Annotated in this window: 87 protein-coding genes, 8 tRNA genes, 4 pseudogenes and 2 other annotated features (1 of these 101 only partly in view); of the genes and pseudogenes, 81 read left to right on the top strand and 18 right to left on the bottom strand. The window is 42.9% G+C overall.

Going from position 1 to position 98,640, the window contains the following annotated elements; all coding sequences use genetic code 11:
* The first annotated feature begins 101 nt into the window (after window positions 1–101).
* The 10 genes from proC (at window position 102) to WKT00_RS10135 (ending at window position 4,205) form a co-directional block, all read left to right on the top strand.
* The gene (gene proC / locus WKT00_RS10180) at window positions 102–896 is read left to right on the top strand and encodes a pyrroline-5-carboxylate reductase (RefSeq protein ID WP_340263457.1); all 795 of its coding nucleotides are present in this window, start codon (window positions 102–104) and stop codon (window positions 894–896) included.
* A gap of 17 nt (window positions 897–913) precedes the next feature.
* The gene (locus WKT00_RS10175; RefSeq protein WP_173815085.1) at window positions 914–1,567 is read left to right on the top strand and encodes an SGNH/GDSL hydrolase family protein; all 654 of its coding nucleotides are present in this window, start codon (window positions 914–916) and stop codon (window positions 1,565–1,567) included.
* A gap of 5 nt (window positions 1,568–1,572) precedes the next feature.
* Window positions 1,573–2,562, top strand: coding sequence for a dipeptidase (locus WKT00_RS10170; protein WP_101695691.1), 990 nt, complete (start codon window positions 1,573–1,575; stop codon window positions 2,560–2,562).
* A 157-nt stretch (window positions 2,563–2,719) separates the two neighbouring features.
* Window positions 2,720–2,791: transfer RNA gene (locus WKT00_RS10165), tRNA-Glu, on the top strand.
* Window positions 2,792–2,800: 9 nt separating this feature from the next.
* Window positions 2,801–2,873 (top strand) — tRNA-Thr (locus WKT00_RS10160).
* A 28-nt stretch (window positions 2,874–2,901) separates the two neighbouring features.
* Window positions 2,902–2,975, top strand: a tRNA-Ile gene (locus WKT00_RS10155).
* A gap of 7 nt (window positions 2,976–2,982) precedes the next feature.
* Window positions 2,983–3,056: transfer RNA gene (locus tag WKT00_RS10150), tRNA-Asp, on the top strand.
* Window positions 3,057–3,095: 39 nt separating this feature from the next.
* Window positions 3,096–3,168 (top strand) — tRNA-Val (locus tag WKT00_RS10145).
* A 4-nt stretch (window positions 3,169–3,172) separates the two neighbouring features.
* Window positions 3,173–3,259: transfer RNA gene (locus WKT00_RS10140), tRNA-Leu, on the top strand.
* 202 nt (window positions 3,260–3,461) lie between these two features.
* Window positions 3,462–4,205, top strand: a complete 744-nt coding sequence (locus WKT00_RS10135; RefSeq protein ID WP_101695692.1) for a helix-turn-helix transcriptional regulator — start codon at window positions 3,462–3,464, stop codon at window positions 4,203–4,205.
* A 4-nt stretch (window positions 4,206–4,209) separates the two neighbouring features.
* Here WKT00_RS10135 and WKT00_RS10130 read toward each other — a convergent pair.
* The 7 genes from WKT00_RS10130 to WKT00_RS10100 all read right to left on the bottom strand — a co-directional run bounded on the left by WKT00_RS10130 (window position 4,210) and on the right by WKT00_RS10100 (window position 9,841).
* A tRNA-Ser gene (locus tag WKT00_RS10130) sits at window positions 4,210–4,295 on the bottom strand.
* Window positions 4,296–4,565: 270 nt separating this feature from the next.
* Window positions 4,566–5,456, bottom strand: coding sequence for an RluA family pseudouridine synthase (locus tag WKT00_RS10125; protein ID WP_101695693.1), 891 nt, complete (start codon window positions 5,454–5,456; stop codon window positions 4,566–4,568).
* Between the two features lie 14 nt (window positions 5,457–5,470).
* Entirely contained in the window at window positions 5,471–6,598 is a 1,128-nt protein-coding gene (locus tag WKT00_RS10120) for a glycerate kinase family protein (RefSeq protein WP_101695694.1), read from the bottom strand.
* A 135-nt stretch (window positions 6,599–6,733) separates the two neighbouring features.
* Window positions 6,734–7,783 (bottom strand): CdaR family transcriptional regulator, encoded by a 1,050-nt coding sequence (locus tag WKT00_RS10115; protein ID WP_101695695.1) that lies wholly within the window; start codon window positions 7,781–7,783, stop codon window positions 6,734–6,736.
* Between the two features lie 30 nt (window positions 7,784–7,813).
* Complete coding sequence (locus WKT00_RS10110) at window positions 7,814–8,410, bottom strand: TIGR04100 family radical SAM protein (protein WP_101695696.1); 597 nt, start codon at window positions 8,408–8,410, stop codon at window positions 7,814–7,816.
* A 37-nt stretch (window positions 8,411–8,447) separates the two neighbouring features.
* Window positions 8,448–8,978, bottom strand: coding sequence for a TIGR04002 family protein (locus tag WKT00_RS10105; RefSeq protein ID WP_340263451.1), 531 nt, complete (start codon window positions 8,976–8,978; stop codon window positions 8,448–8,450).
* Entirely contained in the window at window positions 8,975–9,841 is an 867-nt protein-coding gene (locus WKT00_RS10100; protein WP_173815087.1) for a pyridoxamine kinase, read from the bottom strand. Before WKT00_RS10100 ends, WKT00_RS10105 begins: the two co-directional genes overlap by 4 nt.
* Before the next feature lie 197 nt (window positions 9,842–10,038).
* Between WKT00_RS10100 and WKT00_RS10095 the strand changes: the two genes are divergently transcribed.
* The 7 genes from WKT00_RS10095 (at window position 10,039) to WKT00_RS10065 (ending at window position 18,445) form a co-directional block, all read left to right on the top strand.
* Window positions 10,039–10,112: transfer RNA gene (locus WKT00_RS10095), tRNA-Arg, on the top strand.
* A 192-nt stretch (window positions 10,113–10,304) separates the two neighbouring features.
* Window positions 10,305–10,540, top strand: a binding site (T-box leader).
* A gap of 59 nt (window positions 10,541–10,599) precedes the next feature.
* The gene (locus WKT00_RS10090) at window positions 10,600–11,628 is read left to right on the top strand and encodes a bile acid:sodium symporter family protein (RefSeq protein WP_101695699.1); all 1,029 of its coding nucleotides are present in this window, start codon (window positions 10,600–10,602) and stop codon (window positions 11,626–11,628) included.
* A 172-nt stretch (window positions 11,629–11,800) separates the two neighbouring features.
* The gene (gene glpK, locus WKT00_RS10085; protein ID WP_101695700.1) at window positions 11,801–13,300 is read left to right on the top strand and encodes a glycerol kinase GlpK; all 1,500 of its coding nucleotides are present in this window, start codon (window positions 11,801–11,803) and stop codon (window positions 13,298–13,300) included.
* A 4-nt stretch (window positions 13,301–13,304) separates the two neighbouring features.
* The gene (locus WKT00_RS10080; protein ID WP_340263445.1) at window positions 13,305–13,472 is read left to right on the top strand and encodes a hypothetical protein; all 168 of its coding nucleotides are present in this window, start codon (window positions 13,305–13,307) and stop codon (window positions 13,470–13,472) included.
* A gap of 102 nt (window positions 13,473–13,574) precedes the next feature.
* Window positions 13,575–14,822 (top strand): 6-phosphofructokinase, encoded by a 1,248-nt coding sequence (locus WKT00_RS10075; protein WP_340263443.1) that lies wholly within the window; start codon window positions 13,575–13,577, stop codon window positions 14,820–14,822.
* 276 nt (window positions 14,823–15,098) lie between these two features.
* Window positions 15,099–16,670 (top strand): hypothetical protein, encoded by a 1,572-nt coding sequence (locus WKT00_RS10070; protein WP_173815089.1) that lies wholly within the window; start codon window positions 15,099–15,101, stop codon window positions 16,668–16,670.
* A complete protein-coding gene (locus tag WKT00_RS10065; RefSeq protein ID WP_340263440.1) occupies window positions 16,655–18,445 on the top strand; it encodes a hypothetical protein in 1,791 nt (596 codons plus the stop codon). The genes WKT00_RS10070 and WKT00_RS10065 overlap by 16 nt, the downstream gene beginning before the upstream one ends.
* Before the next feature lie 154 nt (window positions 18,446–18,599).
* Here the strand turns inward: WKT00_RS10065 and WKT00_RS10060 are convergent, their stop codons facing one another.
* Window positions 18,600–19,823 (bottom strand): 6-phosphofructokinase, encoded by a 1,224-nt coding sequence (locus tag WKT00_RS10060; RefSeq protein WP_340263438.1) that lies wholly within the window; start codon window positions 19,821–19,823, stop codon window positions 18,600–18,602.
* A 247-nt stretch (window positions 19,824–20,070) separates the two neighbouring features.
* On the opposite strand from WKT00_RS10060, the gene WKT00_RS10055 reads away from it, so the two are divergent.
* Window positions 20,071–21,087, top strand: coding sequence for a glycosyltransferase family 2 protein (locus tag WKT00_RS10055; RefSeq protein ID WP_101695705.1), 1,017 nt, complete (start codon window positions 20,071–20,073; stop codon window positions 21,085–21,087).
* Window positions 21,088–21,147: 60 nt separating this feature from the next.
* On the opposite strand, the gene WKT00_RS10050 is transcribed toward WKT00_RS10055, so the two are convergent.
* On the bottom strand, window positions 21,148–22,002 hold the full coding sequence (locus WKT00_RS10050) for a creatininase family protein (protein ID WP_340263436.1): 855 nt from the start codon (window positions 22,000–22,002) through the stop codon (window positions 21,148–21,150).
* A 131-nt stretch (window positions 22,003–22,133) separates the two neighbouring features.
* Between WKT00_RS10050 and WKT00_RS10045 the strand changes: the two genes are divergently transcribed.
* Window positions 22,134–22,817 carry a zinc ribbon domain-containing protein gene (locus WKT00_RS10045; RefSeq protein WP_340263434.1) on the top strand — a complete coding sequence of 228 codons (684 nt, stop codon included), beginning with the start codon at window positions 22,134–22,136 and terminating at the stop codon, window positions 22,815–22,817.
* Here the strand turns inward: WKT00_RS10045 and WKT00_RS10040 are convergent, their stop codons facing one another.
* Complete coding sequence (locus WKT00_RS10040; RefSeq protein WP_101695708.1) at window positions 22,818–23,240, bottom strand: hypothetical protein; 423 nt, start codon at window positions 23,238–23,240, stop codon at window positions 22,818–22,820.
* A 59-nt stretch (window positions 23,241–23,299) separates the two neighbouring features.
* On the opposite strand from WKT00_RS10040, the gene WKT00_RS10035 reads away from it, so the two are divergent.
* A complete protein-coding gene (locus tag WKT00_RS10035; protein WP_340263431.1) occupies window positions 23,300–24,016 on the top strand; it encodes a serine/threonine-protein kinase in 717 nt (238 codons plus the stop codon).
* A gap of 61 nt (window positions 24,017–24,077) precedes the next feature.
* On the opposite strand, the gene WKT00_RS10030 is transcribed toward WKT00_RS10035, so the two are convergent.
* Window positions 24,078–24,305, bottom strand: a complete 228-nt coding sequence (locus tag WKT00_RS10030; protein WP_101695710.1) for a helix-turn-helix domain-containing protein — start codon at window positions 24,303–24,305, stop codon at window positions 24,078–24,080.
* Window positions 24,306–24,435: 130 nt separating this feature from the next.
* On the opposite strand from WKT00_RS10030, the gene WKT00_RS10025 reads away from it, so the two are divergent.
* From WKT00_RS10025 to WKT00_RS09865, 33 genes and pseudogenes are all read left to right on the top strand, one after another.
* Window positions 24,436–24,927 (top strand): zinc-ribbon domain-containing protein, encoded by a 492-nt coding sequence (locus tag WKT00_RS10025; RefSeq protein WP_340263429.1) that lies wholly within the window; start codon window positions 24,436–24,438, stop codon window positions 24,925–24,927.
* 16 nt (window positions 24,928–24,943) lie between these two features.
* Window positions 24,944–25,483 (top strand): zinc-ribbon domain-containing protein, encoded by a 540-nt coding sequence (locus WKT00_RS10020; protein ID WP_340263427.1) that lies wholly within the window; start codon window positions 24,944–24,946, stop codon window positions 25,481–25,483.
* A 79-nt stretch (window positions 25,484–25,562) separates the two neighbouring features.
* Window positions 25,563–25,898, top strand: coding sequence for a hypothetical protein (locus WKT00_RS10015; RefSeq protein WP_173814759.1), 336 nt, complete (start codon window positions 25,563–25,565; stop codon window positions 25,896–25,898).
* A gap of 2 nt (window positions 25,899–25,900) precedes the next feature.
* On the top strand, window positions 25,901–26,941 hold the full coding sequence (locus WKT00_RS10010) for a zinc-ribbon domain-containing protein (RefSeq protein ID WP_340263425.1): 1,041 nt from the start codon (window positions 25,901–25,903) through the stop codon (window positions 26,939–26,941).
* 302 nt (window positions 26,942–27,243) lie between these two features.
* Window positions 27,244–33,420: a SpaA isopeptide-forming pilin-related protein gene (locus WKT00_RS10005; RefSeq protein WP_340263423.1), complete on the top strand. Its 6,177-nt coding sequence runs from the start codon at window positions 27,244–27,246 to the stop codon at window positions 33,418–33,420.
* 255 nt (window positions 33,421–33,675) lie between these two features.
* Complete coding sequence (gene lepB, locus WKT00_RS10000) at window positions 33,676–34,230, top strand: signal peptidase I (RefSeq protein ID WP_173814757.1); 555 nt, start codon at window positions 33,676–33,678, stop codon at window positions 34,228–34,230.
* 41 nt (window positions 34,231–34,271) lie between these two features.
* Window positions 34,272–35,582, top strand: coding sequence for a hypothetical protein (locus WKT00_RS09995; protein WP_340263421.1), 1,311 nt, complete (start codon window positions 34,272–34,274; stop codon window positions 35,580–35,582).
* Window positions 35,583–35,666: 84 nt separating this feature from the next.
* Complete coding sequence (srtB, locus tag WKT00_RS09990; protein ID WP_242962681.1) at window positions 35,667–36,443, top strand: class B sortase; 777 nt, start codon at window positions 35,667–35,669, stop codon at window positions 36,441–36,443.
* Window positions 36,444–36,485: 42 nt separating this feature from the next.
* The gene (locus WKT00_RS09985; RefSeq protein ID WP_340263471.1) at window positions 36,486–37,070 is read left to right on the top strand and encodes a Spy0128 family protein; all 585 of its coding nucleotides are present in this window, start codon (window positions 36,486–36,488) and stop codon (window positions 37,068–37,070) included.
* Window positions 37,071–37,292: 222 nt separating this feature from the next.
* Complete coding sequence (locus WKT00_RS09980) at window positions 37,293–38,144, top strand: S8 family serine peptidase (RefSeq protein ID WP_340263419.1); 852 nt, start codon at window positions 37,293–37,295, stop codon at window positions 38,142–38,144.
* A gap of 244 nt (window positions 38,145–38,388) precedes the next feature.
* Complete coding sequence (locus tag WKT00_RS09975) at window positions 38,389–39,672, top strand: O-acetylhomoserine aminocarboxypropyltransferase/cysteine synthase family protein (RefSeq protein WP_173814754.1); 1,284 nt, start codon at window positions 38,389–38,391, stop codon at window positions 39,670–39,672.
* Window positions 39,673–39,690: 18 nt separating this feature from the next.
* The gene (gene cysK, locus WKT00_RS09970; RefSeq protein WP_101695721.1) at window positions 39,691–40,623 is read left to right on the top strand and encodes a cysteine synthase A; all 933 of its coding nucleotides are present in this window, start codon (window positions 39,691–39,693) and stop codon (window positions 40,621–40,623) included.
* A gap of 27 nt (window positions 40,624–40,650) precedes the next feature.
* The gene (locus WKT00_RS09965; protein ID WP_173814753.1) at window positions 40,651–41,073 is read left to right on the top strand and encodes an RrF2 family transcriptional regulator; all 423 of its coding nucleotides are present in this window, start codon (window positions 40,651–40,653) and stop codon (window positions 41,071–41,073) included.
* A 169-nt stretch (window positions 41,074–41,242) separates the two neighbouring features.
* Window positions 41,243–41,416: a hypothetical protein gene (locus WKT00_RS09960; protein ID WP_173814752.1), complete on the top strand. Its 174-nt coding sequence runs from the start codon at window positions 41,243–41,245 to the stop codon at window positions 41,414–41,416.
* A gap of 69 nt (window positions 41,417–41,485) precedes the next feature.
* Window positions 41,486–43,111, top strand: a complete 1,626-nt coding sequence (locus WKT00_RS09955) for a recombinase family protein (protein WP_340263417.1) — start codon at window positions 41,486–41,488, stop codon at window positions 43,109–43,111.
* An 18-nt stretch (window positions 43,112–43,129) separates the two neighbouring features.
* Window positions 43,130–44,710, top strand: coding sequence for a recombinase family protein (locus WKT00_RS09950; RefSeq protein ID WP_340263415.1), 1,581 nt, complete (start codon window positions 43,130–43,132; stop codon window positions 44,708–44,710).
* 47 nt (window positions 44,711–44,757) lie between these two features.
* Window positions 44,758–45,678 (top strand): annotated as a pseudogene (locus WKT00_RS09945) (S8 family peptidase); the annotation flags it as partial.
* Window positions 45,679–45,772: 94 nt separating this feature from the next.
* Complete coding sequence (locus WKT00_RS09940; protein WP_101695726.1) at window positions 45,773–46,777, top strand: aldo/keto reductase; 1,005 nt, start codon at window positions 45,773–45,775, stop codon at window positions 46,775–46,777.
* Window positions 46,778–46,876: 99 nt separating this feature from the next.
* Complete coding sequence (gene clpB / locus WKT00_RS09935) at window positions 46,877–49,471, top strand: ATP-dependent chaperone ClpB (protein ID WP_101695727.1); 2,595 nt, start codon at window positions 46,877–46,879, stop codon at window positions 49,469–49,471.
* On the top strand, window positions 49,459–50,652 hold the full coding sequence (locus WKT00_RS09930) for a Y-family DNA polymerase (protein WP_101695728.1): 1,194 nt from the start codon (window positions 49,459–49,461) through the stop codon (window positions 50,650–50,652). Before clpB ends, WKT00_RS09930 begins: the two co-directional genes overlap by 13 nt.
* 16 nt (window positions 50,653–50,668) lie before the next feature.
* Window positions 50,669–51,532 carry a YitT family protein gene (locus WKT00_RS09925; RefSeq protein WP_101695729.1) on the top strand — a complete coding sequence of 288 codons (864 nt, stop codon included), beginning with the start codon at window positions 50,669–50,671 and terminating at the stop codon, window positions 51,530–51,532.
* Between the two features lie 185 nt (window positions 51,533–51,717).
* The gene (locus WKT00_RS09920) at window positions 51,718–53,184 is read left to right on the top strand and encodes a UDP-N-acetylmuramoyl-L-alanyl-D-glutamate--2,6-diaminopimelate ligase (RefSeq protein ID WP_101695730.1); all 1,467 of its coding nucleotides are present in this window, start codon (window positions 51,718–51,720) and stop codon (window positions 53,182–53,184) included.
* On the top strand, window positions 53,174–55,402 hold the full coding sequence (gene priA, locus WKT00_RS09915; protein WP_101695731.1) for a replication restart helicase PriA: 2,229 nt from the start codon (window positions 53,174–53,176) through the stop codon (window positions 55,400–55,402). Before WKT00_RS09920 ends, priA begins: the two co-directional genes overlap by 11 nt.
* Before the next feature lie 65 nt (window positions 55,403–55,467).
* Entirely contained in the window at window positions 55,468–55,941 is a 474-nt protein-coding gene (gene def, locus WKT00_RS09910) for a peptide deformylase (protein WP_340263410.1), read from the top strand.
* Complete coding sequence (gene fmt / locus WKT00_RS09905; protein ID WP_173814745.1) at window positions 55,942–56,880, top strand: methionyl-tRNA formyltransferase; 939 nt, start codon at window positions 55,942–55,944, stop codon at window positions 56,878–56,880.
* Window positions 56,881–56,988: 108 nt separating this feature from the next.
* Complete coding sequence (locus tag WKT00_RS09900) at window positions 56,989–57,690, top strand: zinc metallopeptidase (protein ID WP_340263408.1); 702 nt, start codon at window positions 56,989–56,991, stop codon at window positions 57,688–57,690.
* Between the two features lie 65 nt (window positions 57,691–57,755).
* Entirely contained in the window at window positions 57,756–59,066 is a 1,311-nt protein-coding gene (gene rsmB, locus WKT00_RS09895; protein WP_340263406.1) for a 16S rRNA (cytosine(967)-C(5))-methyltransferase RsmB, read from the top strand.
* The gene (gene rlmN / locus WKT00_RS09890) at window positions 59,059–60,129 is read left to right on the top strand and encodes a 23S rRNA (adenine(2503)-C(2))-methyltransferase RlmN (protein WP_340263404.1); all 1,071 of its coding nucleotides are present in this window, start codon (window positions 59,059–59,061) and stop codon (window positions 60,127–60,129) included. The genes rsmB and rlmN overlap by 8 nt, the downstream gene beginning before the upstream one ends.
* On the top strand, window positions 60,107–60,850 hold the full coding sequence (locus tag WKT00_RS09885; protein ID WP_101695737.1) for a Stp1/IreP family PP2C-type Ser/Thr phosphatase: 744 nt from the start codon (window positions 60,107–60,109) through the stop codon (window positions 60,848–60,850). The genes rlmN and WKT00_RS09885 overlap by 23 nt, the downstream gene beginning before the upstream one ends.
* On the top strand, window positions 60,844–62,910 hold the full coding sequence (pknB, locus tag WKT00_RS09880) for a Stk1 family PASTA domain-containing Ser/Thr kinase (protein ID WP_340263400.1): 2,067 nt from the start codon (window positions 60,844–60,846) through the stop codon (window positions 62,908–62,910). Before WKT00_RS09885 ends, pknB begins: the two co-directional genes overlap by 7 nt.
* Window positions 62,911–62,955: 45 nt before the next feature.
* A complete protein-coding gene (gene rsgA, locus WKT00_RS09875; RefSeq protein ID WP_101695739.1) occupies window positions 62,956–63,834 on the top strand; it encodes a ribosome small subunit-dependent GTPase A in 879 nt (292 codons plus the stop codon).
* Window position 63,835: 1 nt separating this feature from the next.
* Entirely contained in the window at window positions 63,836–64,498 is a 663-nt protein-coding gene (gene rpe / locus WKT00_RS09870; protein WP_340263399.1) for a ribulose-phosphate 3-epimerase, read from the top strand.
* Window positions 64,491–65,150, top strand: a complete 660-nt coding sequence (locus tag WKT00_RS09865; RefSeq protein ID WP_101695741.1) for a thiamine diphosphokinase — start codon at window positions 64,491–64,493, stop codon at window positions 65,148–65,150. Before rpe ends, WKT00_RS09865 begins: the two co-directional genes overlap by 8 nt.
* A gap of 51 nt (window positions 65,151–65,201) precedes the next feature.
* On the opposite strand, the gene WKT00_RS09860 is transcribed toward WKT00_RS09865, so the two are convergent.
* Window positions 65,202–66,413 carry an ROK family protein gene (locus WKT00_RS09860; RefSeq protein ID WP_101695742.1) on the bottom strand — a complete coding sequence of 404 codons (1,212 nt, stop codon included), beginning with the start codon at window positions 66,411–66,413 and terminating at the stop codon, window positions 65,202–65,204.
* Window positions 66,414–66,650: 237 nt separating this feature from the next.
* Here WKT00_RS09860 and celB point away from each other — a divergent pair, with 237 nt between their 5' ends.
* The 15 genes and pseudogenes from celB to WKT00_RS09785 all read left to right on the top strand — a co-directional run bounded on the left by celB (window position 66,651) and on the right by WKT00_RS09785 (window position 82,436).
* The gene (gene celB, locus WKT00_RS09855; RefSeq protein WP_101695743.1) at window positions 66,651–67,943 is read left to right on the top strand and encodes a PTS cellobiose transporter subunit IIC; all 1,293 of its coding nucleotides are present in this window, start codon (window positions 66,651–66,653) and stop codon (window positions 67,941–67,943) included.
* A gap of 1 nt (window position 67,944) precedes the next feature.
* A complete protein-coding gene (locus WKT00_RS09850; RefSeq protein WP_340263395.1) occupies window positions 67,945–69,822 on the top strand; it encodes a DUF4838 domain-containing protein in 1,878 nt (625 codons plus the stop codon).
* 36 nt (window positions 69,823–69,858) lie between these two features.
* On the top strand, window positions 69,859–70,749 hold the full coding sequence (locus WKT00_RS09845; RefSeq protein WP_101695745.1) for a carbohydrate ABC transporter permease: 891 nt from the start codon (window positions 69,859–69,861) through the stop codon (window positions 70,747–70,749).
* Complete coding sequence (locus WKT00_RS09840) at window positions 70,746–71,549, top strand: carbohydrate ABC transporter permease (protein WP_101695746.1); 804 nt, start codon at window positions 70,746–70,748, stop codon at window positions 71,547–71,549. Before WKT00_RS09845 ends, WKT00_RS09840 begins: the two co-directional genes overlap by 4 nt.
* 4 nt (window positions 71,550–71,553) lie before the next feature.
* Window positions 71,554–72,999, top strand: coding sequence for an ABC transporter substrate-binding protein (locus WKT00_RS09835; RefSeq protein ID WP_340263392.1), 1,446 nt, complete (start codon window positions 71,554–71,556; stop codon window positions 72,997–72,999).
* Window positions 73,000–73,491: 492 nt separating this feature from the next.
* Window positions 73,492–74,592 carry a redox-regulated ATPase YchF gene (ychF, locus tag WKT00_RS09830; RefSeq protein WP_101695748.1) on the top strand — a complete coding sequence of 367 codons (1,101 nt, stop codon included), beginning with the start codon at window positions 73,492–73,494 and terminating at the stop codon, window positions 74,590–74,592.
* Between the two features lie 15 nt (window positions 74,593–74,607).
* Complete coding sequence (gene lgt / locus WKT00_RS09825) at window positions 74,608–75,462, top strand: prolipoprotein diacylglyceryl transferase (RefSeq protein ID WP_173814739.1); 855 nt, start codon at window positions 74,608–74,610, stop codon at window positions 75,460–75,462.
* A gap of 158 nt (window positions 75,463–75,620) precedes the next feature.
* Window positions 75,621–76,406 carry a PD-(D/E)XK nuclease family transposase gene (locus WKT00_RS09820; protein ID WP_340263388.1) on the top strand — a complete coding sequence of 262 codons (786 nt, stop codon included), beginning with the start codon at window positions 75,621–75,623 and terminating at the stop codon, window positions 76,404–76,406.
* Between the two features lie 384 nt (window positions 76,407–76,790).
* A pseudogene (locus WKT00_RS09815) lies at window positions 76,791–77,285 on the top strand (N-acetylmannosamine-6-phosphate 2-epimerase); the annotation flags it as partial.
* Window positions 77,209–78,363 (top strand): sodium:solute symporter family transporter, encoded by a 1,155-nt coding sequence (locus WKT00_RS09810; RefSeq protein WP_330595931.1) that lies wholly within the window; start codon window positions 77,209–77,211, stop codon window positions 78,361–78,363. The pseudogene WKT00_RS09815 and the gene WKT00_RS09810, both read left to right, overlap by 77 nt.
* An 11-nt stretch (window positions 78,364–78,374) precedes the next feature.
* A complete protein-coding gene (locus tag WKT00_RS09805; RefSeq protein WP_173814737.1) occupies window positions 78,375–78,827 on the top strand; it encodes a YhcH/YjgK/YiaL family protein in 453 nt (150 codons plus the stop codon).
* 165 nt (window positions 78,828–78,992) lie between these two features.
* A pseudogene (locus WKT00_RS09800) lies at window positions 78,993–79,726 on the top strand (ROK family protein).
* A 33-nt stretch (window positions 79,727–79,759) separates the two neighbouring features.
* Window positions 79,760–80,232: pseudogene (locus tag WKT00_RS09795) on the top strand (MurR/RpiR family transcriptional regulator); the annotation flags it as partial.
* Window positions 80,233–80,336: 104 nt separating this feature from the next.
* The gene (gene nagA, locus WKT00_RS09790; protein ID WP_173814735.1) at window positions 80,337–81,551 is read left to right on the top strand and encodes an N-acetylglucosamine-6-phosphate deacetylase; all 1,215 of its coding nucleotides are present in this window, start codon (window positions 80,337–80,339) and stop codon (window positions 81,549–81,551) included.
* 180 nt (window positions 81,552–81,731) lie between these two features.
* Complete coding sequence (locus WKT00_RS09785) at window positions 81,732–82,436, top strand: DUF5714 domain-containing protein (RefSeq protein WP_340263469.1); 705 nt, start codon at window positions 81,732–81,734, stop codon at window positions 82,434–82,436.
* Between the two features lie 62 nt (window positions 82,437–82,498).
* On the opposite strand, the gene WKT00_RS09780 is transcribed toward WKT00_RS09785, so the two are convergent.
* Window positions 82,499–82,708, bottom strand: coding sequence for a zinc ribbon domain-containing protein (locus WKT00_RS09780; RefSeq protein ID WP_101695753.1), 210 nt, complete (start codon window positions 82,706–82,708; stop codon window positions 82,499–82,501).
* 34 nt (window positions 82,709–82,742) lie between these two features.
* A complete protein-coding gene (locus tag WKT00_RS09775; protein ID WP_101695754.1) occupies window positions 82,743–83,111 on the bottom strand; it encodes a YccF domain-containing protein in 369 nt (122 codons plus the stop codon).
* A gap of 445 nt (window positions 83,112–83,556) precedes the next feature.
* Between WKT00_RS09775 and WKT00_RS09770 the strand changes: the two genes are divergently transcribed.
* The 5 genes from WKT00_RS09770 to WKT00_RS09750 all read left to right on the top strand — a co-directional run bounded on the left by WKT00_RS09770 (window position 83,557) and on the right by WKT00_RS09750 (window position 88,342).
* Window positions 83,557–84,525 (top strand): methionine ABC transporter ATP-binding protein, encoded by a 969-nt coding sequence (locus WKT00_RS09770; protein ID WP_101695755.1) that lies wholly within the window; start codon window positions 83,557–83,559, stop codon window positions 84,523–84,525.
* Entirely contained in the window at window positions 84,518–85,174 is a 657-nt protein-coding gene (locus WKT00_RS09765; protein WP_173814733.1) for a methionine ABC transporter permease, read from the top strand. The genes WKT00_RS09770 and WKT00_RS09765 overlap by 8 nt, the downstream gene beginning before the upstream one ends.
* 38 nt (window positions 85,175–85,212) lie before the next feature.
* Window positions 85,213–86,049 carry a MetQ/NlpA family ABC transporter substrate-binding protein gene (locus WKT00_RS09760; RefSeq protein ID WP_101695757.1) on the top strand — a complete coding sequence of 279 codons (837 nt, stop codon included), beginning with the start codon at window positions 85,213–85,215 and terminating at the stop codon, window positions 86,047–86,049.
* A 168-nt stretch (window positions 86,050–86,217) separates the two neighbouring features.
* Window positions 86,218–86,483 (top strand) — a binding site (T-box leader).
* A gap of 108 nt (window positions 86,484–86,591) precedes the next feature.
* Entirely contained in the window at window positions 86,592–87,815 is a 1,224-nt protein-coding gene (gene tyrS / locus WKT00_RS09755; RefSeq protein ID WP_101695852.1) for a tyrosine--tRNA ligase, read from the top strand.
* 17 nt (window positions 87,816–87,832) lie between these two features.
* The gene (locus WKT00_RS09750) at window positions 87,833–88,342 is read left to right on the top strand and encodes a flavin reductase family protein (protein WP_101695758.1); all 510 of its coding nucleotides are present in this window, start codon (window positions 87,833–87,835) and stop codon (window positions 88,340–88,342) included.
* 64 nt (window positions 88,343–88,406) lie between these two features.
* Here the strand turns inward: WKT00_RS09750 and WKT00_RS09745 are convergent, their stop codons facing one another.
* On the bottom strand, window positions 88,407–89,717 hold the full coding sequence (locus WKT00_RS09745) for an alpha-amylase family glycosyl hydrolase (RefSeq protein WP_340263378.1): 1,311 nt from the start codon (window positions 89,715–89,717) through the stop codon (window positions 88,407–88,409).
* A gap of 177 nt (window positions 89,718–89,894) precedes the next feature.
* Here WKT00_RS09745 and WKT00_RS09740 point away from each other — a divergent pair, with 177 nt between their 5' ends.
* A complete protein-coding gene (locus WKT00_RS09740; protein ID WP_340263376.1) occupies window positions 89,895–90,347 on the top strand; it encodes a DUF1307 domain-containing protein in 453 nt (150 codons plus the stop codon).
* 55 nt (window positions 90,348–90,402) lie between these two features.
* Here the strand turns inward: WKT00_RS09740 and WKT00_RS09735 are convergent, their stop codons facing one another.
* Window positions 90,403–91,752 (bottom strand): MATE family efflux transporter, encoded by a 1,350-nt coding sequence (locus WKT00_RS09735; RefSeq protein WP_340263374.1) that lies wholly within the window; start codon window positions 91,750–91,752, stop codon window positions 90,403–90,405.
* 312 nt (window positions 91,753–92,064) lie between these two features.
* Here WKT00_RS09735 and rplM point away from each other — a divergent pair, with 312 nt between their 5' ends.
* Window positions 92,065–92,493, top strand: coding sequence for a 50S ribosomal protein L13 (gene rplM, locus WKT00_RS09730; protein WP_101695762.1), 429 nt, complete (start codon window positions 92,065–92,067; stop codon window positions 92,491–92,493).
* 26 nt (window positions 92,494–92,519) lie between these two features.
* Complete coding sequence (rpsI, locus tag WKT00_RS09725) at window positions 92,520–92,912, top strand: 30S ribosomal protein S9 (RefSeq protein WP_101695763.1); 393 nt, start codon at window positions 92,520–92,522, stop codon at window positions 92,910–92,912.
* Window positions 92,913–93,114: 202 nt separating this feature from the next.
* Here rpsI and WKT00_RS09720 read toward each other — a convergent pair whose 3' ends face one another.
* Both WKT00_RS09720 and WKT00_RS09715 read right to left on the bottom strand, forming a co-directional pair.
* Complete coding sequence (locus WKT00_RS09720) at window positions 93,115–94,212, bottom strand: tyrosine-type recombinase/integrase (RefSeq protein ID WP_064786825.1); 1,098 nt, start codon at window positions 94,210–94,212, stop codon at window positions 93,115–93,117.
* A gap of 23 nt (window positions 94,213–94,235) precedes the next feature.
* Window positions 94,236–94,847, bottom strand: coding sequence for a helix-turn-helix domain-containing protein (locus WKT00_RS09715; protein WP_003022996.1), 612 nt, complete (start codon window positions 94,845–94,847; stop codon window positions 94,236–94,238).
* 144 nt (window positions 94,848–94,991) lie between these two features.
* Between WKT00_RS09715 and WKT00_RS09710 the strand changes: the two genes are divergently transcribed.
* The 5 genes from WKT00_RS09710 to WKT00_RS09690 all read left to right on the top strand — a co-directional run.
* Window positions 94,992–95,201 carry a helix-turn-helix domain-containing protein gene (locus WKT00_RS09710; RefSeq protein ID WP_117570247.1) on the top strand — a complete coding sequence of 70 codons (210 nt, stop codon included), beginning with the start codon at window positions 94,992–94,994 and terminating at the stop codon, window positions 95,199–95,201.
* On the top strand, window positions 95,194–95,454 hold the full coding sequence (locus WKT00_RS09705) for a hypothetical protein (protein WP_040351214.1): 261 nt from the start codon (window positions 95,194–95,196) through the stop codon (window positions 95,452–95,454). The genes WKT00_RS09710 and WKT00_RS09705 overlap by 8 nt, the downstream gene beginning before the upstream one ends.
* Before the next feature lie 99 nt (window positions 95,455–95,553).
* The gene (locus tag WKT00_RS09700; RefSeq protein WP_117570248.1) at window positions 95,554–96,231 is read left to right on the top strand and encodes a CHC2 zinc finger domain-containing protein; all 678 of its coding nucleotides are present in this window, start codon (window positions 95,554–95,556) and stop codon (window positions 96,229–96,231) included.
* Window positions 96,197–97,501: a DNA primase family protein gene (locus WKT00_RS09695; protein WP_120105592.1), complete on the top strand. Its 1,305-nt coding sequence runs from the start codon at window positions 96,197–96,199 to the stop codon at window positions 97,499–97,501. Before WKT00_RS09700 ends, WKT00_RS09695 begins: the two co-directional genes overlap by 35 nt.
* A gap of 432 nt (window positions 97,502–97,933) precedes the next feature.
* Window positions 97,934–98,640, top strand: the 5' portion of a protein-coding gene (locus WKT00_RS09690) for a MobA/MobL family protein (RefSeq protein WP_117570250.1). Its footprint extends 724 nt past the window's final position; the window shows 707 of its 1,431 coding nt (coding positions 1–707); its start codon is at window positions 97,934–97,936; the stop codon falls past the right edge of the window.

Here is a 98,640-nt window from a genome sequence, read left to right as displayed (position 1 = left end):
ACGGTTTTTTTGTATCCGTGCTAAGCTTTGACTTTCGTTTGGGGAAGTGCTATAGTTTTTTTAGAAATTACATTTCACGTGCAGGAAAGGGAGAGAGAAAAATGAAATTAGGATTTATTGGAACTGGAAATATGGCATCTGCAATTATGGGCGGAATTATTGGAAAAAAAATGATTTCAGCGGAGGAAATTATAGGAGCAGACCTGTTTGCGCCGGGACGAGAGAAGGTTAAGGAGCAGTTTGGAATTCAGGTTACGGAAAAGAATCAGGAGGTTGTAGAGAAGGCAGAGGTGATTATCCTGTCGGTAAAACCACAGTTTTATGAGGACGTTATTAATCAAATTAAGGACTGCGTGAAGAAAGAGCAGATCATTATTACCATCGCGCCGGGCAAGACCCTTGCATGGCTTGCAGAAAAGTTTGGAAAAGAAGTCAAAATCGTTCGTACCATGCCGAATACACCGGCTTTGGTTGGAGAGGGTATGACAGCTATGTGCCCGAATGAACATATGGAAAAGGAAGAGACAGAATATGTGAAGCGGCTTCTTGAGAGTTTCGGACGTGTAGAGGTGGTTCCGGAGCGGTTAATGGATGTTGTAGTCTCTGTAAGTGGAAGCTCGCCGGCATATGTGTTTATGATGATTGAGGCTATGGCAGATGCAGCTGTATCCGGTGGAATGCCAAGAACTCAGGCGTATCAGTTTGCGGCTCAGGCAGTGTATGGAAGTGCGAAGATGGTGTTGGAGACAGCCAAACATCCGGGAGAACTGAAGGACATGGTGTGCTCGCCGGCAGGAACGACCATTGAGGCGGTTCGTACATTAGAGGAAATGGGATTTAGAAGTTCTATTATTGAAGCAATGAAGGTTTGTGAAGAGGTTTCAAGAAATTTATAATTGCAGGAGAAAATGGTATGAAAAAACGCGTCTTGTGTTACGGGGATTCTAATACCTGGGGATTTAATGCGATGAATGAGAACGTCTACGGACAGCGATTCCCAGAGGAAGTGCGGTGGACTGGGCGGCTACAGACGCTCTTAGGAGAGAACTGGACAGTCATTGAAGAAGGACTGTGTGGACGGACGACAGTTTTTGAGGATCCACTAAGGGAAGGTTTAAATGGACTTCAATATCTGGGACCTTGCCTGGCAACGCATAATCCCCTTGATTATCTCATATTAATGCTTGGAACCAATGACTGTAAAGCCAGATTTTCTGCATTGCCTAAGAATATTGCGGACGGACTGGGGCGATTGATCGTGAAGGCGAAGCAGGCGTGTGTCTGGCGGGATCAGCCGCAGATTTTGGTGATTGCGCCGCCTCCGATTCGAAAGGGAAATGACACTTCCGAGATTGGGCGTGATATGGGAGTGTGCAGTGAAAAGTCGGCAATGCTTTCTAAGGAATATCGCCTGTGGGCAGAGGCAGAAGGCTGCATCTTTTTGGATGCGGCATCGGTTGCCGGAATGAATGATTATGATTTTATGCATATGGATGATGTAAGCCATGAGCGGCTTGCGGAATCAATTGCAGGGATTCTTAAGGCTGATCTGTTAGAAAAGGAGTAAAGAGTATGAAGTTGTTTGATGCACATGGTGATATCTGGTACGATGTAATGATGCATAGTGAGAAAGGCGAGAGAGATATATTTCGGAAATATCAGCTGCCAAAGTTTCAGAAAGGGAATGTCTCTGGAGGAGCGTTTGTGATGTGGGTAGATCCGCCTTATGATGAAGATCCAAAGAAACGGATTCTTCAGATTGAGCAGGCGGTTCGACAAGAATTAGAAGATGCAAAAGACATTCTGAATATTGTGCGGAAATACAAAGACTTTCAAAAGGGGACAGAAGAAGGAAAGATTAACGTTGTGATGGGACTGGAGGGCTTGTCCTATATTGGTGAGGATGTAGATCGCATTAATTACTATTACGATGAGTTTTCTGTGCGAACGATGATGCTTACATGGAACGAAGAAAATGCACTTGCTTCCGGGTGGCCCGGAGACCAGGAGAGAGGGCTTACAGAGGCAGGAAAAGCGGCTGTAAGACGGATGAATGATCTGGGAATTGTGCTGGATGTATCCCACTTAAATGATAAAGGATTCTGGGACATTATTTCACTGTCAGATGGGCACCCGGTGATTGCTTCTCACAGTAATGCGAGGGCGCTGGCATCTCATGGAAGGAACTTAAGTGATGAGATGATCAAAGCCCTGGCAGAAACCGGAGGAGTTCTGGGAATGAACCGGGTAGGGGCATTTATCAGTGAAGACTGCAAGAAGCATTCGGCAGAGGGGCTGGCAGATCATGTGGAGCATATTGTAGATCTCGTAGGAATCGATCACGTGGGATGTGGATTTGATTTTGAAGATTATGTGGATCCGGGAGCACTTTTGAAAAACGGAGTACCAAAAGTATTTGAGGCAGCTACCCAAGGACTCTATTCAGAAGCAGATGCAGGAAATTTCCTTGAGGTTCTGAAAAAAAGAGGATATACGCAGGAAGAGCTAGAGAAGATTGCATACAAGAATTTCTACCGAGTATACCGACAGGTTCTGAAGTAGAGGCAGAAATAAATGGGAGAAAAGCCCATGTATCTACTGTTCAAAAAGTAATAGAAAAAATAATAATAAAAAAATGCAAAAAGTACTTGCAAATCTTATAGTCATATGATAATATATAAATCGGTCACGTGAGAAGTGGTTTTCACCGTGACCATATGGCTCCATGGTCAAGCGGTTAAGACATCGCCCTTTCACGGCGGTAACACGGGTTCGATTCCCGTTGGAGTCATTGGTACATGCCGATGTGGCTCAATTGGCAGAGCAGCTGATTTGTAATCAGCAGGTTATCGGTTCGAGTCCGATCATCGGCTTAGTTCCTATCAGGGACTTAATGATTTTGGACCTTTAGCTCAGTTGGTTAGAGCAATCGGCTCATAACCGATCGGTCCTGGGTTCGAGTCCCCGAAGGTCCATTTATCTGGCCCAGTGGCTCAGTTGGTTAGAGCGCCGCCCTGTCACGGCGGAGGTCGAGAGTTCGAGTCTCTTCTGGGTCGTTGCTTACTCAAGTAACGAGAAAGCACAATTTTATAGTTGGGATCATAGCTCAGCTGGGAGAGCATCTGCCTTACAAGCAGAGGGTCATAGGTTCGAGCCCTATTGGTCCCATTTTGCCGCAGTGGCGGAACTGGCAGACGCACAGGACTTAAAATCCTGCGGGACTTATACTCTCGTACCGGTTCGATTCCGGTCTGCGGCAGTAATCAAAAGTAAGAGAAACGTTGAAACAAAAACGTTTCTCTTACTTTTTTGTCCGTTAAAATTTAATGAAAACGCAGTAAATAGCTGCATTTTCAGTGCGCAAAGAATCTTTGCACAGGAATTTTAATGGATGTAAAAGAACTTTGATAGACAGGATCTATTTCTTCCCATATAATTTCGGTCAAAGGAGGCGAACTATCATGACACTTGGAAATAACATTCAAAAAATAAGGAAGGAGGCACATTTATCCCAGGAGGAATTTGCGGAACTGTTTCAGGTTTCGAGACAGACGATCTCCAATTGGGAAAATTCAAAAAGTTATCCAGATTTAGAAACGATCGTAAAAATCAGTGATAGTTTCCACATCTCCTTAGATATTTTATTGAAGGAGGATTTGATCATGGTAAAAACATTTGATAAAGAAGTGAAAAGTACGAAGAAGTATGCAAGAGCATTGATGGTAATTGGGCTTGTATTTGTGTTGCTGGTGGGCGGTTTCGGAATTTATTCGGGAGTGTATGTTCACACGAAAAATAAACTGGAAAAGAACTTTGAAAAGCAGTTAAAGGAAAACGATTTTCATAAGAATAAAGAAGGATTCTATTCGATGAATTATAAGGATGGAGTTGTGTATAGCGTACCGAATCAGTCGATGCCAGGCCTTTTAGATTTTTCCCTTGAGTTTCATGTAAGCAACGTGTATTGTGATGTAGATCTTGAGGATAGTTATGTGGAAATCACATGGGAAAACAGCGATCGTTTTTATGCATCGGCGCGGGCAAAAAAGGATGACGTAGTGATCGGCAGCACATCAGAATTTAAAGATGGCGATTTTTCAGACATGAAGAAACTGGGTGATGAACTGGGAATGTCAGAAGAAGAGATTAGTCAGATTATGGACAAAGGAAAAGAATTGTGTGAAGATTTTTATGGCGAGAAATAAAAAACGCAGCAGGAGGGATTTGAACCCCCGGAGCCTTGCGGCTCTTCTGCTTTCGAGGCAGATGCCATAAGCCAACTCGACCACTGCTGCAAACAAATATAGTATACCACAAAAGGAAGGGCCGGTGCAAGTGTGCGCCGGCTCTTTTTAGGGGGATGAAAATCTATGATAAATGGGAATTATTGTTAGGCGAAGGCAGTAATTATACAGGTAAATTACGAAGCACGATCACCGCCTTCTTGTTCATTTGATAGTTATAGTATACTGGCTAAATGTGACTTGGATGTGACCGGAAGAGGAAATATTTCTAAAGATTCTTAAGAAAAACCGAATATATAGAGAAGATATGCGGCGATCTCCTTAAGGGTTAAGGATCTGCCGCATATCTTCTGGAAGAGGAGCTGTAAAATGCATCTCTTTTTTGGTGATGGGGTGTGGAAAGCTAAGTCGGTGAGAATGAAGCGCCTGTCGGCCGATTAATTCCATATCAGGATTATAAAGGTAGTCGCCGACCAGCGGGTATCCGATATGCTTCATATGAATCCGAATCTGATGAGTTCGTCCGGTCTCAAGCTGTAAGGATACCAGACTGTGTCCGTTGGCGTAGTTTACGACCTGATAATGGGTGACAGCACGTTCTCCATATTCTGGATCGACAGTTCGCTCGATGATGGATCCCGGCTTGCGGGAAAGCGGTGCATCGATCGTTCCGCAAGCCGGGGTAACTCTTCCGCGTGAGATGGCCAAGTATTCCCGGTGAATTTCGTGGCGGGCTGCCTGGGAAGAGAGAATGTTGCCGCTTAGCATATGCTTGGAAATGACCGTCAGACCGGAGGTGTCTCGGTCTAGACGGTTGGTACAGCGGAAGATGAAGGATTTCCCTTGTTCCTGATAATACCAGGCAAGTGCATTTGCAAGTGAGTTGGTATAGTTGTTGCGGGAAGGGTGAATCGGCATCCCTGCCGGTTTGTTAATGACAATAATATCCTCATCTTCGTATACAATGTGAAGCGGAAGTTTGACCGGAGGGATCTTTTCGGAGGATTCCCGTTCCTGAATATGAATGGTCAGAGTATCGCCGCATGAGAGCTGCTGGTTCAGATGAAGCCATTCGCCGTTGACCAGAACACTTTCGTGCATTTTTTTTAAATCGGTAAGATTTTGAAGAGAGTAGCCCTGGCGGCGAAGATATTGTTCAATTCTAAGTCCGGCATCATCACCGGTAATCTGATATGTTAAAATTCGTTCCATAGATGTTCTCCTGGTTATAACAGTCGGAAGACCTGTTCTACACAGGCCGTCATATTTGCCCGTGCATGATCGGGATTCATAGCTTCCTCAAGCGTCGTTACACCGCGTACAATGGGGAAGAAAGCGTCGATTCCGGCGCTATTGCATGCGGTGGCGTCCGGCGTAACACTTCCGGCAAAGGCCAGTACGCGGGCGTGGTATTTCTTCGCCAGTTTTGCGACGCCTATGGGGGCTTTTCCCATAGCTGTTTGATGATCCAGACGTCCTTCGCCGGTGATAACGATGTCGGCATCCTTTATTTCCTCTTCCAGTGAGATGGCGTTTAGGATCAATTCAACGCCTGGTGTCAGCTCGGCATTTAAATAGCTTAAGAATGCAAAGCCCATCCCTCCGGCAGCGCCGGCCCCTTCGGCCAGGGAAAAATCATTACCGAGCGTTTGGAAAGTGACGTTGGCAAAATGCTTCATGGCGGTGTCAAGCGGTTCTAAAAGATCTGAAGTTACACCTTTTTGCGGTCCGTAAATGTAGGTCGCTCCGTTAGGACCACAAAGCGGATTGTTGACATCGCAGGCGATATGGAAACGACAAGAAGCCAGACGGGGATCGGCATGAGAGGTGTCGATGGATGCCGTTTTAGAGAGCGCCTGTGCGCCTTCTCCGACATCCTGACCATTTGCATCCAGAAAAGAGTAGCCAAGTGCCTTTAACATGCCAAGACCGCCGTCATTCGTTGCGCTTCCGCCAATGCCGATGATAAAGTTTCTGCAGCCGCGCTCTATAGCGTCCTGAATCATTTCGCCTACACCGAAGGTGGTGGCGTGAAGCGGATCCTTTTTGGAATCAGGAACCAGTGTGATTCCGGCAGCGCTTGCCATTTCCATAATAGCGGTCTTGGATTCTTTCAGGTATCCGTAGTAACAGGAAACAGAAGCTCCAAGAGGGCCTGTCACCGTTTGGTCGATACGGATGCCGCCAAGTCCTTCGATCAGGGAATCGGTGGTGCCTTCGCCGCCGTCGGCCAGTGGTTTTACGATTACTTCTGCATCCTTATGAACGGCGAGAATTCCTTCTTTCGCAGCATATCCGGCTTCCATGGATGACAGGCTTCCTTTTAGGGAATCGATTGCAACAACAACTTTCATAGGTTTCAACCTCCATATTCTATCAGATAGGTTTATTATAGCAGATAGTAAAAGAAAAAGTATGTTCCAAAGAACATAAAATATAAAAGATATTTCAAAAAATTGTTCTTCGGAACATATTTGGTAGAAGGTTTTCTATTTGCACAGAAGGGCGAAGTTTAATAAAAATGCATCTTGAAAATGTCTTGGATTCAGGTTTGTTTTTTCGGCAATGCGATCCAGCTGATACTGGAGTGTATTTTTGTGAATGAATAATTGCTCTGCTGTTTCCTTTAGCGCAAGATTATTGCTTAGGTAGGAAAGAAGAATGGAGCGTTCTTTCTCCGTCAGTTTTCCCAGAACCCGGCTGGCGTAGATGTTTTTCATATCGACAGGAATACTTTCAATCAAAAATTCGATGGAAATGTCCTGGATATCACAGAAATCCAACTGCTGGCTCTGTGCGTGTTTCCTGGCAATTCGTGCATTTGCATAGGAACGGAAGATCTGATACAGCGGAACAAAATCTCCAAGTCCTGCGGCAACCGATCCCTGGTACCGGGCAGAGAAATCGTCAGGATGGAATTGTTCAAATTGAGTATGATGAAATAATACAACCCATTCATTGGGATACAGGTACAGAGAAAGGGGGCATCCAATGGAAGCAAAATAAAAGCGAAGAGAAGGCTCCAGCGAAGCATCCTGAAACCGTACGGATAAGGCCGCGTAATCACTGGAAGGATCAAGCTCATACTCCCGGATCAAGGCATCAAACTGTGTCTGGTTGGGGATATTGTCGTAAATCAGAGATGTAATCAGATAGTGAAGAGCCCGGTCTTTGGAAAGCATTTCCTGATTTAGCTTTTGCTCTTTTAGAAAGACTTCTGTGATCTTGGTGATCAGGAAGCCATAAGCCTTTAATTCTTCGGGATTTCCTGTAATTCCAATAGCGGCAATCGCCTGAGTGTCAAGGAAGATCGGATAGTTGATTCCTTCGCGGGCGCCTTGAAATGGATGTTCTTTGTCCACGGACACCGGGAGTCCCTGTGTAATAGCGTAGGCACCGGCAGCGTGGTAAGTGCCGATACGACTTCTGTCTGTACTTCCGATAATCAGCCCGGAAGGCTGAATGAGGTTGGTATCTTTTTTCACAACTTCGTAGACGACTTCTACAATTTGGGAAGCCAGCTTTTTTGAAATTTCCATAATGGTTCTCCTAACATGCAGTACCGCTTTCTAAGAATATTTCCGGATCCGTAAATCTACGCCCAGCGACTTGGCCAGTTCCTGACTGGCTTTGATATCTTCTGGTGCAAGGACGTCTACGACGGTTAGTTTTACATGGGGGATCAGTTCTTTGCATTTTGCGGTAAAATCAAGAAGCCCTTCAAAGGCATGGTCGAACCGGGGACGTGATACTTTGGAGTATGCCTCGGCATCGGGTGCGTTCAGGCTAATGGAAATCGTGTCGATCACCTTGGCAAGACGGGGGACAATGTTTTCCCCATATTGAAGATTGGCAAGCCCGTTGGTATTGACACGGATGGCAAGCCCGAAGGTTTCTTTGGCGTAACGTGCAGCTTCGATCAAAGTATCAAGCGCACAGGTGGGTTCTCCATAACCGCAGAATACCAGTTCTTGGAACCCGGTAAAGTCAAAGGAATCCATCGCCTGTTTGATCTCATCGACAGTAGGATCTTTCTTGTGCCAAAGGGTTTCTGCGTCACCGACACCATCTTCGTGGCTTCGGATACAAAAGGTGCATCGACAGTTACATTGGTTCGTAATATTTGCGTAAACTTGATTTTTGTAGGTGTATAAAATATCAGCCATGTGAAAGCCTCCTTTAGAATTCTCTATCAGTCAAAATTTAGAAATGCCAAAGCTTATTTTTGAAATGCATGCGATCCAATGCAGAAGCAGATAATAGGAAGAGAACCGCACTTCCACCGGATTGAACGGCGCTGCCTGAGAGGGATGCTATGGGCGCAATGAATGAGCCAAAGAGCAGCCCTTCTGCCAGATAGTATCCTGTTGCAGAAATCATAAGTGAAATGAGAGGGGCAACAAGATTATGAGCATTTAAAAGCTTTGGTGTTTTGCTGGTAAATGGCAATACAATCAGCATTTTAATTATAATCGTGGCAGGCGCCCACATAGGAGCGGTAAGAAGATCCGCCAATCCTCCGCCAATGGCTGCTGCAGTCAGTGCATAAGGCCGTGGCAGCAGGGCGGCTGCAAGATAGATCAGCGTATCTCCAAAATGGATATAGCCTCCGTTGCTTCCGTAGGGAATATGGCAGATATATGCGGTCATCAATGTGATCATGGCGGCAAAAAGGCCGGTAATGGTCAGTAAAGAGATGGAAAGGGTGCGCTTTTCTAAATGGTTTCTGGTCATGGTCGTCCTCCGTTTTCTTTCATCAACATGGATAGGTACTGTTCGTAATTAACGCCGTCGTTGCGGGGGATTCCTTCCGCTACGGTGTCGGCAAGAGACTTTTCCAGGAAAGCTCCGGCCGTTTGAATCATTTTGGAAAGCGGAATTTCCCGCACCATTGCGGCAGCCATACAGGAGGCAAACAAGTCTCCGGTTCCGGAATAACTGCCTCCGATATGAGGGAATGAATACAGTTGGGAGTGCTCGCGGTTAATATGAAGGTTTCCCACATATCCAGTGCCGTCTTCTTTTTGAAAATCGATACCGGTGATGACGATATCAGAAGGTCCAAGAAGACAGAGCTCCTTCCCCAGAATCTCAAGCTGTTCGGTCATACGGTCTATTGGAAGGCGAGAGATTTCCTGGTAATTCTGATCTGTCAGAAGACAGAACTCGGTTAAATTAGGAGTGATCGTTTCTGCCTGCACGACCAGTTTCTTCATCTCGCACAGAAGATTGTGCGTGTACATGTTGTAAGTGTGCCCGTTATCTCCCATTACGGGATCCACCAGAAGGCGAGTACCTGGCGTATGAAAGGTATCAATGAAACGGAAAATCTGATGAATCTGTCGTTCGCTGGCGACAAATCCAGTATAGATTCCATCGAAATGCTGATTCATTTTCAACCATTCTGTACGGTATCGTTCCATTTTATCGGTATAGTCATCACAATAATAGCTGGGATAACCGGTCTGCGCCGTCAAAATTGCGGTTGGGAGAGGACATGCCTGTACACCCATGGCGCTTAATACGGAAATGGCAGCAGTCAGGGAACAGCGTCCGAATCCTGACAGATCATTGATGACTGCAATTTTTTTCGTCATATAATATCATCCATCCTTTGTTTGGTATGGAGATATGGTAACACTAAACTGGATGGATGAAAAAGTCCAGATACAGATAAAATGAACAGGCCAGTTTAAAAACAAAAAATAAAATAGAAAAAATATGAAAAATTGTATTGACAGAATGGAGGTGTTCGTATATAATAAATTTTGCTGTTGAGGTAATTCACAGCTGTGTGGGCGTAGCTCAGCTGGATAGAGCGTTTGGCTACGGACCAAAAGGTCGGGAGTTCGAATCTTCTCGCCCACGCTATGGCGGAAAGCCAAAGGAGAACGCAGATCCTTGGAAACAAGGGTTTGCGTTTTTTTGTATTCATAAATATAGAAGAGTTGCCTCAAAACACAAAAAAATAGAATCCGCTCTAAAAATATCTTGACACGGATGAAAAAGAGATTATAATGATGAAATATAAAGAATTAATAAATTAATGTATTAAAGCACCAAAATCCGGTGAAGAGAACAAGACCATAGTTCGATCTGGTATTTCAGAGAGTCTGCAGACGGTGTGAGCAGATATATCAGGAAAGATGGTTATCATCTCCAAGGAGCTGACTGAAATTTTGTAAAGTAAGTCGTGTCGGAATCCTCCGTTATCAGGAAAGCGTATGAAGTACGTAAGTGCTGTGGCGCATGTCACAGAAAACAGGGTGGTACCGCGGATTAGATTCGTCCCTTTTGGCAAAGTCCAAAAGGGACTTTTTTGGTGTTTTGAATGAGAAAAAAGGAGGATGTTGCTATGAAACTGTTGCAAAAGGGAAGTAAGTTTTTATCAGATTACACGTCGTTGGTGGTAATTGCAATTGCGGTTGTGACTTTTTTTGTTCCGGCGATGATGGGATGGGTGAATTACCAGCTGTTTACTGATATGGTGGGAAATAAATTCACCAGTCAGTCTCTGATTATTGGAGTGATTATGTTTAGTATGGGATTGACGCTGACAACAAAAGATTTTAAAATTCTTGCGCAGAGACCGCTCGATATTTGTATTGGAGCAGCGGCGCAGTATCTGATTATGCCTTTTCTTGCATGGGGGATCAGCCAGCTTTTGCAGCTTCCGGATGCCATTGCCCTGGGATTGATTCTCGTAGGATGTTGTCCAGGTGGGGTATCTTCTAATATCATGTCATATCTATGCGGTGGAGACGTGGCATTTTCTGTGGGAATGACAACGGTGTCTACATTGCTTTCCCCGATTATGACACCACTTCTGGTGGCATTTTTAGCAAGTGGTACAAAGATTACAATCGAAGGGCTTCCGATGTTTGTTTCTATTATTGAGACGGTCATTCTTCCGATTGCAGTTGGATTTTTCCTGAATTATGTATGGGGGAAGAAGAAAGCATTCCAGGAATTGCAGAAGGTAATGCCGGGAATCGCAGTGCTGGGACTTGCCTGCGTGGTAGGGGGCGTAATTTCCTCTCAGGGAGCGAACTTCTTTACTTCCGGCGTCGTTATCTTTGCGGCAGTGCTGCTTCATAATGGGTTGGGATACCTGCTTGGTTATGGAGCAGGCAAAATGACAGGAATGAATACTGCGAAGAAACGGACCATTTCCATTGAAGTTGGAATGCAGAATGCAGGTCTGGCTACGAATCTGGCGACAACAACGGCACAGTTTGCAAGTGCGCCGCAGTCTGCAGTTATCTGTGCGGTATCCTGTGTATGGCATTCGATTTCCGGTACCTTAATTGCAGGATTTTTTGCGGGATTTGACCGAAAGCAGGAGAAGAAGGAGGAAGCGAAAGAAGCACTTTTGGAAAATTAAAGATTTAAAAAATAAAATTTCAGGAAAAGAACATGAAAAGTCTCTGACAGAAGTTGGGGGCTTTTATTTTTGGTCTTCTTTTGAATTCACAGATGAAGAATCAAGACCAGTATGATAAAATAGAACCAATCAACGGACAGAAGGAGTCCGACTTTTGGAGAGGAGAACGAAGATGGGAAAATATATTATGGCATTGGATGCGGGGACGACCAGCAACAGATGTATTTTATTTAATCAAAAGGGAGAAATCTGCAGTGTGGCACAGAAGGAATTCACTCAGTATTTCCCGAAACCGGGATGGGTGGAACACGATGCAGACGAAATCTGGTCTTGCCAGCTGGGAGTTGCAGTAGAAGCGATGAATAAGATTGGGGCCGGCGCGGCAGATATTGCAGCCATCGGAATTACAAATCAGCGAGAGACGGTTGTCGTGTGGGACAAGAATACGGGAGAGCCGATTTATCACGCAATCGTATGGCAGTGCAGAAGAACGGCCAAGTATTGCGATACGTTAAAGGCGCGTGGGTTGACAGAATTTTTCCGTCAGAGAACAGGCTTGATTATCGATGCGTATTTTTCTGGAACGAAGATCCGATGGATTCTGGATCATGTAGAAGGCGCGAGAGAACGGGCTGAAAAAGGAGAGCTGCTTTTTGGTACGGTGGAGACGTGGCTGATTTGGAAGCTGACGAAGGGGCGTGTGCATGTGACCGATTATTCGAATGCATCACGGACACTGTTATTTAATATCAATACCCTTACATGGGATCAGGAAATTTTGGATTTGTTGGAAATCCCGCGGGCAATGCTTCCGGAAGCGAAGCCGTCAAGTTGTATCTACGGGGTGACGGATGCTTCTTATTTCGGTGGAGAGATTCCGATTGGAGGAGCAGCAGGAGATCAGCAGTCAGCATTATTCGGACAGACATGTTTTCAGGCGGGAGAGGCCAAAAATACGTACGGCACAGGTTGCTTTCTGCTGATGAATACGGGAGAGAAGCCGGTGTTTTCGGAGCATGGACTAGTGACTACGATTGCATGGGGCATTGATGACAAAGTATACTATGCGCTGGAAGGATCCATTTTCGTAGCCGGGGCGGCAATCCAGTGGCTGCGGGATGAGATGCATTTGATTGATTCTGCGGCAGATTCAGAATATATGGCGAAAAAGGTTCCGGATACCAACGGCTGTTACGTAGTCCCTGCATTTACCGGACTTGGGGCACCTTACTGGGATCAGTATGCAAGAGGAACCATCGTGGGCATCACCCGCGGAGTCAATAAGTATCATATTATCCGGGCGACATTGGAATCTCTGGCATATCAGACCAACGATGTATTAAAGGCAATGGAGGCAGATTCCGGTATTAAGTTAAGTGCATTGAAGGTAGATGGTGGAGCAAGTGCGAATGATTTCCTGATGCAGACGCAGGCGGATGTGATTGGCGCTCCGGTGCATCGGCCGGAATGTATTGAGACAACAGCTATGGGAGCGGCATACCTGGCGGGGCTTTCTGTAGGCTATTGGAAGAATAAGGATGCAGTTAGGGAGAACTGGGCGGTAGATCAGATTTTTGAACCGCAGATTCAGGAAGAAGAGCGTCAACAAAAGACAGCCGGATGGAAAAAGGCAGTTCGGTACGCATTTGACTGGGCAAAGCAGGAGGAATAGGAAGATGGAAACGAGAAAGCTTACTTGTGAAATCTGCAAAAATAAGTGTCATATGACGGCAGAGGTTGCCGAAGGAGAAGTACTGGATGTATCCGGAAATGGTTGTATGCGCGGGTATGCATATGCGATGCAGAAGGTGGAAGAAGAATTAGAGAACTCGAACCCTTCTTGAGATATGTAAAAATGTACAAAAAAAGAAATACTTTCTAGACATTTATGTAAAAATATACTAATATAGACTTATCGACGTATTTAGAAGGAAGGGAGAACATAAATGGAAAGAAATGTGATTGTAGGGCAGTCCGGAGGGCCGACAGCAGCGATCAATTCTAGTCTGGCAGGAGTATACCGGACTGCGAAGGACCGAGGAGCCAAAAAGGTGTATGGAATGCTGCACGGAGTGCAGGGATTATTAGAGGAAAAGTATATTGATTTATCCGACCATATTAAGACGGAGCTGGATGCGGAACTGTTGAAGAGAACACCAGCCGCATTCCTAGGATCCTGCCGTTATAAGCTGCCGGAGATCCATGAAAACCGCGAGGTATATGATAAGATTTTTGCAATCTTAGATAAGTTGGATATTGAGGCATTTATCTATATCGGCGGAAATGATTCCATGGATACGATTAAAAAATTATCCGACTATGCAATTATTACCGGACATTCCACCCGGTTTGTGGGCTGTCCAAAGACTATTGATAATGACCTGGCGCTGACGGATCACACACCGGGATACGGAAGTGCTGCAAAGTACATTGGAACCTCTATGAAGGAGATTATCCGCGATGGATTCTGTCTGGAATATGAGAAGGGAATTGTAACGATTGTAGAGATTATGGGAAGAAATGCCGGCTGGCTGACAGGAGCAGCTGCGCTGTCCGAAGGGGAGGACTGCGAGGGACCAGATCTTATCTATCTGCCGGAGACTGTATTTGATCTGCAGAAATTCAGCGCAAAAGTGAAAGAACTGTTGAAGAAGAAAACGTCTATTGTTGTTGCAGTATCAGAAGGAATCCTGACAGCGGATGGAAATTATGTATGTGAGCTTGGCAACAGTGTAGATTTCGTAGATGCATTTGGTCATAAGCAGCTGTCTGGAACAGCATCTTATCTGGCAAGCTTTATTGCCGGAGAGACTGGTTGTAAGACTCGCGCCATTGAGTTAAGTACCTTGCAGCGTTCTGCTTCTCATGCAGCTTCCCGTGTAGATATTCTGGAGGCTTATCAAGTTGGCGGTGCAGCGGTAAAAGCAGCGGATGAAGGGGATTCCGGAAAGATGGTTGTACTTCAGAGACTGTCTGATGATCCATATCAGTGTGGAACAGAAGTAAAGGATGTACACAAGATTGCTAACGATGAGAAATTAGTACCGAGAGATTGGGTAAATGAAGAGGGTACTTATGTGACAAATGAATTTATTTCTTATGTAAGACCATTGATTCAGGGAGATGTATCTCCGGTTATGGTAGATGGAATTCCAAGACATCTGTATACTCCAAAGGAGTTAAGTCACAGATAGAGTAGAGTTGCAGATGAGGTAAAAGGTTGAAAAGATAGTGATAAGACCGGAGGCCGTTTGGGCAGAAAGCGCAGACGGCCTCCGGTTTTGTCGAAAAAGAAATAAAAAAAACTTGTATTTTTTGTGGGGAGCGAGTAATATATTAATTACTCTAATTGTTCTGAGAGTCTAGTAATTTCAAAATCACGGATCTTGGTCTAAGATCTGGGATCGTTCCAGTTTCACTTAAGTATTCATATGGAGACAGCAAATGCCGTAAAAAGAGGTGATGAAAAAGTGGCATCCAAAGAAGGTTATGACGTGCTGCGGCTGATCGAACATGGACAGATCTGTTATATCAGTTCGGAGTATATAGAAGGCAGGCCGTTGGTGTGGTGGTTGAAATATCATCCCAATATTTCAAAGCAGCAGCTGCTCGCATGGATGGGGAGCATGGCGAAGCAGCTTGCGAAAATTCATAAGTGTAAAAAGAAGTCTTGTTATCAGTATGTCAATCCCTATAGTATGGTTGTGACGGAAGAAGGAGAACTTTATTTTCTGGATTTAGAGGCAGGAGCAAATGAGGGGATTCGGAAAAGAATGCTCCGAAGGGATATTAGAGAGCATTTCCTGCCGTCAGGGGATTCTTACTATGGCAAGGGAAGAATTTCACTTGATATCTATGGATTGGGAAAAACATTCCAGTATTTGCTGGCATCGGTGCGAGTAGATCCGCCTCTTGGCAGGCGGGAGACAGCAAAGCTTAAAAAAATAATTTCTAAATGTCAAAGATACAATTCAAAACATTCTTATCAATCGGTACAGGAGATTTGTAAAGATCTTCCAATTTATCAAATTCCAAAAGAAAAACGAAAACAGAAAAAAGGAAAAAGGATTGCGGCGGCAGGGATTCTGATATTGCTCATCCTTTTTGGCAAACGGTATTTTTTATCAGCGCGTGAACCCCAGGAAAAGATTCGCAAACAAGAGATTACGAAGAAGGAGGAAACAGGCGGGAAAACGATTGAAACATCGGCGAAAGAAAAGGTGAAAGAAGAATCGAAAGAGGAAGCATATTTGGAGGTGGCGCTTTCTTATTTTCTAGATATGCAGGAGTATGAAAAATGTCTGTCTTATTTAGAAAAGGTGGAGACAAAAGATGAAATGGCGGAGGCGATGAAGGTGGTGGTACGCCGGTTTACGGGAAAGGAACAGAAGAATGGCGTAGAAGCTAAGCAAGAAGAGAAGAAAGCAGCAGAAGCGCTGAAAGAACTGGAGCAGATGGTTCTAGAACGAGAGGAACAAAGAGGAGTTGATCAAGGACAAGCAAGCCGGGAACAGAAGACATCCTGTTATCGATTTCTGATAAAAGGATATGAGAATATGACGCTGGAAGGTGCCACGGAACAGGTGATCCGGCTATGCGAGGAGTGTCTGGATTGGGAGGATTTGACGGAAGAGACGGAAAAAGAAATTTGTGAAAGTATGGCGCTTGCCTGTGAACGGGAGAAAAGAGCGGAAGAAGGAGCGGCCTGTTACGAAAGAATTTTGGAACTAGAGACTGGATCAGAAAAAAGAAAGGTGGTGTATCAGAAAATGGTGATGCTGTATGAGGTCTGCGGCAACCGGGAACAAGCTCTTTCTGTATGCTTGCGGGGAGCTGCAGAGCTGCCGGAGTGTCTGGAATTGAAGATTTCTCATATACGTCTATTGTGTCAGGATCAAAATGTAGACCGCAGCGTCTGTGCACAGACGATTCAGACGTATTTGAGTGAAGATCCGAAGATTCAGGAGCAGGAAGAATTTAAGAAATTGCAGGCAGAATACGAGATAGGAGTGGAAGGAGAACAAGTATGGGTTGGAAAATGAAGAAAATTATGAGTCTGGGGGTAATTCTGGCGCTGATATATTGTCAGCAGTCGGGAAACGCCCAGGTGTCAGAGGAACAGGATAGAAAGTGTTTTGAGGTAGAGTGTCCAAATCCTGATGGGAAATCCGGCTATTATGTAACCAAACCAGAAGTAAAGATTACGCAAGTAAGCGAAGCGGGAGTGACACGGTATTGCTTTGTAAATGGGGAAGGACAGGAGCTGCAAGGAGAACTAAAAGAATTGGAGGAGCAAGCGGCTGTCAAAGCAGATCAGATGGCAGAAGGTGAGAATTCTTTGTCTGTATGGATGGAAGAAAAGACACAGAAGCCAGAGGCAGGAGAAGGAGAAGAGCAAGAAGGCGAAGAAGAGGGAAAAGGTGAAGTAAGAGAAGAAAACAAAGAAAGCAAGGAGGACGAAGAAGAGAACCAAAAAGAGAAGAAATTTCTACAGGAATACAAATTTTTTGTTGATACAATACCGCCGAAACTTCAGTTTTCTGTTCCACAAGGAATAGACGTATGGTATCAGAATGAGACGCAGTTGTCGGTAGCGGCAGCAGATGAGGAACCGGGAAGCGGAGTGGCGTGGACCTCTTGTAGAGCAGATGGAGAAGAGCTTGGCAATAGCGGAAAAGCAGAAACGGTTTATCGGGTGAAGAAGCCATCGCAAGAAGGAAAGGCGGTACAGGTGATGGTTTATGCGTGGGACCGGGCGGGAAATCAGGCGCAGAAGAGTGTGGGGCTTTATATTGATGGACAGGCTCCCAAAGCAGGGATTACGGGAGTAATTCCTTATCAGATCACCAGTCAGCCAGTGGAAATTCATTATACAGTGGAAGAGGAGAATGAAGTTGGAAGCGCTGCGGCAAAGGCAGTACGGCAGGATCCAAAAGGAACGGTAACAGAACTGTCCCCGGAAGTATGGACAAATACGGGAAATGGGAAAATGGCAATGCAAAGGCTGACGGAAGACGGCATTTATCAGCTTGAGATGGAAGCTTTTGATCTGTCCGGACATTCTGACAGAGCAAAGGCGCAGGTGATCATTGATCGGGAAAATCCCATTATCTATGAAGTGGAACGTCTGAATCAGAGCTATTTAAAAAGCTTTCGCTGGGAACTGCCTCCGGGAAAATGGATTTGGGATTTTACCAGTTATACATATACCATGCTGCTGGACGGGAAATTGTATCCGATGGGGGAGACCGTAACCGGGGAAGGCTGGCATACACTGGAGGTTAAGGCGGTGGACGCGGCTGGGAATATCGGTGTTTCACGGGCAGATTTTGTGATTGACCATTCTGCTCCAGAGATTGTTTTTCGTGACGTGAGAGAGGGAGAGAGTTACGAAGAAGAACGAACCTTTCAGGTGACACTGGAGGATCAGGCTGATGTAATTGAGGAAATTCAGATCAACGGAAAAGAGCAGCCGATTCAAAATAACAGTAAAATCTATCAATATACCGTACAGGAGCAGCAGGCTTATGAGGTGACGGTAAAAGCGAAGGATCGTGCAGGAAATCAGGCGGTGACGCGGATACATTTTCGTATAAAGGCTAAGGAATCGGTGCTTGATCGGGTGATGAAACCAGTAAAAAAATCTCTGGGAATGAAAGTGGAAGAGACGGGAAATGTCCCGGATGAAAACGAGAAAGAAGAGAGTACAAGATGGATATGGATCATAGGGAGCCTCTTAGCCGGAGGCGGAGCGGTAGCCATAGGACTTTGGTATTGGAAACAGAAAAACTCCCATAAAAGGGAGGATGCCGGGTAACCGCTTCCTGCGGTCCCCGGCATGTATTATGAAAAAGTTATTTCTTCTTGTTGTTCATTTGATACTCTTAGTATACGAGATACCTATGAAGAAACCATGTAAAACAAATGAAGGTTTTTTGAAAGAAAAATGAACAAAATGTGAACAAAAGAAGTTATTTGCGGTATGCAAACAACGGAATTCCGTTCTTGGTTGGCAGTTCCACATATCCTTGTGTAAGAGGACGTACATAATCAATAAATTCGCTGCTGATATCAGAACCATCGTTTGTAATCCAGTTCAGGGGAATCGTTTTCTCCTGGTTGCAGATCAGATTCACATCGGCTGTTCCATAAGTTAATTCATAAGGAACACTCTTGTTGCGGATGAAATTAATCATCTTGCCGGTTTCGCCGGACAATGCTGTCAATACAGCGTAAATACCTGCGTTTTCGGATTCGTCCAGGTCGACTCTGGATAAGTGAGCGCAGGAACAACGCTGGCAGACATTGAGTTCGATGGAGCGAACTTTGATGCCAAGGCGTTCTTTTACAAGGTTTTCCAGGTATTTTCCAGATCCGGTCAGCATCTTGTGACCAAAGGTGTCGGTTCCGACTTCGCTGGAGTATTCACAGATGAAGGTTCCGTCCTTATCGCGGATTCCTTCGGAAATACATACGACAAGATTTGGTGTATCCTTTAGAGCGGTCTCTACTTTCTGAATAAATTCTTCCTGATCAAAAGCAACTTCCGGCAGATAAATAAGCACAGGGTTGTCACCTTCGTATTTCCGGGCAAGAATGCTGGCGGCGGCAAGCCATCCTGCATGGCGTCCCATAATCTCTACGATAGTGACCGACTGCTTATTGTCGTATACGGTAGCGTCGGCTGCGATTTCTCTTACCGTGGTGGCAACGTACTTGGCTGCGCTTCCGTATCCCGGAGTATGATCCGTCTCAACCAGATCGTTGTCAATCGTTTTCGGAACACCGATAAAACGGATTGGACTTTCGATCTGTGCGGCATAACGGGACAGCTTGCTGACAGTATCCATAGAATCATTTCCACCGATATAGAAGAAATAGCCGATTTCCTGCTCTTCAAATATGCGGAACAGCTGTGGGTAAACCGGATCACTTAAATCTTCCGGGAGTTTATAGCGACAGGAACCAAGGTAAGCGCCAGGTGTAGTGCGTATCAGTTCTAATTCATTGGTTGCGGCCAATGCGCCGATATCCATCATATGTCCATGCAGGAAACCTTCGATTCCGTTGATCATTCCGTAGACATGACCGATTTTGTCGGGATGTTTCAAACCTTCGGATACGACTCCGTAAAGACTTCCGTTAATGACAGCGGTAGGTCCGCCTGATTGTCCTACGATAATATTTTTACACATAAGAATTCCTCCTGAATATGATATCTGCTAATATGTTTAAATATAAACTATCCGAGAGAAGATTACAATTCATATTGCGGATTTTGCTTGGAAAATACCAGAAAACACGTAAAAGAGAAAAAACGCAAAAGAATCTCAAAAAATTGAGAAGGGAATCTCAGGAATAAGTTGGCAGATCAGTGGAAATGATTTATACTAAAAAGACATTCATGGAAAAAGACGATTATGGAAGAAAGGAAGGAAATCAGTGAAGTATATATCATTTGCCATTCCCTGTTATAATTCGCAAGATTATATGGAACATGCAATCGAAACGATCCTGACAGGAGGAGACGATGTAGAGATTATTATTGTAAATGATGGATCAAAGGATCATACATCAGAGATCGGGCATGCATACGCGGAAAAATATCCGGAGATTATCAAAGTAGTTGATAAAGAAAACGGAGGGCATGGGGATGCGGTGAATGCCGGTCTTGCTCACGCTACGGGAAAATATTTCAAAGTTGTGGACAGCGACGACTGGGTTGATGAGGAGGCGCTTCAAAAAATTCTGACACTTTTTCGGAGACTGGAAGAAGAGGATCAGGAAATTGATATGCTGATTTCTAACTATGTCTACGAGAAGGCAGGAGCGTCCCATAAGAAATGTGTAAATTACCGGAATGCACTTCCGCAGGATGAGATTTTTCGATGGGAGGACATCGGGCATTTCCGGCTGGATCAGTATATTTTGATGCATTCCGTGATCTATCGGACGGGACTTCTGCAGCTGATTCAGATGCGTTTGCCGAAGCACACGTTTTATGTGGATAATATTTATGTCTATTATCCGCTTCCGCACGTCCGCAGGATTTATTATTTGGATGTGGATTTTTACCGGTATTTTATCGGGCGTGATGACCAGTCGGTGAATGAGAAGAATATGATTGCCAGAGTAGATCAGCAGATCTTTGTAACGAAACTGATGATTGATATGTACCAGATGAAACAGATCAGCTGTAGGAAGCTGCGGCAGTATATGATTAACTATTTGGCGATTATGATGACCGTGTCATCGATCCTTTTGATCCGGTCAAAGAAGGAAGAAAATTTACAGAAGAAGAAAGAGCTGTGGATGTATCTTCGGAAGAAGGATTTTCGGACGTTTTTTAAGATCCGGCATGGAATCCTGGGGCAGACGATGAACATTCCAGGGCGTTCCGGGCGAAAGATTTCTTCCCTTGCATACAGTGTGGCGAGACGAATTATAGGGTTTAACTAGAAAACAGGATATCTCCAATAGACGTAGCATATTAGACGCTGGAGATATCCTGCTTTTTAACTATTTTTTAAATTCAAATTCAAAATTCACAAATTCATCGATGAAACGAAGGATATATTCTACAACTGCATCACTGACTTCTTTTCCCAGTTCTGCCGTAGCGTCCTTGGCGCTTCGGGTATAGTCAACGCCAGCGGTGTGACCAAACTCAATAATATCGCCGGTTGTTGAGACGTCTCTGGTTCGCAGATTGAGATAAACGCTGCCGCCGTCAAATTCCCCTCTGTGAAGATCCAAGAATTTAATGTTTCCGATACTTTGGTTTTCCGGAATGTGCGCCCGCTCTGTTTTGACGGTTTCCGGGGCAATATGCATCATTACGGAAGTTTCAATGATATCACCGTGTCCGATTAATCCCCATTCTGGGTTTAAATCACCGGCAAGTTCAAACCACTGAATATTGGCGGTTGGGATGTTTTTCAGACGAAGATATTGTCCTACATCATAAAGTGCATTATTGTTGCCGCCATGTCCGTTCAGAAAGAGAAAGTGCGTGAATCCGTAGGAGACAAGCTGGTCGCAGACTTCTTTGACGTATGTGGCAAGGGTAGTCTGAGAAACAGCCATGGTTCCCGGAAAATCGGCATGGTATAAGGCGTGACCAAATGGAACGACGGGAGCGACGAGACCTTTGTCTGTCTTTTCTCCTACTTTTCTGGCAAGATACTGTGCGATCATCCAGTCTGTGCCAACTGGAAGTGCAGGACCATGCTGCTCGGAACTTCCAACTGGAATAATCGCCAGTTTTTTTGTTTTCAATGCCTCCTGATTTTCTTCCCAGGTGTTTTCAAAAATAAAGTTTGTCGTAGAGTTACTCCTTTCGTGTATATTGTTTTCGTACAGCTTGGAAAACATAGCCTTTTAAATGATTATATCGTTGATTTAAAAAAGATGCTATTTTATCATTGATAAGATATCAAAAAAAAGCTATTCTAATCTTGCAAGAAAGATAAGGTTGAAAAAACAGAGGACAAAGAGGTGGGCAGATGAAAGTATGTCCGAATTGTAACATGGAATTACCGGATGAAGCACATTTTTGTCCGAGGTGCATGTTTCAATACGAAAAACAGGAAATACAGGAAATACAGATAAAGAACAGCCATAAAAAAGCGATTTTATTATGGGTGTTTGGAAGTATCTTAATGATTGGAATGTTGAGTATCATTTTCCTGGCAAAGATTAAAATACAAAATCTAGTGAACAAGAACTATTTAGAGGAATCTGATATTCAAAATATCATTAGCGAAAATTTTAGAACAGATGAGAATATTATCTACGATTCGGAAGTGGAAAATGATTTAAAAGATGCGCTTGGAAGTGGTTTTGCTGATATGAAGTTAACATTAGGCGAAGAAACGGAAGAGATATATCACGAAAATGGAATGACGATCCATACGTTTGGAATGCTGACCGTTGCAGTAAATCAAGAAGAAGTGATACAAGATCTTTTGATTGATTATACAGCGGGAGACAATAAAAAGGAATATGGGATCTACGGGATTAATGGGACATCTGATGTCAATAGCGTAAAAACGATATTAGGGACACCGGATCAGGAATACGGAAACGAACTCTGTTATCATTTCGACAGAGAGTTCAGTCCGGGATTGAATATTACGTTTTCTGATGACGGTATGGTGGAAACGCTGGAGTATTATTATGTGCAGTAATTATAGGGTATCTTCATTCTCTGTATAAAGCAATTCATTGATCTGATAAATGGAAAACTGATGATTTTTGCCCCAGATAAGCAGACTGTCACGCTTCTGTTTCGGGTATAAAGGGGCAAACCCTGCATATTTTAAAAGCGCCTGCGTCTCGTCGAGAGAAAGGTTCATTCCAAAGGAAATGGAAATCAGTTTGTCACGGGAAGGCATGCGTTTTCCTGAAAAAATCTGATATCCATAGATTTCGTTAAGCTCTGAGTTTTTAATTACGGTGGATTTTTTCAAAGCTTTCTCATCTAATAGTTGGTTCAAATAGTCGGAAATAGTAGAATCAATCAGATAATCCTGAGCCTTGTTGATGTATTCAGAGGCAGAGGAACATTGATTTAATGCATCCATTAGTTCGTTCGTTGGTTTTTTGATCATCGATATCACCTCGGAGAGAGTATATCATGGAGAAATCGGGTTTGCAATGGGAGAAAGTTATGTATCAGTGGTTAGTAGAAAATTTGAAAGCATATTATACTTTTGTAAAAGTATTAAAGAAAAAAGAGTGTGGAGAAGTGCTTTTATATAAACATAAGCAGTCGGGAAATTATGTGGTAGTTAAGAAATTAAAAGGGATTTATCCTGCGTATGAAAGGCTGCTTGGAGTGAAGCAAAGACATCTCCCCTTCATTTATGAAGTATGTTGTAATGAGAACGAAACGATGATTCTGGAAGAATTTATACCGGGAATTACGCTTGCAGAACAATTGGAGCGAACAACGTTCCCGGAAAGATATGTCCGGGAAATCATAAGTCAGGTGTGCGATGGGTTGTATGCGCTGCATTTGAATCAAATTGTTCACAGAGACATCAAACCGGAAAATGTCATAGTTATGAAAAACAGAGAAGTGAAGATTATTGATTTTGATGCTGCGAAAATTTATAAAATGTATTCGCAAAAAGATACGAGAACGGTGGGGACAATCGGTTATGCCGCGCCGGAACAGTACGGAGAGGCTCAGTCGGATGCAAGAACGGATATTTACGGACTAGGAATTATGATGAACGTCATGCTGACAGGAAAACACCCTGTGAATGAAATGGCAGCAGGAAAAATGGGAAACATTATAGAAAAATGCATTATGGTAAACCCGAATAAGCGTTATAAAAATGTAATGGAAGTGAAGGCAAAATTAAATAAATTGCATTACTAAGCAGTGTGCATAGTACAAAATAACTGCCTGTCATTATACTAATGACAGGCAGTTATTTCTGCTATTTGGGTGAATGAGAACGTGGGTAAGGTTTCTTTTCATCCGTGAGACCGGAAAGGTAGTCCATGCTTGTGTCAAGGGCAAGGGCTATCTTCCGGCACTGTTCAAAGGTATAGTAGCGTTTGCCATTCTCAATCTTGGAGTAATCGCTTTGGTCTATACCGGTTAAATGCTGCATCTTGATTTGCGTGTAGCCGCGTTCTTTGCGCAAATCTTTTAAGCGTGACAATAGGCATCGCACCTCCTTTTTATGGAGTTTTGAAATATAATTAAATTATGTCACGATGACCTATTGACTATTAGGGTGCAATTGACCTAAAATATAATGAGGATGAGAGAGATACGAGGAAGGAAAGAAAATGTTTTGTGGTAATTGTGGAGAAGCATTGGATGATCAGGCAAAGTTTTGCACTCGCTGTGGAATGCAGATAGGTGCGCCCAATGTAGGGTTAGGGTATCAAAATCAGAATATGCAAATGCAAAATGAAGGAATGCGGGTAATTAATGAATTGTACAGGAAGGAAAAGATCGGACTTTATATCTGGGTTGCGGTTATTTGCTATCAATTGCTGATAGGGTTTGTTTGGTACTCGGCATGGGGATTTGCTCTGTGGAATACTTTTGCATGTTATCAGGCATATAAATTTTGTCAGCAGATCATTCGGTATCCGGTAGGAATATACAAGCATTACGAAGAGGCATTGACAACGGATATTATTTTTATCGGGTTAAATCTTGTGTTAGGTGGAGTCCTTGGTGCAGTAATAGGAATCTATGATCTTTATATCGGACAGTATGCTATGGCTAATAGAGATGTATTGTTATATGTAGAAAATAGTGTTGTTCAGTAAGGGGGGAGAAAAGTTTATGTTTTGTAGAAATTGTGGAAAAGAATTGAATGAGACACAAAAGTTCTGTCCTTATTGCGGACAGAAAGCCGGAGAAGAAACCGCTTATTCATCGCCGAATGGCTATCCGCAAACAGCGGCTGTTGCAAATCAAAGGAAAAGTAAAACGGGGCTCATAGTAGGAATTGTAGCAGCCGTAATTGTACTTATTGTTGCGATTGGAATATTTATTGTCGGAAATTCGGAGAAAGAAACGTTGAGTTTTAATCTGAGTGTAGTAAATGATACAGGAGTTGATATTTATGCTCTTTATGCTTCGCAGCCAGAAGTAGACGATTGGGAAGAAGATATACTTGCAGATGAAGTGCTTTGCGATGGAGATACAATCGATGTAGAGTTTACCGTTACAGAAGATACCCTTGACTGGGATTTTGCTATCGAAGATATAGAGGGAAATATTATAGAATTTTATGGATTAAGTTTTGAAGATTGTTCGATAGATGGGGCTACTTTAATCCTGGAATATGATGGGGAAGAAGGATACGCAACATTATATTAAAAATGAAAAAAATAGTAGAAAGAAATAATAGAAAGAAATAATAGAAAGAAATAATAGAAAGAAATAGGAGGAAAGAAACATGGCAAGATTTTGTAGTAATTGCGGGAGAGCTTTACAAGAAGGAGAGGTGTGTAATTGCAGGCAGGTAAATATGGGAACTGGACAGGCAACTGGACAGGCGAATGGACAGCAGAATAATCCTAATATGGGTTATTATCAACCATACACACCAAAGAGGGCAGGGATTCCTAAATTGCTTGTTCCAATTGGTCAGACGGTTACAGGCGGTGTTTTGATATTATTTGGATTAATAACAGGGGGCTGGGATTGGTCCTATATCTCCTATGTTACAGGTGCAGGCTTTTTATTGACTGGAATATGTGGAATTATTGAAGAAAGAAAAAGTAGGAAATAGATATGAAGTACTGTGAAGAATGCGGAGCAAAATTACAAGATAATGAGAGCTTTTGTTCGGAATGTGGAGCAAAATGCAGTGAAAATCTTATTGTGGATGATAAGGGAGAAGTAGAAAGTAATAAGGGAGAAGTAGAAAGTAATAACGGTGGCAAAAAAAGGAAGAAGACATTGGCAGTCGTTATTGCTGTTGCATTAGTGGCAATAATAATAGGTGTGTTAGGGTATTTTGTTATTTATCCCAAAGTTATGGACTATCTTCAAGACAAAGAAGATCAAAAAGCAGCGCAGAAAGTTATCCATTTGATTGATTCATTGGATGAAAAGAAAATTACAGCAGATTCTGAAAAAGATTTAGATCATATCAAAACAGAATACGATGCTTTAAGTAAAGATCAGAAAAAGTTAGTTTCCAACTATGATGATTTGAAGGGAGCATATAAGCGGCTGGAAGAAGTACAGGATCAAAAAGCGGCAAACAGCATAGTGACAGCAATTGATGAAATTGATAAGGATAGTCTTACTGCTGGTGATACATCTGTACAAGCTGTCAGGGATAAATATAATGAGCTATCTGAAGCACAAAAGAAATTGGTAACGAATATCAATACGTTGGAAGAATATGAGCAGCTGGTACAGACGAAAAAAGCAGACGAGGAAGCGAAGAAAGCAAAAGAACAAGAAACACAGGCACAGAAAGCAAAAGTTCTTGAAACATTTGAAAACTTAAAGTTTTATGAGGGCGTATGGGGAGATTTTGGTGCGCATGTAAATCAATATCAAGGTATGGTAGAGAGTGTAATTAAAAATTCAATTTCTCTTTCTAATTATTTTGGAGACGTGAATAATGTATATATGGTATTAGAATTGCGAGTGATGAATGATGATGTTTTAGCAAATGGGCTAACAGCTTATAATCAAATATATACGATTTGTTTTGAAGGACCGAGTGTGACTGGAACAGGAGGGGCAAGACATTTAGAGTGCACAGTAAGCAGTCCAAACGGGACGAGTCTGGCATACAATGAAACCTCGTATTATTAATTGGAGTTAATGGGTGGTAAAAAGTTTAATAATTGCTTTTGAAAAAGGATAAAAAGAGATTTCTTGTGTGAGATCTCTTTTTTTTGCGACTTATTGGGGAACCACACTTGTATAAACAATAGTTCGTGCTATAATATATATAATAAACAGACGGATTATATAGAGAAAAATGTCAAATGGCATCATAGTATGTAGGGGAACTTGGCAGATGGAATCTCTATGGGATGCGTTTAGCGTCGAAATATAAGTAATTAGAAAGATTTAATTTTCAAAAAAACTTGAGGATATAAGGAGGAAGGAATGTGAAAAAGAAAAATGCGTGGCTCCGATGGATAGCATGGGGGCTTATACTCGTTATGGGTATAAGTGGTATTGGGACAATGGTTTTAACAGCAGCAGAGCCTTCTGCGGAAGAAAGAGAAATGTTGAAAGAAACCGATGGAGCTGCTGAGAGCGCAGAGATGTTTGCAGAAGGTGAAGGAACGACAGAGGACGGAATGATGCCGGAAGGAGAACCCCCTTTAGGGGAAGAACAACCGTCGGAAGAAGTTCCACCTTCGGTAGAACCAGCTGCCCCGGAAGGATCACAGACACCGGAGGGAGAAGGTCAGGAGGAAGAAGGTCAGGAGGAAGAAGGATTACCATCAGATAGCGAAGGCTTAACAGACACTGAAGTGCTGCCAGAGCAGCAGGATGCAAAGATGGATTCCCCGCAGAATGCAGCGAATGTAACACCGGAGACTTATGAAGAGAAACAGGATTACAATCTTGACTTCTATATTATTTATGAAGGAAAGAAGCTTAAGCTTCAAACAAATGGAATTTCCGGTGTTAAGACGTGGACGCAAGGAAGAAGGACATATCATGGAATTTCTTTGGATGATCTTATGTCAGTATATGGAGAGTTTGGATTTGCCAAAGGAAATGATGGTCAATATCCAAATGCGTCTAAGAAGTTTGTGTCTGCCAATAGAGGGAAAAACGGAATAGAATATGGAACTGTTTATGAGGATCCGGATTCTGGAAAAACATATGTTTCCTATAATGATGGGGCGGATAAGAAGAATGTCCCTGTAGATATTTATTATCTTCCGGAGGGAAAGGGAGCATACCTAACACTAGCGTCGGCCGTAAAAAGAGATAACTCCTTTTATTCTGTAGAGGTAAAGGGAGAAGGACAGGATCAGATTCATTATGCACTGTATCAAACAACATTTGAACAGTCAGTATCTAATTATAATCCGACCATTCCGGAACAGACGGATCAGATTGAATGGACCTGTGTCGGAAGCGATGATGTGGATGTAGATGGAACGTTAGAGGCAGAAAATAAAACGAAGTTTGTGTTGAATAAGATTGAGCAGTCTTATGTGATTCAAAGGGCGGACAAGACAGCGTTTGACATTCAGTTTTATATATATGTAGACAATGAGATTCGGCAGCTGCCAAGTGATTCCCTGAAAGAGGTGTATCAGTGGAATAATAATGGTGAGTGCTATGTTTCCGTAGATGATCTGGCAGAGATTTATAAAGAATATGGAATGAAAGCGACGGATACACAATATGGAAAATATTTCCCATATACGGTGCGCGGTGGAAAGACATTGGCACATGCTGGAATGAAGACTTGCAAAGGAAAGCAATATGTATCCTATACCTTGACGAATCAGAGTAGTACGGTACCAACAGACATTTATTATATGCCAAAGGGAGCGGAAAAATCTGAGAAGGTTCCGGAAGATGTGGTAGATGGAGATGGAACGGTTACCTCATCGGTTGCAGATCAGTTAAAATCCAATAAACACAGCTTTTATTCGATGACGGTATTGCAGCTGGATGGTTCTCAGACAGTTACCTATCATAAGAAAGGGGATAATGTTACCGTTTCGGTTGACCCTGGAGAGTCAAAGGCGGATGAATGGCTTTGCGCTAGTGAAGACGGGAAAAAGACGATACCGGCAGTGGAGAATGCGCAGGAACAAAAATTAGAATTTACAGTTCAACAGATCGAACAGCCATATACGATTGCATGCAATACCTTTGCTCCAGAGACATTAAATATTAAGCTCTATACATTTGTAGATTATGAGAGATATAACGTCGTTCAAAAAGATATTCCTGTGCTGAAAGATACAGAGACGGATAAAGGAACTACTTACTATTATATTTCTAATAAAGTATTACAGGAAGAATTGGAAAAATTCCATTATGATGGATCTATCTTAAACGGAAAGAGTGAGAGATTTTATTATTCCAAGAGAGATTATGATACGATTCACAATGCGGGGAAATATACGCAAAACAATCTGGACTGTATCTATATAGGAAAAACAGGACAGCCAATGGATGTGTATTATCTCCCGGATGGTCAGAATGCACCGATTCTGAATGTAAAGACACTGATGGAATATCACGATAATCGGTATAATGGTTTTTACAGTGTAACAGTGCAGGATGAGAAGGGACAGGTTTATAGCCCTACAGCATTAGAGAATCTCCCGGCGATTGACTTTGTGGCGAGAAAATCAACGCTGACAAGAACGGTAAGTACAGAGCCGCTTGCAGAAGGAGAAACGAAAGATGTGAACTGGGAATGCCGAAAGGAAGATGGATCACCTTCTGGTATTACTGGAGTAAAGGATGAAGCAAATAGAGAAATGAGTTTTACCATTTCAGGAGATGCTGCGGTAAGACCTTATGTGATTGTTCCGGATAATACGGCAAAACCAGCAGAAGAAAAAGAGGCCAATATTAGTTTCTATGTGTTTATCGATGGGGACTATCGGCTTGTGAAAAACATCAATGCGACTCAGTATTACATAACAGAAGAAAACAGTGGGCGAAGCAGTCGGTATTATCTAAGAGCAGGAGAGGATGATACGATCTCCCAGATCTATAAAGAGTTTGGCTTCAAACCGGAAAAACTGGAGCCGGGATCGGATAGAAAAGAAAAGATCTTATTTGGATATGCGACGGACAGCCGGGTATTTGTACAACATCCTTATAAAGATAAAGATGGAACATGGTATATTCCTGTTTTGAAAAATGGGAATGATGTGTCGGTGTATTACTTCTCAAATCCTAACCCGTTGAATCCAGACAGAATTGAAAACTATTTTGACCGTTTGACGGGTCTGTCAGCCCAGATTGGTGTTGCCGGGCGCAAGTTTGATGAGGAGGGAAGTTTCCACCTTGTAGAAGTAATTGATCCAATGGATTTGACAGAAGGTAAAGCAGTTTTAAGACAGTATGTGCCTCATGGAGATGACTATAAAGTAGAAGTACCTAAGAAGGCGACGAAGGAAGGGGAGTATCAGGGAAAAGATATTGTCTGGAGTTGTACGTCGAATGACAGAGATGCGCCGGATATTTATCCACAGTCATCGGGAGCAGATATATTAGTCTTTCATATGTCAAAGATCGGTTCTTCTTATCAGATTGTCGCAGATAAGCCGCAGGAGCCGGGCACAGTGAGGATTGTCTATGATACGACCCGGTATATGAAGAAGATGCCGAAAGAAGCGAAGATGACGCCACAGGTTCAGAATAAGACAAGATTTATTGAAGATATTCCTGTAGATGAAGTTTCAAACTATAAGATAAAATCACCATATCCGCTGACCTATGACCATGAGGATAATAATAGTAAAGAGCTGGAGCAGTATGAATTTGATCATTGGGATTATAAGAATGCATCTGGTCGTTGGAAGGAGTGCGATGCCGAGATTAATATTTCGGATATTTATAAGGATACGCAGCGGCCGATTGTGTTTTATGCATCCTGGAGTCGGGTAAGTGATATAAGCCGTAGGCAGGTACAGTTTTATATTTGTAAATCGGCAATGCCAGAAGATGGATCGATTCCGCTGCCGTCAGTGAATGAACAGGATTACACAAGTGCAGTTGCCGTAGCAAACTGCAATGTGAAGGCAAGCCGTGTAAAAGATGTGCCGGTATTGGGGAATAAGAACCCAAGTACGTGGAATCAGTATGCGGAAGGCCATAAGAGTGTAATGAAACTTTTGCAGGGAACAAAGGCGGACGAAGGCTATAAAGGAGATGAAGATTACGTATACAAATTGGATCGAATTCCTTCGGACGAAGAAGTGTTCCAGACGATACGTGAAAGTGGACGAAAGATCCGTATCGGACAAAAGGAGATTCCTTCTTCTCAGCTAGATACAGAATTTTTTACGATTTATTGGTATTCTTTCAAAGGTGTAGCGGCAGACGGCTGGCATATTGATGGACGAATTGTAGCTAAAAATGGCTATCTTACAGTAAAGAAAGACTTTGTTGGAGATCCGGAAGTTATAGAAGAGATCAAACAGAATTATTATATGAGTATCGATGAGGATGCAACCTTCTCGGATGGGACACCTCAGCCACCGGCATTTCATCAGCATATGAAGCTGGTACTTCCAACAGAGGAAGGTCAGCAGCCGGCAGCGGATAATGCACCAGAACAGATAGTAGGAACGTGGGATGACGAAACACATACAAGCTGTACTTGGATTGTGAAAGCAGATCCATTCTGGAAGTACACGTTAAAAGAGTATAATTATCAGCCATCTCAACCGAACATACAATTTTCGGGGTGGTATAACGTTCATAATTCCCATGAAGCGGGAGAAAATGTAAATACTTGGGAATTATATCCGGAAAGCGGAATTAAATTTACAGGACGCGGATTGGGACGTGGCGGGGAATCGCTTACCATTGAACTGGAAAATCGTTATCAAGAACCGGGGGTTCTTACCCTAAATAAATTTGATGCTATTACAGGACAAGGAATGGAAGAGATTACATTTGATGTCATGGTAGACGGGAATAAAAAAGATTCGGTTACCACAGATAAAAATGGTATTGCAGAACTCCCTGTTTTGCTGCAGGATGACTCGGGCAATAATCGTGTAGCTACGGAGACTTATCTGTTGAAGGAAACGAATGTGCCGGTTGGCTATATTGATCCGGGAGACATTGAAATCAAGGTTGATATTAAAGACGGGGCGTTCCAAATCGTATCTGCAAAGTTGGTTGACAGAAAGGCGGAAGGTTCACAAGACGGAGTTGCGGCACCTGAAGATGGAAAAATTGATGGGAAAGAAGTATTGACACTTCGAGGAGCAACGAGTCTAAATATCCGAAATTTCTCAAAAAGCAGCAGTCTACATATTAAAAAGAAATGGGAAAATAGAAATGATGCACTGACTGAAAAACAGGTAAAGGTACGTTTGTACAGAGATGGGATATCCACAGGTCAGGACTTTATCCTGGATGAGGAGAATGGATGGCAGTGTACGATTGATAAAGTACCGTTGTTTGTGGATCAGAAGCCGGTACAGTATAAGATAGAAGAGATTGAAATCGGTAAAACCCATTATTCGCCGGAATTTGGTGATGGATTCCTATACTACGAAGTGGTTTATCCGGAAATCGTATACAAGGATAAAAGTGATCAGCTTGTGAAGCCGACGAATGAACAGGAATTCAAAACAATTGAGAAGATCGAGTTGGAGGTTCAGAATCTGCATTTTAATTTGGCAGAGCGGAGCATCTTAAAGACGGATGATCTTCCAAGAAAACGTTTGGAAGGTGCGAAGTTCATGTTGTATGAGGTGCCGTATAAAGATGGTACTTCAGAATATGTAGATGATAAAGCTTATACTGTAGAATACCAGAATGGCCAGACCAGTGATAAAGTGACCCTGAAAAAGGATGGGGTGGAGTGTACACCAATCCAAGATACGGAATTTAAGACGGATCAGAAGGGTATGCTTCATATACCGGATCATGTTGCAAATGGCAGATATTGGATGGTAGAGTCTTCTACCCCATACAAGGGGGATATTAGTAAAACACAATACAAGGATAACCTGGCTTTGTATATGGTGGATGTAGAAGATGAGATTCTCTTCTTATATGAGAGAGATCCGAAGACACAGGAATGGAAACCACTTACGGATAGACATATCATCAATCATCCGCAAAAGGGTGGAGTTACGGTTCGCATTAAAAAAGAAGTAACCGGTCCTTTTGGTGAAAGAAATAAGCCGTTCAAGATGAAAATAGCATATCAGGAAGATGGTATGCAGATGAACAAACAAATAAACGCTTCTCTTAAGGATGGCGATATGGTTACGATAGAACATGTAGCGCTTGGTTCTGTTCTGAAAGTGACAGAAACGGTAGACACTGTCAAATATGATGTGTCAATTTCAAGGAAAAATCAAAATGGAGATTCTTTGCAGAAAGTTGACGCAGAAGAAAATGACAATGAAGCTGTTATGGAGTATTCGATTAATGGAACGCCGGGAGATGTGATTGAACTCGAGATCACAAATAAAAATCAAGAGGATGCAACACCAAATACAGGTATTGATTTAGATCAGAAGCTGTATGTAGGAATGTTGATCATCATAAGTATTATGTCCGCCCTGTTTTTCTGGGGAAGGAAGAAGAGAGTTATTAGAGAATAACGAAAGAGGAGGGAGTGCGATAGATTCAAAACAAAAATCAAGAGAAGATCGGAACAGACAGCAGGAAAATAGGATTGCACTGTACTTAGAACGGTTAAGGTTCAAAAGAAGACTTTTTGGTGTAGATGAAGCAGATGTCTGGAAGAAAATACAAGAGTTAAATCAGATGTATGAGGAGGCGCTTGTGTGGGAGAGAAAAAGATACGATCTTCTCTTACAGGAACGAACCGGAAAGTGTGAGGAAGTTTCAGAAAAATGAAAAAGAAGCATCAAGGTTCAAAAGTAACAGCGGAAGAGGTCATTAAGTCTCGCAGAAATAAGATTCTTGACCGCAGAGGCTGGGGAGAATTGGGAGTAAGGCTGGCAGGATTAATACTTGTATTTTATATCCTGTTTTCTAAAGTGTTTATTGTCTGCCAGCTTAACGGAAATGCGATGTTTCCGTCCTTGAAAGATGGGGATCTCGTTTTTGGATTTCGGTTGGAGAACGAAATCCAAAAAGACGATCTGATCCTGTATGAGATGGACAGAGAAATCTGTGTGTCTAGGGTAGTAGCAAAAGAAACAGATTATGTGGATATGGATGAAGAGGGAAAACTGTATGTAAATGGTGCAGTACAATCAGGAGAGATTCTGTACCCTACAGAACCAAAAGAGCTTTTAAAATATCCATATCATGTACCAGAAGGGTATATCTTTGTTCTTGGAGACTACCGTACAAAAGCTTCTGACAGCAGGGACTTTGGTCCGCTGCCAGAGGAAGCAATAAAGGGCAAGGTGATTACCATTGTCCGACGCAGAGGGTTTTAACTTTGCAGAATCTATTAACATATGATAAAAGGAGAAGAAATATGAAAAAGAAATTATCACTTATACTGGCAGTTGTTCTGTCATTTTGTATGAGCATACCGGTTTTGGCAGCGTCAACGAATTATCCGACAGACGGAAGTGACGCAGGAAGAACATCGGAGTTTGTAATTGAGAAGAAGTATGTGAAAAATGATGGTACAACATCAGTAGACAGATTCCCAGATGAAATCTTGAAATTTACAACGACCTGTACAGCAGCGCCAATGGATCCAGCTACTGCACCAGCATTAAGCGTAGCAGATTTGCAGGTTACAAATGTTACAAATAATATTACGGTGACTGTGCCGGCTTATACGGTACCGGGAAAATATAATTATGAAATCAAAGAGCTGTCCCCGGCTGAATATGCACCAGGTTCAAAGGATACAGCTGGCGTGGTATATGACAAAGCGTCTGGATTTATCCAGGTTGTTGTAAAATATGATGGCGGTAGTCTGAAAAAGTACGTGACGGTTGCTGCAAACGGTGACTTTGTAGGGGCAGAAACAGATACGAGCAATGACGCAACTAAAAAAGCAGATTTTAAAAATAAGTACCTGTTAGACGGAGAGGTTGATCCTGATCTTCCAGGGCCACAAGAGCCAGATCCGAACCCGGTTCCAACTCCGCAACCAGAAGATCCGGATCCGGTAAAACCAGTTCCAGATTCAGAGAAGCCGGTAGAAAAAGCAAAATTTAAGATTATGAAGCAGGCAAGAGGACCATTAGCAGGAAAGGAACAATTTGAGGTGCACGTAACGTTGCAGTCAGAGAAGCCGGTTCGCAGTGATATTATCTGCAATGATGGAGAAGAGCATGTGATTTCTAAAGTGGGAAGTGCTAATTCCAGTTGGACAGGAACTGACGCAACTGGATATACAGCAGCGGTAACACTCCAGATTAAAGACGATGAAGTCGTTGAGTTTAAGGGGATTCCAGCAGGGGTCAAATATAAGGTGCAAGAGGATCCGAAGCATATTGGACAGCTGACGGAATCAAATATCAATGATACGACAACAGGATATACGGTAGCTTATTATGGCGGAGGAACAAAAGTAGAGAATCCAACTGTTGATAAGCCGGCTGATAAAGACTATGGAAGAACCCTTTTTGCATCTGGTACTGTTGGATCTGATACGAATAATAATATTGTTATCAGCAACAGCAAGGGTGCAAATATTGAAGACAGCGATATGGTAAAGCCAAACACAGGAATTAATCTTGAAACTCTTCCTTATGTAGTAATTCTTGGTCTTGTTATTATCGGAGCAGGAATGATGTTCGTAAAAAGTCGTAGAAGAAGAGAGGAATAATAGAGGTATATAAGGGGAATCCTCCGGTGATTTGCGGGGGATTCTCTGCAAAAAGAAAGGCAGACAACGAAAGGAAGCAAAATAGTGGGACATAAAATTTCCGGATATATACAACGTTTCCTGAACTTTATTATCAGTTTTGTGCTGATTCTTATTTTTATTATTGCGGCCGCTTATGCGTTATTTGTGTTGAATGATAACCGTAGAATTTATTCGGCTGCAGAAAATGTTCAGGAGGATATGCTGAAACTGAAACCGGATGAAGAAAAGCCGGATTTCTCAAAGCTGTGTTCCATTAATCCAGATGTCTGTGCATGGCTTACTATGGATGGGACCCATATTGATTATCCGGTTTTGCAGGGAGAAACCAATCTTACATATATCAATCGAGATATATATGGACAGTTTGCTCTTGCGGGAAGCATTTTTCTAGACTGTCAGAATGCAAAAGATTTTACAGATTCTTATAATCTTTTGTATGGCCATCACATGGATGGGGGAAATATGTTTGGAGATTTAGACTTATATAAAAAGTCGGAATTTTTTGAGAAACATGATACAGGCACCCTGCTTTTGCCGAATAAAGTATATGATCTGAAGGTGGCGGCTGTATTGATAACCGGAGTTTCAGATGAGAGGATATTCCAACTTCAAAACTGGCCTCCAAAATGGAAAGATGGTCAATTGGATTATATCCGAAGTCAAGCTCTTTTTGTTAGAGACGATGTGTTGAATGCATTGGAAAAATGCGAGCATCCACAGCTTATATCTTTAACTACCTGTACATCGGAATTCACGGATGCAAGGACTGTGGTTCTGGCACAGATGATACCGGTGGAGGATAAAGACAGGAAGGAGTAATATGTGAAAAAGCTAAATAAAACTCTGTTTTCTATTTTACTCATGTTGTTATTATTCAGTAAAGATACACTGCAGACTTTTGCGATGGAAACAAGCTTTCAACTTCCTGTTGAAACAGTCTTGGAAGGAGATAGGCCTTTGCGTCAGGAAACTTTTGTGATTCAGATGCAAGCATTGACGAACGATGCACCTATGCCGGAACAGACGGAGAACCAAAAAGTCACAATAGAGATTCAGGGTCAGGGAAAAAAGGCATTTCCTCCTATTACCTTTAAACAGCCAGGTGTTTACAAGTACGAAGTCAGACAACAGCCAGGAAATCAAGAATATTATACCTACGATACTTGTGTGTATAATGTGACAGTATATTGTACTGCAGATTCTGCGCAAGGCTTGGAAACGACGGTTGTAGCTTTGGAGCAGGGGAAAGAGGAAGTGAAAAAAGATGCAGTTCGTTTTGTTAATCGATATGAATTGCCGAAAGTTCCTACAGAACAGAATACTCTGGTAAAAACTGGAGATAAAGCGTTGCTGAGTACCTTGTTATGGATCTTACTAGCTAGTGGGTTTATGATTCTGTTTTTGGTCGTGAAAAAACAGAGGGATAAAAGGAAAATAGAAGAATAATTTTGGAAAAATCAAAGCAGATCTTTAAGATTTCACTTTTCTGATAGGGAGAAGTGAAATCTTTTTTTTGTCAATTGGGGACGGAGTAAAATGAAACTTTACTCCGTCCCCAATTGACATTTTAATGAAAGACGAATGGTTGAGATAAATAACCGCATGAATACTAAGAAAGTTTCGTATCATTTATAAATGTAGAGTGAAATGGAGAAGCGGTAAGTTAAAATGGAAAGTCAAAAAAGAGAGAATCTTTTAAACCTTGCATTAGACGCAACAGAAGAAGAAAGAGAGCGTTCGATCGAATTAGATGTGGGATTTGCAAAAGAAGAAAGGGAGTGGACGTTAATTATCAAATATTCAGGGGATCTGCAGGAGATACGAAAGATTGCGAGTCGGGTAACACCACTGATGGGGGGATATGCGGTGATCGTCATAAAAGAAGACAGAATCAATACCTTGACGGAGTTTCCGCAAATTGAATATATCGAAAAGCCGAAAAGACTTTTCTTTGAAGTGGCGGAGGGAAAACGGGTATCTTGTATTAATCCTGTTCAAAGACAGCCTCTTTCATTGACAGGAGCAAAGATTTTTGTGGCGATTTTAGATTCTGGCATTGATTATGAGCGGGAGGACTTCAGAAATCCAGATGGAACTACGCGGATTCGTGCGCTTTGGGATCAAAGTCTCCAAAATGGTGTGGATGGAATTGCGCCAAAAGGATTTGAAGTGGGTGTGGAATACAATCAGGAAGACATTAACAAAGCGCTTCAAGCGGGAACGAGTGAAGAGAGAAAGCAGATCGTGAAGTCGCAGGATTTCTCCGGGCATGGGACAGCGGTGGCAGGTGTGGCTGCTGGAAGCGGGAGCAAAGACTTTGGACAATATCGAGGCGTGGCTCCGGAAAGCGAACTTCTTGTGGTGAAACTAGGGACACCGGATCGGGAGGGGTTTCCAAGAACGACAGAGCTAATGATGGGGCTTGATTATGTTATGAGAAAGGCGTTGGAATATCGATGGCCGGTAGCGATTAATCTAAGTTTTGGAAATACATACGGTTCGCATGAACAGTATAAATAAGGGGAAATATGTTTGGCAGGATCATATATTTGATACGAAAACCTATTGACAAGGTAGGCAATTGGTAATATAATGCAAAAAATAAAACCTATTAACATGGTAGGTAATAAGGGGGTTGTTATGGGATTCTTTTTTGAAAAGCTTGTGAGAGAAAACTTTCGTTTTGGACGAATGCAGCGATGTTAGCAGCGATGAACAAAGATCACGAAAACTAATACACGAAAGAAATGAAAGGAAAGATATTATGTCAAAATATAGATTTGAAACGCTTCAGCTTCACGTTGGCCAGGAAACGCCGGATCCGGTCACAGATGCACGCGCAGTACCGATTTATGCGACAACTTCTTATGTTTTTCACGACTGCTCTCATGCGGCGGCACGTTTTGGACTTACGGATGCCGGAAATATTTATGGTCGCTTGACAAACTCTACGCAGGAGGTTTTGGAAAAGCGCACTGCGGCTCTGGAAGGCGGAACCGCAGCTTTGGCACTTGCTTCCGGCGCGGCTGCGATTGCATATACACTGCAGGCGCTCGGACAAAACGGCGGACATATTGTCGCGCAGAAAACAATTTACGGTGGCAGCTATAATCTGATGGCACACACGCTTCCGGGGTTTGGGATCACAGCCTCCTTTGTCAATATTCATAATCTTGATGAAGTGGAAGCGGCGATTCAGGACAATACGAGAGCGATTTATATAGAAACGCTGGGCAATCCAAACAGTGATATTCCGGATATCGACGCCTTAGCGGCCCTCGCTCACAGATACGGTCTTCCACTTGTTGTAGATAATACCTTTGGTACACCTTATTTCGTTCGTCCGATCGAGCATGGAGCCGATATTGTCGTGCATTCTGCTACAAAGTTCCTTGGAGGCCATGGTACTACGCTGGGAGGACTCATCGTAGACGGCGGTACGTTTGACTGGGCTGCTTCAGGAAAGTATCCGTCTATTGCGGCGCCGAATCCCAGCTATCACGGTGTCTCCTTTGTGGATGCGGCAGGTCCGGCAGCTTTCGTTACGTATATCCGCGCCATTTTGCTTCGCGATACGGGAGCGGCGATTTCTCCCTTTGCAGCGTTTTTATTGCTGCAGGGTATTGAGACACTGTCGCTTCGTCTGGAGCGCCATGCCGAAAATACGAAGAAGGCTGTCGAATTTTTAAATAGCCATCCGCTTGTGGAAAAGGTGAATCATCCGTCCCTTTTGGATCATCCGGATCATGCTCTTTATCAGAAATATTTCCCGAATGGCGGCGCTTCCATTTTTACATTCGATATAAAAGGAGGGCAGGAAGCGGCGTATCAATTCATTGATCACTTGCAGATCTTTTCTCTTCTTGCGAATGTGGCGGATGTGAAAAGCCTTGTGATCCATCCGGCAACTACAACACACAGCCAGCTTTCAGCAAAAGAACTGGAAGAGCAGGAGATTAAGCCCAATACTATCCGGCTTTCGATCGGAACAGAACATATGGAAGATATTATTGATGATTTACAGCGTGGTTTTGATGCAGTAAAATAAAGAAAGGAGCGTTTGGATATGGCAAACATTTATACTTCGGCAGAACAGCTAATTGGAAATACACCGCTTCTGGAACTGACCAGAATAGAAAAAGAATATCATCTGCAGGCAAAAATTCTGGCAAAGTTGGAATACTTCAATCCGGCCGGTTCGGTGAAGGACCGTGTGGCGAAGGCGATTCTAGACGATGCAGAGCGTGCAGGCAGGCTCAAAGACGATTCTGTCATTATTGAGCCGACTTCCGGGAATACTGGCATTGGCCTTGCGTCTGTTGCGGCAGCGAGAGGATACCGTACGATCCTTGTCATGCCGGAGACGATGTCCGTAGAGAGACGCCAGCTTATGAAGGCATACGGAGCGGAGTTGGTGCTTAGCGACGGGGCAAAAGGCATGAAGGGAGCGATCGCAAAGGCGCAGGAGCTGGCAAAGGAAATCCCGAACAGTTTTATTCCGGGGCAGTTCACGAATTCTTCGAATCCAAAAGCGCATAGAGAAGGCACCGGTCCTGAAATATATAGAGATACGGATGGCGTGATTGATATTTTCGTTGCGGGAGTAGGTACAGGAGGAACTGTGACCGGCGTAGGAGAATATCTGAAAGAGCAGAAGCCGGATATTCAGATCGTGGCAGTCGAGCCGGCAGCATCAGCGGTGCTTTCGTCCGGTATCGGCGGCTCGCATAAGATACAGGGGATTGGAGCCGGATTTGTTCCGGATGTCTTAAATACGTCCATTTATGATGAAATTATAACGGTGGAAAATGAAGATGCGTTTGCGGTCGGAAAACTTGTCGGCCACAGAGAAGGAGTGCTTGTAGGCATTTCTTCCGGCGCGGCCTTATGGGCGGCGCTAAAGCTTGCAAAGAGAGAGGAAAACAAAGGAAAAACCATTGTTGTATTGTTGCCGGATACGGGAGAACGATATTTGTCAACGCCTCTTTTTGCGGAATAAAAAACAAAGAAACGAGGAAACAAAGGAATGATGATCTCAACAAGAGGAAGGTATGCATTGCGCGTACTGCTTGAACTTGCAGAAAGCCAGAAAGAAGGTTACATTGCGATGAAGCAAGTGGCGATGCGGCAGGAGCTGTCTCTGAAATATATCGAACAAATCATGCCGGTGCTCTCTAAGAACCATTATGTGGAAGGTGTTCAAGGGAAAGGCGGCGGATACCGTCTGGTAAAAGCGCCGGAAGAGTATCGGGTTGGAGATATTCTGAGACTGACCGAGGGCAATCTTGCTCCGGTAGCCTGTCTGGAATGCGATGCCAAAATGTGCAGGCGCGCAAATACCTGCAAAACACTGCCGATGTGGAAGGAGTTTCATCAGATGGTTCTAGATTATTTTGACAATATTACACTGTTGGATCTGTTGAACCAGGAGGAATTTCGCCGCTTTTAAGTTGATTTATCTTAAGCGTTTTATAATAAAAACCGTTACAGGAAAGAAAGTGAGGCAGAAGCTTATACAAATGGAAAAGTTTGTGTAAGCTTTTTTATTATTTTGAAAGTGGTACAAGCCTTTCGGCATAGGATGTAGAGAAGATGACGGACATGCGGAGGCACATAACATGTACACAGCATTAAACGCTACAGACAGAGGCAGCCTGGAGACAGAAAAGGAAATACGCAAAGAGGGAATAAGCTATGAATATTCAGGATATCAGATTCGGGTGCATTTTAATGGGCAAAAGACATTTCAGCAGTGCATTCAGAATCTGGCAGAACGAAAAATTTCAGGCTGATTTCCTCATATTTTTATTGCAGGGGTTGAAAGACCGTGTGAAGGGCAGCATGATGAAAAGAGGGAGTGCATGTATCAGGCCGGGATTTATTGCAGAGTTTCGATGGAAGAGAAAAAGAAAGAGAGTGAATACAGCAACAGTATTCACTCACAGATTCAGATGGCAAGGGATTATATTGCAGAGTGGGACGATATGGAAGAGAAAAAAGTATATGCAGATGACGGGATTTCCGGAAGTGACTTTGAGAGGACCGAATTTCGGAGGATGCTGGCAGATATTGAGCTTGGCATGATCAATACGGTGATTTTTAAGGATGTATCACGACTTGGAAGAGAGCATATTGGCACCAACTATTATTTAGGAAAATATTTCCCGGAAAAACAGATTCGAGTCATTTCAATTTTGGATCATTACGATTCAGAAGTAGGAATTTACAATGAGATGTTGGAAATTAAGACCGTGCTGGATGATATGTATCTGAGAGATACATCCAGAAAGATAAGGATGGCTATTCAGACAAAAAGAAGTATGGGGGAATATACGTCAGATCAGCCGCCGTTTGGTTATGTGAAAAGCAAAAATATCCATAACCATCTGGAAGAGGATCCTTATGCAGCGGCGGTTGTCAGAAGAATTTACCGAATGTATCTGAATGGTTTGGGGTGTAAGAGGATTTGCAGGATCTTGAACGATGATGGAATTTTCTGTCCTGCAAGGTATAAAAAAGAGATTTTAAAAGTCGATTATGTATGGGATACGGGAAAAGGGCTGTGGACATCGTCGGCCGTGAGTGGAATTTTAAAGAATCCGGTCTATACAGGGGCGGTTGCGATTCGGAAACACGAAAGACCATCTTATAAGCTGAAATACAAAAAGGCAATCCCGCTGGAGAAAATGGAACTGATTGCAGATGCACATGAGGCAATCGTTTCTAAAGAAGATTTTGATACAGTTCAGAAAGTAAGAAAGGATCGCCGCGTGTCTTATTTTGATAAAAACAGGGAACCGCATAAATATGCGGGGCGGCTCTTTTGTGGAAAATGTAAAACAGCTATGCGCAAACGTTATCTAGCATCCAAAAACGACTTTGACGGGTATCTTTGCGGTTACCATCAAAAAGCAGGAAAGAATTATTGTGAATTAAATCATGTTACATTTGAAAAACTGGATAAACTGGTGGTGTTTGCAATCAATCAGCAGATGAAACAAAGGAGAAGCGATATGAAAAAATTGCAGGTACTGTTTGCACACAAACAGCTAGATCAGGATAGCAGGATTGCCAGATTGGAGGAAAAAATCGAAAGAAATCTAGAATATCAGAAATGTGCGCATGAGCGATTTATGGATGAAGTACTTTCTAAAGAAGAATATCTGGAATTAAAACGGACGTATAAAAAAGAAAATAAGAGGTATCAGAAAGAACTGTTGGAATTGTGGCAGGAGGAGCAAAGAAGGCAGGCGGATTTGGATGAGACGAGAATATGGTTGGAACAGTTTGGGAATGGGATAATAACGGTGAAACATCTGACCAGAGAGGTGCTGATGGAATTGGTTGATGAAATTTACGTCTATCCGGATCAGAAACTGGATATATACTTCAATTTTTCAGCAGAGGTCAAAGCATATGGTACTGAAACCGTAAGAACCGGTTGCTCCAATAGAGCGTGTGTCAGAGAAACGAATGGAGAAAGGTAAGGTGATCGGATGTATCAGATGGCGGCATATTGTCGTCTGTCAAAAGAGGATGGCGAAAATAAAGTCAGTGAGAGTATTGAAAATCAGATGAAACTGATCCGTGAGTATGTGTGTAAGTCAGAGGATTTGAAAATCGCAGATATTTATATTGATGATGGTTATTCGGGGCTTTATTTTACGAATAGACCGGAATTTCAGCGGATGATGGAGGATATTTACAAAGGGAAAATTCAGGGAGTCATTACGAAAGATATTTCCCGACTTGGGCGTGAACATATTGAAACCAGTAATTATATAGAGCGTGTTTTTCCATCGCTGGGTGTGCGTTATGTAGCAATTTTGGATGGTGTGGATTCTGTTCAACACAGTAATGAAGAACTGGCACAGTTCAAGACTTTGTTTAATGATATGTACAGTCGTGATATATCTAAGAAAATCAGAGGTGCATTGACTGCACAGAAAAAACGGGGGCAGTTCGTGTCTGGGTTTGCTCCATATGGATATGTGAAAGATCCGGAAGATAAGCATCATTTTCTTATAGATGAAGAAGCGGCTAAGGTGGTAAGGAGAATTTTTTATATGAGTCTGGAAGGATATTCCAGAGATGGTATTGCAAAGAAATTGAATCAGGAAGGGATTCTGACACCCTCTGAGTATAAGAGAAAGATACAGGGGTTGAAATATATCAATGCATTAGAAAAAACAAGTGCAAAGGGCTGGGCATATCCTACAATCAATGTGATTTTACGAAACAGGGTTTACACAGGTGCTATGGTACAACATAAATCAGAAAAGATATCCTATAAAGTGGAAAAGTATCATTATATTCCAGAGGAACAGCAATATATCGTGGAAGGAATGCACGAAGCAATTATCAGTAAGGATACGTTTGAACAGGTGCAGGAACTTATGAAGAAAAGAACACGTACACCTGGGTTCCTTAGTGAAGTAAGAAAGGTAAATCCATATGCAGGAATTATTGTCTGCGGAGATTGCGGATACAATTTTCAGCGAGTTACTTGTCGGGACGGTTATGAGTGTGGAACTTATCATAAAAAGGGAAACACAGTTTGTTATTCTCATTTTATAAAAAAAGAAGTATTGGATTTCATCGTAAAAAATGAAGTCCAAAGACAAGCGAAACTGGCGCTGAAAGGAAGTGATAAGGGTGAAATATTAAAAGCAGCAGATAGAAGGAAGGAGGTGCAGAGGCGATGTGTAGAAGCAGACCAGCAGATTGAACGGCTGCAAAAAGAACTTGCTGCTATTCAGAAGTATAAAAAGAAAACTTATGAAAATTATGTGGATGATGTTCTGGATAAAGAAGAATATCTCTCTTATAAGACAGACTATGAAAAGAAGGACAAAGAAGTCAGAACGAAGATTCAGCTGGCAGAGCAGGAGAAAGAGAGTTTTGGTGAGGCAGAGGAATTATATGAGAACTGGATCGAAAAGTTTATCAAGTATGGAACATTATCTGAAGTGACAAGAGAAATTGTGACAGAGTTGATAGAAAAGATTGTTGTGAATGGAGATAAGAGCGTTGATATCATATTTAAGTATCAGTCACCTTATCTTGTAGAGAAAAATGCAGTGTAAAGACTGCAAATTTTTTTACCATAACTTTCCCCTAGTTATAACGAACACACGATGGAACGTCCCTGTTGGAGCGGTTTATTGATGATATTTCCGGTGTGTGGAAAAATAGTATTTGTATTGGAACCGGAAACGAAGCGGCAAGTGCGGGGCATACGGCAGGCCAGCTTCGGGATGAGGAAGAGGCGGTGATTGAATTGGCAGTTCAAGATCGTCAGCCGTCTTTAAATATTCAAATTTGGAAAGAATATACAGATGTCATAGATATTTCACTCATTTCTCCTTCGGGCGCAGAGATAGGACCAATTCCAGAAACACTTGGAGTGCAGAGGTTTACTATGGGACAGACGGAAGTCCTGTTGTATTACGGAGAACCAAGTCCATTCAGCACAGCACAGGAAGTTTTTATTGAGCTGCTTCCGGTTAATGATTATATGAATCAAGGGGTATGGAAAATTGTGCTGACACCAAGGAAAATTGTGACGGGATTGTATGAATTGTGGCTTCCGAGTGAAGCAGTATTAAATAGAGGAACCGGATTTTTGTATCCTAAGAATACAACAACACTTACCATTCCTTCCACTTCATGGGGGGCGATATCAGTGGGCGCTTACAATGGCTATACGTTGTCTTATGCGGATTTTTCGGGACGTGGTCCGCTGAGACGAGGAAGTGGAGTGGTCTTGAAACCGGATTTGGTCGCGCCGGGTGTGGATATTACGACCGTGGCAGCTGGCGGGGGCTATGCGTCTTTTACGGGAACCTCCTTCGCGGCGCCTTTTGTCACGGGGGCGGCAGCGCTTCTGATGGAGTGGGGCATTGTAAATGGGAATGATCCGTATCTTTATGGGGAGAAGGTGAAGGCATATTTAAGAAGAGGGGCGAGACAACTGCCGGGGTTTGAAGAATATCCTAATAATCAGGTGGGGTATGGGGCGCTGTGCGTGGGGGATAGTCTGCCGATATCATAAAGTAAAGGCTGTTGAAAAACGGAAAAGGATTTTATATTATTGAAGTATAGAAGATAAAAAGATTCGACTTATCTTATATCATAGGAGGGAACACATGTATCAGGCAGAAAAAGAACGATATAAATCAATGGAGTATTACAGATGCGGAAACAGCGGATTAAAACTACCGGCAGTTTCTTTTGGGCTTTGGCATAATTTTGGAGATGACTCAGATTATGAGAATATGAAACAACTGTGCTTTACGGCATTTGATCATGGAATCACACATTTTGACCTGGCAAATAATTACGGACCAAAGTATGGGAGCGCAGAGATTCATTTTGGAAAAATTTTGAAAGAAGAGTTGAATAGTTACAGGGATGAATTGCTGATCAGTACAAAAGCAGGGTACGACATGTGGGACGGTCCTTACGGAAACTGGGGCAGCAGAAAATATCTGATTGCAAGTCTGGATCAGAGCCTTAAAAGGCTGGGGTTTGATTATGTAGATATTTTCTATCATCATCGTATGGATCCGGATACGCCGCTGGAGGAAACAATGGGAGCGCTGGCTCAGACTGTGAAAAGTGGTAAGGCTTTATATGTAGGCTTATCGAATTATAATGGCGAAAAGCTTGCAAAGGCATCTGCCATTTTGGAAGATTTAAAGTGTCCATTTGTCATCAATCAAAACCGATACTCCATTTTTGACAGAACGATAGATCAAAATGGTTTGAAGGAGACGGCTAAAAGATTAAAGAAAGGGATTATTGCATTTAGTCCGCTGGCGCAGGGATTGCTGACGAATCGTTATTTGAATGGAATCCCGTCAGACAGCCGTGTGAAAAAGGATGGTCGCTTTTTAAAAGAGAGCGCGCTGACAGAAGAGCGGATAACACAGATTCAGAAGTTAAATGCACTGGCAGAAGAACGTGGACAGACATTGGCAGAGATGGCTCTTGCATGGGTACTTCAGGATGAGGCAGTCACAAGCGTCTTAATTGGGGCATCGAAATCGGAGCAAATTTTAGATAATATTCGGGCGACTAAGAACACGGAATTTTGTAAAGAAGAATTGCAAAAAATAGAAGAGATTGTGATGGATGAAATAAAGTCCTAAAAAACTAGCACTCAGCACTTGACTTGGCTAACAACTTCTGTTATATTACAAATAGAACAAGAAAACAATTTTATTCTATGGTGAAGGAGGTTCATCGTTATGAATATTAATAAATTTACACAGAAGTCACTGCAGGCAGTGCAAGGGTGTGAGAAAACGGCCATTGAGTACGGGAATCAGGAGATTGTGCAGGAGCATCTTTTGTATGCGCTTCTGACTCAGGACGACAGTCTGATTTTGAAATTGATTGAAAAGATGGGACTGAACAAGAATCTGGTTGTGAACCGTGTGGAAGAGGCGATAGGGAAACGCCCCAAGGTACAGGGCGGTCAGCCTTATGTAGGGCAGGATCTTAATAATACACTGATCCATGCAGAAGATGAAGCCAAGCAGATGGGAGACGAATATGTGTCTGTAGAGCATCTGTTTTTGGCGATGATGAAGTATGCAAGCAGGGATATGAAGGCGCTTTTCCGGGAACTTGGTCTTACCAGAGACGGATTTCTACAGGCTCTTTCTACCGTGCGGGGAAATCAGCGAGTGACCAGCGATAATCCGGAGGATACGTATGATACGCTGAACAAATATGGCGCAGATCTGGTGGAGCGGGCAAGGGAGCAGAAGCTGGATCCCGTGGTCGGAAGAGATTCTGAGATTCGGAATTTGATTCGGATTCTGTCAAGAAAGACAAAGAATAATCCGGTGCTGATTGGAGAGCCGGGAGTAGGAAAGACGGCTGTTGTAGAAGGACTGGCTCAGCGAATTGTGAGAGGAGACGTGCCGGAAGGCCTGAAAGATAAAACGATTTTTTCTCTGGATATGGGAGCATTGGTAGCAGGTGCCAAGTACCGCGGTGAATTTGAGGAACGTCTCAAAGCGGTGTTGGAGGAAGTGAAGAACAGCGACGGAAGAATCCTTTTGTTTATCGATGAACTGCATACGATTGTTGGTGCAGGTAAGACGGACGGTGCTATGGATGCTGGAAATATGTTGAAACCGATGCTGGCCAGAGGAGAGCTGCATTGTATTGGAGCGACGACGTTGGATGAGTACCGTCAGTATATTGAAAAGGATGCAGCGTTAGAGCGGCGGTTCCAGCCAGTGATGGTGGAGGAACCAACGGTAGAGGATGCTATTTCCATTCTTCGTGGATTAAAAGAGCGTTATGAAGTGTTCCATGGTGTGAAGATTATGGATGGAGCGTTAGTGGCAGCGGCAACGCTTTCTGACCGATACATTTCTGATCGATTTTTGCCGGATAAGGCAATCGACCTTGTGGATGAGGCTTGCGCATTGATTAAGACAGAGCTTGATTCCATGCCGGCAGAGCTGGACGAACTGCAGAGAAAGATTATGCAGCTGGAGATTGAAGAGGCTGCGCTCAAAAAAGAAGATGACCGTTTAAGCAGGGAGCGTCTGGAACATCTGCAGCAGGAACTGGCAGAACTGCGGGAAGAATTTGCCGGTAAGAAGGCGCAGTGGGATAATGAAAAGGTCGGTGTAGAACGAGTTCAGAAGTTACGAGAAGAAATCGAACAGGTGAATAAAGAGATTGAAAAGGCACAGCACTCTTATGATCTGGAACGGGCAGCGGAGCTTCAGTATGGCCGCCTTCCACAGCTGCAGAAACAGTTGGAGGAAGAGGAAGAGAAGGTCAAAGATGAGGATCTTTCTCTGGTGCATGAAAGTGTGACCGATGAAGAGATTGGAAGGATCGTTTCACGCTGGACGGGGATCCCGGTTGCAAAGCTGAATGAAAGTGAGCGGAGTAAAACACTTCACCTTGGCGAGGAATTGCATAAGCGAGTGATTGGACAAGATGAAGGAGTGGAGCTGGTAACGGAAGCGATTATCAGATCAAAGGCAGGAATTAAGGATCCAACGAAGCCAATCGGTTCTTTCCTGTTCCTGGGACCAACGGGAGTCGGCAAAACAGAGCTTGCCAAAGCGTTGGCGGAAAGTCTGTTTGACGATGAGAACAATATGGTCCGAATTGATATGAGTGAGTATATGGAGAAATATTCTGTGTCCAGACTGATTGGAGCGCCTCCGGGATATGTTGGCTATGATGAAGGAGGACAGCTTACCGAGGCGGTTAGAAGAAAGCCATACTCAGTGGTACTGTTTGATGAGATCGAGAAGGCGCATCCAGATGTGTTCAATGTTCTTCTGCAAGTGCTGGATGACGGACGGATTACGGACTCTCAGGGAAGAACGGTGGACTTTAAGAACACCATTCTGATTATGACGTCCAATATTGGTTCTGCTTATCTTTTGGAAGGCATTGACGAGCAGGGCAATATCAGTGCAGAAAGCCAGGAGGCGGTGATGAACGATCTGAGGGCGCATTTCCGACCGGAATTTTTGAATCGTCTGGATGAGACAATTATGTTCCGTCCATTGACGAAAGACAATATTTATGACATTATTGATTTGTTGGTAGCAGATGTAAACAAACGTCTAAAAGAGAAGGAAATATCGATTGCACTTACAGAAGCGGCAAAGAATTATATTGTGGATGGAGGCTATGATCCGATGTATGGAGCAAGGCCGCTGAAGCGGTATCTGCAGAAGCATGTGGAGACGCTTGCTGCAAAATTGATGTTGCAGGGAAATGTAGGGGCGCAGGATATGATCGTTATAGACGTGGTAGATGGAAAATTAACGGCAGGGAGCCAGTCATTGTGTCAGTAATATTTCATATCGATGTAAATTCCGCGTACCTTAGCTGGACGGCGGTTGAACAATTAAAACATGGCGCGAAGCAGGATTTGCGTTTGATCCCCTCGATTATCGGAGGGGATCAGAAATCACGCCACGGCGTAGTGCTTGCGAAATCTGTGGAAGCGAAAAAATATGGCATTCATACCGGGGAGCCGGTGGTGAATGCCTTTCGTAAGTGCCCGACTCTTGTAATGGAGCCGCCCAATCATAAGATGTACCGGGAATACAGTCAGAGACTTATGTCCTTTCTTCGTACCTATACAGAACGGATTGAACAGGTTAGTGTAGATGAATGTTATCTGGATTTTACCGAAATTGCGGATCGGTGGCATTCACCGGTGGACGGCGCGCTGGAGATAAAAAACCAGGTGAAGGAGAAGTTTGGGTTCACTGTGAATGTAGGAATTTCCAGCAATAAGCTGTTGGCGAAGATGGCGTCAGATTTTGAGAAGCCGGACAAGGTGCATACACTGTATCCGGAAGAAATTCAAGTGAAAATGTGGCCACTCCCGGTTGGGGAACTCTATATGGCGGGGCACGCAAGCGTAGAGAAGCTAAAAAAACTGGAGATTAACACCATCGGGGATCTGGCGCAGATGGATCCGGCGATTTTGGAGCTACATCTGAAAAGTCACGGAAGAAAGCTGTGGGAGTCCGCCAATGGAATTGGAAGTGATGTGGTTCAGACGGACCCGGCGGAGGCGAAAGGAGTTGGGAATTCTACAACGCTTCCGAAGGATCTTACCACGCAGGCAGAAGCGGAACTGGTGCTTGATAAGCTTTGTGGAAGCGTATCAAAGCGGCTGAAACAGGCAGGCCAGAAGGCTGGAATGGTAAGTGTAGAGATTCGGTATTATAATTTTGAAAATGTGTCCCATCAGAAGCAGCTTTCACGGGCAGCTTCTCAGAAAGAGATTCTTTGTGAGGCGGCAGAGACATTGTTTAAAGAGTTGTGGGACGGACGTCCCGTAAGGCTTCTGGGAGTTCGGACATCTAAGCTGGTGGAGGAAGATGCGCCGGAACAGATTAGCTTGTTTGACCTGGATTTTCAGGAAGATATCAAAAAGATGGAAAAGAAAAAGAAGATTCAGGAAGCGCTTGAAAAAGTGCGGAAGAAATACGGGGATGACATTGTGAAAAAAGGCGTATAAAAGGGGAAGAACGCATATGAGACAAAGGAACTGGAAAGAATTTTGGGTGGACGTGCTGGTTGATATTGTGGCAGGATTTCTGATTGCGATTGGAGTTTATAATTTTGCATTGAATGCAAATTTCCCGGTGGCTGGATTTTCGGGAATTGCTATTATTATGTATCACTTAATGGGACTTCCTGTAGGTGCAGGGACGATCCTTCTCAATGTACCGGTGGCGATTTTCTGTTACAAATTTTTAGGAAAAGAATTCTTTTTGAAGTCAGTGAAAAGTATGGTGATTTCTTCGGTTCTGATGGATTATGTAGTACCGCTTCTCCCTGTGTATAACGGTAGCAGGCTGTTGGCGGCAATCTGTATGAGCGTACTGTGCGGTGTGGGATATGCCATGATCTTTATGCGAGGCTCGTCTACTGGAGGCCAGGATTTTATCAGTGTTGCGATCAAGAAAGTAAAGCCTCATATTACACTGGGGCTTATTACCTTTGTGCTGGATGTGGTAACCATTATTTTGGGAAGCGCGCTGGTGTTCAAGGATGTAGACGGACTGATTTACGGAATTATTGTGACCTATCTGATGACTTATGTGATGGACCGGATTATGTACGGAATTGATGAGGGAAAAATGACACTTATCGTGACGGAGCATGGTGATGAGATGGCAGAACGGATCGACGAGTATTCTGGGCGGGGATCTACGATTCTTCACGGAACAGGCAGTTATTCCAAGAAGCGTAAAGACGTGGTGATGTGTGCCTGCAATAATAAGCAGATGTATATGATTAAGAAGCTTGCACATCAGATTGATCCGCAGGCGTTTACGATTATTATGGAATCGAATGAAGTAGTAGGCGAAGGATTTAAGGAAAAGGTAGAGTAATAGAAAAAAGTGGGCAAGAGAAGAGGGGGGATTTCCCCCTTTTCGTGATTCTGCGCATGTGGTATAATGATTGCATTACATGCAATCCAAGCCGATAAACGGCTTGCTGTCACATCCGTGACAGATTGTTGCATATGATTTGAGAAAACAGAAGAAGCAAGAAATAGAAGCAGGAGGCAATCAATATGAAATTGACACAAATGCTGGAGCGTTTGGAATATGAAGTGGCGCAGGGGAGCGCGGATATAGAAGTGACGGAGTTGGTGAACGATTCCAGAAAAGCGGGCCCGGGATGCGTCTTTGTCTGTATCAGCGGAGCAGTTTCAGATGGACATTCCTATGTGGAAGATGTGACGGCAAAAGGAGCGGCAGCCGTGATCGTGGAACGCCCGGTAGAGGCGCCGGAAGGAGTGACGGTCATCCATGTAGATGATACCAGATATGCGCTGGCTCTGATGTCAGCCGCTTATTTTGGATATCCGGCAGAGAAACTGAAAGTGATTGGAATTACAGGAACCAAGGGAAAGACAACCACAACCTATATGGTGAAATCTATTTTGGAAGGAGTCGGCCATAAGGTGGGACTGATTGGTACCATTGAGGCATTGATTGGTGATAAATCTATTCCGGCAAATAATACGACACCGGAATCCTTTACCATCCATCAGTATTTTGCAGAGATGGTGAAAGAAGGCTGCGACAGCGTTGTGATGGAAGTGTCTTCTCAGGGACTGATGCTGCACCGTACGGCAGGAATTGAATTTGAGATTGGTATTTTTACGAATCTTGGAGAAGACCACATTGGTCCGAATGAGCACAAGGATTTCGAGGACTACAAAAGATGTAAAGGGATTCTGTTTACCCAGTGCCGTCTTGGCATCGCAAACGTAGATGATCAGTGGTATGAAGATGTATTCCAGAATGCGACCTGTAAGGTGGAGACCTTTGGGTTCTCTGAAAAAGCGGATCTTCGGGCAACGAATGTACAGCATGTGTCCAGGCCGGGCTACCTTGGTGTGAACTACCATGTCAGCGGCCTGATGGACTTTGATGTGGAGATTGACATTCCAGGAGAATTCAGCGTTTATAATTCGCTGACGGCAATTGCCGTGTGCCGGCATTTTGACGTCCCGGAAGAAAATATCAAGAAGGCGTTAAAGGTGGCGAAGGTAAAGGGCAGAATCGAGATGGTGAAGGTGTCCGATGATTTTGCATTTATGATTGATTATGCACACAATGCCATGAGTTTGGAAAGTCTTCTGTGCACACTGAGAGATTATCATCCAAAGCGGATTGTAACCATTTTTGGATGTGGAGGAAACCGCTCCAGAACAAGACGATTTGAGATGGGAGAGGTGGCTGGAAATCTGTCTGATTTTACCATCATTACGTCTGATAATCCAAGGTTTGAAGAGCCTCAGGATATTATCAATGATATTATTACGGGAATCAAAAAGACAGATGGAAAATATGTGGATATCTGCGACCGTAAGGAAGCAATTCGCTATGCTATTGAGCACGGAAAAGAAGGAGATATTATCGTACTGGCAGGCAAGGGACATGAGACTTATCAGGAGATCCGTGGCGTGAAGTACGATATGGACGACCGCGTTCTGATCAAAGAAGTATTAGAGGAGTTACATGTACGCTGATATTATCATCGATATTACACATGAAAAATTGGATAAAGTATTTCAATACCGCATCCCCTCTCATTTAGAGGGGATGCTTAAGGTTGGAACGGAAGTCGTGGTGCCCTTTGGAAGAGGAAATAAGGAGACCAAAGGGTATGTAACGGCGTTTTCGGATCAGACGGATTACGATGAAGCGAAGATTAAACCGGTACTTAGAGTGGCGGAAGGAAGCATGCAGATTGAAGCAAAGCTTGTGGCGTTGGCGGCGTGGATGAAGGAGCGTTACGGCGGAACCATGATTCAGGCGTTAAAGACAGTGCTTCCCATTAAGAGAGAAGAACGCAAGCTAAAGAAGCGGCGCGTACGTCTGCTGTTAAAAGAAGAAGAGGGCAAAGCGCTTCTTGAGGTCTATCTGCATAAGAATCAAAAGGCGAGAGCAAGGCTTCTGGCTGCTCTTTTGGATCAGCATGAACAGGACTATGAGACTTTGATCAAAAATCTGAATATCAGTCGGTCGGTGGTTCGGGCGCTGGAAGAGCAGAATGTGGTAGCGATGGTGTCGGAACAGATTTTCCGGAATCCGATCCGACAGGAAAAAAAGCAGGTAGTTCCGGTGGTATTTACGAAGGAGCAGACGGATGCGGTGGAGCGGTTCTGGCAGGAGTATCGGCAGGGAATTCAGACTACTTATTTGCTCTATGGCGTGACAGGAAGTGGAAAGACGGAAGTATATATGGAGATGATTGCAAGAGTGCTTGCGCAGGGAAAGCAGGCGATTGTGCTGATCCCGGAGATTGCACTGACCTATCAGACGGTGATGCGCTTCTACAGCCGATTTGGAGACCGGGTATCCATTTTGAATTCCAGGATGTCTCAGGGTGAGCGGTATGACCAGATGGAGCGAGTGAAAGCAGGGGAAGTGGATGTGATGATTGGACCAAGGTCAGCCTTGTTTACACCGTTTTCTAATTTGGGACTGATTGTGATTGATGAAGAGCATGAGACGACCTATAAAAGCGAGCAGGTACCGAGATTTCACGCTAGAGAGACCGCCTGGGAAAGGGCGCGAAATGAGGGGGCAAGCCTGGTGCTGGGCTCGGCCACCCCGTCATTGGAAGCGTTTTCGGCGTGTGAGCGGGGAGAATGCCAGCTTTTGAAGCTGACGCAGCGCACCGGGACGGCAAAACTTCCTTCTGTTTATGTAGCAGATATGCGAGAGGAATTAAAAAGAGGAAACCGCTCAATTTTAAGTGATCATCTTCGGGAATTGATGGAAGATAGGCTTAATAGGAAAGAGCAGGTGATTCTGTTTTTGAACCGGAGAGGGTATGCGGGGTTCATTTCCTGCCGCTCCTGCGGGTACGTCGTGAAGTGTCCGCATTGTGACGTGTCCTTATCTTCCCACCGGGGAGGCAGACTGGTCTGCCATTACTGCGGATATGAGGAGCCTATGATACAGAACTGTCCTTCCTGCGGATCCCATTTTATCGGGGGATTTCGGGCGGGAACGCAGCAGATCGAGGAACTAGTAAAGCGACAGTTTCCACAAGCCAGGGTGCTTCGTATGGATATGGATACGACCAAAAATAAGGACGGGCACGAGAAGATTCTGGAAACCTTTGAAAATGGCGGAGCAGATATTTTGATTGGAACCCAGATGATCGTGAAAGGACATGATTTCCCGAATGTAACACTGGTGGGGATTTTGGCGGCAGATCTATCTTTGTATTCGGATGATTATCGCTCGGCGGAACGTACTTTTCAGCTTTTGACTCAGGCAGCAGGACGGGCAGGAAGAGGCAAACGGGAAGGCGAGGTTGTGATTCAGACCTACAGCCCGGAACATTATAGTATTGAAAAAGCGGCGGCACAGGATTATGAAGGGTTCTATCAAGAAGAAATGAATTACCGGGAACTGATGGGATATCCTCCGGCGGAGCATCTTATGGCGGTGCTGATGATGGGAGCGGAAGAAGAGCACCTTGCGCTTGCTGCAAAATATCTGAAGGAGTATACGCTTCGGATTGACCGGGAACAGAAGCTGCAGGTGATTGGACCGGCAAGTCCGTATGTAGGAAAGGTAAACGATGTATATCGGAAGGTGTTGTATCTGAAATGCGAGACGATAGATCCACTGATTGACGCCAAAAATAAGATGGAAAAATATATTGAGATCAACCGGGGGTTTCAGTCCATTCGAATCCAATTTGATTTGGATCCGATGAATATTTTTTAAAGATAAAGTAACAGCAAATATTGTGAAGAGTGATGGATCAAATGTAAGAAGAGAAGGAGAAGAAAATGGCAATAAGAACAATTAGAGAATACGGCGATGAAGTGTTGGAAAAAGAGTGTAAGGAAGTAACGAAGGTGAGTCTTCGTACGAAGATTTTGATTAACGATATGCTGGACACCATGTACGAGGCAATGGGAGTCGGACTGGCGGCGCCACAGGTAGGAATCCTGAAACGAATTGTGGTGATCGATATAGGGGAAGGCCCGATTGTGCTGATCAATCCAGAGATTATTGAGAAGGCGGGGGAGCAGACCGGAGAGGAAGGCTGCTTAAGCGTACCGGGGAAATCCGGCTTGGTGACAAGACCGAACTATGTAAAGGTCAGAGCATACGATGAAGATATGGAAGAGGTTGAATACGAAGGGGAAGGACTCTTAGCCAGAGCATTTTGCCATGAGATCGACCATTTGTCTGGAAAGCTGTATGTAGATCTGGTAGAAGGAGAGCTTCACGAAGTAAATTACGGGGAGGAAGATTAGATGAAAGTCATATTTATGGGAACACCAGACTTCTCAGTGGGCACTTTGGAGGCGTTAATTGAGGCTGGGCATGAGGTAGTCCTGGCTGTAACGCAGCCGGATAAACCCAAGGGAAGAGGCGGCAAGATGCAGTATCCGCCAGTGAAAGAAACGGCACTGGAACATGGGATTCCGGTATTCCAGCCAAAGAAGATCAGAGATCCGCAGGCGATTGCGGAGCTTGAGAAGTATTCGGCAGATGTGATGGTGGTGATTGCTTTTGGTCAGATTTTGCCAAAGCAAATTCTGGAAATGACACCTTATGGCTGTATCAATGTTCATGCATCTTTGCTTCCGAAGTATCGGGGAGCTGCGCCGATTCAGTGGGCGGTGATCAATGGAGAAGAAGTGTCTGGCGTTACTACGATGCAGATGGATGAAGGGCTGGACACCGGTGATATGCTTTTGAAGACGGAACTTACGCTGGATAAAAAAGAGACTGGCGGAAGTCTCCATGACAAGCTGGCAAAAGCTGGCGCAGACCTGTGTGTGGAGACCTTACGGGCGCTGGAAAATCAAACGGCTGTGTGGGAAAAGCAAGGGGAGAGTCCGACACCGTACGCTTCTATGCTTGATAAAAAGCTAGGGGACATTGACTGGAATCAGGAGGCGAAAGCAATTGAACGGTTGATTCGAGGCTTGAATCCATGGCCAAGCGCTTACACCGATTGGGATGGTAAGGTGATGAAGATTTGGGACGCAGATGTGGTGGAAGAAGATTCGAACGAAGCGCCGGGAACGATCGTTAAGGTGGAGAAAGGCGGATTCTGTGTACAGACCGGAAAAGGATTTTTAAAGGTGCTTTCTCTGCAGATTCCAGGAAAAAAACGGATGGATGCAGGAGCCTTTTTAAGAGGGTATGAGATCAAAGAGGGAACCGTGCTGACACAGAAGAAGTAGGCATATCTGAGTAAATTATGAATAATTGTTAAATTTGTATGAAAAGCAGTTATTTCCGATGATTTTCATATATAATGCTTATTATATACGCAGGAGGTGTAAATCATTATGTATTATCCAATGTACTTTGATCCCACATATATACTGGTTTTGATCGGTGTGATCATCTGTCTGGTGGCATCCGCCAAAATGAATGCGACTTTCAGCAAGTATTCCAGAATTCGTAATCATTCCGGAATGACAGGCCGGGAGGCGGCGGAGGTTATTCTGCACCGGGTAGGAATCTACGATGTGCGGATTGAACATGTATCGGGAAGGCTGACGGATCACTATGATCCAACATCAAAGGTGCTGCGTCTGTCGGATGCAACTTATAATTCGACTTCTGTGGCAGCGCTTGGAGTGGCAGCGCATGAATGCGGACACGCTATGCAGCATGCAACAGCTTATGCGCCGCTTCGGTTTCGGGGAGCGCTGGTTCCGGTTGCCAACTTCGGAAGCGCCATTGCATGGCCTTTGATTCTGGTAGGACTGTTTCTGACAGGCAACACGTCCAGTTTGATTTTGAATCTTGGGATTTTAGCGTTTTCCCTGGCAGTATTGTTCCAGCTTGTAACGCTTCCGGTTGAGTTTAATGCATCCAACCGTGCAGTGAGAGTACTGGGAAGCAGCGGACTTCTTTATCCGGAAGAACTTCAGGATACGCGGAAGGTTCTGACGGCAGCGGCCTTGACGTATGTCGCAGGAGCAGCTTCTGCAATTTTGCAGCTGCTTAGAATTCTTCTTTTGACCAACGATAGAAGAGATTAAAAAGAGTGTCAGAAGATAAGAAAAGATAAGGGAAGAGAGAAAAGGATACACATGGAGGAGAGAAGATGGCAGCATCGGTAAGCGGGCGTGACCTTGTGCTGGAGGCGCTGCTCATGATTACGAGAGATGGCGAATACAGCCATATTGTTCTGAAAAATATTCTTGATACACATCAATATCTAGATAAAAAAGAGCGTGCGTTTATCACGAGAGTGGTAAATGGCACGCTTGAACGCATGATAGAACTTGACTATATTATCAATCAGTTTTCCAAGGTAAAAGTGCAGAAGATGAAGCCGGTGATTCGCTGTATTTTAAGAAGCGCCGTGTATCAGATGCGATATATGGACAGTGTGCCGGATTCCGCTATCTGCAATGAAGCGGTAAAGCTGGCGGTGAAGCGGGGATTTTCCGGATTGAAAGGATTTGTGAACGGGGTGCTTCGGACAATCAGCCGGAAGAAGCAGGAGATTGTTATGCCGGATAGAGAGGATAAGGAGAGTTACCTGTCGGTAATCTATTCGCTTCCGAAGTGGCTGGTGGGTCACTGGCTGAAGGAATATGGAGAAGAAGCTGTGGAGCAGATGGGAACTGCATTTCTTCAGGCGGCGCCGACAACGGTGCGGTTGAATCTAAACCGGATGGAGAAGGAAGACATTCTGAAGCTGTTGAAAGAAGAAGGGGTGACGGTTTCAGAGGTTCCGGGGATGCCAGAGGCATTATATCTGTCGGGGTATGATTATCTGGCAGGGCTTCCGAGTTTTAGAGAGGGACTTTATCAGGTGCAGGATCAAAGTTCCATGCAGGTAGCAAAGCTTGCAGATCCACAGCCGGGAGATTATGTGATTGACGTGTGTGCGGCGCCCGGAGGGAAGGCAATTCATATGGCCGAATTGCTAAAAGGGAGCGGACACGTAGAAGCGAGAGATTTGACGGAATATAAAACGCAGAAAATATGGGAAAATGTAGAGCGAAGTGGGCTTTCCAATATCAGCGTAGTCTGTCAAGATGCGCTTTTGAAGACGGAAGCATCGATAGAAAAAGCGGATATTTTGATTGCGGATCTTCCTTGTTCCGGTCTTGGCGTACTGGGCAGAAAGCCGGATTTAAAATATCGGGTTACCAAGGAAGATTTGACGGAGTTACAGAACCTGCAGCGTAGCATTCTGCAGGTGGTAAAAGACTATGTGAAGCCAGGGGGAAGGCTGCTGTACAGCACTTGTACCATAAACCGTGGAGAAAACGAAGAGAACGCCGGATGGTTTGCAGAAAACTTTAAAGAGTACCATCTGGTATCCCAGCGGCAGATGATGCCGGGGCGTGACGGCGGGGATGGCTTCTACATCGCCGTATTTCAGAAGGAGAATCATGAGTAAAAAAGATATATGTTCCTATAGTTATGAAGAATTACAGATGGAGATGAAATTGGCCGGCGAGAAGGCGTTTCGGGCAAAGCAGATTTATGAATGGCTGCATGTGAAGCTGGCAGATCGGTTTGAAGACATGACAAACCTGTCCAAAGGACTGCGGGAGAAGCTGGATGCAGAGTATGAGATCGCCCGAGTTAGGATGGTGGATCATCAGATCTCTAAGGTGGATCCGACGGAGAAGTTCTTGTTTGAACTGGCAGATGGCAATATGATTGAAAGTGTACTGATGAAGTATGAGTATGGGAAGTCGGTGTGCATTTCTTCACAAGTCGGCTGTCGGATGGGGTGTAGATTTTGTGCTTCGACGATCGGTGGATTGGAGAGGAATTTAAAGCCTTCCGAGATGCTGCGTCAGATTTATCATATTCAGAAAATGACCGGAGAACGGGTATCCAATGTAGTGATTATGGGGACGGGAGAACCTCTTGATAATTATGATAATTTTGTGAAGTTCATACATATGTTGAGTGATGAACACGGGCTTCATATCAGTCAGCGCAATATTACGGCCTCTACCTGTGGCATTGTGCCGAATATGAAGAGGCTGGCAGAAGAGGGACTGCAGATTACGCTGGCGCTTTCCCTGCACGGATCCAGTCAGGAAAAGCGAAAAGCACTGATGCCGGTGGCAAATAAGTACGATCTTGGAGAAGTACTGGATGCCTGTGATCTGTATTTTGAAAAGACGAGAAGGCGAATCACTTTTGAATACAGTCTGGTGGAAGGGGTGAACGATCAGCCGGATGATGTGAAAGGGCTGACGGAAATTTTAAAACATCGGAACTGTCATTTGAATCTGATCCCGGTTAATCCGATCAAAGAACGGGATTACCGCAGACCGAACCGCAAAAATGCGGTGGAATTCAAAAATAAACTTGAAAAAAACGGAATTAATGTTACTATAAGAAGGGAAAGAGGCTCTGATATTGACGGAGCCTGCGGTCAGCTGCGCAGACGCCATGCTGCCGCAAATGAAGGAGAGCCAGATGAAAATATATGCAATGACTGATGTGGGAAGAAAACGTGAAGTCAATCAGGACTATGTATACGTGACAGATAAGCCGGTGGGACCATTTCCGAACCTGCTTGTGGTTGCCGATGGAATGGGTGGACACAAGGCGGGGGATTTTGCGTCTAAATATACAGTGGGTGTGCTGCGGGATGAACTTGCGCAGACGCCGCTTGATAAGCCGGAAGAGATTCTTCGCACCGTAGTCGGCATTGCGAACCATAAATTAATCGAAGCTGCATCTACCGATGTGAAGCTAGAGGGAATGGGAACGACGCTGGTAGCAGCAACTGTTGTTGGCAATACGCTGTATTTTGCCAATGTGGGAGACAGCAGACTCTACCTTATTAATGATAAGATCCGTCAGCTTTCCAAAGATCACTCTTTGGTAGAGGAGATGGTGCGCCTTGGCGGTATTAAAGCCGAGGAAGCTAAAAATCATCCGGATAAGAACATCATCACCCGAGCAATCGGTGTGAAAGAGGATGTGGAGGCAGATATTTACGAATACCGTCTGAAAAAGGGAGATATCATTTTGATGTGTACAGACGGACTCAGCAATATGGTGGAAGATGAAGATATGTTTGACATTGTTAAGGGAGCACGAGATATTGTTGAGGCAGTGCAGATGTTGATAGAAAAAGCAAACAGCAATGGCGGGAGAGATAACATAGGGGTTGTTATGGCAGAGCCACTTGCGGATGAGGTGAGTGTATGGTAAAAGATGGAATATTTCTTGGGAAACGATATGAAGTGCTCAGCAAGATTGGCGCGGGAGGAATGGCGGATGTCTATAAAGGCAAAGACCATATGCTCAATCGTTACGTGGCAATCAAAGTTTTAAAGAAAGAGTATCGCGAGGATGAAAATTTTGTAAGAAAATTCCGATCAGAGGCACAGGCTGCGGCCGGGCTTCTGCATCCTAATATTGTAAATGTCTACGATGTTGGTGAGGATCGGGGCCTCTACTATATGGTTATGGAGTTGGTAGAGGGGATTACGTTAAAAGAATATATTGATAAGAAGGGAAGGCTTTCCCATCGAGAAGTGATCAGTATTGCGATTCAGGTGTGCTCTGGAATCGGGGCAGCCCATGCGGCAGAAATTATCCATAGGGATATTAAACCGCAGAACATTATTATTTCCCGAGACGGGAAAGTAAAAGTGACGGATTTTGGAATTGCAAAAGCAGTGACATCCAATACGATCAGCTCCAATGCGATGGGATCCGTTCATTATACGTCACCGGAGCAGGCAAGAGGCGGATTCAGTGATCAGAAGAGTGATATCTATTCCATTGGTATTACGTTGTTCGAGATGGTTACAGGGCAAGTTCCGTTTGATGGAGATTCTACAGTGTCGGTAGCAATGAAGCATTTGCAGGAAGAGATTACTCCGCCGTCCGAGATTGTGCCGGATATTCCATATAGTCTGGAACAGATTATCTTAAAGTGTACCCAGAAGAATGCAGAGCGGCGTTATAAGAGCACAACAGAACTGATTCAGGATCTGAAGCGTTCCCTGGTGGATCCGGAGGGCGACTTTGTCGTGATTCCTCCTCTTGGAAATGCAGATACTGTCATTATCACAGACGAAGAGCTGGATGATATTCGTGGTTCCTACGGTGAGGAAGACGAGTATGATGAATATGGAGATGCCGACTACGACGAGGAAGATTACGACGAATATGACTCGGAGGAAGATTACGACGAGTATGATGAGTACGACGAAGGCCGGAAGAAGAAAAAGGGCGCAGATGACGTCAATCCGAAGATGCAGAAAATCATGAAGATTATGAAGATCGTGGTTGCAGTAATCATTGTGTTTATCCTGGTTTTCGCTGTCGGAAAAGCTGCCGGTGTGTTCAAGGGATTTGGCGGAATTACCAAAGAAGAGGAAACAGAAGGTAAAGTCAAGGTCCCGAACGTCGTCGGTATGACGGAAGAACAGGCGAAGAAGGCGTTAAATAAAAAGGGACTTGGATTCAAGGTGGCAGAGCGCAAAGACTCTAAGAAGTACGAAGAGGGAACCGTATCTGAGCAGAAGACCAAAGCCGGCAAGAAAGTAGCAAAGAATACGACGATTTTGGTTGTGGTAAGCTCAGGGCTGGTAGGAAATGAGATTGTCGTTCCAGATGTCAGCAATATGAGTGAGGACGAGGCGCAGAGTAAATTAGAGGAAGCCGGATTTAAAAAGATTTCATCTACATTTGAATACAGTGATTCTGTTGCGGAAGGAGACGTAATCGGAACGACACCGGCGGCAAACTCAAAAGCAACAGAAGAAACCGAGATTGTGATGAAAGTCAGCAAGGGCGCTCAGAAGAAGACAGTTCCGAATGTCGTAGGGCAGGCAGATGCGGATGCGCAGAATGCGATCAAGGCAGCCGGCCTTACAGTGGGTACGGTGACGTATGAGTTTGATGAGAGCGTTCCGAAGGGACAAGTGATTTCTCAGACTATCGCCGGAGGGGAAAAAGTGGCTTCCGGTACCAGCGTAAGTATTGTTGTCAGCAACGGTCCAAAGCCGGATGAACGCGTGGAGGTAGTAAGTTTTGTAGGTCATTACGAAAGTGAATTGACAAGCTGGGCTTCTGCAAATGGAATGTATGTGAATCGTTCTGGATCCGAGTATAGCGATAGCTACGCAAAGGGAGTCATTATTTCTCAGAGTCCGGCATCTGGAAAGCTGGATAAGGGAAGTACGGTTAGTTATGTAGTCAGTCTTGGATCGAAACCACAGGGACCGGGCGGTGACGGAGAAACCGGAGAAAGCGATTAGGCCTTAGGGATAATCAGATCACGCAAAGAAATGAAAGAAAAGGGTATGCAGGGAAAGATAGTAAAAGGAATTGCCGGATTCTACTACGTTCACGTAGTAGAATCCGGTGTTTATGAATGTAAGGCAAAAGGGGTATTCCGCAAGGAAAAAATGAAACCTCTAGTGGGTGATAACGTAGAGCTGGAGGTGTTGGACGAGGATCAGAAGAAGGGAAATATCACAGAGATTCTGACACGTAAGAATGAACTGATTCGTCCGGCTGTGGCGAATATTGATCAGGCGCTGGTGGTATTTGCGGCTGCAAAACCAGATCCTCATTTTAATCTGTTAGACAGATTTCTGGTGATGATGGAATGTAAAGAGATTCCGGTAGTTCTTTGCTTTAACAAAGAGGATGCGGCAGATGAGGAAAAAATCAAGGCGCTTCGTGAAATTTATGCGGGAACCGGATATCCGCTGATTTTTTCCAGCGCAAGAGAAGAGAAGAATATTGAACAGATCAAGGAATTATTAAAGGGAAAGACGACGGCTATTGCAGGACCTTCCGGTGTGGGTAAATCATCGATTATCAATTTGATTCAACCGGAAGCCAACATGGAGACCGGAAGCATCAGCCGTAAGATTGAACGAGGGAAACATACGACTCGCCATTCGGAATTATTTCCGGTGGGATCAGATGCTTATATTATGGATACGCCTGGATTTAGTTCCTTATATGTGAATGAGTTTGAAAAAGAGGAACTGAAATACTATTTTCCGGAATTTGCAAAGTATGAAGGCACTTGTAAGTTTCATGGCTGCGATCATGTGCATGAACCGGGCTGCACGGTAAAAGAGGCGGTGGAGACCGGAGAAATTCACAGGATTCGGTATGAAAATTATATAGAAATGTATGAAGAACTGAAAAATAAGAGGAGGTACTGATATGAAGTATATACTGTCTCCGTCAATTCTGGCGGCGGATTTTAAAAAACTGGGAGAAGAGATGTGTCAGACTGCGGAAAATGGAGCAGAGTACCTCCATTTTGATGTGATGGACGGGATGTTCGTACCAAGTATTTCTTTTGGAATGCCGGTGTTGGCATCCATTCATGGTGCGACGGAACAAGTGATGGATGTGCATCTGATGGTTCAGGAGCCGATTCGGTATATCGAAGCATTTAAAGAAGCGGGCGCGGATCTGGTGACGGTTCACCTGGAAGCATGTGAGGATGTTTCGGCAACGATTGAGAAGATCAAAGAATGTAACATGAAAGTGGGACTTTCGATCTGTCCGGATACACCGGCAGAAGCAGTGGAGCCTTACCTTGGCGAGTTGGATATGGTATTGGTGATGAGTGTTCATCCGGGATTTGGCGGTCAGAAGTTTATTCCGGAAAGCTTGGAGAAGATTCGTCAAATCCGACAGATGATTACAAAACGAGAGTTGGATGTGGATATTCAGGTTGATGGAGGAATCTATCAGACGAACGTGCGTGAAGTGCTGGAAGCGGGTGCGAATGTAATTGTAGCCGGATCGGCTGTATTTAAGGGGGATCCGGGAGACAATACCAGAAGGTTTATGGAGATATTAAAAAGCTATGAGTAAGAGGATTGTAATTGTAAGCGGAGGAGAGTTAGACGAAGCATTAACCTGTGAAATTCTTGGTGAGGATGAAAACAGCTTTATCATCGGAGTGGATAAAGGTGTGGAATTTCTGTATCATCATCAGATCATGCCAAGCTACATTGTCGGAGATTTTGACAGTGCAAGCAGCGAGATCCGGGACTATTATCGGGAAGAGACGGATGTACCGATTCGGGAATATAACCCGGTGAAGGATGCCTCTGATACAGAGATTGCGATTCGGCTTGCCATGACTCTTGGTTGCGAAAGCATTCTGATTCTAGGCGCTACCGGCGGACGGGTGGATCATTTGTGGGCGAATATTCAGTCGCTGTATATTCCGTTTAAGGCCGGGATTGACGCGCAGATTCTGGATTGTCAGAATCGAATCCGCTTAATTGGAGGCGGAGAGACCAGACTTTTGAAGACAGAAGCCTATGGCCCTTACTTTTCGGTATTTCCGCTGGGGCAAGAAGTGTTCGGCTTTAACATTGAAGGGGCGAAGTATCCGCTTCGCGAGCACACGTTGACACCTTATGACAGTTTGTGTGTCAGCAACCAGATCGAAGGAGAGGAAGCGGTGATTCGATTTCTGGATGGTGTGGTAATTCTGATGGAGACTCGTGATAAATAGATGAGATTAGGACTGATAAAAGATACGGCAGGATGATTCCTGCCGTATCTTTTATGTGTGATATTCAAAATTAGGATTATTAATAAAAAATGTAAATGCAGCCAAGGCAGCAGCGCCCTTTGCACCTCTGAAATTATCAAATTCTGTAATCTCGATATCGATATTTCTTTTCGTTGGAATGAAATTAAGCTGCTCTTGTATTTGTGAAATAATCTGGTTTTTAAATGACAGATAGCAAAAGAGCTTACTGTTTAGATAGATTTTATCACTGTCCTGAAGGATAAGAGTGTTGGCAATTGAAGTGCTCAAAAGCTTTAGGCCCTGATCAATCTTAGTGGTGAAATAAGAATCACCTAATTCATATGCCTTGATGATAGTTTCAATGGTTATGTCATTCTCAGAAGCAACAAGACTTCTTAAAATATTATTGGGAGAGCTGTTAAACAAAAGCTGCCCGGTTTTAATCAACCAAGATTCTGAAATATAGGTTTGAAGGCAGCCTTTCTTTCCGCATTCGCAGACAGGGCCATTAATATCAACAACGGTATGGCCGATTTCTCCGATATAAGAATTTTCCTTAATTCCCAATTGTGAAGAATTAAAAAAGGAACAGAATAATCCGTGTCCGATGTGATAGAACAAGAATTTATCGGGTGAATTGGAGGCGTTAAATAGATACTCGCCAAGCGACATACATTCTACATTGTTATTTACGGTAAATGCAAATGGAAAGTGGCTGGATATCTCTTCTAGATTAAAGGAGTTCCACAGTGGATTGTTTGATATAATTGTTTTTTTAAAATAATCAAAGTGTCCAGGGATGGCAATTCCGGCGCCATATATTTTTTCGACTTTTATTTTTTTTATACAAATATTAATCTGAGATACCAGCTCTTCGTTGATATTGTCTACATTATAGGAAGAAAGCGGTTTGGAGGCACATTGAATTACGGTTCCAACCAAATCCGTCAGAGCGATAAAGATTCCTCTCATATTGATTTCAATTCCAAGGAGATATCCGGAAGAGGCATTCAAAGTGAGAAGCTTGCGTTTGCGTCCAGAACCGGAATTGCCGCTGATTTCGTCTCCGGTTTCCATGATTTCCTCTTTTTTCATTAAATCTGCAGTGATAGAAGTTATGAGAGCCGGTGTAAGACCTGTGTTATTGGCGATTTCGATTCTTGAGGTCTGTCCTGCTCGGTAGATAAACTCAAGTACAGAAGCAACGTGATTTTTATAAATATCTGATTGTTTTTTATACATAAATAAATAAGTCCTTTCAGGTTTTCAGAAAAAACCGTGAGTATACTATTAGTGTAGCATGGAAAGACATATTTTTCCATGCGATTTTTTATTTCGTCATAATGTACGAAAACGAAATTATGAAAATGTTGATTATTTACAAAAAATAAATTAAATCTTTACAAAACAGTGGTTAAAAGGTATTATATATTTATAAAAAATAAATAAAAAACAAACGAATGAAAACAGGAGGACAACATGAAAAAGATCTTTGGTTTTTTGGAGCAGAAATTGGCTCCCATGGGGGAAAAGATTGGTAAACAAAGACATTTAAAAGCGTTAAGAGAAGGTATTATGATGGCAATGCCGTTAGTACTTTTAGGATCGTTCTTCGTTCTGATTAAGGACTTCCCGATCGCTGCATGGACAGAGTGGTTAAAATCACATTGGGGATTAGATGTTCTTTTGAATACAATGGCAAACAACTCTTTCGGATTGATGGCGCTGATTACAGCTTTCGGTATTGCCTATCGTCTGGCAGAGTCTTATGATACAGATGGACCGTCAGCAGGTGTACTTTCACTTGGAGCATTTCTGCTCACAACTCCATCTATTGTAGCAGAAGATGGTGCGGCAGGCATTCCATATGGAATGTTAGGTGGAAAAGGTATCTTTGCTGCAATTGTTGTAGCTATGATTTCAGCAGAGATTTACCGTTGGTTTATCCAGAAAAATATTACGATTAAAATGCCGGCAGGAGTACCGGAGGTGGTAAGTAAATCTTTCTCAGCATTGATTCCTGGTATTACCATTCTTGCATTTTTCGGAATGGTACTCAAAGTAATTGAAATTACAGGTCTTGGAAGCTTGAATGCGATTCTTGCAGTTGTAATTGGAAAACCTTTGGGATTGATCGCAGGTACATTGCCTGGAACTTTTGTGGCAGTATTCTTGAACTCACTGCTGTGGTTCTGTGGTGTAAATGGTGGGCAGGTAGTAGGAGCCGTTATGAACCCACTTTGGATTCAGTATGCAGATGCAAACCGTATTGCACAGATGGCGGGAGAAGCACTTCCGAATATCGTAACTGCTCCATTTATGGATCTTTTCGTATATATCGGTGGAGGCGGAGCCACAATCGGATTGGCATTATGCTTGATGTTCTTCAGTAAGAGTAAGGCTTACAAAACACTTGGAAAAGTATCTGGAATTCCGGCGTTGTTCAATATCAATACAGCAATCCTCTTTACGTTCCCGACGGTATTGAACCCAATTATGCTGATCCCATTTGTACTGACACCGGTTGTAAATGCAGTTATTACTTATTTAGCAATGATGACAAATCTGGTTCCTTATACAACAGGAGTAACACTTCCTTGGACGACACCGCCGATCATTGGTGGATTCCTTGCAACAGGAAGCTGGAGAGGAGCGGTTCTTCAGATTGTTCTGGTAGCTGTGTCCTTTATGATCTACTTCCCGTTCTTCAAGGCGGCAGATAAGAGAAACTTGGAAAAAGAGTCTGTGAAAAAAGAAGGAGCAGATAAGTAAAATGATTCTGAGAATTGGATATAAGTTAGAAGATATAGATTTTATAAAAGAAGAAGCAAAATACTATTTTGAAAAAGTATTTGATGTTCAAGTAGAAGAATGTGAATGGGAAGCGGCAGATCTTAAGCTTGCCATTGAGAAAAATGACGCTGATTTAGATCAGATTCATATTGAACTGAAACAGGGAAAAGGTATCATTACCTCAAACAGCAAAGTTGGAATTTTGATTGCATTGTATAGATTTTTCTATGAATTTGGAGTAAGATATGTAAGACCTGGAAAAGAGCATGAGGTTTGCCCGTCTCTTACGGAAGTGGATTTCTTTGAGAAAGAAATCCATATCGAAGAGACTGCAAGTTTCAAACACAGAGGCGTATGTATCGAGGGTGCAGACTCTTATGATAATTTGAAAAACTTTATTGACTGGCTTCCGAAGATTGGAATGAACAGCTTCTTTATTCAGTTTGAAAATCCATACTCTTTCTTTAAGAGATGGTATGAGCATGAATTTAACCCATATGCAGAGAAAGAACTATTCAACGCAGAGATTGCACAGGAGATGAGCGACCGCATTGATGAGGAGATGAAGCTTAGAGGAATCGTTCATCACAGAGTTGGTCATGGATGGACAGGAGAAGTTCTGGGATACTCCTCTAAATATGGATGGGAGTCGGGACTGACACTTCCGGAAGAGAAAAAGCCATTGGTAGCAGAGCTGAATGGAAAGCGTGAGCTTTTTGACACTGCACCGATTCTGACCAGTCTGGATTTTGCAAACCCAGAGGTTGGGAACAGAATGGTAGAATTGATTGTTGATTATGCAAAGGCAAGACGTGATGTGGATTATCTTCATGTATGGCTTTCTGATGCGAGAAACAATATCTGTGAATGTGAAGAATGTCAGAAGGATCTTCCGTCTGATCAGTATATCAGAATTTTAAATCAGTTGGATGAAGCCTTGACAAAAGAAGGGCTGAATACCAAGATCTGTTTCCTTCTTTACCATGAGCTGTTATTTGCTCCAAAGAAAGAAACACTGAAAAATCCAGAACGATTCACCATGATGTTCGCACCAATCACGAGAACGTTTGAAATGAGTTATGCAGACGTGGATTACGATGCAATTCCGGAAGCAAAACCATATGTAAGAAATAAAATTGTATTGCCGAACTCATTAGAAGAAAATCTTTCTTACTTGTTCCAGTGGAAAGAAAGATTCCAGGGAGACAGCTTTGTATATGATTATCCATTGGGACGTGCTCATTATGGGGACCTTGGATATATGAAGATCAGTCATGTAATCTATCGAGATGTAAAGTTCCTGAAAAATCTTGGCTTAAATGGATATATCAGCTGTCAGGAGCTTCGCGCAGGATTCCCTCATAATCTGCCGAACTATGTCATGGGACATATGTTATGGAACAATACTTTAAGCTATGAAGATTTGAAGGAAGAGTACTTCAGCGCTATGTACGGTGAAGCATGGAAAGAAGTTGTTGAATATCTGGAGGCGTTATCTCAGTATTCATCTTGTGATTACTTCAATGCAATTGGAGAAAGATTGAATCCGGTGCTGTCTGATCGATATGGCGTGTGCGTGAATTTAAGCCGCGAAAAGCTTTCTTTGATAGAGGAAAATACTGTGAAGACAAGTGGAAACCAGAAGCCGGAGTGGAAGAACCTTGGATATCATAGAGAGTATGTGGAAAAAATGGCAACAGCATTGCGGCTGATCAGCGAAGGAAAGAATGTAGAGGCACAGCGTGCTTGGAGAGTGGTTCTTGACTTTATCCGCAGAAATGAAATGGCATTTCAGCCAAATCTCGATGTGTATCGTGTGATTGAGGTTGCCAAAAATTACGCAGGATTTAAATTGTAACAGTAAATGTAATTTGAAACGGGGAGACATGGAAAAATGAACGATAAAGGCCGTAAAAAGATCATTGTGACATTTATGCTGCCGATGCTGCTCCTGTATGTGGTGTTCCAGTTGTATCCAATCATTTTGAATATTTTCTATTCTCTTTTGAATTGGAATGGGATTACGAAAACTGCAAATTTTATAGGCTTTTCAAATTACAGAGAGGTTTTGACGGATGGATTGTTCTGGAATGCAGTCCGAAACAGTCTGTTGTTTGCAGTGATAGGAACTGTTTTGCAGGTGGCAATCTCGTTTTTCCTTGCATATCTGGTAGAATATAATACCTTTAAACATCGCAAAATAATGCGTTTGATATTCATTATGCCAATTGTAGCTACTTCTGCTACGATTGGCATAATTATGAAGAGCATTTTTAGCTATGACGGATTTGTAAATACCATATTTAGCAGCTTGGCAGGGACAAAAATAGAGTGGCTTACAGAACCTAAATGGGCATTCCTTATGATTCTATTAGTGTCTGTATGGAAAGAAACGGGAACTTTATTTATATATTGGATGGCTGGGTTTCAGATGATACCGCAGACAGTAATTGAGGCATCAAAGGTGGATGGAGCATCGGAAGGTGCTTTTGTGCGTTATGTATTAATTCCGGCAATGAAGCCGATGATTTTTACTGTCGGGTCTATTGCGTTTTTGAATGCAATGAAAGTGTTTGATATTATACAGACTTTGACTGCAGGAGGGCCATATTTTTCGACGGATATGATTTCAACATATATTTATCGAACGGCCTTTTCTAGTTCCTTTGGAGCACCGAGATTAAGCTATGCGAGTGCGGCTGCTGTGATGTGTCTGGTGTTCCTGATTGCGGGCAGTTTGTTGATGAAGCTTTTGATGAAGCGGAAAGCGGGCAGAATGAGATGATAAAAAAGATTGTATTATTTTTGGGTGTTATGATATGGACAGCGCCATTTCTGATCATGCTTTTGATTGCGTTTAGCAGTAAGAATACCAATTCATTTGTGGAGTTGTTGTCGGATAATCCTTTGACCTTTCACAATTTTATAACTGCATGGCAGGAGGCTGAGTTTTCCAGATACTTTATAAATACAGTAATAATAACGGTAGTGTCTGTACTTATTGTATTGATGGTAACAGCGCTGTCCGGTTATATCATGGGATATTTTGATTTTAAGGGAAAGAAGTTAATATCAGCGGTTATGATGATTTCCATGGGGATTCCAACTATTTTCTTTACCATTCCTGTTTATCAGATTTTGAGAATGTTAAACTGTGACACTTCTTTGATTGGAATGATATTGGCGGAAGTAGGAGGAGGGCATGTGATCTTTATTTTACTGTTTTCCCGTTTCTTCTTCTCGATTCCGGGAGCTCTTAGGGAGTCGGCGCTCTTGGATGGGGCAAATGAGTTTGAGGTGTTCTTTAAAATTATGTTTCCATTAGCTACCCCGATGATTGGAACGGTGGTTATTACGCAGTCAATTTGGACATGGAACTCCTTTTTGTATCCGTTGATTCTATCTGTGAATAAGCCGGAGATTCGAACGTTGTCGGTAGGGCTTTATTCTTTTCAGGGAGAAAATGTAGTAGAATGGGGAAATATTGCGGCGGGAGCATGCATTACGATTCTTCCGATGCTTGTGTTGTTTGTGATGTTCCAGAGATCTTTTATCCAGGGCATCTCAGGAGCTGTAAAGGAGTAGAATGATGAAAAAAAGATTATTGGCATTGGTTTTTGCCGGATCATTTGCTCTTACCGGGTGTGTTGGAGTCAAAGTAGTACCATCGGGGACGGAAGGGGCATCTTCAGGCAAAAATCTGGAAAAAATACAGACTCCGGATACAGAAAAGGTTGTACTTAATATTGTGGACTGGAGTGACAGTACCAAAAAACAAAGAGAGAAGTTGAATGAAAAATTTATGGAGGATCATCCAAACGTAACGGTGAATTACACGACGCTTACGCAGGCGCAGTTTAATGAGACGATGTTGTCGGGAATTCGATCGGGAGAGGCGCCGGATTTATTTCCGCTTCCATCAACGACAACCTTTTCGACTGCTGTAAATGAAGGGTGGTTTCTCCCAATGGATCTATATTTAGAACAGGATTTTTTTGATCAGTTTCAGCCGGAAATGTTGGGAGAAAATGTGACGGTAAAAGATGGTCATGTGTATCTGCTTCCGGAAGCAGTTGAGATATCCAGCTGTCTTGTGTTCTATAATAAAAAGCTTTTGAGGGGAGTTGGCGTATCAGAGATACCAGAGCAGATGGAGTGGGATGAGTTCCAGGATATCTGCAGGAAGGTAACCAAAAGCGGCGCTGGTAAGTATTACGGAATGGTTGCCAGTGGAGCGCAGAAGAACAGAATGGATATTGAACTTCGGGCGTTTGCTGAAACAGCGGGAGCCAGACTTGGACCAGCGGGACAATTGTTCCTGGAAAATGAAGAAGTGCCATTTGCAAGCCAGCCGGTGCTAGAAGCGTTCAATCTATATTCTTCACTTTATAAGGAAGGGTGTTTCCATCCGGATACGGCATCTTTAACGGCGCCGGAGGCAAGAAAATTATTCGGAGAAGAGAAAGCTGCATTTATTGTTCAGGGTTCCTGGTGTATTCCAATTTGGGAAAAAGAAAATCCGGATTTGGAATTTGGAGTGATGAAGGTCCCGGTTCCCGCAGGGGAGGAGAAAGGGCAAGTGGTTCGTCCGTTTACCAGAGGATGGATGGGGATTTCTTCAAGTAGTAAGCATCCGGATGTGGCTGCGGAATATTTGAGATATCTTTACTCCTATGAATACCAGCATGAGTTAATGGCGAGAGGTGGGTTTATTTCAATTCGAAAGGATCTAGGAGAGAATGATATTTTAAATGATACTATGAAAGATTATTATCGTTATGTCAATGAACAGAGCATTTTGATTGAAAATCCAATAGAAAAAAATGGAAATATTGAATTGGTTTATAGTATCATTCAACCGGTTCAGCCTGATTTTGGCGATATTGCATCTTCTATTTTTCTTGGAAAAGACATTTATAAGGAACAGTTGAAAACATACTCAGAACAGACCCAGAAAAATTTAGAGCGTTCAGTTGAAACGGTTCAGAAAAAGGCTAATATCAACTTGCGTGAATTTGAGTATGTGGGAAATTAGAATAACATATAAAAGATAATAATGGTAGAGTAGAAAGAGAAACGTATTTCTGTATGTTTCTCTTTTTGTTTAGGAAGAAAACTTTGTTGCATACTAAAAATTATAAATGTGTAAGAAGAAATTTACTCGCATTTAATATATTATGCATGGACACTTAATGAAAAGAAGATATATGCGTAAAAAGACCTCTTAGAAAAGTGAAGAGGTCTTTTACTATCAATGAATTGGAACTGTCAAATTGACATTTTTGATTGGGGGGAATCATTCCAAAATTTCATTATTCAGTTGTCACCCAGGTAAGGGAGTCAACAAAAGCGAGCCTAAATATTTGCTTGATAAGATTGAAAAAGCATAGTCCATGTGCTATACTTTATACTTGCATTAAACTTTGAAATGTCTACGTAGTAAGTATATAAAAAACGACGTAGGAGAACTATAAAGAAAGGCAAAAACCCGTATAAATCAAGGGTTTTCGGACAGGTAAAGATAAAAATGAAACTAGGTATCGTTGGACTTCCCAATGTTGGAAAAAGTACATTGTTTAATTCTCTGACAAAGGCAGGTGCAGAATCTGCAAACTACCCATTTTGTACCATCGACCCGAATGTGGGTGTGGTAACAGTACCGGATGAGAGATTAAACGTACTTGGAGAGATGTATCATACTAAGAAAATTATTCCGGCAGCTATTGAATTTGTTGATATTGCAGGATTGGTAAAAGGAGCTTCTAAGGGAGAGGGACTTGGAAACCAGTTCCTTGCCAATATCAGAGAAGTGGATGCCATTGTCCATGTAGTAAGATGCTTTGAGGACAGCAATATTGTTCATGTAGATGGAAATATTAATCCTCTGCGTGACATTGAGACGATCAATTTGGAGTTGATCTTCTCTGATCTGGAGATTCTGGAGAGAAGAATTGCAAAAACGACCAAAGTGGCAAGAAACGATAAGACGGCGGCGAAGGAGTTAAAGCTTTTAGAAAAGATCAAAGCTCATCTGGAAGACAACCGTTTGGCAAAGACCTTTGACGGTGCCGAAGATGAGGAAGAGGAAGAGTGGCTGGCAGGTTATAATCTTCTTACTTATAAGCCGGTGATCTATGCGGCAAATGTAGCGGAAGATGATCTGGCAGACGACGGTGCGGAAAATGAAGGAGTGCAGGCAGTTCGTGAGTATGCGGCCAAGGAAGAAAGTGAAGTATTCGTCGTATGCGCGCAGATTGAGCAGGAGATTGCAGAGCTTGATGATGATGAGAAAAAAATGTTCCTGGAGGATCTAGGGCTTCAGGAATCCGGCCTGGAAAAACTGATCAGAGCAAGCTATCGTCTGCTGGGATTGATCAGTTACTTGACGGCAGGTGAGCCGGAGGTACGTGCATGGACGATTACGGAAGGTACGAAGGCTCCACAGGCGGCAGGAAAGATCCATTCTGATTTTGAACGTGGATTTATCCGTGCAGAAGTGGTATCCTACGATGATTTGATTGCGTGCGGAAGCCATAATGCAGCGAAAGAGAGGGGGCTGATTCGCCTGGAAGGAAAAGAGTATGTAGTAAAAGACGGGGATATTATGTTGTTCCGATTTAATGTATAGAATGGAGACTTGAGTATGCACAGAACAATTGATTTTCCCAATATTGGAATACACTTAGAATCAGTAGGAGATCATATTACAGTATTTGGATTTGATATCGCGTATTATGGAATGTTGATCGGATTAGGAATTCTGGCAGGAATTTTTATTGCGGCAGCAGAAGCGAAGCGGACAAAGCAGAAGGCGGAAGATTATTATGATTTAACCATTTATGCGGTTATCTTTTCGATTATTGGAGCGAGGCTATATTATGTGATCTTTTCCTGGAATATGTATAAAGATGACCTTCTTAGTATTTTTAATATCCGACAGGGAGGACTTGCAATTTACGGTGGCGTAATTGCAGCGATTATTACAGTATGTATTTTTGCAAAAAAACGAAAGATGTCGGCGCCTCTTATTATGGATACTGCCGGACTTGGACTGGTTGCCGGGCAGATGATCGGAAGGTGGGGAAATTTCTTTAACAGAGAAGCATTTGGAGAATATACAGATGGCCTTTTGGCAATGAGGCTTCCTTTAGATGCAGTGCGTTCATCAGATGTGACGGAACTGATGCGCAAGCATATGGAGACGGTGGATGGAGTATCTTATATTCAGGTACATCCGACATTTCTATACGAATCCTTGTGGTGCCTGATGGTATTGGTTGTGATGCTCGTATATCGGAAATATAAGAAATTTGATGGAGAAGTTTTTCTGTTGTATTTGTTTGGATACGGGGCAGGACGTTTCTGGATTGAAGGGCTTCGCACAGATCAGCTTTTGATTCCGGGATGGGGATTTCCGGTGTCTCAGGCGCTGGCTGGCGTGCTGGTTATCGGATCCTTGTTATTGATATTTTATAATCGAAGAAAAAAGAAAAGTTAGGTTTAAAAGGATGTGTTTCGGCACATCCTTTTTATATAAAAGTTTTTCTGAATTTGATGTATTTATTAAATATTACTTAATTTCTAGCTGCTCATAGTTTTTTGGTAAAATTCATGATACAATTTTCTTATAGAATTCCTCTGTAGAAATGGAGGAAAATGAGCAGACAAAAGAGGTTACAGGACTTAACGATCAAAGATAATTTTATGTTTGGCGCAGTTATGAGTATTGAGGAGAACTGTATTGCTTTTCTGGAGATGGTTCTCGGCTTCCCGATTGAGAAGGTTGTGGTTAGTAAAGAGAGAAGTATGATTTATCATCCGGAGTATAAAGGTGTATGGCTCGATATTTATGCCAAGGATGAAAAGCATACACATTATAATGTGGAGATGCAGACAAGACGTCAGGCAGATCTTGGAAAAAGAAGCAGATATTATCACAGTCAGATTGACATGGAGTGTCAAGAGGACACATGTGCAAAGCTTCGCGATGGAAATAAGACAATTTTTCTAAGTACCAGAGGAAAGAATAAAGAACAGATGCCACGGAGTCTAGTTAAGTTTTTGAAGTTTGTGGAGGCTGATCTTGTGGAAAGTGAACAGGATTTTGGAGATGAGTTGGTAAAGCAGTTTCAGGATTCGATTCGTGAGATTAAGGCAAGTCGCGAAATGGGGGAACGATATATGTTGTTTGAAGAATTGCTGAAAGAAGAAAGGCAGGAGGGACTTGCGCAGGGACGTCAGGAAAATGCAAGGGAGTACATCTTAGAATTTCTTGCAGATAAAGGTGAAGTATCCGGAGAATTAAAGGAAGCGCTTTGTAAGCTGAACAGTGAGGAAGAATTAAAGCGTTTATTCAAACTGGCAATAAAGGCGGAATCTACAGAGGCTTTTCAAAAGATCGTAGAAGAGACAGTGAACAAGCTTAGAAGTAAAGAGAATTGAAAAGAGTTAAAATTATTTATATCATTTCGACAATATTCAAAAGTGTCAATTTTATTCATAGGTCAGGCGCAGGGTACAATGCCTGACTGTAATTATATTTTATTAAAAATATCAGACCATATCGGTAATTTATCCAGTTTTATTTATTGGTGTAATTTAACAGAGGAATTCTATTGCGTATTTAAAATTAGTCTTGGCAAGGCGTTTGCCGGAAAGAAGTAACTGTGCCTTGTGTAGGTTTACCAAAAAAGTAACTGTATTTTTGGTGTTTTCGGAGATGGAACATCCCAAAATATGAAAGAACTTTCAAAAAAGGGGAAGACTATTAAAAATAGAAACGAAAAGAAGATACTGTATGCCGGAAAGATCAAGGAGGAATGGGGAATGAACGAGAGAATAGAAGGACTACAGGGGAAATTGATTGTGTCATGTCAGGCGCTTTCAAACGAACCTCTTCACTCTTCTTTTATTATGGGAAGAATGGCGCTCGCTGCGAACGAAGGAGGAGCTGTCGAAATTCGTGCAAATACCAGGGAAGACATTAAGGAAATTCAGGCACAGGTAGATTTGCCGATCATTGGAATTGTGAAACGCGATTATGAAGACAGTAAAGTCTATATCACACCGACCATGAAAGAAATCGAGGAATTGATGGAAGTAAGACCGGAAATCCTTGCGCTAGATGCAACTGGAGCGCTGCGTCCGGGAAATGTGACGTTGGATGATTTCTTCCATCGGATCAAAGAGAAGTATCCGGATCAGCTTCTGATGGCAGATTGCTCAACCGTAGAAGAAGCGCTTCATGCAGATGAACTTGGATTTGATTTTATCGGAACTACGATGGTGGGTTATACAGAGCAGAGTAAGGGCGATAGGATGTATGGTACTTGGAAGTCTGACAGGAATCAGCGTAAATGTTCTGATTATCGTGATGGGGGTAATTGCAATTATTTACTCTTATACAGGCGGATTAAAATCCGTACTTTGGACAGACTTTATTCAGGGATCGGTACTTTTGGTTGGAGTTACGTTTGCATTGGTATTTCTCCTGGTACACATTGATGGCGGACTTGGAGCAATCTTTACAGCATTTACCGAAGAACATAAATTCTTTGCTGTGGATCAGCCGATCTTCGATATCAATATTTTAAAAGACAGTGTATTTATTATGATCGTAGGAGCAGGTTTCAATACGATGGGATCTTACGTATCCAGTCGGGATATTGTACAGAGATTTACAACGACAACAGATAGAAAGAAATTAAATAAAATGATGCTTACAAATGGCGCACTGTCTATCTTCATTGCAACGGTGTTCTATTTGATCGGCACAGGACTTTATGTATTCTATCAGCAGAATACACTTCCACCGGCAGCAGCGCAGGATCAGATCTTCGCATCTTACATTGCATTTGGGCTTCCGGTAGGTATTACAGGTCTTCTTTTGGCAGCGATCTATGCGGCGTCTCAGTCTACATTGTCAACAGGGTTAAACTCTGTGGCGGCAAGCTGGACTTTGGATATTCAGGCTCGTCTGTCGAAGAAGGAATTAAGCTTTGAGAAGCAGACGAAGATCGGTCAGTATGTATCTTTGGTCGTAGGAATTTTCTCTATCGTTGTTGCGATAGTATTGGCAAACGGTGGTGTGAAATCAGCATACGAGTGGTTCAATGGATTTATGGGATTAGTACTTGGAATTCTGATCGGAACATTTATCCTTGGAGCATTTACGAAGGTGGCAAATACATTCGGAGCAACACTTGCATTTATTGCAGCATCTGCAGTGATGATTGGTATTAAATATTTTACACCAGCAGGAGCAGTGTCTATCTGGTCTTACTCTTTGATCTCTATTTTGGTTTCACTTGTAGTTGGAATTCCGGCAAGCTTGATCTGGAGAAAGGTAAAAGGAGATACTTCCGTGCCGGCTCCATTTACAACCGTATATAAGAATTAAGGAGGCCGATTATGATTTTCGGAAATATTCAAAACCTTGAAGAATATCCATTTCTGGAAGAACAGATCAAAGAATGTTTTGCCTATGCAAACGAGCATGATCTTGCATCCTATGAAAAAGGAAGTCACGAGATTGACGGTGACCGTTTGTTTGTAAATGTAGTGGAATATACGACAACAACTGCCAGCGAGCGTTTCTGGGAAGCGCACAGACAATATTTGGATCTTCATTTGATGCTTCATGGAACCGAGCAGATTGATCTGAACTTTATAGAGAATATGGATTTGAAAGAGTTCGTAGAAAAAGACGATTTTCTTCCGATGGATGGAGAAAAGAATAGTTCGGTAACACTTCGGGATGGAGATTTCTTGATTTGTTATCCAAGTGATGGACATCGTACCGCTGTAGCGGTGGATGAGCCGGAGACAATCAAAAAAGCAATCTTTAAGATTCGTATGAAATAGCAGGCGGTGAGGCAAGACGGAAGGAGTTCCGCCTTGCCTCTTTGGGTTATGAGAAGTGTCGCTTTTTCGCGTTGCGGGAAGGCGATTGCGGAAAATATTTCAATATATTATAATGGGGAATAGACAAGATGATTCCTCGACATGCTTAGAGGAGGCAAATGAAGAATGGAGAAAAAATATATTAGCATCGATATTGGAGGAACGGCGATCAAGTATGGCATTCTCACAGAAGAGGGTACCATTCTTGAGCGGTATGAGATGGCGACGGAAGCTTATAAGGGCGGACCTTCGATTTTGGAAAAGGCGGTTGGGATCGTAGAAGATTTCCTTCGGGCAAAAGAAGATCTTAGTGAGGAGCTTCTTGGAATCTGCATTTCTACTGCGGGAATGGTAGACACAGAAAAAGGCGAGATCTTCTATTCGGCGCCGCTGATTCCAAACTATATTGGAACTCAGTTTAAAGCTGTTATGGAAACGCGTTTCCACGTTCCGTGTGAAGTGGAAAATGATGTGAATTGCGCAGGGCTTGCAGAGCATATGTCCGGCGCGTCAAAGGGAAGTAAGAGTGCATTGATGTTGACTATCGGAACAGGAATCGGCGGAAGCATGGTGATTGGCGGCGAGGTGTATCACGGATGTTCCGGGAGCGCCTGTGAAGTGGGCTATATGCATATGGAAGGAAGCGATTTCCAGACCCTTGGGGCAGCGAGTATTCTGACACGGAAGGTGGCGGAGTGATAGCGCAGGAAGAGTATCTGAGAGATCGGATAGAAGCTGCACTTGGGAAATATTTGGTTCCGAGTATTGCAAAGCACACAAAGCTTGCGTTTGCAAAGCATAGGAATGATGCGGGAGTGTTGGGGGCATATTACCATTTCCGGAATATGCAGAAGAAATAGCGGCGACAGAAGAATGCAGGAAAGGTGAGGCGCGTGGAGTATTATGTAAAGTCGGTTGTATCGATTGTTAAATCGAATTATAATAATTTTAAATGATAGAAAAATATTGATGATTTTTTTATTTATAACCATGAGAAAACGGACTTTTCTGCAAAAGCGGTGACGGCGAAATTGTTTGTATCAGAGGCTTCACTTTCCAGATTTGCTGGGCAAGACTTATAGAGTAGTGGATGAAGGGGAGAGTGCAAGGATTTGGAAATACTTAAATCGGGCAGGGTGTGTGTTTGTGTGTGGGGCAAGGAAGCTTTTGTCTTGTTGCCGGTGAGATGGAGTTTCGGTTTATGCGTATCGGTGTGGACAGTGATTCGCTTCAGGATAGTGACCGGCTGAGGATGCAGGCCGTATTTCAGGACAAGCGGTGTCTGGTATTTAGAATCAGTATCAGTGGTGAGACGGAAGGTGTGCGGTATTTCTTGAGGGAAGCACACAAACGAGGTGCAAAGACGAGTTGCCGTGGAATATTTGAGTAGGCATCAGATGAACAAAAAATGAGTATGAATATGCAGTATAAAAATACGCGGTATGAAAATAAGTGTGGGAGGTAAAAACAATGATTATTAGAAATGTGAAGGTGTATACGCAAGAACAGAAATTTGCAGACGGAGAGATTGTAATCCGAGACGGCGTATTTGGGGACAGCCAGGTGGTATCGGGAGTGGCAGCAGTTCCGCAGGATGGAGAAGAAATCATGGACGGAGAAGGCTGTTATGCCATTCCGGGCTTGATTGATCTTCATTTTCACGGATGCATGGGATATGATTTTTGTGATGGAACCAAAGAAGCGATCGAAGAAATTGCCAAATATGAAGCCTCTATCGGTGTGACGGCAATTGCGCCGGCAACCATGACACTTCCGGTGGAGGAACTGGAACGCATATTGGAGACGGCGGCTGAATACAAAGAAGAGGCAGAAAAACGTGCAAAAGAGGGAAGTTCTAAAGAAGCAGATCTTATAGGAGTAAATATGGAAGGGCCATTTATCAGTGTGGAGAAGAAAGGGGCACAGGATGAAAGAAATATCATTACCTGTAATGAAGAAGTGTGCCAGAGATTTCTTGACGCCTCCAAAGGTCTAGTCAAATACGTGGGTATTGCTCCGGAGCGAAATGAAGATGCGGTATCATTTATCCGTGCGATGAGGGATAAGGTGAATATTTCGCTGGCACATACGAATGCAGGATATGATGCGGCAATGGAGGCATTTAACGCCGGAGCCAATCATGCGGTGCACTTATATAATGCCATGCCGGCATTTACACATCGTGCACCGGGAGTGGTAGGTGCGGTGTGCGACAGTGAGCATGTAGATGTAGAACTGATCTGCGATGGTGTTCACATCCATCCGTCTATGGTTCGTGCAACTTTCAAAATGATGGGTGCAGACCGTATGATTCTAATCAGTGACAGTATGCGTGCGACAGGAATGCCGGACGGACAGTATACACTGGGTGGCCTCGATGTAAATGTAGTCGGAAATCGTGCAACATTGGTATCTAACGGGGCACTTGCAGGATCTGCCACCAATCTGATGGATTGCGTGCGTGTGGCGGTAAAAGAAATGGGGATTCCACTGGAAACGGCAGTGGCGTGTGCAACGGTAAATCCGGCCAAGAGCCTGGGCGAGTATGATCAGTATGGCTCAATTGCTAAGGGCAAAAAGGGGAATGTGGTGTTGCTTGACCAGGAGTTGGAGGTAAAGGCTGTGGTGAAGGATGGAACCTTGTTGGGGACGTGTTCAAATGAAAAAAACTCCGTCCCGAATTAAAATTCCCCTGTCCCGGAAATGATGATTTAAGAGAAAAAATACAGTTATTCAATAAAAAAGGTGGATAACTGTATTTTTCATAGGGATACATATGGGGATAGTAGGTGGATATATGCGTGGATGGATGTGGATATTTACGAAAAAGATTAGAAGAAAATAGAAAGGGATGTGAGTATGAAAATGAAAAGGCAAGAAGGTGCATGTTTAATTTGTGGAAAACCACTTGTATATTATGAAACGGGAAGAGAAATGGAGTGTTCCATTTGTCATAAGTCGGTGGAAAGTTATGCCAGTTGTGAAGATGGGCACTATGTTTGTGATGAGTGTCATGCTAAAAAGGGGATAGAGGTGATTATGGAAGGCTGTTTGAAGAGCCAGTCGAAAAATCCGATACAGATTATGCAGGAATTGATGGAGGATCCCTATATCTATATGCATGGTCCGGAACACCATATTATGGTTGGAGCGGTTCTTATTGCTGCGTATGACAATTGTGGAGGAAAAATTGACAGAGAGCAGGCTTTGCGGGAAATGAAGAAGAGAGGAAGCACTTATCCAGGGGGCTCTTGTGGATTGTGGGGAGCTTGTGGTGCGGCGGTTAGTACAGGCATGTTTATAAGTATTATTACGAAAGCAACACCGCTTACTGGGAATTCCTGGGGAATGGCAAATGAGATGACTTCCCGTTCTCTTGCGGAAATTGCAAGACTCAGTGGACCAAGATGCTGCAAGCGGAATTCTTTTACTGCTGTAAAAACAGCGGTGGAATATGTTGGGGAAAAGTTGGGGATAATAATGGAACTGCCTGGGGAAATTAAGTGCGAGTTCAGTTTGGAAAATAAACAGTGCAAGAAAAAAGCCTGTCCCTATTACAGAAATGTGTAAAAGGGACAGGGGGAATTTCATTGGGGACGGAGTTTTTTTCATTTGAACACGTCCCCGATTTGTTAGCCCATCAGAAAATCAAGGATATCCCAGCCCTCGGAAGTGGCGCATTTATATAATTCGGTGTATCCGCATCGAGAGCAGGAAATGGTCGTGAATTTTTTGTTTTGTACATCGAAGACTCTTGCAAAGTTTCCGCCGGTTGCCTGAAATTGATCGCTTTCATAATGAGTGTTTCCGCATTTTGGACATACATATTGTTGTTTTTCCATAGTAAATTCTCCTTTTTTAGATGAAATGATAGGGTTAAAAAGTGGTGTATACATTGGAACCAAATGGCATCAATGCCAAACGGGCCAGCTTGAAATGCTGCAGGCCAAATGGGATTCCAATGATAGTAATACACAGCAAGGTTCCGATTAGTGCAGATTCAACGGCCAGCCAAAAACCAGAGACTAAAAGCCAGATCACATTCAGTAGGAAAGATCCGGCGCCACCGCTGTAAGCAATGTCTTTGCCAAATGGGAAAAAGCTTAAAGCGGCAAATTTAAAGCACTGCTTTCCGACCGGAATGCCAATGATGGTAATGCACCAAAGACAGCCTGTAAGCACCCAGCTTAATCCGCTGATACATCCTCCGCATACAAACCATAATAGGTTGCCGAGGCATCCCATAGAATCAACTCCTTTCCAAAAATGAATTGCAAAAGTAAGGTGTATGCCGGACACGAAGTTGTGTCAGGCTTTTTTTGTGACCAAGATGAAAGGGAAAGAAAAAAGACTTTTACCATGACATCTCTGTCACGATAAAAGTCTTGCACATCTCATTTAATACGGATACTTTTTGGTATCGGGTGACGATTTTAAATCCACCGTTCGGTGTTCGGCTACTCCCTTTTATCTGCTTATCGAAAGCATACTACGGAGAGTTGAATTTGTCAATAAATTTTTGCGAAGAACAAAAATGTTTTTGAGTCTTCTTTTTATAGGAAAAAGTGAAAAATATGATGCGTAGAAAATAATAGATTTTATAAATAAAAGAGAACGATTATAAAAAATAGTGATTGGACAGGGGACTATATGTCTGATAAGTTATAGACATTGGTGTGAAGGAGTGCATATGATTAAGGTTAAGAATTTAGATAAGAGTTTTGGAGAATTGCACGTTTTGAAAAATGTGTCTTTAGAGGTTCAAAAAGGGGAGATTTTCGGCTTGATCGGAAAGAGTGGAGAAGGGAAATCAACATTACTTCGTTGTATTAACCTTTTAGAAAAACGGGATGGTGGGACCATTACTTTAAATGGACAGGCTGCTGATTTCAAAAGATCACGAGAGGTTCGGGAGTACCGAAAAGGAATTGGAATGATTTTTCAGCATTTTTCACTGCTGGAAAGGCAGAATGTTTATAAAAATATTGCAGCTCCGATGGAGTGTTGGGGGTATTCCAAGCAAGAAATAGATGAAAAAGTACGAGAATTGGTTAAAATTGTTGGAATTGAAGATAAGTTATATGAAAAACCAAGAAATTTAAGTGGCGGACAGCGTCAAAGGGTTGCCATTGCACGTGCATTATCCATGGATCCTCAGGTTTTGTTGAGTGATGAAGCTACATCGGCTCTGGATCCACAGACAACGCAGTCGATTTTGCAGCTGTTAAGAGATATTAATGAGAGACTTGGAATTACTATTCTATTGGTTACCCATGAAATGGAAGTGATCCGTTCGATTTGTCATCGTGTAGCGATTATGGAGCACGGGGAAGTGGCGGATTGTGGCAAAGTATCAGAAATTTTCTTAAATCAGCCGGGGTCATTAAAACGGCTGTTGGGAGAGACGGCAGAGGTACTGCCTGAAGAGGGGGTAAATATCCGCATGGTATTTAAGGAGACGGAAGAAAACCGCTCATTGATTCCGGATATTACGTGTGCAACTTCTGTGCGTTTTTCTGTTATTTATTCACGGTTGGAAAAATTTAGAGATGAGGTCATTTGTACCACTATGCTGAATGTACAAGAGGAAGATCTTGCAAAAGTAACGGCATATTTGGATACTTTGAATATCAGGTGGGAGGTGGCGTTACATGAATGATCCGGCACTTGTGATAAAGTCGGTTATGATGCCGGCTTTAGTAGAAAGTTTGTATATGACTTTTTGGGGAACAGTCTTTTCATGTATCCTTGGTTTTGGGCTGGCGGTGATCCTTGTTGTTACGGCGGAAGATGGACTCTCGCCGCATAAATGGGTGTATCGCTTGTTGAATGTTTTGGTGAATACCCTTCGGTCTTTCCCATTCATTATTCTGGCAGTAACGATTATTCCGATTACCAGAGCGGTTATGGGGACGTCAATTGGAACGAATGCGGCATTATTTCCGTTGGTGATTGTAGCATGTCCATTTGTTGCCCGTGTTTTTGAAGGGAATTTGAAAGCTGTTACTCCGGGGATGATTGAGGCGGCGAAGGCATTTGGTGCTTCGAATATGCAGATTATATTTAAAATCATGTTAAAAGAGGCAATTCCGGCTATGTGTATCAGCGTGACATTAGTAGTTATTTCGATTTTGGGAAGTTCCTCTATGGCCGGAGCGCTTGGTGCCGGAGGACTGGGAAACGTGGCGCTTATTTATGGTTATCAGAGTTTTAATGATCTTATTATGTACGGAACAGTGTTTATATTGGTCGTTTTGGTACAGACAATTCAGTCAATTGGAAATTTGCTTTACAACAAATTAAAGTAGTTGTGAGGTAAAAATATATTTAAAAGAGGAGAAGAATAATGAAGAAGAAACTGATTGCACTATTATGTGTGACAGCTGTCGTAATGGGGATGACCGCATGCGGTTCCGACAGCAAGGAGAACAAGGAAGAGGCAAAGGGAGAAGAGAAGAAAACGATCCGGTTGGCAGCAGGGGATCCGATGAAGGAAGAACTGATTAATGCAATTAAAGGGGACTTTGAGAAAAAAGGATATAAACTGGAAGTATCTGTCATCGAAGACCCAATTGCTTCAAACAATGCAATTGAAGAGGGAAGTTTAGAGGCAAACTTTATTCAGCATAATGCGTATATGACAAGCTACAATGAAGAGCATAAAGGGGATTTAGTAGCAGTCGGGGATGCGATTTATTATCCGTGTATGGGTGTTTATTCTAACAAGGTAAAAGATATGAAGGACCTTACAGAAGGAATGGAAATTGGAATCCCAAGAGATCCAACGAACAGATCCCGTGCGCTGCGTTTTTTGGAAGCAGAAGGTTTATTGAAATTGAAAGAAGGAGTTGAGGAGTATTCTCAGCTTGAAATAGAGGAAAATAAGCTGAATTTAAAATTAACGGAAGTAGATTCTGAATCGATCCCTACTATTTTAGATGATTTGGATGCAGGGATATGTTATCCAATTGCGATGAAAGAAGCAGGGTTTGATCCAGAGTCAGCACTGGCATTTGATCCTCCGGAGATTGGAAAAGAATATGGTATCTTGATCGCTGTAAGTGAAAAAAATAAGGATGCACAGTGGGCAAAAGATCTTCAGGAAGCAATGAGTGAAGAAAAGGCCAATGAAATCATTATGGAATATTTTGGAGAGTCAGCAGTGCACGTATCTGAATACTAAAAAGAGAAAAAGTAGGGAAGGGGGCGACTGATCCCCCTTCTTTGCTGGTTTCTATTGAAGGCAGGGGAACTTACGGCGCAGCTTTGGAAAATTCTTGCTGCTATTGGGGAAAATTTTGAAGCAGCCTTGACAAAGTGAATGGAATACGTTAGCATAACAATCAAATGGAGAAATGCAAAGAAAAGAAGAAGTAGCAATCAGAATCCTCATACAGAAAGTTGCCGGTTGATGAGAGGCGCATGAAAGAACTGAATGTGAATACATCTTGGAGCAGCACACCGAACATTTTGAACAGAAGCAGTTGTTGGGAATCAGTAGGATGTGACGTGTGGCGAGCGTTATGATGCCGGACTGTGACAGGCAGTTGCTGAGACCATGAATGTGAATTCATGGTGAATTAAGGTGGTACCGCGGAAGTTAACCCCGTCCTTATATCGCGAGATATAGGGGCGTTTTTTATTTTATATAAGGAGCATCTGAAAAATATCTGGCGAGTTATGTTAACAGAACAGGAAGTAAAAGGAGAAGGAGATAAAAGAATTATGGGAATTTATGAAGAATTACAGGCAAGAGGCTTGATTGCACAGGTGACGGATGAGGAAAGAATCCGTGAGCTGGTAAATACGGGAAAGGCAACATTTTATATTGGATTTGACCCGACAGCAGACAGTCTTCATGTAGGACATTTTATGGCGCTTTGCTTGATGAAGCGTTTGCAGGATGCGGGAAATAAACCAATTGCGTTAATTGGAGGAGGAACTGGATACATCGGAGATCCATCTGGAAGAACGGATATGCGTTCAATGATGACGCCGGATACGATTTGTCATAACTGCGAGTGCTTTAAGAAGCAGATGAGCAAATTTATTGATTTTTCGGATGATAAAGCTTTGATGGTAAATAATGCTGATTGGCTGTTAGACCTTAACTATGTGGAATTGCTTCGTGAAGTGGGAGCACATTTCTCTGTTAATCGTATGCTGACAGCGGAATGTTATAAACAGAGAATGGAAAAAGGTTTAAGTTTCCTGGAATTTAACTATATGATCATGCAGGCGTATGATTTCTATGCGTTATATCAAAAATACGGATGTAATCTGCAGTTTGGCGGAGATGATCAGTGGAGCAATATGCTGGCGGGAACAGAACTGATTCGCCGTAAGCTTGGTGAAGACGCAAGTGCAATGACCATTACACTTCTTCTGAATTCCGAAGGAAAGAAGATGGGCAAGACACAGAGCGGTGCGGTATGGCTGGATCCAAATAAAACGTCTCCATTTGAATTTTATCAGTACTGGAGAAATGTAGCAGATGCAGACGTGTTGAAATGTATTCGTATGCTGACGTTCCTGCCATTAGAAGAAATTGATAAGATGGATGCATGGGAAGGTGCGCAGCTGAATACAGCGAAAGAGATCCTTGCATTTGAATTGACCAAATTAGTCCATGGAGAAGAGGAAGCGGCAAAAGCCCAGGAAGCAGCGAGAGCATTGTTTAGCCAGGGAGCGGCAGCAGATATGCCAACGACAGAGCTTACAGAGGAAGATCTCCAGGATGGAAAAATAGACATTTTGACCATGTTGGTGAAGTCGGGCTTGGTTCCGTCAAAATCAGAAGCACGTCGTGCGGTACAGCAGGGAGGTGTTGCAGTAGATGGTGAAAAAGTAGCGGATATTTATGCTGAGTTCGCCGGAGAAGATATGAATGGTGAAGGATTGATTTTGAAAAAAGGGAAAAAGAATTTCAGAAGAATTATTATTAAATAGTGCAGGGAGGTGTCGATGTGAGATTTGAAGAAATCGCAATCGAGGAGTTAGAGTTTAATCCATTTGAGAAAATTTCAAAAGAATGGATGCTGGTTACTGCAGGAGATAAAGAAAAGAGCAATACCATGACGGCCAGTTGGGGCGGTGTGGGGATTATGTGGAGAAAAAATGTAGTTACAGCTTATATTCGCCCACAGCGCTATACCAAAGAGTTTATGGACAGCAATGACTTGTTTACTATTTCATTTCTTCCGGAAGAATATCGGAAAGCGATGAGTTTGTGCGGATCGTTTTCAGGAAGAGAAGTGGGGGATAAGTGGAAATTATCCGATCTTCATCCACATTATGTGGATGGAACTACCGGAGTCGAAGAAGCGGATATGATTTTTGTATGTAAAAAACTTTATGCACAAGAAATGAAATCCGAATGTTTCATTGATGTGGATTGTGATACCACATGCTATCCAGACAAGGATTATCATACAATGTATATTGCTGAAATTGTGAAAGTGTTGAAAAAGAACTAATCAATTGGGGACGGAGTTTTTTGAAAAAAACTCCGTCCCCAATTGATTTTCTCCCTGTCCCTAATTAATGCATTTGCAAATATTGAACACTATAAGGGGGCATTTCTAAGGTCCCTTCCATAGTTATTTCTGTTTGGGTAATCAAATCTTTTGCGGCTCCAGAGAGTTCGCCGTGATACGCAGTGTAAGGAACATCAGAGGCATTGATTGCTACAAAGATTTGTTCATTCTCTGTGCGCCGTTCAAAAATAAGCTGGTGATTTTGGATTACCACATTTCGGTAAGAACCGTCGCAAAGGGCGGCGCTGGATTTGCGGATCTGAATCAGTGTTTGAAGGAAATTGGTCAGCTCATTTGGCTTTGGCGCATCGAAGAATGGGCGAAGTGCGTAATCGTTGTCCGGCGCTTTCTCGCCTGGCTCGCCCCATTCGCTGCCATAGTAAAGGCAGGGAATTCCCGGCATGCCAAAGAGCAGACCGTAGGCAAGCGGAACGTGCGCTTTATTGGTCAAAATGCTGGCAAGGCGGGTGACATCATGGTTGTCTGCGAATGTCATCAGATGCTTTCCACGGTAAATGCACCACGGATCTGCGCCGAACTGGCGGTGCAGAGAGTGGGCGATTTCAAAGAGGTTCATAGAGTTGAAGCTGGAATATAAGCCTTTGTAACATTCGTAATTGGTGCAGGAGTGGAGCATTTTTTCATTGACGATTCGATTGTAATCGCCGAAGAGAACCTCTCCGATCAATGCGAAGTCTGGCTTTAACTGGCTGGTAAATGTTCGTAAACGCCGCATGAATTCGGGATCCAGACTATAAGCCACATCGAGGCGCAGCCCGTCAATATCGAAGGTTTCGATCCAGTACCGGACACATTCCAGCAGATAATCTACAACTGCAGGATTTTGGAGATTCAACTTTACCAGTTCAAAATGCCCTTCCCATCCTTCGTACCAAAAACCGTCATTATAACAGCTGTTTCCGTCGAAGCTTAAATGAAACCAGTCTTTATAAGGGGAGTCCCATTTCTTCTCCTGTACATCCCGAAATGCCCAAAAGCCGCGTCCCACATGGTTGAAAACACCGTCCAGCACGATGCGGATATCGTGTGCGTGAAGATCCTGGCAGACATCCCGGAAGTCCTCGTTGGTGCCAAGACGACAGTCAATGGTTTTGAAATCACGAGTATCGTATCCGTGATTGTCGGAATCGAAGACTGGATTTAGCAGGATGGAGTCAATGCCCAGCCCCTGAAGATATTCCGACCAGTCTAAGAGTTTCCGGATTCTGGGAACACAGACCCCATCGTTGTGTACGGGAGCTTTGCAGAATCCGATTGGATAAATTTGATAAAATGTACTTTGATATGCCCACATGGTAAAATCCTTTCTTTCAAAAAAACTATATATTATCATATCATTTTTGTAAGGATTCTACAAATATATAATCTGACTTTTTGTATATATTTTCAGAAATTTCGCTTTATTATTCTAAAGGGATAGTGTATAATTGATTTAATAAAAAAGACCTGAAATGAAAGGGAGGTTTACTTTATGAAAAAAGCAGCAGGGATTTTATTAGCTGGCTGTATGGTTGTGGGGCTTGCAGCATGTGGCGGAGGAAAAGAAGAGACAACGACATGTACATTGGAGCAAAATGGAGTTGTAATTGAGATGAACTTAGTCGCGAAAGGCGATAAAGTTACAAAACTGACGCAGACATCAACGATCAATGTTGAGGGTTATGCGGAGGAACAGCTTGATATGCTGGATGCAACAGTTGAAAGTGCGAAAGAAGCATACGGAGAAATTGAAGGAATTGAATATTCTGTGGAGACTTCGGATAGTGAATATGTGGAAAAGGTAGTCATTCCGACAGATAAGGATACACTGCAGGCAGTAGTGAAAGCAGGACTACTTCCGGTGGATAACGAGGATGTGACAGAATTGTCTCTGGAAGCAACGGTCAGCAGCCTGGAAGAATCTGGATGGACGGTAAAAGAATAGAAGAAGATGAATTTACTCCCCGAAGGGAAGATGCCGGGACTGGCAGGAAGTAATCCTAACAGTTCCGGCTCTTTTTTTGATAACAGAAGAACCAGGTGCAAAGAAGCACCCCTTTTACAATACTGGAAAGAGTAATGCTCCACCAAATACCATTTAGCCCAAGCGGTGTCTGAATAAGTGCCGCGGCAAGTGGAATACGGGCGGCGGTAAATATAATTCCGATAATAGAAGGAGGCATGGTGCGTCCGTACCCGGCAAAGGCTCCGGCGGTGGTAATCTCTGCGCACATGAAGAGCTGAGAGACACCGAGGATCTTCAGGTAATCAATTCCCATGGGGAGAATCTTGGCTTCTGAGATGAAGATTCGGAAAATCGGAGCCGGCAGCAGGATCAAAAGTAAAGTGCAGAAGGTTCCCCACAGAAAGACGATTCCCATGGCACAGGAATACCCCCGGTGGATCCGCTTCTGATTGTTGGCGCCGTAGTTTTGAGCTGTAAAGGAATTAACAGCGGCAGCAAATCCATCTGCGGTCATCCAGGAGATGGATTCGATTTGAGATCCCACTTTTTGAACTGCGATGGCTGCATCTCCATATCCGGATACGAATCTTGCAAGAATCATAGAGATTCCGGTAAAAATCATATTTTGGATAGAGGTAGGAAGACCAATTTTCATCATCGCTTTGAGAAGAGAAAAATCTGGACGACAAAAAAGGTTTACATAAGGAAAAACCACAGTGTCCTTTTTGGCAAAATAGTAAAACATAGCGGTAACAATGGCCTGCGCCAATACGGTGGCAATGGCAGCCCCCATAACCCCCATGACCGGAAATGGTCCGATTCCAAAAATCAATACCGGATCTAAAACAATATTGATCACAAGACCGGTGGAGGTGGCAAGGAGGGAAGCTTTACTGTTCCCGGCGGCCGTCAGAATACCGGTCAGGGTTTGGTTCAGAAAAGAGAATACGACACCGCCGCAGGTGATCATCAGATAGATTTCGGCATCTGCTATGACAGAAGGTGTATGGAGATTGAAAAAACCAATCAGCGGACGTGCGAATAATATACAGATGAGTCCGTAGAGCAGTCCACAGAACAGAGTTAACTGTAGGGCGTTGGCTGCATAGCGTCCGGCAGTGTCATATTCCTCGGCGCCCAACGTATGTCCGACCTTTACCTGTCCGCCCATTCGGCTTAAAGCGGCAAGTCCATTGGAAAGCCACATGAACATTCCGGCGGCGCCGACTGCGGCGAGCGCATTGCTGCCGATTTTTCCAATCCAGATCATATCAGTTAGGTTGTATGCCATCTGGATCAGAGAGGTGGTCATAATCGGAATGGCCAGTCGTGTCAGTGCCGGAAGCACAGGACCATGCAGAAGATCTACGTTTTTTGTTTTCATTTATATAATCCCCCAAAAAGCAAATTTACAGATATTTATTATAGCATTATATAATTAAAATAGGAAGAGACTCGAAGAAGAACGCGCCCAGAAGGCTATACGGGTGGAGAGAATCAGGGATTGGAGAAATTATTAGAGAAAATCAGAGAAAATAGTTGACAAAATATCGGAAAACGGTTGACACAAAAAGGCCGGTATAATATAATAATGCAGTATGACAATAGGAGAAACGGTAGGAAGCCAAAGCCCCGGAGTCTTACTGATTTCAATATATCTACTATGAAATGTTAATGATTCACAGGAGGGAAACCAATGAAAACTTATATGGCTAATCCAGATAAGATTGAAAGAAAATGGTATGTAGTGGATGCAGAAGGATGTACACTTGGACGTCTTGCATCAGAAGTGGCTAAAGTTTTAAGAGGAAAGAATAAACCGGAGTTTACACCACATGTTGATACAGGTGATTATGTAATCGTTGTAAATGCAGAGAAGATCAAAGTAACTGGTAAGAAGATGAACCAGAAGATCTACTACAATCACTCTGACTATGTAGGAGGAATGAGAGAGACTACATTAGCTGAGATGATGGACAAGAAGCCAGAGAAAGTTATTGAACTTGCTGTAAAGGGAATGCTTCCAAAGGGACCTTTAGGAAGAGCTATGATCAAGAAGCTTCACGTATACGCTGGACCAGAGCATGCACAGCAGGCTCAGAAGCCAGTAGAACTGAAATTTTAAGGTAAGGTTGAAAGGAGGATATTACAGTGGCTAAAGCAAAATTCTACGGAACAGGAAGAAGAAAAAAATCTATCGCAAGAGTATACTTAGTACCAGGTACAGGTAACATCACAATAAATAAGAGAAGCATTGATGAGTACTTCGGACTTGAGACATTAAAGGTTGTTGTACGTCAGCCATTGGTTGCTACAGAGACAGAAGGAAAATTCGATGTAATCGTTAACGTTAAGGGTGGCGGATACACAGGACAGGCTGGAGCAATCCGTCATGGTATCTCTAGAGCTCTTCTTGAGGCTGATGCTGATTACAGACCAGTTCTTAAGAAAGCAGGATTCTTAACACGTGACCCACGTATGAAAGAGCGTAAGAAATACGGTCTCAAAGCAGCTCGTAGAGCTCCACAGTTCTCTAAACGTTAATTTCAGTTCAGCAAGAGATAATCTTCGGAACTCGGATTTACGTTCAAATCCTTGTTTTACAAGGGTTTGTGGAGTTGTCAGATGTGGTGAAAAGCGGTGGAATTTACTCAGTTCGCAACGCATTTGCAACACGTTTGCAACAAAAATATCTAAAAAATATAGGACACTTTTCGGTGATAGACACTGGAGAGTGTCCTTTTTGTTATGCAGATTTTGTATCGGCAGTTACGCTGTCCTCATTTTCTAAGGTTTTGTTGATTGCGTCTACAAGAACCTGCATATCTAAGTGAGTATAAACTTTTTCTGTCAAAGTCATAGCACCGGAGTGCCCCACAATTTTCTTGATTGTTGTATCCTGAACACCAGCTTCCGATAACATGGAAATACACGTATGCCGGGTACAATGTGGTGTACGGTCAATTCCAATCTGTTCCACAAGAGGAGTCCAATAGCTGTCATAGTAATTGCGATAAAGAAATCTTTTGCCATCCTCTGTATGAAGAAGATATTCGCAATCAGGACAAGAATTATACCAGTCTTTATAGTAAGGCAGGAGCTTATCAGCAATCGGAACTTTTCGGATTCCGTTTTCTGTTTTGCTGTCAATTACATCAAAATACTGTTCTTCCAAATGCACATTTTCTTTCTTCAAATCAAGAAATTCGGAGATACGTGTGCCATTATAGAGCAGCATGAGGATGATCTGATAGTATTTGTCCTCTTTCATTGTCCAGACTTTTGCAACTTCTTCTTTCGTGAATTTTGTACGTGTATGCTTGTTTGGATTGCGGTCTTTGTACTGGGCGATTTCAACAAAAGTAGAATAATCTTTGTTGCAGATGTCATTCTTCAATGCAAATTCATATAACTGGTTGAACAGGATTTTGATTTTCTTCAATGTGGGAAAATTCTTTCCGCAGGTGTCAATAACCTGTTGTAAGTCTGCCAGTTTTAAATCTTTAAAAACTCGGTTGTAAAGAATGCCACATGTTTTGTAAGATGCCTTATATCCTTTGATATTGCTTTCGGATACCGTAGGAAATTTTTTCTTAGACCATTCCTCATACACTTCATCAAAAGTCATTTTGGCTGCCTTGGTATCATAAGGATTCCGATTATAATCAGCCAACATTTGCAATCCCTCTGTTTTTGTGGCGGCATATCCAATAATAATATATTCATTTACTTTCTTTTCTTTGACTGGATCAATGCGATAGCCTGTGGTTTTACGAACCATCCAAGGTTTTCTTCTTTTTCCAGATAGTTTTACTACACTTCCGTAGCCGTTCGGTAATTTCATATTCTAAAAATCCTCCTTAAAAATTAGGACTCTTTTTTACCGTACCGTTCGTTCATGATTTTTTGAAATCTTCGTATTCGTTCTTCGTTTGAGATCTCTTCTGTTTCTTTTTCAGTCAGTTTTGCATTTGCGTAATATGCAAGTGTTTTATCCTGCCACTTCTGATAAGATTCAAGACTTGTCTGATAGTCCTTGACTTCGTTTCTTTTATCCTCAAATTCTTCCAAGAATAGACAGAGATCCTGATTTAACTCCGTAGAAACATCTTTGCCATTAAAAGTAATAGCACATTCCCATCCATCATAATGTGGCGGGCGTTTGACTTCGATATTGAAGCCAAGTTCCTTTATCTTATCTAACTGAAATAAGAAATTCATAATATCAGAAAGATTTTCTAAAGGTTTTCTCTCGGCATCATACCCTATAAGATATGTGGATTCGCAGTCTAAAACTTTTGCGATTTCATTGAGCATAGCGATGGAAACTTCGATTTCTCCGCTTTCATATTTTTGGATTGTACGAAGCGATTTTCCCAACAAATTTGCAAGCTCTGTTTGGTTGATACCTTTTTCTTTTCGAGCAGTACGGATTCTAAGTCCGATTTGATTGTTATGTAACTTCTCATTACTCATCATTATTCACCTCACGCTTATCATATCATAGAAAAATGCGAATTACAAGTACATATTTATATAAAATAGTATTGACATGTGCAGAATAAGTGCATATAATAAAAATACGCATTAAAAGTGCATATTAAAAAAGAAAGGAGAAATAAAATGAAGATAAACGTATTTAGAATGCAGATTTTGATGGGAGAAAGAGGATTAACAATTAAGAAATTGGCAGAGTTAAGTGGAGTGTCAAGGCAGACGATTTCCTGCATTATATCAGGAAAGAGCTGTACACCGCAGGTGGCATATAAAATTGCTACAGCTTTAGATCAAGAACTTAGTCAGATTGTAAAGGAGGATGTGGAAAATGGATAAAAGATTATATGTAGAATTGCCGCCATTTACGGGAAGAAATGTGCCAATTACGGAAATCGCAAAAGCAATCGGAAAAGATGCTCATTACGTTCGTATCGGAATACAGCAGGGAATTTTGAAATTTGGAGTGGCAATGAAGATGGGCGATTCCAATGAATTCAGTTATTACTGTTCTGATCGTAAAGTATGGGAGGAAACTGGATATTTCAATGGAGAGGCAAAAAAGCAGGGAAAAGAAAAAGCCCTTGCGTAACACAAGGACAACTTCTCAGAGCTTTTGATAACTCTATCTCGCAAATTCAGTATATCAAAGGCTCTGAGAGAATACAACGAAAATTTTAAAGGAGTCGAATTGAATATTTTTCAAGTAGTAAAAGAAAACGTAACTGCAAGGCAGGCAGCCGAGCAGTATGGGTTGAAAGTCAATAAAAACGGGATGGTCTGTTGCCCCTTTCATGATGATAGGCATCCCAGTATGAAAGTAGACAAAGGCTTTTGCTGTTTTGCTTGTGGTGCGAAAGGGGATGTGATCACATTTGTGGCGGATTTCTTTCACCTTGCACCATTGGAAGCAGCAAAGAAACTGGCAGAAGATTTTCAGATACCTATTTTTACAGATAACGCAAAGAAAAGGAATGCCAGTAAGAAAAAAGAAAAACCGAAAAGAACATTGTACCAGACCGAAAAGAAATTTGAAGAATGGGAACGGGAAAGTATCCGCATTTTATCGGATTATCTTCATTTGCTGGAAGAATGGAAAATAAGATATGCACCAAAAACACCAGAGGAAGAATGGAAAGCAGAATTTATAGAAGCCTGTCAGCAGATAGAAAAGATAAATTACTATCTGGATTTACTAGTGTTTGGAGAGTTACAGGACAGAATTGAATTTTTATTGGATAGTGGGAAGGATGTGAAAAGAATTGAAGAACGAATGGAAGAATATAGACGAAACAACAAGGAACAGACTGGAAGAAGCATTGGATCAGAGGGAAATGAACTCCGAGCCGTACTCTCAGGAATGGTTTGAGGATGGGCAGATTGATGAGGTGGCATTTTGTGAAAATTTCCTGCAAAGAATGCCATTGAAATGTATCAACGGTATCTTTTTCAGCTATGATGGTATGTTGCCGGACAGCGAAGTGGAAAAAGAAATTTACAGAATGGTAAAACCGGTTCTTACGAAAGGGATTTCCAAGAAAGTAAAACAGCTTTTGGAGGTTCTAAAACTGGAAGCCTATTCAGAAGAACTTCCGGTGCAGATGGATCGCATCCATGTGAATAACGGGACTTATTTTCTGAATGGAGATTTCACAGAGAAGAAAGAGTTTTGCCTGAACAGATTGCCTGTAAATTATGAAATGAAAGAAGCAAAGCCGGAACGGTGGCTGAAATTTCTTTCAGAACTGTTGGAGGAAGATGATATTCCTACCTTGCAGGAATATATGGGATATTGTTTAATCCCATCCAACAAGGCACAGAAGTTATTGATTATCTTAGGAAAAGGTGGGGAGGGAAAATCCCGTATTGGTCTGGTCATGAGAAAAATTCTCGGAACGAATATGAATGTAAGCAATATTCAAAAGGTAGAGCATAACCGTTTCGCAAGGGCAGATTTGGAATATCGACTTTTGATGGTGGATGATGATATGAAACTGGAAGCATTGAAAGACACCAACTACATTAAAACCATAGTCACTTTGGAGGATAAGATGGATTTGGAAAGGAAGTCAAAGCAGAGCGTACAGGGGAATTTATATGTCAGGTTTCTTTGCTTTGGAAACGGAAGTCTGAGTGCTTTACATGACCGTTCCTATGGATTTTATCGCAGACAGATTATCCTTACGGTCAAAGATGTGCCGCCGGACAGAGTAGATGATCCCTATCTGATTGAGAAACTGCAAAGAGAAGCAGACGATATTTTCCTTTGGTGTCTGGAGGGATTGAAACGATTACTGAAAAATAAATACCGTTTTACCATCAGCGAACGTGCAAAGAAAAATCTACACGAAGCTATGGAATCCGGGAATAACATTATCGCTTTTATGCAGTCATCCGGGTATATCCGGCTGGAAGAAAATACAACAGCGACTTCCAAGAATCTTTACCAAGCATACTGCCGCTGGTGTGAGGACAATACGGAAAAGCCTATGAGTGCAAAAAGTTTTTCAGGGTACTTAAAAGAAAATGAAAAGAAATATCACATTCATTATTCTACGAATATTCCCTCAGACAATGGGAAAAATGCCAGAGGATTTCAGGGAATCCATACGCAGATACGCATAGACAACTATCGTTGATGCAGATGAGATACAGATAAAAAGAATTTTCCAAAGAAGCGTATATGCGTATATCTTTAGGAAAATCAAGGGATTACAGGTTTCTGAAAAGTGTGGAAAATACGTTTATACGCTTATACGTGTAATTTTTGAATTTATTATATTTTTTAGCAGAAGGGAGTGGTGCAGAAGTTAAAGCAACCCAGATATGGGCAAATCAAAAGGGCGGATACGCCTATAAATGAAATCGTAAGTCTGAGCAATAATCAGATTATGTAATACAAAAACAGCCCTCGGCGATTGAGAGCGAAATACACCCATTGCACAAAACTAAAGTTTTATGCTCTGTGTATTTCGCCCTGCCGGGAGCAAACCGCCGACAGGCGGATAGGTTCGTACACAGGTGCCTATGCACCTACTCACAATAAAGTCGGCGAGAGCTGGGGAAGGAGGATGCTTATAGGCAGACATTCATTTATCAGACAAAGCAAGCTGTCCAATGTGGCAGGAAGGATTGATTATATCTCCAATCCGAAACGACAGGAATATCTCTATGCGACCTATCAGACAGAAGGGGCAACACCGGAGTTTTGGAAAAATCTCGCAAGAGAAAATCAGTTGGATTTTAAGGCGAGTGGTTCAGCAGGGAAATGTATTGAAGGGCGTGAATTTATTATTGCACTTCCCGAAAGTTTTGTTCAGTACAGGGCAGATGATGTGGTAAGGCTTTTTACGGAGAGTTTTCATAAAAGATATGGTGTGGAGTGCAGTGCTGCCCTTCATCACAACAAGGCAAAGACGAATTATCATATTCATCTGGTATTCAGTGAACGAAAAATGTTAGAACAACCCGAAGTAAAGATTGCTACCCGAAATATGTTTTATGATGAGCAGGGGAAGCATAGACGCACAAAGAAAGAGGTTTTAGACGAGCAGGGCAATCTTCGGGCGGGATGCAGTATTATCCCCAAAGGGGAAGTTTATGAAAGCCATATCTTCACGAAAAAGGATGAATGGTTTAAGAATAAAGCCTTTACCAAAGAAGTCAAGGAACTGTTTACCGATACGATCAACCGATATGTAAAAGAGGAATCAGAAAAACTATCCGTATTCCAACAGGGCGGCGTATATCTGGCAACCAAGAAAATAGGAAAGAACAA

It is taken from the genome of Dorea sp. ICN-14282, assembly GCF_037890115.1.
GTDB lineage: Bacteria > Bacillota > Clostridia > Lachnospirales > Lachnospiraceae > Dorea_B > Dorea_B phocaeensis.
This window is presented reverse-complemented; position numbering and strand designations above follow the sequence as displayed.

What these genes read in the sequence shown, in the direction of transcription:
- WKT00_RS10010 (WP_340263425.1), top strand. Translation starts at nt 25,901, where the DNA reads ATGAAGTACTGTGAAGAATGCGGAGCAAAATTACAAGATAATGAGAGC.
- nagA (WP_173814735.1), top strand. Translation starts at nt 80,337, where the DNA reads ATGATTATTAGAAATGTGAAGGTGTATACGCAAGAACAGAAATTTGCA.
- priA (WP_101695731.1), top strand. Translation starts at nt 53,174, where the DNA reads ATGTACGCTGATATTATCATCGATATTACACATGAAAAATTGGATAAA.
- WKT00_RS09960 (WP_173814752.1), top strand. Translation starts at nt 41,243, where the DNA reads ATGTACACAGCATTAAACGCTACAGACAGAGGCAGCCTGGAGACAGAA.
- WKT00_RS10040 (WP_101695708.1), bottom strand. Translation starts at nt 23,240, where the DNA reads ATGATCAAAAAACCAACGAACGAACTAATGGATGCATTAAATCAATGT.
- lgt (WP_173814739.1), top strand. Translation starts at nt 74,608, where the DNA reads ATGCACAGAACAATTGATTTTCCCAATATTGGAATACACTTAGAATCA.
- WKT00_RS09770 (WP_101695755.1), top strand. Translation starts at nt 83,557, where the DNA reads ATGATTAAGGTTAAGAATTTAGATAAGAGTTTTGGAGAATTGCACGTT.
- WKT00_RS09900 (WP_340263408.1), top strand. Translation starts at nt 56,989, where the DNA reads ATGTATTATCCAATGTACTTTGATCCCACATATATACTGGTTTTGATC.
- WKT00_RS10105 (WP_340263451.1), bottom strand. Translation starts at nt 8,978, where the DNA reads ATGACCAGAAACCATTTAGAAAAGCGCACCCTTTCCATCTCTTTACTG.
- WKT00_RS09985 (WP_340263471.1), top strand. Translation starts at nt 36,486, where the DNA reads ATGTTGTTATTATTCAGTAAAGATACACTGCAGACTTTTGCGATGGAA.
- WKT00_RS10060 (WP_340263438.1), bottom strand. Translation starts at nt 19,823, where the DNA reads ATGTGTAAAAATATTATCGTAGGACAATCAGGCGGACCTACCGCTGTC.
- WKT00_RS09775 (WP_101695754.1), bottom strand. Translation starts at nt 83,111, where the DNA reads ATGGGATGCCTCGGCAACCTATTATGGTTTGTATGCGGAGGATGTATC.
- WKT00_RS09955 (WP_340263417.1), top strand. Translation starts at nt 41,486, where the DNA reads ATGTATCAGGCCGGGATTTATTGCAGAGTTTCGATGGAAGAGAAAAAG.
- WKT00_RS10100 (WP_173815087.1), bottom strand. Translation starts at nt 9,841, where the DNA reads ATGACGAAAAAAATTGCAGTCATCAATGATCTGTCAGGATTCGGACGC.
- WKT00_RS09975 (WP_173814754.1), top strand. Translation starts at nt 38,389, where the DNA reads ATGTCAAAATATAGATTTGAAACGCTTCAGCTTCACGTTGGCCAGGAA.
- WKT00_RS09805 (WP_173814737.1), top strand. Translation starts at nt 78,375, where the DNA reads ATGATTTTCGGAAATATTCAAAACCTTGAAGAATATCCATTTCTGGAA.
- WKT00_RS09780 (WP_101695753.1), bottom strand. Translation starts at nt 82,708, where the DNA reads ATGGAAAAACAACAATATGTATGTCCAAAATGCGGAAACACTCATTAT.
- WKT00_RS09810 (WP_330595931.1), top strand. Translation starts at nt 77,209, where the DNA reads ATGCAGATGAACTTGGATTTGATTTTATCGGAACTACGATGGTGGGTT.
- WKT00_RS10065 (WP_340263440.1), top strand. Translation starts at nt 16,655, where the DNA reads ATGGGTTGGAAAATGAAGAAAATTATGAGTCTGGGGGTAATTCTGGCG.
- WKT00_RS10120 (WP_101695694.1), bottom strand. Translation starts at nt 6,598, where the DNA reads ATGAAAGTTGTTGTTGCAATCGATTCCCTAAAAGGAAGCCTGTCATCC.
- WKT00_RS10015 (WP_173814759.1), top strand. Translation starts at nt 25,563, where the DNA reads ATGGCAAGATTTTGTAGTAATTGCGGGAGAGCTTTACAAGAAGGAGAG.
- rsmB (WP_340263406.1), top strand. Translation starts at nt 57,756, where the DNA reads ATGGCAGCATCGGTAAGCGGGCGTGACCTTGTGCTGGAGGCGCTGCTC.
- celB (WP_101695743.1), top strand. Translation starts at nt 66,651, where the DNA reads ATGAAAAAGATCTTTGGTTTTTTGGAGCAGAAATTGGCTCCCATGGGG.
- WKT00_RS10170 (WP_101695691.1), top strand. Translation starts at nt 1,573, where the DNA reads ATGAAGTTGTTTGATGCACATGGTGATATCTGGTACGATGTAATGATG.
- WKT00_RS09840 (WP_101695746.1), top strand. Translation starts at nt 70,746, where the DNA reads ATGATAAAAAAGATTGTATTATTTTTGGGTGTTATGATATGGACAGCG.
- def (WP_340263410.1), top strand. Translation starts at nt 55,468, where the DNA reads ATGGCAATAAGAACAATTAGAGAATACGGCGATGAAGTGTTGGAAAAA.
- fmt (WP_173814745.1), top strand. Translation starts at nt 55,942, where the DNA reads ATGAAAGTCATATTTATGGGAACACCAGACTTCTCAGTGGGCACTTTG.
- WKT00_RS09705 (WP_040351214.1), top strand. Translation starts at nt 95,194, where the DNA reads ATGGATAAAAGATTATATGTAGAATTGCCGCCATTTACGGGAAGAAAT.
- cysK (WP_101695721.1), top strand. Translation starts at nt 39,691, where the DNA reads ATGGCAAACATTTATACTTCGGCAGAACAGCTAATTGGAAATACACCG.
- WKT00_RS09850 (WP_340263395.1), top strand. Translation starts at nt 67,945, where the DNA reads ATGATTCTGAGAATTGGATATAAGTTAGAAGATATAGATTTTATAAAA.
- WKT00_RS10110 (WP_101695696.1), bottom strand. Translation starts at nt 8,410, where the DNA reads ATGGCTGATATTTTATACACCTACAAAAATCAAGTTTACGCAAATATT.
- WKT00_RS09820 (WP_340263388.1), top strand. Translation starts at nt 75,621, where the DNA reads ATGAGCAGACAAAAGAGGTTACAGGACTTAACGATCAAAGATAATTTT.
- WKT00_RS10050 (WP_340263436.1), bottom strand. Translation starts at nt 22,002, where the DNA reads ATGTTTTCCAAGCTGTACGAAAACAATATACACGAAAGGAGTAACTCT.
- WKT00_RS10115 (WP_101695695.1), bottom strand. Translation starts at nt 7,783, where the DNA reads ATGGAAATTTCAAAAAAGCTGGCTTCCCAAATTGTAGAAGTCGTCTAC.
- WKT00_RS09715 (WP_003022996.1), bottom strand. Translation starts at nt 94,847, where the DNA reads ATGATGAGTAATGAGAAGTTACATAACAATCAAATCGGACTTAGAATC.
- WKT00_RS09695 (WP_120105592.1), top strand. Translation starts at nt 96,197, where the DNA reads ATGAACTCCGAGCCGTACTCTCAGGAATGGTTTGAGGATGGGCAGATT.
- WKT00_RS09785 (WP_340263469.1), top strand. Translation starts at nt 81,732, where the DNA reads ATGAAAAGGCAAGAAGGTGCATGTTTAATTTGTGGAAAACCACTTGTA.
- WKT00_RS10125 (WP_101695693.1), bottom strand. Translation starts at nt 5,456, where the DNA reads ATGGAACGAATTTTAACATATCAGATTACCGGTGATGATGCCGGACTT.
- tyrS (WP_101695852.1), top strand. Translation starts at nt 86,592, where the DNA reads ATGGGAATTTATGAAGAATTACAGGCAAGAGGCTTGATTGCACAGGTG.
- rsgA (WP_101695739.1), top strand. Translation starts at nt 62,956, where the DNA reads ATGCAGGGAAAGATAGTAAAAGGAATTGCCGGATTCTACTACGTTCAC.
- WKT00_RS09865 (WP_101695741.1), top strand. Translation starts at nt 64,491, where the DNA reads ATGAGTAAGAGGATTGTAATTGTAAGCGGAGGAGAGTTAGACGAAGCA.
- WKT00_RS09950 (WP_340263415.1), top strand. Translation starts at nt 43,130, where the DNA reads ATGGCGGCATATTGTCGTCTGTCAAAAGAGGATGGCGAAAATAAAGTC.
- WKT00_RS09965 (WP_173814753.1), top strand. Translation starts at nt 40,651, where the DNA reads ATGATGATCTCAACAAGAGGAAGGTATGCATTGCGCGTACTGCTTGAA.
- WKT00_RS09735 (WP_340263374.1), bottom strand. Translation starts at nt 91,752, where the DNA reads ATGAAAACAAAAAACGTAGATCTTCTGCATGGTCCTGTGCTTCCGGCA.
- rpe (WP_340263399.1), top strand. Translation starts at nt 63,836, where the DNA reads ATGAAGTATATACTGTCTCCGTCAATTCTGGCGGCGGATTTTAAAAAA.
- WKT00_RS10045 (WP_340263434.1), top strand. Translation starts at nt 22,134, where the DNA reads ATGAAAGTATGTCCGAATTGTAACATGGAATTACCGGATGAAGCACAT.
- WKT00_RS09835 (WP_340263392.1), top strand. Translation starts at nt 71,554, where the DNA reads ATGAAAAAAAGATTATTGGCATTGGTTTTTGCCGGATCATTTGCTCTT.
- WKT00_RS10025 (WP_340263429.1), top strand. Translation starts at nt 24,436, where the DNA reads ATGTTTTGTGGTAATTGTGGAGAAGCATTGGATGATCAGGCAAAGTTT.
- WKT00_RS09980 (WP_340263419.1), top strand. Translation starts at nt 37,293, where the DNA reads ATGGAAAGTCAAAAAAGAGAGAATCTTTTAAACCTTGCATTAGACGCA.
- WKT00_RS09710 (WP_117570247.1), top strand. Translation starts at nt 94,992, where the DNA reads ATGAAGATAAACGTATTTAGAATGCAGATTTTGATGGGAGAAAGAGGA.
- WKT00_RS10035 (WP_340263431.1), top strand. Translation starts at nt 23,300, where the DNA reads ATGTATCAGTGGTTAGTAGAAAATTTGAAAGCATATTATACTTTTGTA.
- WKT00_RS09860 (WP_101695742.1), bottom strand. Translation starts at nt 66,413, where the DNA reads ATGTATAAAAAACAATCAGATATTTATAAAAATCACGTTGCTTCTGTA.
- WKT00_RS09765 (WP_173814733.1), top strand. Translation starts at nt 84,518, where the DNA reads ATGAATGATCCGGCACTTGTGATAAAGTCGGTTATGATGCCGGCTTTA.
- glpK (WP_101695700.1), top strand. Translation starts at nt 11,801, where the DNA reads ATGGGAAAATATATTATGGCATTGGATGCGGGGACGACCAGCAACAGA.
- WKT00_RS09720 (WP_064786825.1), bottom strand. Translation starts at nt 94,212, where the DNA reads ATGAAATTACCGAACGGCTACGGAAGTGTAGTAAAACTATCTGGAAAA.
- WKT00_RS09745 (WP_340263378.1), bottom strand. Translation starts at nt 89,717, where the DNA reads ATGTGGGCATATCAAAGTACATTTTATCAAATTTATCCAATCGGATTC.
- proC (WP_340263457.1), top strand. Translation starts at nt 102, where the DNA reads ATGAAATTAGGATTTATTGGAACTGGAAATATGGCATCTGCAATTATG.
- rplM (WP_101695762.1), top strand. Translation starts at nt 92,065, where the DNA reads ATGAAAACTTATATGGCTAATCCAGATAAGATTGAAAGAAAATGGTAT.
- WKT00_RS10075 (WP_340263443.1), top strand. Translation starts at nt 13,575, where the DNA reads ATGGAAAGAAATGTGATTGTAGGGCAGTCCGGAGGGCCGACAGCAGCG.
- lepB (WP_173814757.1), top strand. Translation starts at nt 33,676, where the DNA reads ATGAAAAAGAAGCATCAAGGTTCAAAAGTAACAGCGGAAGAGGTCATT.
- WKT00_RS10080 (WP_340263445.1), top strand. Translation starts at nt 13,305, where the DNA reads ATGGAAACGAGAAAGCTTACTTGTGAAATCTGCAAAAATAAGTGTCAT.
- WKT00_RS09760 (WP_101695757.1), top strand. Translation starts at nt 85,213, where the DNA reads ATGAAGAAGAAACTGATTGCACTATTATGTGTGACAGCTGTCGTAATG.
- ychF (WP_101695748.1), top strand. Translation starts at nt 73,492, where the DNA reads ATGAAACTAGGTATCGTTGGACTTCCCAATGTTGGAAAAAGTACATTG.
- WKT00_RS09920 (WP_101695730.1), top strand. Translation starts at nt 51,718, where the DNA reads ATGAAATTGACACAAATGCTGGAGCGTTTGGAATATGAAGTGGCGCAG.
- WKT00_RS09885 (WP_101695737.1), top strand. Translation starts at nt 60,107, where the DNA reads ATGAAAATATATGCAATGACTGATGTGGGAAGAAAACGTGAAGTCAAT.
- pknB (WP_340263400.1), top strand. Translation starts at nt 60,844, where the DNA reads ATGGTAAAAGATGGAATATTTCTTGGGAAACGATATGAAGTGCTCAGC.
- WKT00_RS09995 (WP_340263421.1), top strand. Translation starts at nt 34,272, where the DNA reads ATGAAAAAGAAATTATCACTTATACTGGCAGTTGTTCTGTCATTTTGT.
- WKT00_RS09845 (WP_101695745.1), top strand. Translation starts at nt 69,859, where the DNA reads ATGAACGATAAAGGCCGTAAAAAGATCATTGTGACATTTATGCTGCCG.
- clpB (WP_101695727.1), top strand. Translation starts at nt 46,877, where the DNA reads ATGAATATTAATAAATTTACACAGAAGTCACTGCAGGCAGTGCAAGGG.
- WKT00_RS10020 (WP_340263427.1), top strand. Translation starts at nt 24,944, where the DNA reads ATGTTTTGTAGAAATTGTGGAAAAGAATTGAATGAGACACAAAAGTTC.
- WKT00_RS09925 (WP_101695729.1), top strand. Translation starts at nt 50,669, where the DNA reads ATGAGACAAAGGAACTGGAAAGAATTTTGGGTGGACGTGCTGGTTGAT.
- WKT00_RS10135 (WP_101695692.1), top strand. Translation starts at nt 3,462, where the DNA reads ATGACACTTGGAAATAACATTCAAAAAATAAGGAAGGAGGCACATTTA.
- WKT00_RS09740 (WP_340263376.1), top strand. Translation starts at nt 89,895, where the DNA reads ATGAAAAAAGCAGCAGGGATTTTATTAGCTGGCTGTATGGTTGTGGGG.
- WKT00_RS10090 (WP_101695699.1), top strand. Translation starts at nt 10,600, where the DNA reads ATGAAACTGTTGCAAAAGGGAAGTAAGTTTTTATCAGATTACACGTCG.
- WKT00_RS09940 (WP_101695726.1), top strand. Translation starts at nt 45,773, where the DNA reads ATGTATCAGGCAGAAAAAGAACGATATAAATCAATGGAGTATTACAGA.
- rlmN (WP_340263404.1), top strand. Translation starts at nt 59,059, where the DNA reads ATGAGTAAAAAAGATATATGTTCCTATAGTTATGAAGAATTACAGATG.
- WKT00_RS10175 (WP_173815085.1), top strand. Translation starts at nt 914, where the DNA reads ATGAAAAAACGCGTCTTGTGTTACGGGGATTCTAATACCTGGGGATTT.